Annotated in this window: 107 protein-coding genes and 1 tRNA gene (1 of these 108 only partly in view); 53 read left to right on the top strand and 55 right to left on the bottom strand. The window is 65.9% G+C overall.

The window, feature by feature from the left end; all coding sequences use genetic code 11:
* The first annotated feature begins 150 nt into the window (after nucleotides 1–150).
* Nucleotides 151–516, top strand: a complete 366-nt coding sequence (locus tag EGD98_RS16095; RefSeq protein ID WP_220589376.1) for a winged helix-turn-helix transcriptional regulator — start codon at nucleotides 151–153, stop codon at nucleotides 514–516.
* A 110-nt stretch (nucleotides 517–626) separates the two neighbouring features.
* Here the strand turns inward: EGD98_RS16095 and EGD98_RS16090 are convergent, their stop codons facing one another.
* Nucleotides 627–1460 (bottom strand): DUF7979 domain-containing protein, encoded by an 834-nt coding sequence (locus EGD98_RS16090; RefSeq protein ID WP_220589375.1) that lies wholly within the window; start codon nucleotides 1458–1460, stop codon nucleotides 627–629.
* 96 nt (nucleotides 1461–1556) lie between these two features.
* On the opposite strand from EGD98_RS16090, the gene EGD98_RS16085 reads away from it, so the two are divergent.
* Both EGD98_RS16085 and EGD98_RS16080 read left to right on the top strand, forming a co-directional pair.
* Nucleotides 1557–2327: a creatininase family protein gene (locus EGD98_RS16085; protein ID WP_220589374.1), complete on the top strand. Its 771-nt coding sequence runs from the start codon at nucleotides 1557–1559 to the stop codon at nucleotides 2325–2327.
* 69 nt (nucleotides 2328–2396) lie between these two features.
* Nucleotides 2397–3242 (top strand): class 1 fructose-bisphosphatase, encoded by an 846-nt coding sequence (locus EGD98_RS16080; RefSeq protein WP_220589373.1) that lies wholly within the window; start codon nucleotides 2397–2399, stop codon nucleotides 3240–3242.
* Between the two features lie 30 nt (nucleotides 3243–3272).
* Here the strand turns inward: EGD98_RS16080 and EGD98_RS16075 are convergent, their stop codons facing one another.
* The 4 genes from EGD98_RS16075 to EGD98_RS16060 all read right to left on the bottom strand — a co-directional run bounded on the left by EGD98_RS16075 (nucleotide 3273) and on the right by EGD98_RS16060 (nucleotide 8478).
* Complete coding sequence (locus EGD98_RS16075; protein ID WP_220589372.1) at nucleotides 3273–4022, bottom strand: metallophosphoesterase; 750 nt, start codon at nucleotides 4020–4022, stop codon at nucleotides 3273–3275.
* A 47-nt stretch (nucleotides 4023–4069) separates the two neighbouring features.
* Nucleotides 4070–5728 (bottom strand): hypothetical protein, encoded by a 1659-nt coding sequence (locus tag EGD98_RS16070; RefSeq protein WP_220589371.1) that lies wholly within the window; start codon nucleotides 5726–5728, stop codon nucleotides 4070–4072.
* Nucleotides 5725–7005: a Single-stranded DNA binding protein gene (locus EGD98_RS16065; RefSeq protein ID WP_220589370.1), complete on the bottom strand. Its 1281-nt coding sequence runs from the start codon at nucleotides 7003–7005 to the stop codon at nucleotides 5725–5727. Before EGD98_RS16065 ends, EGD98_RS16070 begins: the two co-directional genes overlap by 4 nt.
* Before the next feature lie 318 nt (nucleotides 7006–7323).
* On the bottom strand, nucleotides 7324–8478 hold the full coding sequence (locus tag EGD98_RS16060) for a multicopper oxidase domain-containing protein (protein WP_220589369.1): 1155 nt from the start codon (nucleotides 8476–8478) through the stop codon (nucleotides 7324–7326).
* Nucleotides 8479–8679: 201 nt separating this feature from the next.
* Here EGD98_RS16060 and EGD98_RS16055 point away from each other — a divergent pair, with 201 nt between their 5' ends.
* Entirely contained in the window at nucleotides 8680–9171 is a 492-nt protein-coding gene (locus tag EGD98_RS16055) for a halocyanin domain-containing protein (RefSeq protein ID WP_220589368.1), read from the top strand.
* A gap of 9 nt (nucleotides 9172–9180) precedes the next feature.
* Here EGD98_RS16055 and EGD98_RS16050 read toward each other — a convergent pair whose 3' ends face one another.
* Complete coding sequence (locus EGD98_RS16050) at nucleotides 9181–9885, bottom strand: MinD/ParA family ATP-binding protein (protein WP_220589367.1); 705 nt, start codon at nucleotides 9883–9885, stop codon at nucleotides 9181–9183.
* 113 nt (nucleotides 9886–9998) lie between these two features.
* Nucleotides 9999–11066 carry a zinc-dependent alcohol dehydrogenase family protein gene (locus tag EGD98_RS16045; RefSeq protein WP_220589366.1) on the bottom strand — a complete coding sequence of 356 codons (1068 nt, stop codon included), beginning with the start codon at nucleotides 11064–11066 and terminating at the stop codon, nucleotides 9999–10001.
* Nucleotides 11067–11301: 235 nt separating this feature from the next.
* Between EGD98_RS16045 and EGD98_RS16040 the strand changes: the two genes are divergently transcribed.
* The 5 genes from EGD98_RS16040 (at nucleotide 11302) to EGD98_RS16020 (ending at nucleotide 16522) form a co-directional block, all read left to right on the top strand.
* Nucleotides 11302–12828 carry an aldehyde dehydrogenase family protein gene (locus EGD98_RS16040; protein ID WP_220589365.1) on the top strand — a complete coding sequence of 509 codons (1527 nt, stop codon included), beginning with the start codon at nucleotides 11302–11304 and terminating at the stop codon, nucleotides 12826–12828.
* Between the two features lie 4 nt (nucleotides 12829–12832).
* On the top strand, nucleotides 12833–13189 hold the full coding sequence (locus EGD98_RS16035) for a hypothetical protein (RefSeq protein ID WP_220589364.1): 357 nt from the start codon (nucleotides 12833–12835) through the stop codon (nucleotides 13187–13189).
* 57 nt (nucleotides 13190–13246) lie between these two features.
* Nucleotides 13247–13909 carry an HAD family hydrolase gene (locus tag EGD98_RS16030; protein WP_220589440.1) on the top strand — a complete coding sequence of 221 codons (663 nt, stop codon included), beginning with the start codon at nucleotides 13247–13249 and terminating at the stop codon, nucleotides 13907–13909.
* 9 nt (nucleotides 13910–13918) lie between these two features.
* Nucleotides 13919–14860 (top strand): phosphotransferase family protein, encoded by a 942-nt coding sequence (locus EGD98_RS16025; protein WP_220589363.1) that lies wholly within the window; start codon nucleotides 13919–13921, stop codon nucleotides 14858–14860.
* A gap of 357 nt (nucleotides 14861–15217) precedes the next feature.
* Nucleotides 15218–16522, top strand: coding sequence for a carboxylate--amine ligase (locus EGD98_RS16020; RefSeq protein WP_220589362.1), 1305 nt, complete (start codon nucleotides 15218–15220; stop codon nucleotides 16520–16522).
* A gap of 332 nt (nucleotides 16523–16854) precedes the next feature.
* Here EGD98_RS16020 and EGD98_RS16015 read toward each other — a convergent pair.
* The 5 genes from EGD98_RS16015 to EGD98_RS15995 form a co-directional block, all read right to left on the bottom strand.
* Nucleotides 16855–16925 (bottom strand) — tRNA-Pro (locus tag EGD98_RS16015).
* Nucleotides 16926–16980: 55 nt separating this feature from the next.
* Nucleotides 16981–17871, bottom strand: coding sequence for an RNA-guided pseudouridylation complex pseudouridine synthase subunit Cbf5 (locus EGD98_RS16010; protein ID WP_220589439.1), 891 nt, complete (start codon nucleotides 17869–17871; stop codon nucleotides 16981–16983).
* On the bottom strand, nucleotides 17868–18446 hold the full coding sequence (gene cmk / locus EGD98_RS16005; protein ID WP_220589361.1) for a (d)CMP kinase: 579 nt from the start codon (nucleotides 18444–18446) through the stop codon (nucleotides 17868–17870). Before cmk ends, EGD98_RS16010 begins: the two co-directional genes overlap by 4 nt.
* 466 nt (nucleotides 18447–18912) lie before the next feature.
* Complete coding sequence (locus EGD98_RS16000; protein ID WP_220589360.1) at nucleotides 18913–19803, bottom strand: DUF106 domain-containing protein; 891 nt, start codon at nucleotides 19801–19803, stop codon at nucleotides 18913–18915.
* A 34-nt stretch (nucleotides 19804–19837) separates the two neighbouring features.
* On the bottom strand, nucleotides 19838–20488 hold the full coding sequence (locus tag EGD98_RS15995) for an adenylate kinase (protein ID WP_220589359.1): 651 nt from the start codon (nucleotides 20486–20488) through the stop codon (nucleotides 19838–19840).
* Nucleotides 20489–20602: 114 nt separating this feature from the next.
* On the opposite strand from EGD98_RS15995, the gene EGD98_RS15990 reads away from it, so the two are divergent.
* The gene (locus tag EGD98_RS15990; protein WP_220589358.1) at nucleotides 20603–21055 is read left to right on the top strand and encodes a peroxiredoxin; all 453 of its coding nucleotides are present in this window, start codon (nucleotides 20603–20605) and stop codon (nucleotides 21053–21055) included.
* Between the two features lie 84 nt (nucleotides 21056–21139).
* Nucleotides 21140–21829 carry an MBL fold metallo-hydrolase gene (locus EGD98_RS15985; RefSeq protein ID WP_220589357.1) on the top strand — a complete coding sequence of 230 codons (690 nt, stop codon included), beginning with the start codon at nucleotides 21140–21142 and terminating at the stop codon, nucleotides 21827–21829.
* 5 nt (nucleotides 21830–21834) lie between these two features.
* Here EGD98_RS15985 and EGD98_RS15980 read toward each other — a convergent pair whose 3' ends face one another.
* Nucleotides 21835–22710: a homoserine kinase gene (locus tag EGD98_RS15980; RefSeq protein WP_220589356.1), complete on the bottom strand. Its 876-nt coding sequence runs from the start codon at nucleotides 22708–22710 to the stop codon at nucleotides 21835–21837.
* A 115-nt stretch (nucleotides 22711–22825) separates the two neighbouring features.
* Between EGD98_RS15980 and EGD98_RS15975 the strand changes: the two genes are divergently transcribed.
* Nucleotides 22826–25018 carry a sensor histidine kinase gene (locus EGD98_RS15975; RefSeq protein ID WP_236039493.1) on the top strand — a complete coding sequence of 731 codons (2193 nt, stop codon included), beginning with the start codon at nucleotides 22826–22828 and terminating at the stop codon, nucleotides 25016–25018.
* 27 nt (nucleotides 25019–25045) lie between these two features.
* Nucleotides 25046–26374: an NAD(P)/FAD-dependent oxidoreductase gene (locus EGD98_RS15970; protein ID WP_220589355.1), complete on the top strand. Its 1329-nt coding sequence runs from the start codon at nucleotides 25046–25048 to the stop codon at nucleotides 26372–26374.
* A gap of 3 nt (nucleotides 26375–26377) precedes the next feature.
* Here EGD98_RS15970 and EGD98_RS15965 read toward each other — a convergent pair whose 3' ends face one another.
* Nucleotides 26378–27538, bottom strand: coding sequence for a DUF5305 domain-containing protein (locus tag EGD98_RS15965; RefSeq protein WP_220589354.1), 1161 nt, complete (start codon nucleotides 27536–27538; stop codon nucleotides 26378–26380).
* Between the two features lie 81 nt (nucleotides 27539–27619).
* Entirely contained in the window at nucleotides 27620–28198 is a 579-nt protein-coding gene (locus EGD98_RS15960; protein WP_220589353.1) for a DUF6149 family protein, read from the bottom strand.
* A 339-nt stretch (nucleotides 28199–28537) separates the two neighbouring features.
* Between EGD98_RS15960 and EGD98_RS15955 the strand changes: the two genes are divergently transcribed.
* Together EGD98_RS15955 and EGD98_RS15950 are read left to right on the top strand one after the other, a co-directional pair.
* Nucleotides 28538–29788, top strand: a complete 1251-nt coding sequence (locus EGD98_RS15955) for an NAD(P)/FAD-dependent oxidoreductase (RefSeq protein ID WP_220589352.1) — start codon at nucleotides 28538–28540, stop codon at nucleotides 29786–29788.
* A 76-nt stretch (nucleotides 29789–29864) separates the two neighbouring features.
* On the top strand, nucleotides 29865–30083 hold the full coding sequence (locus EGD98_RS15950) for a hypothetical protein (protein WP_220589351.1): 219 nt from the start codon (nucleotides 29865–29867) through the stop codon (nucleotides 30081–30083).
* 36 nt (nucleotides 30084–30119) lie between these two features.
* Here the strand turns inward: EGD98_RS15950 and EGD98_RS15945 are convergent, their stop codons facing one another.
* Entirely contained in the window at nucleotides 30120–30491 is a 372-nt protein-coding gene (locus EGD98_RS15945; RefSeq protein WP_220589350.1) for a hypothetical protein, read from the bottom strand.
* Nucleotides 30492–30544: 53 nt separating this feature from the next.
* Between EGD98_RS15945 and EGD98_RS15940 the strand changes: the two genes are divergently transcribed.
* From EGD98_RS15940 to carB, 8 genes are all read left to right on the top strand, one after another.
* Nucleotides 30545–31165 (top strand): histidine phosphatase family protein, encoded by a 621-nt coding sequence (locus EGD98_RS15940; RefSeq protein ID WP_220589349.1) that lies wholly within the window; start codon nucleotides 30545–30547, stop codon nucleotides 31163–31165.
* 66 nt (nucleotides 31166–31231) lie between these two features.
* Nucleotides 31232–31651: a DUF7124 domain-containing protein gene (locus EGD98_RS15935; protein WP_220589348.1), complete on the top strand. Its 420-nt coding sequence runs from the start codon at nucleotides 31232–31234 to the stop codon at nucleotides 31649–31651.
* A gap of 53 nt (nucleotides 31652–31704) precedes the next feature.
* On the top strand, nucleotides 31705–32523 hold the full coding sequence (locus EGD98_RS15930) for a hypothetical protein (protein WP_220589347.1): 819 nt from the start codon (nucleotides 31705–31707) through the stop codon (nucleotides 32521–32523).
* A 71-nt stretch (nucleotides 32524–32594) separates the two neighbouring features.
* Complete coding sequence (locus EGD98_RS15925; protein WP_220589346.1) at nucleotides 32595–33404, top strand: hypothetical protein; 810 nt, start codon at nucleotides 32595–32597, stop codon at nucleotides 33402–33404.
* Between the two features lie 101 nt (nucleotides 33405–33505).
* Nucleotides 33506–34315: a hypothetical protein gene (locus EGD98_RS15920; protein WP_220589345.1), complete on the top strand. Its 810-nt coding sequence runs from the start codon at nucleotides 33506–33508 to the stop codon at nucleotides 34313–34315.
* A 57-nt stretch (nucleotides 34316–34372) separates the two neighbouring features.
* Nucleotides 34373–34909, top strand: coding sequence for a DUF5815 family protein (locus EGD98_RS15915; protein WP_220589344.1), 537 nt, complete (start codon nucleotides 34373–34375; stop codon nucleotides 34907–34909).
* Nucleotides 34910–35156: 247 nt separating this feature from the next.
* Nucleotides 35157–35387, top strand: coding sequence for a hypothetical protein (locus EGD98_RS15910; protein ID WP_220589343.1), 231 nt, complete (start codon nucleotides 35157–35159; stop codon nucleotides 35385–35387).
* A gap of 110 nt (nucleotides 35388–35497) precedes the next feature.
* Complete coding sequence (carB, locus tag EGD98_RS15905) at nucleotides 35498–38749, top strand: carbamoyl-phosphate synthase large subunit (protein ID WP_220589342.1); 3252 nt, start codon at nucleotides 35498–35500, stop codon at nucleotides 38747–38749.
* A gap of 434 nt (nucleotides 38750–39183) precedes the next feature.
* Here the strand turns inward: carB and EGD98_RS15900 are convergent, their stop codons facing one another.
* From EGD98_RS15900 to carA, 4 genes are all read right to left on the bottom strand, one after another.
* Complete coding sequence (locus tag EGD98_RS15900; protein WP_220589341.1) at nucleotides 39184–39453, bottom strand: HalOD1 output domain-containing protein; 270 nt, start codon at nucleotides 39451–39453, stop codon at nucleotides 39184–39186.
* 5 nt (nucleotides 39454–39458) lie between these two features.
* On the bottom strand, nucleotides 39459–39809 hold the full coding sequence (locus EGD98_RS15895; RefSeq protein ID WP_220589340.1) for a DUF7344 domain-containing protein: 351 nt from the start codon (nucleotides 39807–39809) through the stop codon (nucleotides 39459–39461).
* Between the two features lie 68 nt (nucleotides 39810–39877).
* Entirely contained in the window at nucleotides 39878–40534 is a 657-nt protein-coding gene (locus tag EGD98_RS15890) for a helix-turn-helix domain-containing protein (protein WP_220589339.1), read from the bottom strand.
* A 188-nt stretch (nucleotides 40535–40722) separates the two neighbouring features.
* Nucleotides 40723–41769: a glutamine-hydrolyzing carbamoyl-phosphate synthase small subunit gene (carA, locus tag EGD98_RS15885; RefSeq protein WP_220589338.1), complete on the bottom strand. Its 1047-nt coding sequence runs from the start codon at nucleotides 41767–41769 to the stop codon at nucleotides 40723–40725.
* A 102-nt stretch (nucleotides 41770–41871) separates the two neighbouring features.
* Between carA and EGD98_RS15880 the strand changes: the two genes are divergently transcribed.
* Entirely contained in the window at nucleotides 41872–42285 is a 414-nt protein-coding gene (locus EGD98_RS15880; protein ID WP_220589337.1) for an Lrp/AsnC family transcriptional regulator, read from the top strand.
* Between the two features lie 11 nt (nucleotides 42286–42296).
* Here EGD98_RS15880 and EGD98_RS15875 read toward each other — a convergent pair whose 3' ends face one another.
* Complete coding sequence (locus EGD98_RS15875) at nucleotides 42297–43889, bottom strand: GMC family oxidoreductase (RefSeq protein ID WP_220589336.1); 1593 nt, start codon at nucleotides 43887–43889, stop codon at nucleotides 42297–42299.
* Nucleotides 43890–44039: 150 nt separating this feature from the next.
* On the opposite strand from EGD98_RS15875, the gene EGD98_RS15870 reads away from it, so the two are divergent.
* The 7 genes from EGD98_RS15870 to EGD98_RS15840 all read left to right on the top strand — a co-directional run bounded on the left by EGD98_RS15870 (nucleotide 44040) and on the right by EGD98_RS15840 (nucleotide 53372).
* A complete protein-coding gene (locus EGD98_RS15870) occupies nucleotides 44040–44888 on the top strand; it encodes a helix-turn-helix transcriptional regulator (RefSeq protein WP_220589335.1) in 849 nt (282 codons plus the stop codon).
* 107 nt (nucleotides 44889–44995) lie between these two features.
* The gene (locus EGD98_RS15865) at nucleotides 44996–46030 is read left to right on the top strand and encodes a thiamine ABC transporter substrate-binding protein (protein WP_220589334.1); all 1035 of its coding nucleotides are present in this window, start codon (nucleotides 44996–44998) and stop codon (nucleotides 46028–46030) included.
* Nucleotides 46031–47725 (top strand): ABC transporter permease, encoded by a 1695-nt coding sequence (locus tag EGD98_RS15860; protein WP_220589333.1) that lies wholly within the window; start codon nucleotides 46031–46033, stop codon nucleotides 47723–47725.
* Nucleotides 47722–48774 (top strand): ABC transporter ATP-binding protein, encoded by a 1053-nt coding sequence (locus EGD98_RS15855; protein WP_220589332.1) that lies wholly within the window; start codon nucleotides 47722–47724, stop codon nucleotides 48772–48774. The genes EGD98_RS15860 and EGD98_RS15855 overlap by 4 nt, the downstream gene beginning before the upstream one ends.
* 201 nt (nucleotides 48775–48975) lie before the next feature.
* Nucleotides 48976–51336, top strand: a complete 2361-nt coding sequence (locus tag EGD98_RS15850) for a HEAT repeat domain-containing protein (protein ID WP_220589331.1) — start codon at nucleotides 48976–48978, stop codon at nucleotides 51334–51336.
* 102 nt (nucleotides 51337–51438) lie between these two features.
* Complete coding sequence (locus EGD98_RS15845; protein ID WP_220589330.1) at nucleotides 51439–52446, top strand: AIR synthase family protein; 1008 nt, start codon at nucleotides 51439–51441, stop codon at nucleotides 52444–52446.
* Nucleotides 52447–52508: 62 nt separating this feature from the next.
* Entirely contained in the window at nucleotides 52509–53372 is an 864-nt protein-coding gene (locus EGD98_RS15840) for a mechanosensitive ion channel family protein (RefSeq protein ID WP_220589329.1), read from the top strand.
* 2 nt (nucleotides 53373–53374) lie between these two features.
* On the opposite strand, the gene EGD98_RS15835 is transcribed toward EGD98_RS15840, so the two are convergent.
* Genes EGD98_RS15835 through btuC form a run of 3 tightly spaced genes read right to left on the bottom strand, consistent with a single transcriptional unit; the run spans nucleotide 53375 to nucleotide 58105 of the window.
* A complete protein-coding gene (locus EGD98_RS15835; protein ID WP_220589328.1) occupies nucleotides 53375–55738 on the bottom strand; it encodes a DEAD/DEAH box helicase in 2364 nt (787 codons plus the stop codon).
* A gap of 22 nt (nucleotides 55739–55760) precedes the next feature.
* Complete coding sequence (locus EGD98_RS15830) at nucleotides 55761–56987, bottom strand: heme ABC transporter ATP-binding protein (protein WP_220589438.1); 1227 nt, start codon at nucleotides 56985–56987, stop codon at nucleotides 55761–55763.
* Nucleotides 56988–57034: 47 nt separating this feature from the next.
* Nucleotides 57035–58105, bottom strand: a complete 1071-nt coding sequence (btuC, locus tag EGD98_RS15825; RefSeq protein ID WP_220589327.1) for a vitamin B12 ABC transporter permease BtuC — start codon at nucleotides 58103–58105, stop codon at nucleotides 57035–57037.
* Between the two features lie 59 nt (nucleotides 58106–58164).
* Here btuC and EGD98_RS15820 point away from each other — a divergent pair, with 59 nt between their 5' ends.
* Nucleotides 58165–59214: a PGF-CTERM-anchored ABC transporter substrate-binding protein gene (locus EGD98_RS15820; protein ID WP_220589326.1), complete on the top strand. Its 1050-nt coding sequence runs from the start codon at nucleotides 58165–58167 to the stop codon at nucleotides 59212–59214.
* A 171-nt stretch (nucleotides 59215–59385) separates the two neighbouring features.
* Nucleotides 59386–60477 (top strand): GNAT family N-acetyltransferase, encoded by a 1092-nt coding sequence (locus EGD98_RS15815; RefSeq protein ID WP_220589325.1) that lies wholly within the window; start codon nucleotides 59386–59388, stop codon nucleotides 60475–60477.
* Here EGD98_RS15815 and EGD98_RS15810 read toward each other — a convergent pair whose 3' ends face one another.
* From EGD98_RS15810 to mvaD, 3 genes are all read right to left on the bottom strand, one after another.
* On the bottom strand, nucleotides 60478–61677 hold the full coding sequence (locus EGD98_RS15810) for an NAD(P)/FAD-dependent oxidoreductase (RefSeq protein ID WP_220589324.1): 1200 nt from the start codon (nucleotides 61675–61677) through the stop codon (nucleotides 60478–60480).
* A 158-nt stretch (nucleotides 61678–61835) separates the two neighbouring features.
* A complete protein-coding gene (locus tag EGD98_RS15805) occupies nucleotides 61836–62435 on the bottom strand; it encodes a methyltransferase family protein (RefSeq protein WP_220589323.1) in 600 nt (199 codons plus the stop codon).
* A 267-nt stretch (nucleotides 62436–62702) separates the two neighbouring features.
* A complete protein-coding gene (gene mvaD, locus EGD98_RS15800; protein ID WP_220589322.1) occupies nucleotides 62703–63677 on the bottom strand; it encodes a phosphomevalonate decarboxylase MvaD in 975 nt (324 codons plus the stop codon).
* A 224-nt stretch (nucleotides 63678–63901) separates the two neighbouring features.
* Between mvaD and EGD98_RS15795 the strand changes: the two genes are divergently transcribed.
* Complete coding sequence (locus tag EGD98_RS15795; RefSeq protein ID WP_220589321.1) at nucleotides 63902–64078, top strand: DUF7317 family protein; 177 nt, start codon at nucleotides 63902–63904, stop codon at nucleotides 64076–64078.
* Nucleotides 64079–64162: 84 nt separating this feature from the next.
* Here the strand turns inward: EGD98_RS15795 and EGD98_RS15790 are convergent, their stop codons facing one another.
* Nucleotides 64163–64699, bottom strand: coding sequence for a cob(I)yrinic acid a,c-diamide adenosyltransferase (locus EGD98_RS15790; protein ID WP_220589320.1), 537 nt, complete (start codon nucleotides 64697–64699; stop codon nucleotides 64163–64165).
* A 61-nt stretch (nucleotides 64700–64760) separates the two neighbouring features.
* Complete coding sequence (gene msrA, locus EGD98_RS15785) at nucleotides 64761–65429, bottom strand: peptide-methionine (S)-S-oxide reductase MsrA (RefSeq protein ID WP_220589319.1); 669 nt, start codon at nucleotides 65427–65429, stop codon at nucleotides 64761–64763.
* Nucleotides 65430–66276: 847 nt separating this feature from the next.
* Between msrA and EGD98_RS15780 the strand changes: the two genes are divergently transcribed.
* The 3 genes from EGD98_RS15780 to EGD98_RS15770 all read left to right on the top strand — a co-directional run bounded on the left by EGD98_RS15780 (nucleotide 66277) and on the right by EGD98_RS15770 (nucleotide 67121).
* Nucleotides 66277–66447: a DUF7838 family putative zinc beta-ribbon protein gene (locus tag EGD98_RS15780; protein WP_220589318.1), complete on the top strand. Its 171-nt coding sequence runs from the start codon at nucleotides 66277–66279 to the stop codon at nucleotides 66445–66447.
* Between the two features lie 69 nt (nucleotides 66448–66516).
* On the top strand, nucleotides 66517–66714 hold the full coding sequence (locus EGD98_RS15775; RefSeq protein ID WP_220589317.1) for a DUF7511 domain-containing protein: 198 nt from the start codon (nucleotides 66517–66519) through the stop codon (nucleotides 66712–66714).
* Nucleotides 66715–66752: 38 nt separating this feature from the next.
* Nucleotides 66753–67121: a response regulator gene (locus tag EGD98_RS15770; RefSeq protein ID WP_220589316.1), complete on the top strand. Its 369-nt coding sequence runs from the start codon at nucleotides 66753–66755 to the stop codon at nucleotides 67119–67121.
* On the opposite strand, the gene EGD98_RS15765 is transcribed toward EGD98_RS15770, so the two are convergent.
* Genes EGD98_RS15765 through gcvPA form a run of 3 tightly spaced genes read right to left on the bottom strand, consistent with a single transcriptional unit; the run spans nucleotide 67118 to nucleotide 73030 of the window.
* Nucleotides 67118–70231: a PAS domain S-box protein gene (locus EGD98_RS15765; protein ID WP_220589315.1), complete on the bottom strand. Its 3114-nt coding sequence runs from the start codon at nucleotides 70229–70231 to the stop codon at nucleotides 67118–67120. The genes EGD98_RS15770 and EGD98_RS15765 overlap by 4 nt on opposite strands.
* Nucleotides 70232–70286: 55 nt before the next feature.
* Nucleotides 70287–71714 carry an aminomethyl-transferring glycine dehydrogenase subunit GcvPB gene (gene gcvPB, locus EGD98_RS15760; RefSeq protein ID WP_220589314.1) on the bottom strand — a complete coding sequence of 476 codons (1428 nt, stop codon included), beginning with the start codon at nucleotides 71712–71714 and terminating at the stop codon, nucleotides 70287–70289.
* Entirely contained in the window at nucleotides 71711–73030 is a 1320-nt protein-coding gene (gene gcvPA, locus EGD98_RS15755) for an aminomethyl-transferring glycine dehydrogenase subunit GcvPA (RefSeq protein WP_220589313.1), read from the bottom strand. The genes gcvPB and gcvPA overlap by 4 nt, the downstream gene beginning before the upstream one ends.
* A 551-nt stretch (nucleotides 73031–73581) precedes the next feature.
* Here gcvPA and EGD98_RS15750 point away from each other — a divergent pair.
* Complete coding sequence (locus EGD98_RS15750; protein ID WP_220589312.1) at nucleotides 73582–75135, top strand: RDD family protein; 1554 nt, start codon at nucleotides 73582–73584, stop codon at nucleotides 75133–75135.
* Between the two features lie 11 nt (nucleotides 75136–75146).
* Here the strand turns inward: EGD98_RS15750 and gcvH are convergent, their stop codons facing one another.
* From gcvH to EGD98_RS15695, 11 genes are all read right to left on the bottom strand, one after another.
* Nucleotides 75147–75527 carry a glycine cleavage system protein GcvH gene (gene gcvH, locus EGD98_RS15745; protein ID WP_220589311.1) on the bottom strand — a complete coding sequence of 127 codons (381 nt, stop codon included), beginning with the start codon at nucleotides 75525–75527 and terminating at the stop codon, nucleotides 75147–75149.
* Nucleotides 75524–76609 (bottom strand): glycine cleavage system aminomethyltransferase GcvT, encoded by a 1086-nt coding sequence (gene gcvT / locus EGD98_RS15740; RefSeq protein ID WP_220589310.1) that lies wholly within the window; start codon nucleotides 76607–76609, stop codon nucleotides 75524–75526. The genes gcvH and gcvT overlap by 4 nt, the downstream gene beginning before the upstream one ends.
* A gap of 186 nt (nucleotides 76610–76795) precedes the next feature.
* Nucleotides 76796–77980 carry an ABC transporter substrate-binding protein gene (locus EGD98_RS15735; RefSeq protein WP_220589309.1) on the bottom strand — a complete coding sequence of 395 codons (1185 nt, stop codon included), beginning with the start codon at nucleotides 77978–77980 and terminating at the stop codon, nucleotides 76796–76798.
* Nucleotides 77980–79149: an ABC transporter substrate-binding protein gene (locus EGD98_RS15730; RefSeq protein ID WP_220589308.1), complete on the bottom strand. Its 1170-nt coding sequence runs from the start codon at nucleotides 79147–79149 to the stop codon at nucleotides 77980–77982. Before EGD98_RS15730 ends, EGD98_RS15735 begins: the two co-directional genes overlap by 1 nt.
* Nucleotides 79142–80326 carry an ABC transporter substrate-binding protein gene (locus tag EGD98_RS15725; protein WP_220589307.1) on the bottom strand — a complete coding sequence of 395 codons (1185 nt, stop codon included), beginning with the start codon at nucleotides 80324–80326 and terminating at the stop codon, nucleotides 79142–79144. Before EGD98_RS15725 ends, EGD98_RS15730 begins: the two co-directional genes overlap by 8 nt.
* 51 nt (nucleotides 80327–80377) lie before the next feature.
* Nucleotides 80378–82285, bottom strand: a complete 1908-nt coding sequence (locus EGD98_RS15720) for an ABC transporter ATP-binding protein (RefSeq protein WP_220589437.1) — start codon at nucleotides 82283–82285, stop codon at nucleotides 80378–80380.
* A 39-nt stretch (nucleotides 82286–82324) separates the two neighbouring features.
* Nucleotides 82325–83194: an ABC transporter ATP-binding protein gene (locus tag EGD98_RS15715; protein WP_220589306.1), complete on the bottom strand. Its 870-nt coding sequence runs from the start codon at nucleotides 83192–83194 to the stop codon at nucleotides 82325–82327.
* Nucleotides 83194–84321 carry a FecCD family ABC transporter permease gene (locus tag EGD98_RS15710; RefSeq protein ID WP_220589305.1) on the bottom strand — a complete coding sequence of 376 codons (1128 nt, stop codon included), beginning with the start codon at nucleotides 84319–84321 and terminating at the stop codon, nucleotides 83194–83196. Before EGD98_RS15710 ends, EGD98_RS15715 begins: the two co-directional genes overlap by 1 nt.
* A complete protein-coding gene (locus EGD98_RS15705) occupies nucleotides 84311–85282 on the bottom strand; it encodes an FAD-dependent monooxygenase (RefSeq protein ID WP_220589304.1) in 972 nt (323 codons plus the stop codon). Before EGD98_RS15705 ends, EGD98_RS15710 begins: the two co-directional genes overlap by 11 nt.
* 2 nt (nucleotides 85283–85284) lie before the next feature.
* Entirely contained in the window at nucleotides 85285–86448 is a 1164-nt protein-coding gene (locus EGD98_RS15700) for an ABC transporter substrate-binding protein (protein ID WP_220589303.1), read from the bottom strand.
* A gap of 197 nt (nucleotides 86449–86645) precedes the next feature.
* Nucleotides 86646–87656, bottom strand: coding sequence for a sister chromatid cohesion protein PDS5 (locus EGD98_RS15695; RefSeq protein WP_220589302.1), 1011 nt, complete (start codon nucleotides 87654–87656; stop codon nucleotides 86646–86648).
* A 270-nt stretch (nucleotides 87657–87926) separates the two neighbouring features.
* Between EGD98_RS15695 and EGD98_RS15690 the strand changes: the two genes are divergently transcribed.
* The 3 genes from EGD98_RS15690 (at nucleotide 87927) to EGD98_RS15680 (ending at nucleotide 90246) form a co-directional block, all read left to right on the top strand.
* Nucleotides 87927–88388, top strand: coding sequence for an NYN domain-containing protein (locus tag EGD98_RS15690; RefSeq protein WP_220589301.1), 462 nt, complete (start codon nucleotides 87927–87929; stop codon nucleotides 88386–88388).
* Nucleotides 88389–88640: 252 nt separating this feature from the next.
* Nucleotides 88641–89486, top strand: a complete 846-nt coding sequence (locus EGD98_RS15685; RefSeq protein ID WP_220589300.1) for a TatD family hydrolase — start codon at nucleotides 88641–88643, stop codon at nucleotides 89484–89486.
* Nucleotides 89487–89658: 172 nt separating this feature from the next.
* Nucleotides 89659–90246, top strand: a complete 588-nt coding sequence (locus EGD98_RS15680; RefSeq protein ID WP_220589299.1) for an AsnC family transcriptional regulator — start codon at nucleotides 89659–89661, stop codon at nucleotides 90244–90246.
* Between the two features lies 1 nt (nucleotide 90247).
* On the opposite strand, the gene EGD98_RS15675 is transcribed toward EGD98_RS15680, so the two are convergent.
* From EGD98_RS15675 to EGD98_RS15650, 6 genes are all read right to left on the bottom strand, one after another.
* Nucleotides 90248–91663 carry an MATE family efflux transporter gene (locus EGD98_RS15675; protein WP_220589298.1) on the bottom strand — a complete coding sequence of 472 codons (1416 nt, stop codon included), beginning with the start codon at nucleotides 91661–91663 and terminating at the stop codon, nucleotides 90248–90250.
* A 10-nt stretch (nucleotides 91664–91673) separates the two neighbouring features.
* Nucleotides 91674–92501, bottom strand: a complete 828-nt coding sequence (locus EGD98_RS15670) for an MBL fold metallo-hydrolase (protein WP_220589297.1) — start codon at nucleotides 92499–92501, stop codon at nucleotides 91674–91676.
* A 439-nt stretch (nucleotides 92502–92940) separates the two neighbouring features.
* On the bottom strand, nucleotides 92941–93816 hold the full coding sequence (gene pstB, locus EGD98_RS15665) for a phosphate ABC transporter ATP-binding protein PstB (RefSeq protein ID WP_236039492.1): 876 nt from the start codon (nucleotides 93814–93816) through the stop codon (nucleotides 92941–92943).
* Nucleotides 93816–95453 carry a phosphate ABC transporter permease PstA gene (gene pstA / locus EGD98_RS20840; protein ID WP_236039491.1) on the bottom strand — a complete coding sequence of 546 codons (1638 nt, stop codon included), beginning with the start codon at nucleotides 95451–95453 and terminating at the stop codon, nucleotides 93816–93818. The genes pstB and pstA overlap by 1 nt, the downstream gene beginning before the upstream one ends.
* Nucleotides 95453–96472, bottom strand: a complete 1020-nt coding sequence (gene pstC, locus EGD98_RS15655) for a phosphate ABC transporter permease subunit PstC (RefSeq protein WP_220589296.1) — start codon at nucleotides 96470–96472, stop codon at nucleotides 95453–95455. The genes pstA and pstC overlap by 1 nt, the downstream gene beginning before the upstream one ends.
* 88 nt (nucleotides 96473–96560) lie before the next feature.
* Nucleotides 96561–97541 (bottom strand): phosphate ABC transporter substrate-binding protein PstS family protein, encoded by a 981-nt coding sequence (locus tag EGD98_RS15650; protein ID WP_220589295.1) that lies wholly within the window; start codon nucleotides 97539–97541, stop codon nucleotides 96561–96563.
* Between the two features lie 329 nt (nucleotides 97542–97870).
* On the opposite strand from EGD98_RS15650, the gene EGD98_RS15645 reads away from it, so the two are divergent.
* Nucleotides 97871–98869, top strand: coding sequence for a phosphate uptake regulator PhoU (locus tag EGD98_RS15645; protein WP_220589294.1), 999 nt, complete (start codon nucleotides 97871–97873; stop codon nucleotides 98867–98869).
* A 104-nt stretch (nucleotides 98870–98973) separates the two neighbouring features.
* Here EGD98_RS15645 and EGD98_RS15640 read toward each other — a convergent pair whose 3' ends face one another.
* Entirely contained in the window at nucleotides 98974–99345 is a 372-nt protein-coding gene (locus tag EGD98_RS15640) for a 30S ribosomal protein S8e (RefSeq protein WP_220589293.1), read from the bottom strand.
* A gap of 464 nt (nucleotides 99346–99809) precedes the next feature.
* On the opposite strand from EGD98_RS15640, the gene EGD98_RS15635 reads away from it, so the two are divergent.
* Together EGD98_RS15635 and EGD98_RS15630 are read left to right on the top strand one after the other, a co-directional pair.
* Complete coding sequence (locus EGD98_RS15635; protein WP_220589292.1) at nucleotides 99810–100250, top strand: DUF2240 family protein; 441 nt, start codon at nucleotides 99810–99812, stop codon at nucleotides 100248–100250.
* Nucleotides 100250–100597 (top strand): DUF7993 family protein, encoded by a 348-nt coding sequence (locus EGD98_RS15630; protein WP_220589291.1) that lies wholly within the window; start codon nucleotides 100250–100252, stop codon nucleotides 100595–100597. The genes EGD98_RS15635 and EGD98_RS15630 overlap by 1 nt, the downstream gene beginning before the upstream one ends.
* Here EGD98_RS15630 and EGD98_RS15625 read toward each other — a convergent pair.
* Nucleotides 100594–101070 carry a hypothetical protein gene (locus tag EGD98_RS15625; RefSeq protein WP_220589290.1) on the bottom strand — a complete coding sequence of 159 codons (477 nt, stop codon included), beginning with the start codon at nucleotides 101068–101070 and terminating at the stop codon, nucleotides 100594–100596. The two genes, EGD98_RS15630 and EGD98_RS15625, sit on opposite strands and share 4 nt — an antisense overlap.
* A gap of 108 nt (nucleotides 101071–101178) precedes the next feature.
* Here EGD98_RS15625 and pyrF point away from each other — a divergent pair, with 108 nt between their 5' ends.
* On the top strand, nucleotides 101179–102006 hold the full coding sequence (gene pyrF, locus EGD98_RS15620) for an orotidine-5'-phosphate decarboxylase (RefSeq protein WP_220589289.1): 828 nt from the start codon (nucleotides 101179–101181) through the stop codon (nucleotides 102004–102006).
* Nucleotides 102007–102012: 6 nt separating this feature from the next.
* On the opposite strand, the gene EGD98_RS15615 is transcribed toward pyrF, so the two are convergent.
* Nucleotides 102013–102213, bottom strand: coding sequence for a hypothetical protein (locus EGD98_RS15615; RefSeq protein WP_220589288.1), 201 nt, complete (start codon nucleotides 102211–102213; stop codon nucleotides 102013–102015).
* A gap of 113 nt (nucleotides 102214–102326) precedes the next feature.
* Here EGD98_RS15615 and EGD98_RS15610 point away from each other — a divergent pair, with 113 nt between their 5' ends.
* Nucleotides 102327–103037: a hypothetical protein gene (locus EGD98_RS15610; protein ID WP_220589287.1), complete on the top strand. Its 711-nt coding sequence runs from the start codon at nucleotides 102327–102329 to the stop codon at nucleotides 103035–103037.
* Nucleotides 103038–103077: 40 nt separating this feature from the next.
* Entirely contained in the window at nucleotides 103078–103674 is a 597-nt protein-coding gene (gene trmY, locus EGD98_RS15605; protein WP_220589286.1) for a tRNA (pseudouridine(54)-N(1))-methyltransferase TrmY, read from the top strand.
* Here the strand turns inward: trmY and EGD98_RS15600 are convergent, their stop codons facing one another.
* Nucleotides 103675–103854, bottom strand: coding sequence for a hypothetical protein (locus EGD98_RS15600; protein ID WP_220589285.1), 180 nt, complete (start codon nucleotides 103852–103854; stop codon nucleotides 103675–103677).
* A 179-nt stretch (nucleotides 103855–104033) separates the two neighbouring features.
* Here EGD98_RS15600 and EGD98_RS15595 point away from each other — a divergent pair, with 179 nt between their 5' ends.
* The 5 genes from EGD98_RS15595 to tgtA are packed head-to-tail and all read left to right on the top strand — an operon-like array spanning nucleotide 104034 to nucleotide 108961.
* Nucleotides 104034–106109 carry a hypothetical protein gene (locus EGD98_RS15595; protein WP_220589434.1) on the top strand — a complete coding sequence of 692 codons (2076 nt, stop codon included), beginning with the start codon at nucleotides 104034–104036 and terminating at the stop codon, nucleotides 106107–106109.
* Nucleotides 106110–106154: 45 nt separating this feature from the next.
* Nucleotides 106155–106700 (top strand): NUDIX hydrolase, encoded by a 546-nt coding sequence (locus tag EGD98_RS15590; RefSeq protein WP_220589284.1) that lies wholly within the window; start codon nucleotides 106155–106157, stop codon nucleotides 106698–106700.
* Nucleotides 106701–106741: 41 nt separating this feature from the next.
* Nucleotides 106742–107017 (top strand): hypothetical protein, encoded by a 276-nt coding sequence (locus EGD98_RS15585; RefSeq protein WP_220589283.1) that lies wholly within the window; start codon nucleotides 106742–106744, stop codon nucleotides 107015–107017.
* Complete coding sequence (locus tag EGD98_RS15580) at nucleotides 107014–107463, top strand: type II toxin-antitoxin system VapC family toxin (protein WP_220589282.1); 450 nt, start codon at nucleotides 107014–107016, stop codon at nucleotides 107461–107463. The genes EGD98_RS15585 and EGD98_RS15580 overlap by 4 nt, the downstream gene beginning before the upstream one ends.
* A gap of 25 nt (nucleotides 107464–107488) precedes the next feature.
* The gene (gene tgtA, locus EGD98_RS15575; protein WP_220589281.1) at nucleotides 107489–108961 is read left to right on the top strand and encodes a tRNA guanosine(15) transglycosylase TgtA; all 1473 of its coding nucleotides are present in this window, start codon (nucleotides 107489–107491) and stop codon (nucleotides 108959–108961) included.
* Between the two features lie 148 nt (nucleotides 108962–109109).
* On the opposite strand, the gene EGD98_RS15570 is transcribed toward tgtA, so the two are convergent.
* Together EGD98_RS15570 and EGD98_RS15565 are read right to left on the bottom strand one after the other, a co-directional pair.
* Nucleotides 109110–109775 (bottom strand): NAD-dependent epimerase/dehydratase family protein, encoded by a 666-nt coding sequence (locus EGD98_RS15570; protein ID WP_220589280.1) that lies wholly within the window; start codon nucleotides 109773–109775, stop codon nucleotides 109110–109112.
* Between the two features lie 125 nt (nucleotides 109776–109900).
* Nucleotides 109901–110161: a hypothetical protein gene (locus EGD98_RS15565; RefSeq protein WP_220589279.1), complete on the bottom strand. Its 261-nt coding sequence runs from the start codon at nucleotides 110159–110161 to the stop codon at nucleotides 109901–109903.
* 81 nt (nucleotides 110162–110242) lie between these two features.
* On the opposite strand from EGD98_RS15565, the gene arcS reads away from it, so the two are divergent.
* Nucleotides 110243–110905 carry the 5' portion of an archaeosine synthase subunit alpha gene (arcS, locus tag EGD98_RS15560; protein WP_220589278.1) on the top strand. Its footprint extends 1125 nt past the window's final position, so only the first 663 of its 1788 coding nucleotides appear in the window; it begins with the start codon at nucleotides 110243–110245; the stop codon falls past the right edge of the window.

The raw sequence follows: 110905 nt of genomic DNA, 5'->3' as shown, positions 1-110905 counted from the left end.
CGCCTGTCACCTAACTGTTGAGTTACCCCTGGGTTAGCCCCGCCACCGGAGCGTGACGGACGGCATCCCGCGCCGTGGATGACGAAGATAACGCTAGGTAACCCGCTTACGGGACGTAACTATTAGTGGCTGGCCGGCCAACAGTCGGGTATGAGCGAGGACACGAGCGAACCGCTGGCGGTCTGGTGTGCGGGCGAGGAGTGGTGTCCCATCACGACGACGGCGACACTCATCGGGAAGAAGTGGCACCCCGTCATCGTCCACCGATTGCTGGAGAACGGTCCCTCGGGGTTCAACGAGCTCAAAGAGAACGTCGACGGCATCTCTTCGAAGGTACTCTCGGACAGTCTCGAAGACCTCCAGGACCACGGGCTGGTGAATCGGGACGTCGTCAACGAACAGCCATTTCGGGTCCAGTACTCGCTGACCGAGCGCGGAGCGTCCCTGGAACCGGTCATCACCGAGATGGCGGTCTGGGGGAAAGAACACCTCCGGCCGGCCGACGAGTCGGACTGACCGCGCGGCTCATCAGGTTGGGCCGACCTCTCATACTGGTGGCTGTACGTTCGGACCGATATTCGACACCTCGGGGTGTCGAATTCCGTCAGTTTGTACAGCCACCAGTATCAGGTACGTCCGGAGAAGTGCCGACCCACGAGGCCGATGGCGACGAGGATGAGACCGACGACAGCGACGCCACCCCCCAGCAGGAAGCGCGCGAACCCGCCACCGATGTACGTCCCGTCGTCGCGGTAGACGTTGTACACCGTCCCGTTCTTCTCGACGAGCAGTGGTGCCCGGTCGACGACGGGGCTGTCCGCCCGCGGGTGATACTCCCCGCGGCCGTCGGTCGTGTTCGCGACGATGGCGTCGACGGCCCGCCGGGTCTCCGGGCGGAGCGAGTCGTACGCGACCACCCGACCACCGACGGTGGCGTCGAACACCTGAAACGCGGACGCCTCCGTCAGTGTCACCGTCGACCCGTTGTTCCGCACCGAGAGCGCGTAGCGCTGGGTCCCATCACCGGCGCTCCCCGGCGGCGCCGGGGTACGCGGACGAACGTCGGTCCGCACTGCCGGCGAAGCCGGTGGGCGGTCCCAGCTCACGAACTCGTGTTTCCAGTCGAGGCGGCGGAGGTCCGAACGCACCGTTGGGTCCGCCGTCGTGGCCGTGCCGTTGCGTGCCGCGCGCGTCAGCACCGCCCGGGTCCCGTCCGGGTCATCGTATCCGAACCCGAGCTCCTCGACTCGAAGGAGAACCCGCTGGTCACGGGTCGGGGTCCCGTCGAGCCGGATATCGTTCGAGCTCGGGTCGTCGACGGCCACTTCCGGGCCGTGATAGGGCGCATCTGTCGTCTCCGGGCTGACCATGGCGAGCCCGTAGGGCAGGTACAGCGGGGCCGGCAAGCAGAGCAGTCCGACGGCGAGAATCGCGGTCGCAATCCGGCGTCTGGGGGGCATCTGTCGATTCAGTATCAAGAGAGTCCAACAAATGTTTTGTGTTCGTACCGGTGCTGTGGTATCAACGTTGAAGGGGCTGCTCGACCGAGCAATGCCATGTACCTCGCTGACGAGGCCTGGCCCGACCTCGAGTCGTACTTCGAAGCCGAGTCGCTCGCACTGGTCCCCCTGGGCTCGACAGAACAGCACGGTCCCCACCTGCCCGAGGGCACGGACCACATCATCGCGGAGTCCTTTGCCCGCGCCGCGGCCGCGGAGACTGGCTATCTCTGTACCCCCACTATCAACGTCGGCGTCAGCCCCCACCATCGGCAGTTCCACGGGACGATGTGGGTCGACGGCCCGGCGTTCCGGGACTACGTCGAGAGCCTCACTCGCAACCTCGCGTACCACGGTATCGACCGCGTCATCTTCGTCAACGCCCACGGCGGCAACGTCGAGCACCTCCGTGAGGTGGGCCGGCGCGTCCGTGACGACGGGACGATGTACGCAATCGAGTGGATGTGGGACGAGTCCATCACCGAGCGAATCGAGGACGTCTTCGAGACGCCCGGTCCCCACGGCGGTCCCAAGGAGACCTCGCTCATCCAGCACCTCGCGGGGGACCTGGTCCACGAGGACCGCATCGAAGACGCCCGCGACGGCGGGCTCGTCGAGTTCGACGAAGACACCGGGCGTCAGTACGGCGCCACCACCTTCTACGACGCCATCGACAACACCGACAACGGCGTCCTCGGGGACCAGACAGACGCCTCCGCCGCCGTCGGCGAGGAACTGTTCGAGGCGGCACTTGCCAATCTCTGTAAACTCTGTGAGTGGCTCGCCGACCAGCCCTTCGAGGCCCTCACCCCGAAGCCGCACGTGTAGGCTTAAGGTCTCCCCGACACGATGTAGAACTATCATGTACGACCAACCAGACCGAGTGGAGGGAGACAGATGAATACCCTCGACGAGATCGAACGCGAAGTAAAGGACACGGCACACTACGTCAGCAGCAACCTCGCGAACTACGCCCACCGGGCCGCGGGCGAGAACCCCAGTGGCGAGTCCCAGGTCGGCGGCGACGTCTGGGCCGACGACCTCTTTTTCGACTCACTGTCAGGCATCGAGGGCGTCGGTGGCTACGCGAGCGAGGAGCGAGAGGGAATCGAAGACCTCGGCGACGGGTACACCATCGCTATCGACCCGCTCGATGGCTCCTCGAACCTGGCCTCGAACAACTCCGTGGGGACCATCGTCGGCGTCTACGACAGCGAGTTACCCGCGAGCGGGCGCAACCTCGTCGCCTCGATGATGGTGCTGTATGGCCCCTATACTACGCTGACGGTGGCCCGTGAGGACCGTGATATAGTCCAGGAGTACCTCCTCCGAGACGGCCACAGCGAGCGGTGGGGTACCTTCACCCAGCCCCAGGACCCGACGGTGCTGGGGATGGCCGGGAAGTGGAGCCAGCGCAGCGAGGCGATGAACGAACTCGCTCAGGAGTTCGCCCGCGAACTCAAGCCCCGCTACGGGGGCGCGACGGTCGCCGACCTGGCACAGGTCCTCGAGTACGGCGGCCTCTTTGGCTACCCCGCGACCAACAAGTACCCCGACGGGAAGCTCCGCATTCACTTCGAGGCGGGCCCGCTGGCGTACCTCGTCGAGGCCGCCGGCGGCGCCTCATCGGACGGGAACCAGTCGCTGCTCGACGTCGAGCCCGACGAGGTCCACGGCCGGACCCCGACCTTCCTCGGCAACGAGTCGCTCATCCAGCGCCTCGAAGAGGGGCTGGCCGAGTAACCCGGTCGGCACCACCGAGCGGCCGACTTCTCAGACGTTCCGATAGTCCCCGAGCCGCGTCCCGTCGAGGAGGAACGCCTCCGCGTCGGCCACCCCGGCCGGGAGAAACGGCGCGAGAAAGTCCTGGCCCCGGACGTTGACCCACGTCCCGCCCGACCGGTCGTTGAACGCCGGAAAGACGACCAGGTCCCCGTCCACGTCGAGCGGCTGGTCGTAGTGGTCTTCGAAGGAGCCGGGCACAAGGGGGCCACGAAGCCAGGCTCGCTCCTTTCGGTTGCCGCCGACCTCGTCCTCCAGCTTGACCACCGGGTGCTCGTGGCCTACACAGACGACGGCCGATTCCAGGACCGCCGGAGACGGCCACGTGTGGCCGTGGGCAAAGCCCACGTCGCCGATGGTGGTTCCGTGGCCCGGCGTTATCGTCACGTCCGTGTCGACGTCATCGAGAACCGGCTCTAGCTCACCGTCGTGGTTTCCTTTCACGAGGGTAACTGGGACAGTCAGAGCCGAAAACAGCGCTTCCAGCTCCTCGCGCTCTGTCTCGAACGGCGAGCCGATGGCGTGGCCGAGGTCACCGACGACGACCAGCCGGTCGGCACCGGTGCGGTCGAGGGCTGCCAGCAGCCGCTCTCGACGCTCGCTCGCCGCCGACCGGAGCTCGACCCCCTCGTAGCGCAGCCCGGCCTCGATACCGGCGTGGTAGTCCGCGAGCGCGAGCAGCCGCTGGCCGTCGGTGTCGACGGTGGCCGCGGGGACGCCCGGGACTGGTTCGACACGCATCGCTGGGTCGTTGGCGACCACGCGAGAAAAGGGGCGCGCCTCGACGTTCAGATGGGCGTCAGCTTGTCGTCGTCGGGCTCGTAGCAGCGCCCGCCCATCAGCGCGTCCTGGATGGCGTCTTCGACGGCGTCGCGGTCCGCACTGTAGCCCTCCATCACCTCGGTGATGACTTCCTCGCGGTCCGCGCCGCTGCCCTCGTTCAGGTCGGTCATGACCGCCATCACCGCGTCTTCGAGATCGACGTCCTCGGCCGGTGGCTCGTCAGTCGTCGCCGCTTCAGCGGTCGTCGGTTCCGCTTCGGCGGCCGGCTCGTCAGCGGTCGCCGCCTCGTCTTCTGTCGCCGCTTCGGTGTCGGACGGCCCGTCCGCCTCGGCCGCGGCTTCCGCCTCGGCCAGCTCCTCGGGGTCGGGCGTCTCGATGCCAGCCTCGCCGGCGTCGTCGACCTCCGTGCCGCTCTGGAAGTCAGTGCCGTACTCTTCCTCTATCTCCTCGCGCTCGTCCTCGTCGAGTTCGAACTCGGTGTCGAACTCCCCGACCTCGTCGTCGCTCGCCGCGTCGGCGTCTACTGCAGTCTCGCCCGTCGACTCAGTCGTGCCACCGCCGTCGAAATTACCCAGCGTTCCCGAATTTCCTTCGTCGGCAGCATCGGAAGCCGAAGCAGGCTCCGGTTCCGTCGGTGCAGACTCAGTGTCCGTCGCCGGCTCCGAACTCTCGTCGGTTTCGGGGGTCGAACTGGTCGTTTCGGTCGTTGTTTCCGTCGAAGGTTCTTCACCTGTTTCCGCCGAATCGGTCGTCTCGGCAGGTGAAGTATCGTCGGCCGCAGCTGACGGAGACGGTGCCGTATCGGTCGCCGACTCGGCAGCCTCGGTATCCGCCGTCGACTCGGGAGCCGCTGAGTCCGCAGGCGTCGATTCGTCGGGTTCGTCGCCGACGTCGCTCGGCTCGGCCGAGCGACCGTCGCTGGGCGCTTCGAGCTCCATCGTCGCCAGAGCCGCCAGCGGACCGTCCGTGCCGTCGCCGGGGGCACGTGAGAGGGTTCCGGCCTCGTCGCGCTCGCCCGCGACGACGCGGGCGGCGTTTACCGCCAGGTCCCGGACCGCTTGCAGGTAGTCGCCGGTCGTGTCGTAGTAGTCAAGCGCCAGCGTGGCGCCGGCGGCGTCGCTCTCTTCGACGCCGGCCGCGACCAGCGCCTGTTGCAGGGCGTCACCCGACAGGTCGGACTGTTTGGCGCTTGCCATTCGGCCCACGCGGGCGACGGTCTGCTCGGCCGCCTGGACGACCCAGCGGTCGCGCGTCTCGGCGTCGACCTCGCTTATGGACTCCGGCCGAACGGAGGTGAACACCCGGTCGCCGTCTTCGGGTTCGAAGGTACGGGCCTTGCCCGTCACGGCCACGAACAGCGGCGGGGTGGCGGCTTCCAGAAACGCCAGTGCCTCCGGCTGGTACTGCCCCGCGTAGACGACGAACGGGCCGGTCGGGTCCACGATGCGCGCTCTGAGGACCTCCTCGTTGACCTGCTCTAGCTCGGTGAGGACGCCGACGACGAACAGGCGGTTGACCCGCGCGCCCGTCGGCGTCACCACGTAGTTCGGGGCGCGCTCTTCGTCGGACTCCGAGTAGGAGAACTCGGCGTCGTCGAACTCCGCGGCGAAGAGGCGGTGGGCGACCTCGCGACGGCCCGGGCCGCTGTCCTCGGACTCGCTCATGGTTCGACCTCCGCGAGCAGGGCTTTCGCACGCTCGGCCGGGTCCGCCGTCGACTCGCCGAACTCGCTGGCGTTCAGGTTCGCGCCGTACTCGTCGACCGACAGCGAACCGCGGACGACGTACTCCCGGCCGACCACGCGCTCGGCGATGCGGTCGGCGACGACGGATTTGTCCATCGCGTCGCGAGCGTGTTCGCGAGCGTCGTCGAGGTCACCGCCGTATATCTCCTCGGTCAGTTCGTCGTCGAGGATGACGGTCACGGTCGCCGTGCCGTCGTCGAGGATGGCCTTCGTCCGCAGGTCGTCCTCGCCCTCGACGGCACCGTGGGAGCGACACTGCCCACTCTGGACGACGCGGCCACACTCGGGACAGCGCTCGATGAGCCCGGAGCCGTCGCGTATCTGGATGACGTTGCCCACGAGTTCGACGTCGAACTGCCCGCCGCTCTCGACGGCCTCGCCGACGCCCATCCGCGGGGCGTCCTCGGCGACGGAAACGGACTCACTGAGGGACTCGACCGTCGAGAACTCCGAGACGTTGACCGACGGCGCGCCGCGGAACTCACGGACGAACGTCTCCTCGATGCGGACCGACGCGCCGGCCTCGATTTCGTCGTGGGGCTCCCAGTCGGTGAAGGGGAGCCGGCCGGTGGGGTCGCCCAGGACCCCGGAGAGAATCTCGGTCTCGCCGTCGCGGCCGTCGATGGTCTTGGTCTCACACTCCAGGACCTGCACCTCGACGGTGATGCCGCGGTCGCCGGGTTCGAGGTCACGGAGGTCCGCCTCGCCGCCGACCTCGGCGTCGATATCGAGCCGTTCGTCAAGGACGGTCGCGTCGGTGCTGTCGCCGAGGTTGAGTTCGGGCTTGCCGTCCCATTCTCTCACCCCGGCGTTGCCGAACTGCACGGTCTGGCCGGGTTCGAGCTCCCCCTCGAAGCCGTCCCACGCGGTGTAGGAGATGGTCCCCGACTCGTCTGCGAGTTCGCCCTCACGGATGACGTGTTGTTCGCCGTTGTACTGGATGGAGCGACGCCCGGACGTGAGCACCACTGCGGTGACGGTCACGTTCGAGTCGTCGGTGGTGACCTCGCCGATGGCCTTGCTGGACGGGCCGCTGCTTCCGCCGCCACCGCCGTCGCCGTACTTCCGGCGGAGGCTCTGTTTGGCCTCGTCCATCGGCACCGAGTAGTTCACCAGGTTCTCCAGGTCGCGTTTGACCTCCTCTTTGTCTACGTCGAGGTCGGAGGCGAGTTCCTCGACATGATCTTCGAGAGACATCGGTGAACGCTTCGAGAGGGGTACTGAAAAGGGTTTGTGGGCCTAGGTGAGGTAGCAGCGGTTAGTCAAGAGAACCAGCGTGTGAACAGCCAGAAAGCCCCGGCCATAGCCGGTTGACCAGCCGGCATGGGTGGGAGTGAAAGGGGCCGCGTTCTCGACGAAGCCCGGCGACACAAGCACTGGACTGAGCGAACGTAGTGAGCAAGGGAAGCGCGCAGCGAGCCGCGCGAGTCGAGAACGCGGGGGCTTTCTGGCTCTCGGAACTAGTACTTGCCAACCTCAATCGACCCCGGAAACGCACTCAGGGAACGCTGATTTTCAGCCCTCGTAGCCGGCGTAGTCCATCAGTTCCGCGAACACGTCGCTGTCCATCGCGTCCCGGTAGACGACACCGGTCACCATGCCGCCCGGGTAGCTGTTCCCGTTCATCGCGTGGCTGACTTTGTGACAGTGGGCCAGGTAGATGCCCGGGTCGGCGTCGGCCTCGAACTCGATGGTGCGGCGACCGGCGGGCGGGACACTGACGATGTCCTGGTCGTGTCGAGCCACCTCCGGGACGATGCCGCCGTCCTTGGCGACGACCTGGAACCTGTGGTTGTGGATGTGCATCGGGTGGTCCATGTAGCCGTTGTTACAGAGGTGGACCCTGACGGTGTCGCCCTGGTCCACGATGAGCGGCGAGCCGTCCTCCGGGTGGAGTGTCCGTGGCGCGGACTTCCCGTTGATCGTGAAGGTGTCCGGCCGGCGGTTCCGCACGTCGTAGGTCGCGTCCATCCCGGCCATCTGCCGGTTCAGGCGGGAGTCCCACTCCTTGAGCGTCAGGAAGTACTCCTTGTCGGCCGGTTCGTACCCCTCCGGGTCGACCCGGAAGATGCCGTACATCCCCATATCGATGTGCCGGTGGGTCTGGTAGTGGCAGTGGTACAGATGCGTGCCGGGGACGTTCGCCGGAATCGTGTACGTGTGTGACTCGCCGGGATTGATCTGGATGCCCGTCGTCGTCGGGACCCCGTCGTCTTCCCACTGTTTGCGGACCGCGTGGAAGTGAACCGTGTGCGGGCGGAGGCCGTCGGTGTTGTCGAAGGTCACCTCCATATCCTCGCCTTCGGTGGTCCGGAGAATCGGTCCGGGGACGCTGGGGTCCCCGTCGTCGGCGCTGAAGGCCCAGACCTTCGGTAATTCGACGGGGCCGCCCATCGACTCGCCCGGATGCGCGAGATGCCGAGCGGGCGTCGACGACAGCGTCACGGAGCCGCCCTGCTCGTCGACGTCGACGACTTCGGGTGGCGACGTGGTCGGCAGCTCCGGCTGCTGGCCCGATTGCTGTGTCGCCGTCGGCGTCGCCGTCGATGGCTCGGCCCCCGACGTGCCCTGACAGCCAGTCAGGCCCACGAGCGCCCCGGCGGCGCCGGCCGCTGCCAGAAAGTCCCGTCGCGAGATACCCCGTCCAGGTGCACCGATAGGATTCGCCATTGTACAGGTGGACGTTTCGAATGGACGGATAAATCCGGTCGAGCGCGTTCCCGGTGGCCGAGAATGGGCGAGCGCGCTTTGTGTATCAGCGTCCTCGTCGTGCGCCCGTGACTCATAGAGTCGGTTCGCCAGACACCACGTTCCCAGCCGCCGAGAATCCCGGACAGGGGTTTATACATCAGTATCCAATCTCCGCCCGTAATGAACGCAACTCCCGACCGACGGTCGTTTATCCGAGCAATCGGCGCAGTGACAGTCGCAGGGGCAGTCGCGGGCTGTTCGGGCGGCGGCGATAGCGGTAACGGTGACGGTACGGCCACTGGGAGCGGCAGCGACGTTCCTGAGGCCGTCTCGTCGTATCTCTCCGAGACCACGAACTTCGACGGCTCGCTGACCGACGAGACGGACAGCGATTCGGTGACTATCGACGTGGGTGCGCAGGGCAACAATGGGGCCTTCGGCTTCGGCCCCGCCGCAGTCAAGATATCGACCGGGACGACAGTGACGTGGGAATGGACCGGCGAGGGGAGCAATCACAACGTCATCGCCCAGGAGGGCGCCAGCTTCGAGTCCGAGCAGTCGATGGAAGAGGGCTTTAGCTTCGAGCAGACGTTCGAGGAAACTGGTGTGGTGACCTATTACTGTGGGCCACACGAGACCCTCGGCATGAAGGGCGCCCTCGTCGTCGAATAGCGGCTGTGGTCAGTCCTCGCCGCCGAGGTCGATGCCGTCGGCGAGCGCGTCGGCCACGCGACCGTAGGCGGCGGCGCCGGCCGAATCAGGCGCGTGCCTGACGACGGGTTCGGTCCCGAACACGTCTGGCTCGTCCGGCACCGCGGCGAGCAGCGACGTTTCGAGACGCTCGGCGATCTCTCGCCCGGTCTCGTCGTCGGCGCGGGTGACGACGACACCGGGGATGTGACTGTCGACGTGTTCGGCCATCTCTTTCGTCCGGCTGGTGTCGGCCACGCCGTGTTCCTTGGCCGTGGTCACCAGCACCACGTCGTCGGCCAGCCCGCAGGGGACCATCGTCGCGTGCGTGACGCCCGCACCCGTATCGAGGACGACCACGTCGAAGGCCGTCTTGAGCCGGTTACAGACCGTCTTTAGCTCGGCCGGGTCGGCGTCCGTGTAGCGGTCGAGCGAGGGGTCACCGTACACTGCGGCGACGTCGTCGCTCGTGTCGATAGCGGCCTCGAGCGGTTCGACGTCGGCCAGCACGTCGTGTATGGTCGGTTCGTGACTCGTCCCCAGCACCGTATGCAGGTTCGGCATGGCCAGGTCGGTGTCGACGACGACGACGTCGAAACCGGCGTCGTCGAGCGCGTACGCGGTGTTGACGGCCGTCGTGGTCTTGCCACAGCCGCCCTTGCCACCGGCGATGGTGAGACAGTGGGCCCCTTGCATCTGTCAGTACCGTGGGGCAGCGACCGGAAAAAATGTATCTCTCCTCGATTGTCATCACGCAGCCAGACTGGCGACCTGGCCGACGGAACTGTGGCGACCCGGTCGCAGTCACCTCAATTACTGAACTCGGTACAGACCGGGATGCCGAGCGTGTTGTACTCGCTCATCGCGGCCAGTTCCTCGGGGACCTGGTGGATGTCGACGGTCTTCTCGACCAGCGCCTCCGGGTCGAGCTTGCTCGACTCTATCATATCGAGCATCTCCGAGTACCGCGATGGCTGGAGCCCGAGTGAGCCCTTGAAATCGATCTCCTTGGCCACGAACTCGTCGGTCGGGAGCTCGACGTAGCCGGCTTCCTCGCTCGTCGTCAGGCCGATTTGCACGTGGGTGCCGCCCTTGCACAGCGAGTTCACCGCGTTCTGGCAGGTGGTGGCGATTCCGAGCGCGTCGGCGGAGACGTCCGCGCCGCCGTCCGTAATCGCCCGGACCTCTCCGGCCGGGTCGTCGACCTCGCTGGCGTTGACCGTCTCGACAGCGCCCAGCGCCTCGGCCTTCTCGAGTTTCTCGTCCATCAGGTCGACGCCGATGACGTTACCCCCCAGCGCGTCCGCGATGTGGACCGCCGAGAGGCCGATGCCGCCACAGCCGTGGATGACCACGTCGTCGCCGGCGCTGACCGGCGCGCGGTGGGCCATCGCGTGGAACGAGGTCATGAACCGACAGCCACAGCCCGCCGCCGCCTCGGCGTCGATATCTTCGGGTAGCGGGACCGCGTTCAGGTCGGCGTTGGGGATGTGGACCTCCTCGGCGAAGGCGCCGGGGGCCTCGTTCATGAACCCCAACCCGATATGATTCTCACAGATGTTCTCGCGTCCGTTGCGACACAGGTCACACGACCCACAGGCGAAGTTGAAGGGGATAGCGACCTCCTGACCTTCGTCGAGATGCTCGACGTCGTCGCCCACTTCGACGATGCGACCAGTGGGTTCGTGGCCCAGGATGTGTGGCGGGTCGGGCCGGTAGCCAAACCAGTCCCAGTCCCCCTGCCAGCAGTGCCAGTCCGAGCGACAGATGCCACAGCCGACGACCTCCGCGATGGCGCCGTCGGACTCCACGTCGGGGCGGTCGACCTCCTGTACGCTCAACGGCTCCTGGAACGCCTCCAGTAGTACGGCTTGCATGACAGTGGCTAGTGACGTTTGCCGGTGGTATAATACCTATCGAACAATAATTATATATACTATCCAGTATTAACTGCTGCCTCTCTTTGTCGTTACCTCCTCTACCAGATAACGTCTTTCGAGCATACCTCTGTCCCAAACTCGAATTCCGTCGACGGCGCTATAAACGAACGAGCCCACATAATGTAAGAAATACATAGTTTTAATATATGTTTCGACAATATCATTTACTGTCATGTCAGTCGACGACACATCCCAGAGTCCAGCAGAGCGAAAGTCCGCTATCAACCAACGCCACGAGCAGGCCGCAAACGAGGTCGTTCCCGAGAACCGTCAGCTGTACATCGGCGGCGAGTGGGTCCCGAGCGTCTCGGGTGAGACCTTCGAGACGACCGACCCGACCACCGGCGAGACCCTCGCCGAGGTCGCCGCCGGCCAGGCCGAGGACATCGACAGGGCCGTCGACGCCGCCTGGGACGCCTACGACGAGGTGTTCAGCGGCTACTCGACGGCCCAGCGTCAGGCGATGCTCGAGGGCATCGCAGACGCCGTCGAGGAGAACAAAGAGGAATTCGCCCGGCTGGAGTCACTGGACAACGGCAAGCCCATCACCGAGGCCCGCATCGACATGGACCTCGTCATCGACCACTTCCGCTACTTCGCGGGCATCGCCCGCGCTCACGAGGGGCGTACGGTCGACACCGACGACAGCCGCCACGTCCAGACCCTTCAGGAGCCCTACGGGGTCGTCGGCCAGATTATCCCGTGGAACTTCCCACTGTTGATGGCCGCCTGGAAGCTCGGCCCGGCGCTCTCGGCCGGGAACTGCGTTGTCCTCAAACCCGCCGAGGAGACACCCCTGACCGTTCTGAAGCTGATGGAGGAAGCGAGCGATATCATCCCCGACGGCGTGGTAAACGTCGTCACCGGCTTCGGACCAGACGCCGGCGAGCCCCTCTCGAACCACGGGGACATCCGCAAACTCGCGTTCACCGGGTCGACCGAGGTCGGCAGCGAGGTGATGAAAAGCGCCGCCGACAACATCACCGACATCACGCTGGAGCTGGGCGGGAAGAGCCCGCTCGTCGTGTTCCCCGACGCCGATCTGGAGCAGGCGGTCCAGACGACCATCACGGCCATCTTCTTCAACACCGGCGAGTGCTGCTGTGCCGGCTCGCGGCTGTTCGTCCACGAGGATATCAAAGACGACTTTCTCGACGAACTCGCCGCGGCGGCCGACGACCTCACCGTCGACGACCCGCTGCTCGAGTCGACGGACCTCGGGCCGAAGGTCACCGCCGAGCAGGTCGAGCGGACGATGCAGTACATCGAGAAAGCGGAGGCAGAGGGGGCGGCCTTCGTCACCGGCGGGAGCCAGCCCGACGACGAGGCCCTCTCGGATGGCTGTTTCGTCGCGCCGACGCTCATCGATAACATCGACCACGACAGCAAGGCCGTCCAGGAGGAAATCTTCGGCCCAGTCCAGGAAGTGTTCGAGTGGAGTGACTACGACGAGATGATAGAACTCGCCAACGACGTCGACTACGGCCTGGCCGCCGGCGTCCTCACCGAGGACCTCACGAAAGCCCACCAGTGTGCCAAGGACATCGAGGCCGGCAACATCTGGGTCAACACCTACAACGACTTCCCGGCCGGCCAGCCCTTCGGTGGCTACAAGAAGTCGGGGATGGGTCGCGAGACAGCACAGGAGGCCGTCGACCACTACACCCAGACCAAGACGGTCAACATCAGCCTGGACTGAGTCCGTGATTCCCTTCCCGCCGGTCGAGGGCGAACTCCGTGCCCGGCAGGTCGCCGTCGCCCCCGACGGGACGACCTACGTCGTTCCCTCGGGAATGCACGAGCGGCTCCGCGAGGCCGCCGCGCCCGAGCGGACCGACAGCGACCCGAAGGTCGCCCTCGCACTGGCGGGGTGGCTCTGTCTCCAGACCGACGGGATGACCGACCGCATCAACGTCGACGCGCCCGATGCGTACACCGACGGCGAGCCGATTCGTGCGTTCGCCCGCGCCCACGAGGCCGGCTCTGTGGCGGTAGCGCTCCATCCCAGCGGGGAGGTGCTCAGGTCGACCGAACCCGAGCGCTTCGAGTTCGGGTGGTAGCGAACCAGCGAGCCCGACGGCGCGTCGCTTTTGTCGCTCGAATCCCTGGGGAACGGTATCGTGACGTTCGACGCCGTCATCTTCGACCTCGATGGAACGCTGGTCGAGCGAACCCAGGACACCGCGACGTTGTACGAGCAGACCTTCGAACGGGCCGGCGTCGAGCCCTTCGCCGCTCCGGGGGAGCTGTGGGCGGTCCTTGACGGCCCGCCGGACCCCGCCGACGAGGTGGGGTATCTCGGCGCCGGCTTCGCCCGACTGGCCGCCCAGCACGACCGCCAGGTCGACGCCATCGCACTGGCCGATGCGTTCGTCGAGTGCGTCGACAACACGCAGGTCACCTTCCGGCGGGCGGCCGAAGAGGCACTCGACGCCGCTCGCGAGACCGCGGCGACGGCCGTCCTCACGAACGGGCCCGAGTCCCGGCAGGCCGAGAAGGTCGGTGCGGTCGAGCTGACCGAACGGGTCGAGACGGTCGTCTACGCCGGCGATATGCCCCGCCGGAAGCCCCACGCCGCACCCTTCGAGTCGACGCTTGCCTCGCTGGGGGTTCCCGCCGACCGCGCGCTGTACGTCGGCGACTCGCTTTCCTACGACGTGGCCGGGGCCCACAACGCCGGACTGGCGGCCGCCTACCTCGACGACGGCGACGGCCCCGACCCCTATAGCCCGGAGTACGTGCTCGAATCGCTCGCCGACCTCCCCCCGATACTCCGGTGATATCGGCCGATGAACGAGTCGCTGGCCACCGGTATCGTCGGCCAACACTACTCCCGGCGGACGGTCGTCGGGGTGGAACCTGTGGCGGCCGGACACCGACCGACCGCCGTGGTTCGGTTCGCCGACCGCTCGCCGCTGGTCGTCCAGCTCTCGGCGACCATCGAGGCGGTCCGGACCGAGGCGACCCTCGTGTCGGCAGTCCGTGACCGAACCGACGTGCCAGTGGCGGCGGTGCTTTCGACTGGTAGCCACGACGGGCGGGCCTACGCCATCAGCGAGTTCCGGCCGGGGACGGACCTGCATACGACGTTCGCCGACAGTCCGCCGACCGTACGAGGCGACATCGCGGGGCAGTTCGGCCGGTATCTCGGGGAATTACACACGGCGTTCGCGTTCGAGGGCTGTGGCGAACTGACCCGAGCATCGGGTCCAGCGGGTGCGGAACACCTCGTCGCTACTGGTGATACGTCGGACACGTGGCTCGTCGAGTACGGTCGCCGGGCCGTCGAACGATTGCCCGTAGCGTTCGACCCCCTGCGGGACCGACTGCGGGACTGTCTCGACGCTGCGACCGTCGACCGGGTGACCCCGCGACTCTTCCCGTGGGACCTCCGTCCCGGTAACGCGCTCGTCGCCGACGGAACCGTCTCGGCCGTCCTCGACTGGGAGCGCCCGATGGCCGCACCGCCCGCGCTGGCGCTGGCCAAGGCCGAGTATCTCGTCGCCGACTGGTACGTCGACGACCCGGCGCCGCTGCGGGCGGCGTTCCGGGCGGGCTACGAGCGCGTGCGGTCGCTCCCGACCGTCCGGCCGGTCCATCGCGTCGTCGCCATCGCCGACAGCGCCGTCGACTCACGGGGCGGGGTGACGAACCCCGGCTATCCGGAGCGTGAGCGGGCGGCGTCGGTCGATTTTCATCGGGCTGCGCTCTCGTCGGCACTCTCCGGGTGAGCACGGCGTCGTCGGCCGCACGTCGATACGGTCTACGTGCGACACCCACCGCCGGGAGTTGGCTTCGCCTGTGCCGAGGGAACGCCAGGCTACCGGCCGAGTAGTCCCGGAAAGGGCGGGTTTCGCCAGTCGTGTCACACTGGTAAGCACCGGTCACCGTCGCCGACGTTGCGGCGGAGACCAGCAACAGGCCACACTTACGACTCGGCGGGGGCGATTGCCCACCTGCGGATTGCGGTCACCGTGTCAGTAGAGTAACCGCCCGGCCCGGGACCGCCCTAATCCGCGATCCATCGGCGGCGACCGCCCGGATAGCACAGCGGTAACAATCCGGTGGGCGACCGTGGGGAGAGACCGATGATGCCCGACAGTGACCCGGACGCGTATCGGACACTCGTACTGGACGCGGACAGCCAGGCCGGCCTCTGTGTGGTCCGGTCGCTCGGGAAGCGAGGCGTCCCCGTGACCGCCGCGAGCGACACCGACCGCTCGCTCGGGGCCCTCTCGCGGTACTCCGAGAGCGCAGTCACTCATCACCCGCCCGCCGAGGCGCCGGACGCGTTCGTCGACCAGCTGGTCGATGTCCTCGCGGCGGGCGACTACTTCGCCGTCATCCCCGTGAACGACGCGACGACCAAGGTGGTCGCTCAGCGAAAAGCGCGGCTCGAAGCCACGGGGACGACCGTCGGCGTCCCCGACTGGGACCGGGCGAAGCTGGCCTACGACAAGGCCCAGACTTTCGAGCTCGCCGAATCGCTGTCGGTGCCGACCCCGGCCACCCACGCCCCTGACTCGCTTGCCGACGTGGAACGGCTCGCCGACGACCTCGCCTATCCCGTCGTCGTCAAATCCCGGAGCAAGTACGTCGACGACCCGGCGGGGCGGCTCCACCTCCACCGCGTCGGCGACGACAGTTACGCCGACGGGCCGGGCGAGCTCGTCGCGACCTACCGCGACGTCCTCGCGAGAAACGACCACCTCGACGCCGTCCCGCCGCTCGTCCAGGCGTACGTCCCCGGCGAGACGACCACCACCGTCGGTGTGGCCGAGGACGGCGAGTTCCGGGCCTGGTTCCAGGAGCGCCGACTCAGAACCACCCCACACAGCGGCGGCAACTCGACGGTCATCACCGGGATGCGTGACACGCGGATGCGCGACCACGCCGCCGAGGTCGTCGACGCCCTGGAGTGGACCGGCCCCATCCAGGTCGAGTTCATGCACACCCCCGACGACGAGTACTACCTCATCGAAGTCAACGGCCGCTACTGGGGGTCGGTCCCGCTGGCCGTCGACTCCGGCGTCGACGTCCCGTGGCTCCACCTCTGCCAGCTCGACGGGCACACCCCGACGAATCCGCCGGTGTACCGTGACGACGTGATTCACCAGCGCCTGCTCTACGGCGACATCAAGTGGCTCGCCGAACGGCTTTCGGATGGCCACCCCCTCGCCGCCGCCCGGTTCCTCGCCGCCTTCGGCTACGCCAGACCGGTGTTCCTGCGCAGCGAGGACCCGCTCCCGAGTGCCGTGGCGCCACTGCAGTGGTTCGGACAGCGGGCGCAGAAGGTCTACGAGGAAGTGCGGGAAGCACTGGTGTCGGGGGGAGAGGATGAGTCAGAGGCGCGGGAGGAACCGGAGCGGGTGGCGACTGTCTCGGACGACTGAAAGTGAGTTTTGGGGCCAACTCGTTACGAATGTACGCGGCGCTCGAACGTGAGCGCCGCGAAAATGAAGTGTGACCGCCGAAGACTCGCTAAGTGAGTCTTCGTGCTCCCATTTTCGCGTTGCAAAAAGTGGGATCGCCGAGATTCGAACGGAGGAAGACGTTCCGGGCGTGCGGCCTCACTGCTCACGGCTACGCCGTTCGCTCCCGTGACGCTCGCGCTGCTCGCGTCACGCCCCGTTCGGCCGTTCCGGGGCTGCGACTTCCAGGCTCGAATCTCGCCGCTCGTCACGAATTTACGCGGCGCTCGAAAGTGAGCGCCGCGAAAATGCAGTGGGACCGCCGAGATTCGAACTCAGGTCCGACGGACCCCATCCGCCGAGGATACCGCTACCCCACGGTCCCGCGTTTTGGACGAGGAGGGTTCGTTAATTAAGGGTGTCGTTTCGGGGGCGGCGTGTCACACCAGCACTCGCTCCAGGTCGGCCACAGTCCCTGACTCCGCGTCGGGGGCCCCGACCAGTGTCCCGAGCGCCACCGCAGCGCCGTTGGGCGTGAAGACGCCGACCAGCTCGCCCTCGGTCGGCGTCACTTCACCGACCTCAGACGCCTCCGAATCGATAACGCCGGGCGCGTACACCGGCGCGCCGTCGGCGATGGCCTCGGCCGCGCTCGGCGCGACGACGAGCCGGGGAAGGTGGTCAAGCGCCCGCTCGGCGGGCTGGACGAACTCGCGCAGCTCGCCCTCGTCACCGTCCTCGGCGAAGGCCAGTGCGTCGACGAGGTCGTGCATCGACACCAGTGAGCGGTCGTCGAACTGGCCGGTGGCCGTCCGTCGCAGGTCGCCCATGTGCGCGCCGGTGCCAAGCGCCAGCCCGATGTCGTGACAGAGCTTCCGGATGTAGGTGCCCGAGGCACACCGCACGCGAAGCAGGGCGCGACGGTCGGCCTGTTCGAGCACATCGAGGTCGTGAATCCGGCGGGTCCGGAGCTGGCGCTTGACCGCGCTCTTGCGGGGTGGCTTCTGGTAGATGTCGCCCTCGAACTGGGCGACCACCGACTCGAAGTCCGGCGGGGCGCTCTCGTGCAGTTCCAGCACCGCGACGTACTCCTTGACGGCGTCGTCGAAGATGCGCGCGGCGCGGGCGGCGTCACCGAGCAGAATCGGGAGACAGCCCGTGACCTTGGGGTCTAAGGTCCCGCCGTGGGCGACGCGGTCCTGGCCGGTGGCGTCGCGGACCCACGCCGCGACCTGGTGGGCCGACGGGCCGGGCGGTTTGTCGAGGTTGACGACGCCGAAAGAAAGCAGGTCCGGGACGGGTCGCTCCTCGGGCGGGGCGCGGACCATCAGAACTCGTAGCGGATGCCTTCGACCGGCGTCTTGCCCTCGTCGACGGCCGCGTCGTAGGCGTCGACGGCGTTGAGCGCGATGTTCAGGGTCCCCTCGGGGTCCCAGCGGGCGGTGTTGATAGCGAGGTCGTAGATAGAGAGGTCCGCGAAGTCGATGTCGTAGTACTCGGCGTAGCGCTGGGCCTCGCTCTCGCTTCGCTCCTCGGTCTCGGTGCGGGCCTGCTCGACGGACTTTTCCTCCCGCTCGGCGATACGGCCGGCGCGGGCATCGAGTGGCGCGGTGAGCCAGAGCTTCATGTCGGCGTGCTCGCCGGCCATCCAGCCCGCGAGTCGGGACTCCAGGACGAGGTCCTCGCGCTCGGCGGCGATGTCGCGCAGCCGCCGGTCGAGGTCCCGGTCTATCTGGTCGTCCTCCTCTGCGGCCTTGTTCAGTTCCAGGGGCGTCATCCCGCGGTCCTCGGCCAGGTCACGGAAGATATCACCGCCGGAGACGTGCTCGTAGTCCAGCGCATCCGCCAGGTTCCCGGCGAGTGTGCTCTTCCCGCTGCCCGCGGGGCCGGAGACGGTAATCAACATGGTGGGTCTCCGAGTGTACCGATAAAATGCGTTGTGTCTTGCTGTCGCTGGAGTCCTTGTCGTTGGCAGTTTGCTAGCGACGGTTCAGTACAGCCAGAAAGCCCCCGAGCTATCAGCTTTGGCTCGCGGGCCGCAGGCCCGCTCGCCAAGACGAGGGACCTACGGTCCCTCGCGACCCGCGGCTCGCTGCGCTCCTCGGCCTCCGGCCTTCGGTGCTTACTTCGCCGGGGTTCGCTGATAGCTCGGCCCCTTTCAGTCCCGCCCAGGCGGTTGGTCAACCGGCTACGGGCGGGACTGAAAGGGGCCAGTCGCTCGACGTTCGAGGCGACGTAAGCACTGGACCGAGCGAAGCGAGGGAAGCGCGCAGCGAGCCGCAGCAGTCGAGCGACTGGGGGCTTTCTGGCTGTTCTCGCGTACGGTGAAGCGGTTAGAAAACGCGGCGACGAAGAAACAGGTATCCGCTGTTTTAGCTAGCGGTGGGCGTGGTCTGGACGTCCAGGGCCTTCCGGATGACCTGGGTAAAGGACAGCGAGCACAGGAAGTACCAGACAATCCAGGCCTGCATCGGGCCGACGAGCCCGTCCCGCCAGCTGGACACCTCGCCGAAGATGGGCAGCGTGATGACGGGCGCTTCGACGGCCAGCCCCGGGCCGAAGACCATCCAGTATATCCAGAGGAAGACGGGGATGTTGATGAGCATAATCCAGACCATCGGGCGGAACTGCTGTTTGAACATGCCCAGCTGGTCGGTCATGAGTTCCATCTGCTCCTGTTCGATGCGTTCGAGCGCCTCCTCGTCGTCGCGCTCCTTGGCCTTCTTGCGGCGCTCCTTGATCTCCTCCATCTTCTCCTGGTGGTCGCCCATGCCGGACATGTCCATCATCTGGTCCTGCAGGATAGAGGAAGTCGCCCCCGTGAAGACGGCCAGCACGAGGATGAGGACGTAGAACGGGAGCAACTCGGCCAGCGGGCCGAGCGCGATGTCGATGGTCCCGCCGATGGCGTCCCGGATGGAGTTGATGGAGTAGCCGGCGAACAGCCCCACAGTACCGAGGGCGGCCAGTTTGTCCCACTGGCTCCACCCCTCGTCGTCGTCTGTCTCGGGGTCTGCGTCGGTGTCTTCAAGCGCCTCGCGGACGGCCTCGGGGTCCTCGATGACGAACCCCTCGCCGTCGGCGTCGACCAGCAAGCCGGACTCGATGAGCCGGCCCCACTCGCCGCTAGTGATGTCGTCGCTGACGTCGCTCCAGGTGACGGTCCCTTGCTCCTCGGCGACGGTCAGCACCTCGCCGAGCGCGTCGGTCATCGCTTCACCGTCGTCGGCGAGTCGCTCTACTTTCGGCGCGGTTCGTGCCATTGTGGGACTGAAGGCAGCGACGACTTATGAACGTTTATTCTGCGTGCGCGGCGACTGCCTCGTCGATGTCGGTCCAGACCTCGTCGGGGGTCTGCTCGCCGTCGATGGCGACGAAGCCGTCGTGGTCCTCGTAGTGGTCGATGACGGGCGCAGTGTTCTCGTCGAAGACGTCGAGCCGGTTGCGCACGGACTCCTCGTTGTCGTCGTCGCGCTGGATAAGCTCGCCGCCACACTCGTCACAGACGCCCGCGTCTTCGGGCTGGTTGAACTCGACGTGGTAGTTCGTGCCACAGTCGTCACAGACCCGGCGGCCGGTGAGTCGGTCGACGAGCTCTTCGCGGGAGACGTCCAGTGAGAGGATGACGTCGAGGTCGGTCATCCCCTCCAGTTCCTCTGCCTGCTCCAGGTTCCGGGGGTAGCCGTCGAGCACGAACCCATCGGCGGAGTTGAGCGCCTCGTCGACGATAGCGTTGACGACGGCGTCGGGCACGAGGTCGCCCGCCTCCATGTACTCACGGGGCGTGTCGTACTCCGTGTCCATGTCGGTGATGTCCATATCCTTGTTCGCCCGGAGCGCGTCGCCGGTCGTGATATGCGAAACGTCGTACTCGTCGGCGATGTTCGCGCTCTGTGTCCCTTTGCCTGCTCCCGGCGGACCGAGAATCAGGAGTCGTGGCTGCGACATACTCGCGACTTCCGGCGGCGACGTTAAAGGGTTGTCCAAACGCCGCCGACCGGCGGCTGGGGCAGGGTCCATTCCCACCCAAATTCGTAAATCCGGCCGTGCCGTCCACCCGGTATGCTCGAACCCGGCGACCCGGCCCCGGAGATAAGCGCGCAGAACCAGTACGGCGAGACGGTCACCCCGGATTTCGACGAGCCCACCGTCGTCTACTTCTATCCCGAAGATTTCACCGAGGGCTGTACCATCGAGGCCAGGGACTTCCAGGAGACGATGCCGAAGTTCCGCGAGGGCGGCATCGCCGTCTACGGCGTCTCGATGGACTCCGTCGAGAGCCACGACGAGTTCGCCGAGGAGATGGGCGTCCTCTACGACCTGCTTGCCGACCCCGACGGGACGATTGGCGAGGCCTTCGGCCTGGACACGACCAGTGGGCGCGTCGACCGGTATACGTTCGTGCTGGCCGACGGCGAGGTCAAACGAGTCTACGACCCCGACCGCTACGACCCCGACGGCCACGCGGAGGAAGTGCTGGTCGAGACGCGCAACGAGTTCGTCCAGGGCGGATAGCAATCTCGCGGATAGCCGACCCACTGTGCTAATTTTCTGGACGTATTCGGAGCTATTTTATCACACCAAGTCCGAAATTAATCCATGGCGACACGGCTACGGGATGGGCTCTGGCACATCGACTGCCGGACGCGTGACCGGCCCAACGTCTACCTCGTTGCCCACCAGGGTGAGTGTACACTCGTCGATGCCGGGTGGCCAGGTGACGAGTCGACGGTCCGGGCCGGACTCGCGGACGCCGGCTTCGGCCTCGACGAGGTCGACCGCGTACTGGTCACTCATTACGATGCCGACCACGTCGGCACGCTGGGGCGGCTCACACCGACGCTCGACTGCCCGGTGTTCGTCCACCGTGCCGACCAACCCTACGTCGCCGGCGACGCGCTTCCGCCGTGGACGGCTCGAACTGGCCTGGAGGCCCTCCACCGGCTGTACTACCGGCAGCTCACCCTCCCTGACCTCCCCATCAAACCCATCCAGAACACCGACCACATCGGTGGGTTCAGCGCCCACCATACGCCGGGTCACACCCCGGGACACACCGTCTACGTCCACGAAGACGTCGACGCCGCCTTTCTGGGCGACCTCGTGTACACGGCCGGGGACAGACTTCGTCCCGCAGGCCGGCTGACGAGTTACGACCAGTCCCGGGTCGCCGAGAGTATCGAGCGGGTCCTCGACCGGATCGACGGCTTCGGGTACGCCTGCCCCGGTCACGGACCGCCCCTGCCCAACGGGGACAGTCGGCTCGAAGCGGTCGTCGACAGCGCCTGACGGTCTCAGAAAATCTGCGCACCGCGGCCGATACGGCTCTGGTAGGCACGCGCGTCCACGCCGTGTTCGCCGAAGGTGTCGAGCATGGCACTCGCAATCGCGCGCTGGGAGCCCTCGTAACACGCGGCGATGACTGTGGGCCCGGCCCCCGAAATCGTCACCCCAGTCGCGCCCGCCTCCAGTGCGGCCTCGCGAACCGACTCGTAGCCGTCGATGAGTTTCGCGCGCGCCGGCGTCACCACCGTGTCGTGCATCCCTTCGCCGACGAGTCCGGGGTCGTCGCGGTGCATCCCAGTCGTGAGCGTCGCGGCGTTGCCGACCGTCTCGACGAGCTGGTCGACGCGGGCGTGTTCGGGGACGACGCGGCGGGCGTCCCGCGTCGAGACGACGATGTCGGGGAGACAGGCGACCAGCGGAATCGAGGCGTCGACCTGCCGGACACCCGACTCCGTGGCGATGGTGAACCCACCAAGGATGGAGGGTGCGACGTTGTCGTCGTGGGCGTCGCCGGAGACGACGGCCTCGCCCTTGGCGGCGATGGGGACCAGCTCCTCGCGGGTGTAGCCGCGGTCGTAGAGTTCGTTCAGCCCGACGGCCGCGGCGGCGGCGCTGGCCGCAGACGAGCCCAGTCCCGACGCCGGGCGCACGCCCTTGTCTATCTGGATATGGGCGGGCGCTTCGAGTGCCTCTGCGACGGCCCCGACGGTGTTCTTGTCGGGGTCTTCGGGGATGAACTGGCTGCCCGCGCCGGTCACCTCGATGGTCGTCCGGTCGGCCTTCGAGACGCGGACGACGTCGGCCGGGCGCTCCAGCGCGACGCCGAAGACGTCGAAGCCGCTGCCGAGGTTCGCGCTGGTAGCCGGTGCCCGGACGGTTAGCATGCCTGCGGATTTTCGCAGGGTGGGCAAAAAGGTAGCGGGTCGGCGAGGGCGCTCTCAGGATTGAGAACACGGGCCAAACGCATAAATCCGAGAGACGAATTCTGACAGTAGAAGTATGTACGCCGATGTTACGGGCATACTCGTCGCCGGGAGCGCAGCGGGTGCGCTCGTCAGCGGGGTCCTGGCGGCGGGGGCGTGGCGGGACCGGTCCATGCCGGGGACGGTCCCGTTCGCCTGGCTGATGGTCGCCGCCGTCGGCTGGTGTCTGCTCAACATCGCCTGGCTCACCACAGCGGACCCGGGGGTCGCGACGGTGGTGTTCCTGTTGACGCGACTTATCTCGGGGCTCATCGTCGGTCTGTGGGTCGTGTTCGCGCTCACGTACACAGGCCGGGACGGGTGGCTCACGCCAGCCCGGCTCTCGGGGGTGTTGCTGGCCCCGTCGCTGTATGGCCTGCTGGCGCTTTCGAACCCGCTCCACGGGCTGGTGACAGCCGAGGTGATGCCGGTCACCGAAGCCGGCCTGACCCTGTTCGTCGGCACAGCGGGCCTGGTGTACGTGGCCCAGATAGTCCTCCAGGTCGGCTTTATCGCCGCTGGCTACGCCCTGTTCGGGGAGTTCCTGCTCCGGTCGCGGAACCTCTACCGCAAGCAGACGTTCGTCATCCTCACGGCGGGGCTGTTGACCGCCGGCGTCCACGGCCTGTTCGTCCTCGGGGCGACGCCCCATCCCGGCATCGACGTCACGCCGCTGACGTTCGCGCTCAACGGCGTTCTCGTGAGCGTCGCACTGTTGCGGTACGACTTCGTCTCGGTCACCCCGCTTGCCGGCGACCTGCTCGTCGACGAGCTTCCAGACCCCGTGCTCGCGCTCGACACCGAGGACCGCATCATCGATTACAACGCGGCCGCGGCGTCGCTGCTGGGGACCGACGACCCGGGGAGTCGCCCCGTCGAGTCGGTCCGCGAGGGGCTGCTCGACGACGTCGAGCGCGACGAGGTGTTCGCGGTGGGTGACCCGCTGTCGTACTACGACCCCCAGACCAGCCCCATCACGGACCAGCACGATGGCGTTCGCGGTCGGCTGGTCGTCTTGCGGGAGGTCACCGGTCAGCAGCGACGCCAGGACCGGCTGGAGGCGCTGCAGGCCGCCACCAGGCAGTTCATCGAGGCCGACCAGCCCGAGACGGTCGCCGACTTAACCGTGCGCTTTGCGACGCGGGTGCTAGACCAGAACGCCGCCGCCGTCTTCCTGGCGACCGACGAGGGCACTCTCGAACCAGCGTCCGTCAGCGACGTCGTCCGCGAGTCCATGGCGTCGCTCTCTATCGACTCCGAGACGTCGCCGGACCACGAGCTGTGGCAGACCTACGAGAGCGGAGAGCAACGAATCGCCGAGTGTGACGACTGTGGTGCCCCCATGGAACGGGCGCTGATGTTGCCGATGGGTGACCACGGCGTGCTGGCCATCGCTTCGGCCGACGACAGCTACGCCACCGAGGACCAGCAGTACGCCCGGATACTCGCCCAGACCACACAGGTCGCCCTCGAACAGCTCCAGCGCCAGCGCGAGCTTCGCGGGAGCCGCACGTCGGTCAAGCGGCGCAACGAGCAGATAGCGTTCTTCAACGGCGTTCTCAGACACTCGCTGCGCAACGCCATGCTCGTGGTCCAGGGCCGGGCCGACCACCTGCGCCACAGCGTGAGCGAGGCGGAAACACACCACATCGACAGCATCACCGAGTGGTGTGAGCGCCTCACCGAGATGAGCGACGCCATCAAGGACATCAACGAGACGGTGACCGCAAGCGAGAGCGAACGGCTCGACGCCATCTCGCTGTCGGCCACAGTCCAGGCGGCCGTCGAGAGCGCGGTCGACCGGGAGGGCGACGTCGCGGTCGACGTGGAGATAGACGACGAGCACATCCTCGCGAACCACCTCGCCGAGGCGGTGCTCGAGAGCGTCGTCGAGAACGCTGTCGAACACAACACCAGCGACGAGCCCCGCGTCGAAATCGACACCCAGGGCGCCGGCGACTGGATACAGGTCCGGGTCGCCGACAACGGCCCCGGCATCAGCGACGAACTGAAGACGACGATGTTCGAACGCTCCATCTCCAACGACCAGACCGCCGGCGGCTTCGGCCTGTACTTCGTCTCGGTGATGATGGACCTCTACGGCGGGAAGGTGTGGTACGAGGACAACCATCCGCGTGGCGCTATCGCCATCCTGGAGTTCCAGCGGGCCGACGCGGAGTCCAGCCCGGACACCGCCGTGGCGAGTCCCGGCGACCGAAACGCAAACTAAATCCCACGACAACTAAAACCGGGTTGTATGATCGGTGTCGTCGGTGGCGGTGTCGCAGGCCTTGCAGCGGCGTATCGGCTCCAACAGCGCGGACACGAGGTCCGCGTCTTCGAGGCCAGCGAGGACCTGGGGGGCCTGGCCGCGGTGTACGAGACGGCCGGCGACCCCATCGAGAAGTTCTACCACCACCTCTCGAAATCGGAGGAGACCATCGTCGAACTCGCCGAGGAACTGGGCCTGGGCGATGACGTCGAGTGGCGCATCGGCGAGAACGGCTACTACGTCGACGGCGTCGTCCACCCGATGGACAAGCCCTGGGAGATTCTCGCCTTCCCCCACCTGAGCTTCTACGACAAGTTCCGGCTGGGGATGCTCACGCTCGATATCGACGTTCGGGGCGGCGTTCCGAAGTTCGACACCTACGAGAAACTCGAGGACTTCGAGGACATCCCCGTCGAGGAGTTCGTCCGCGACCACACCACACAGAACGTCTACGAGACCTTCTTCGAGCCGCTGCTGGACGCGAAGTTCGGCTCCCGCAAGGGCGACGTCAGCGCCGCCTGGCTGCTTGGCCGCATCAAGTTCCGCGGCGAGCGGGACATCCTCAACGGCGAGATTCTGGGCTATCTGGACGGCGGCTTCGGGCGTCTGCTGGACGCTCTCGTCGAGGCCGTCGGCCGCGAGAACATCGAGACGGGCACCCGCGTGACCGACGTCCTGACCGACTACGGCGCGGTCAGCGGCCTCACCGCCGACGACGGGGACGGCGAGACCACACACGACGTCGACGACGTCGTCGTCGCGGCGATGCCCAACGTCCTCGAAGACCTCACTGGCTACCCCTGTGAGATAGACTTCCAGGGGACCGTCTGCTCGGTCATCAGCATGGACGAGCCCCTGCTGGATACGTACTGGCTCAACATCGCCGACGAGGCGCCCTTCGGCGCGCTCATCGAGCACACGAACTTCGTCGAGCGCGAGCGCTACGGCGGCGAACACCTCCTCTATGTCGCCCGCTACATCCAGTCCCCAGAGGAGGACCTCTGGCAGCAGGACGACGACGAAGTACGGGAAACGTGGCTCTCGGGCATCGAATCGCTGTTCCCCGAGTTCGACCGCGAGTCGGTCAACTGGGTGCAGACCGCCCGCAACCCCCGCACTGCACCGGTGTACGAGCGCGGCTATCTGGATATGGTCGTCCCGTACGACCTCGCCGACGAGGTCGCCGACGGTGTCTACTACGCCGGGATGGCCTCCGAGGCCCAGTACCCCGAACGGTCCCTCAACGGCGGTATCGTCGCCGGCTACGAAGTGGCCGACCGCATCGACGGGCGCGAGTCGACGAGCGCCGAGTAACGCCTACAACGGGCCCCCGCCAGCGCCGTCGTCCGTCCCGTCCATAGATGGTGGACGCCCGCGCTCGGTGTCTCCCGACTCGCCGTCGTCAACCAGTGAGGCTCCTTTCGGTGGGTAGTAGATGTACCGATAGCCGTCGGCGAGGACGACGTAGACGTCCCGCTCGGTGTCTTCGATGACCCGCCGCTCGGAGTCGATGGCGACGTCGACCAGCCCCGCCAGCGAATCCACCTTGATGCGGCTGTCCTCGAACGTCGATTCTGGGAGCCGGCCGGCCGTTATCCACTCGTCGAACTCCTCGCGTTCGCGCTCGTAGGACGACAGCTCACGCTGGGCGTCTGTGACGGTGAAGTGCTCCGACCGACGGAACAGCCCCAGTCCCCCCATTCCGGCGAGGCCGACGACGAGCAGTGCCGGCCCGGCAGTCGAGCCGAGCGAGTCCGACCCGTCCGGAACCGTTCGACGGACGGTCTGGTGCCCAGACTCTGTCCTCGGCTCGTCGTTTCGCACCTCGTAGGTGCCGTCCGACGGGACGAGTCGGGTCCGGTAGACCCGCGTCGTCCGTACCTGCTGGCCGTTCCGAGTCCCGTCGATGCGTACGCGGGCGAGGACCGTGACTTCTACGTCGCCGGGTGTCCCGCCGAGCTGGGCGTCGATGCGCTCGGCCTCAGCCGCGGCGGCGCTCACGTTCACAGAGAACGGCGTCCGCGTCCGTTCGCCCGGTGAGAGCGTCGCCGTCGAACGGTTCAGCGGCCGCTCCACGCGCCAGTACACCGTCTGGTTGCCCTCGTTGGCCGGCGACACCGACTGATAGCGCAACGCGACCGACGTGTTCACGTCGAGGTCGCCGCTGCCGGTCGCCCCGAAGCCGTAGACGAAGGTACCGTCGAGAATCGGCGTCACACGCAGGAAGTAGACCGAACGGTTCCGCAGGACCGCCCCCCGCTCGAAGGCCGCCGTCCCGTTGACGACCGTCGCCCGGTGCGTGAACTCGCCGCTCGATTGCCAGGAATCCGTCTCCCGGACTGCCGTCTCTGTGGCGCCACTGCCGGCGGCCGTGAACGTCAGATAGCCCCCGAGAGCGCAGACGAGCACCGCGACGACGACGAGCGCGCTGTAGTTATCGGCGATAGCCACCTTAGCGCGCCAGTACCAGTTACCCATCCACTCGTCGGTTGTCTGTTAGACTGTGGTAAATTTCTTTCGACTGTTTCGAAAATAAAGCGGCGCTCAGTCCGCGGTGGACTACTCGTCGACGCCGGGGGCCTCGCTCGGGTCGACGTCCGCCGGTTCCGCCTGGCCACCGACGACGAGTTCGCCGTCCTCGGTCTCGACGTAGGCGTCGTCGGCGAACCCGCCCACTGCGTGGGGGTGTTCCGGGTTCTCCAATTTATCGGGCGTGGAGGGAGCCTCGGCGATGCCACCCGCGGGGCGGAACTCGCCCAGCGGGTCCGAGATGGTGATGCCGTGTTTCCCGAAGAACGTCTCGTAGCGGTCGTAGTGGGCCTGGAGTTCGTCGGCCGGGAACTCCATCATCTCCGTCCAGCCGTGGTTGTAGAAGTCGAAGTTGGCCTGGACGTGGGTTATCTCGCGGGCCTCGGCCTCAGGGAACCCGTCTTCGAGCGCGGCGACGTAGGTGTCCATCGTCGCGTCGAAGAAGTCGTCCAGGTGGTCCCGGCGCTCGTCGGCCCGGTCGGGGTCGGCCTTCCCCGCGAAGATATCCGTGTGCATCCCGACCAGCTTGTCGTTGACCTTCTCGCCGACGACCGGCAGCGTCAGTGCCTGCTTGGCCGCGAAGTGTTTGACGTTCTGACGGAGTTTCATCGCCCGAGCGTTAGGATTCGAGCGTCTTGAAAGGCTCGCTAGCGATAGTGAGAGCGTGCGGAACTGTGGATATAGACAGTCAGAACGACCCGTTAGTAGTGACAGCCAACAGGGGCGTGAACAGCCAGAAAGGGGCGGTGGGCTACGCGAAGGCGGACGACACAAGGACCGCAACGAGCGAAGCGAGTGAGGACCACAGCGAGTCCCCCGAGCGTAGCCCGCCGGGGCTTTCTGGCTCCCAACAGTCCGTAGGCCAGCACCGACAGCCGTTGCTAGCCAATATCGCAAACGATACCCAGATAGCAATCCACATTAGGCGTCGTACCGAAGCCCCCGAACATGAGCACGTCGCACGTGATTATCGGGGACGGTATCGCGGGAGCCTCCGCGGCCGAGACCATCAGGGAAGCCGACCCTGACGCATCAGTGACCGTCATCACCGACGAGGGAGAGGCCCTCTACAACCGGATTCTCATCAAGGAGTTCGCGAAGGGGAAACTGCCCGAGGCCCCCATCTCCATCCACGAGCCCGAGTGGTACGACGAGCGCGACATCGACCTCCAGCTCAACACCCACGTCACGGACATCGAGCCGGTCGCCCACGAGATTCACACGCACAAGGGCGAGACCTACGAGTACGACAAGCTGCTTATCGCGACCGGCGGCACCCCGGCACAGCTCCCCGTCGAGAACAGCGACGCCGACGGCATCCACCACTTCTGGACGTTCGAGGACGCCCGCGGCATCCGCGAGCACGCCGAGGAGTCAGACCAGGGTATCATCGTCGGCGCTGGGCTGCTGGGTATCGACCTCGCGGCCGTCTGTGCGGCCCAGGGCATCGACGCGAAGTATCTGATGCGCGGCGACCGCTGGTGGCGCTACGCGCTCTCGGCCGACGGCGCCGAGATTATCCACGACGCCCTCCGCGAGAACGGCGTCGAGCCCGTCTTCGATTCGGGCGTTGACCGCTTTGAGGTCGACGACGACGGCCACGTCTCCGGGGCCGTCGACCCCAACGGCGAGGCGTTCGACGGCGAGTGGGCCGGCGTCGCCATCGGGCTGAACTTCAACACGGAGTTCCTCGACGGCGCCGGCATCGAGGAGGACGACGGCATCGTCGTCGACGAGTACATGCAGACCAACGTCGAGGACATCTACGCGGCGGGCGACCTCACCCAGTTCTACGACACCATCCTCAACGCCCGCGCCCAGAACGGCGCCTGGGGCTCGGCAAAGGAGCAGGGCTCGGTCGCCGGGAAGAACATGGTCGAAGACGCAGAGGCCAAGGAGTTCCGCTGGGTCTCCTCCTATTCGATTACCCACTTCGACTTCCCGTTCCTCTCCTTTGGCCACCCCGCACGGGGCGACGACGAGGCCGAGGCCAAGTACTCCGACAGCGAGTGGCGCCGCCTCGCCTTCGAGAACGGCCAGCTCATCGGCGGCGTGCTCATCGGCGACCTCTCCCAGCAGTCCAAGTACAAGAAGCTCATCCGCGAGGAACGCCAGGTCGCAGACCAGAAGGAACTGCTTCTGGAGAAAGACGTCGACCTGGAAGAAGTGAAGGCCAACACCGCGCCACCTGCTGAATAGCGCACAATCGCTTCCGTTTGCGGATTATTTCAAATTTCCCGTTGTCTTTTTGTACGTTCGCTTCGAACGTTCGCTCATGACCAGGCTACTGCTCCGGCGGCTCCTGGCGGCACTGTCCGGTGAGGACGACGGCACCGAGGGCGGCGATGAGAGCCAGTTCACCGGCTCGCTGCTGGACTGGTCGGTCAACTACGGCCACGGGCCGGACGGCGGCCGCGGGGAGGCCGCCCGCGAGATGGCCCAGATACAGGAGAAAGCCGAGATGCTGGACGAACAAGAGCAGTACCGGCGATAAGACAGGACGCGCGTGTACAGCTATCGCTCAGCTTGTTTACGGCGCGTCAGTTTGCTCGGCAATGTTACGTCCAATCGAGTAATACACATAAAATCCGATAGGGCCGGTAAATAACGTTACAAACGCCCAATCGAACTGCGTTGCTGGATTGTGTTTTTCGGCATCCCGATACACCCAGAGCGTGAGGGATATCTGAAGTACAGTAGAAAATAAGAGGGCCAGTAATCCAGCAAAATTGCCAAGCATATCTACGTCTTTTGTACATATCTTAAGCGCTTTTCGTTCTGTCAATCCATCTACTAGCGTCAGGCCGTCTGAGTGATTCACAACGGGACCGATTCCCCAGATATCTGTGGCATCTGGCTCAGCAAATCCAGTCCCTCTCGGGACTTCACGTGAAACCGACATCGTTCAGGGATTCACCAGAGCCATGTTGCTGACTATCGTAGACCCTGACACACATGGCAGACACCGTCTGGGTCGTCAGACACGGCCAGCGACAGGACAGCGTCGACCCCTCGTGGCAGGACCACGCCGACCGCGTCCACGACCCGCCGCTGACAGACCTCGGCCGATGGGCGGCCTGGCGGACCGGGCGTCGGTTCGTCGAGGCGGGCATCCACCTCGACGCGGTGTACGCCTCGCCGTTCCTCAGGACGGCCGAGACCGCAGAGGAGATATGCCGCGAGACGGGCAACGACGCCCTGCTGGAGCCGGGGCTGGGCGAACACCGCAACGCCGAGTGGTTCGACGCCGACCCCGAGACCGTCCCCCAGGAACACCTCGCGGAGTGGTTCGACCCAATAACCCTCGACCACGACTCCTATCTCGTCCCCGAGTTCCCCGAGAGCCACGAGGCGGCGATGACCCGGGCCGGGAACGTCGCCCGGCAGATCGCGGCGGACACCGACGGCTCGCTGCTGCTCGTCGGGCACGGGCTCACCGTGGGCGGCGTGGTCGACGGACTCGTCGGGTCGGCCGACGGTGTCGACGCGCCGCTGTGTGGGGTGACCCGCCTCGATCGGAACCGAGGCAACTGGGAACTGGCGTTCTCCGGCGACACGACGCATCTCGACGTGTAACGTCGACTGCCGGCGAACCCGAACGGGAACGACGCCCTTTTTTCGACACGGGGCGGAGCTACCTCTATGGACGGCGGCAGCGGCGATATGACACTCGCGTTCGACCTCGACGCCCTCAAAGAGCTTGCCTACCCGGACAGCGTGTTCACCGACGCGCGCCAATGGTCCGAGTACGTCGGCGTCATCTCCGAACAGCCCACCTACGTCGTGACGAACTTCACGCGGAAACACCGCATCAGACAGGACTTCTTCTCGGGGCCCCGCGGCCGCGAAGAGAGTCTCGTGAACGTCAAAGAGCAGTTCGACACGGACCGGTACGTCTTCGTCGGGAGCGGCGAGGCCGACGCCGACCTGGCCGAGGCGACCGACTGGGAGTTCCTCCCCGTCGAGAACGCTGCCGAAGCGGCCGACTGGGAACTGGGCGAACCACAGGCACCCGAGGCGACGGCCAACGAGGCGGACGAGGAACGCGACGACTGGCCGTAGCGCTATCGGTGGCGAGTTGATGTTTTATTAGGTATAGCCGGGGATAATTCCATATGTCCCTGGATATCGGTGACGCCCTCCGTAGTGGTATCGACGCCGTCACGAGTGAGGACGGCCTCCTCGTCGGGGCAGTGTTCCTCCTGTACAGCCTCGGCTCGCTCGTAGTCAACGAGAGTCTGGCAGCGGAGCTACTGACGCTCGTGTTCGAGAGCGGTGTCTACACCGCCGAGCAGCGAGCGGCCATCGAGTCGTTCGGTGGCACCTCGCCGTTCGCGCTGGGCGTCGGGCTCCCGGTGACCGCCGTGCTGGTCGTCGTGGTCGCCCTCGCCGGGGAACTGGTCCGATACTGGGCGATTCGGACCTTCGCCGGCCCCGCAGAGACCGCGACGGGCGGGCTGGGCGACCGGGCCGTCATGGCGGTCGTCCTCGGTGGGACGATTGCCCTGACGACGCTGCTGTTCCAGTCGGTCCTGCCGGTCGTCGGCCAGCTCGGCGGCCTGGCGACCACGCTCGTCGGGTCGATAGCCGGGCCGCTGGGCGGGCTCGTTCTGGTGACGGTCTTCGTCTATCTCCGTCAGGAGATAGCGCTCAACGACGACGGCTACGGCGCGACAGTACGAAACAGCGTCGCGCGGTTCCTCGACGACCCCGTCTCCATCATCGTCCTGCTGGTGATACTGGGGCTGTTCGGCCTGCTCGGGAGCCTCCCCGGGCTGCTCGTTGGGTTTCTCGGCGCTACTGATACCGTCCTCACTATCGTCTCGCGGCTCCTGGCGACGCTCCTGGGGACTGTCTTCCAGGTGCTCGGTGTCGCTGTGGTCACGGACGCGTACCTGCAGGTCCGGGCGAGTGCCCGCGAGTCCGCGGCCTGAACGGTCGGGACACCAGTCCGCCCGGCCACTGAACCAGCAGTTATTAATTCCCCCTCTTCCGACGGCGGAATATGGCCCTCGACATCCGTCGAGCCCTCCAGGCCGGCTACGACGGCCTCACGAGTACGGCCGGCCTGAACGTCTTCTCGGTCCTACTGGTGTCCAACGTCGCCTACGGCGCCGTGAGTCAGTCGTTTCGGCAGCGGCTGCTGACCCAGATTGTGAGCGGTCGGCCAGCCATCCAGTCCGGGGTCTATTTCCAGGCGCCGTTCGACGTCGAGTGGCTTGCCCTCGAGTTCCCGCTGGCAGTGCTCGTCGCGCTGACTGTCGCCGCCGTCGTCGCTCACGAGGGGGTTCGGTTCTGGGCCATCCAGCAGTTCGCCGATATCCCGGCCCCGACACTGCGCGAGCGGGGCCGTGTCCTCGTCGCAGTCGCTGGCGGGGTCGCGCTGTTCGTATACGCCGTTAGACAGGTCCTCCCGCTCGTCCTGGTCAGCCAGGGCTTCCAGATGGGAGTACAGCTCTCGATGGTCGTTTCAGTCGCAGTCGCTCCGGTCCTCCTCGTTACCGTCTACCTCCGACAGGAGCTCGCACTGACGGCGGCCGGAAGCACCGAGACGGTACGCAACAGCGTGGCCCGATTCCGTGAGGCTCCGGTCCCCATCTTCGGACTCCTCCTCCTGCTTGCCATGCTGGGACAGCTACTGCTGCTCCCGGGTGCAGTGGTGAGCCGTCTCGTCACAGTGCGGGTCGGCACCACCCCATCGCTGTTCCTCGAGGCGCTCAATCGCGTCCTATTTGGGGCCCTGAGCACGTTCTCCGTTGCGACGATTACCGACGCGTATCTGCAGGTTCGCGACGGAGCGCCGGACGCCGATTGACCGACCTGCACCGCGGCCTCTGCCCACCGGACCGTCCACGGCCACAGTTCGTCCGAACCCAGAAGCAGCAGATATTAATTCCAGCATTTCTACAGCGTAATATGGTCCTGGACGTCCGTCGTGCCCTCCAGACCGGCTACGACGACCTCACGAGCAGGACGGGACGAAAGGTCCTCGCAGTCCTGCTGGTGTTTAATCTCGTCTACAGTGGCGTCGTCACGTCGTTCCGAGAGGATCTGCTCGTGGTACTCCGGGGGAGTGGTTACAGGACCCCCCGGACCATCGGCATCGAGTCACAGGTCGGGTGGGAACTGCTCCAGTTCGAACTACCGCTCTGGATACTCGCTCCGCTTGCGGTTCTCGCCGTTTTCGCGGGCGAGGCGATTCGGTTCTGGGCTATCCAGCAGTTCGCGGACCTCTCTCTCAGGTCGCCCCCCGACCCCGTCAAGCGGCTGCCGGTGTTTCTCGCCGTCGCCGGCGGGTTCACACTCCTGGTGTTTGGCCTCACAGAAGTGGTCCCGCTGTTGTGGGCGCCCAGCGGTGTCGAGGCGATGGCTCGCACCACACAGGCCGTCAGCGTCGTCTCGCTGCTCCTCGTCGGTGTGACGGTCTATCTCCGCCAGGAGCTCGCCCTGACCGAGGCCGGTGCCCGGGAGGCAGTCCGGAAGAGCGTCCGACGGTTTCTCACGGAACCGGTCCCGATTCTCGGACTGCTGGCCCTGCTCGGGCTTGGCGGGGCTCTCGTCGGCCTTGCACCCATGGTGGCGTCGTATCTGGGGCTGGCGGGCAACGCTACCGTCACCCAGGTCGGAGAGCTCGTCCACGTCGCGCTCGGGACCGTCCTGAGCACGTTCAGCATCGCGGCCGTGACCGACGCCTACGTCCAGATACGCGGCGGGAAGTTCCGATGAGAGCCCCGACATGGGCGTATCGCGGGCTTTAACCCCGCCACCGGTTTAGGGAGGGCAATGGCAGAACCGCGCGTGCCCGGCGGGCGCGAGTCCGAGCTCGAACTCCCCTGTGGCAAGGTCGTCTCCACCCACGACGACCTCGACCTGGGGATGCGCGAATACGACTGCGCCTGTGGGGCGAGTCACGCCGTCGTCATGGACATGCATCCGCTGGCCCGCTTCGTCCCGGAGTTCTTAGAGCAGGTGCTCACCGAGACCATCGAGCCGGCCGACGACCACGAAGAGTTCACTATCGCACACCTGATGGGTGTGGTCATCGAGGAGTTCCCTGACAAGGTAGCCGTGGCAGACGCGACGGAGGACGGCGCCGTCGGCTTCTCGATGGCCTGGGTCACCGACTTCGACGCCCGACGGCTCCACGAAATCGTCGTCGAACTTATCGTCGAGTTGATGGACCACGCCGTCTCCCACGCCGAGGACGACGAGATGGCCGCCGAGTTCGAGGAACAGATGCTTGAGTTCGACATCGGTGCCTTCGTCGACCAGTACCGGGCAGAGCGTGATTTCGAGGACGAGCACGACTCGGCGGTCTGAATCGTCGAGGGCGAACGCGACTCACCTGTGTGAGTGGGCTGTCTCGCCGCTGGTAGAGCCCAAAGAGCCACCCCGACAGTCGGTGGTATTAGATGGTAATAACCTGATGGTTGTTTGACGTGAGCGCCGACAGCGTATGACAACAATCCGCAGAACGAGTCCGGACGCCGTCCCTCGATTTCGCCGAAAACGGCGTCAGACAGCAGTCTGACGGTGTTATATGGGGTTCGGGCTATTGTACGGAGATATGGCCATCCGTCACGGCGAGTTCGAGCGCATCCAGGCGGTGCTTGACGACGCCGACGCAGACGGCCCCCTGACGGCCCGCGAGATTCTGGAGCTGCTGGACGAGGAGGGCGAGGAGTTCGACAGTGCCCACCGAGTCGCCACGGTCCTGGGCCGGCGGGCCCAGACCGGCGAAGTCGAGGTCATCCGGGACCAGCCCTACCGGTACGACATCACCGGCGAGAGCCAGTAGGGTGTCAGTCTCCCCCGTGTGACCGCCTCGCATTACGATATTCGAAATCGAGCTTCGAGAAGCGTACCGTTTCGCCGGGCTTATTACGATGTGTAGGCTCGAAACGGGTAATGACAGCCGAGGAAGACCGCACAATTCTGCTTATCGGGAGCGGCCCCATCAAGATCGGCCAGGCAGCCGAATTCGACTACTCCGGCGCCCAGGCCTGTCGGGCCCTCCAGGAGGAGGGCGCGCGCGTGGTACTGGTCAACTCCAATCCGGCGACCATCATGACCGACCCGGACATGGCCGACAAGGTGTACCTCGAACCCATCAACACCGAGGCCATCACCGAGATCATCCGGAAGGAGAACCCGGACGGCGTCATCGCCGGTCTGGGCGGCCAGACCGGCCTCAACGTCACCGCAGAACTCGCCGAGGAGGGCGTCTTAGAGGAGTACGACGTCGACGTGATGGGGACGCCGCTGGACACCATCTACGCCACCGAGGACCGCGAGCTGTTCCGCCAGCGCATGGAGAAAATCGGTGAGCCGGTCCCCCGCTCGACCACCATCTCACTCGACGAGGACGAGTCGGTCACGGACTTCGACGAGGCAAACTTCCGCGAGCGCATCCAGGACGCAGTCGACGAGGTCGGCGGCCTCCCGGTCATCGCCCGCACAACCTACACGCTGGGTGGCTCCGGCTCCGGCGTCGTCGACGACTTCGAAGAGCTCGTCGAGCGTGTGCGCAAAGGACTTCGCCTCTCACGGAACTCGGAAGTGCTCATCACCGAGTCCATCTCCGGCTGGGTCGAACTGGAGTACGAGGTCATGCGCGACGCCGACGACTCCTGTATCATCATCTGCAACATGGAGAACATCGACCCGATGGGCATCCACACCGGGGAGTCTACCGTCGTCACGCCCTCGCAGGTCATCCCCGACGAGGGCCACCAGCAGATGCGTGACTCCGCGCTGAAGGTCATCCGCGAACTCGGCATCCAGGGCGGCTGTAACATCCAGCACGCCTGGCGCGACGACGGCACCCCCGGCGGCGAGTACCGCGTCGTCGAGGTGAACCCCCGAGTTTCGCGCTCCTCCGCGCTCGCGTCGAAGGCGACGGGCTACCCCATCGCCCGCGTCACCGCGAAGGTCGCGCTGGGCAAACGCCTCCACGAGATAGAAAACGAGATTACCGGCGAGACCACGGCCGCCTTCGAGCCGGCCATCGACTACATCGTCACCAAAGTGCCGCGCTGGCCCATCGACAAGTTCACCGACACCGACTTCGAGCTGTCGACGGCGATGAAGTCGACGGGCGAGGCGATGTCCATCGGCCGAACCTTCCCCGAATCGCTGCTGAAGGCACTGCGCTCCTCGGAGTACAACCCCGCCGTTGACTTCGAAACGGTCGGCGACGACGAGCTCGAAGAAGAGTATCTGGTGCGTCCCTCGCCCGACCGCCCGTACGCCATCTTCGAGGCGTTCCTCCGTGGCTACACCGTCGAGGAGGTTGTCGAACTGACCGACATCCACGAGTGGTACGTCGAGCGCTTCGAGGAGGTCGCCGACGCGGCGGAGGCCGCCATCGCGGGCGACTACGAGACCGCCGCGGCGGCCGGCTTCACCGACCAGGAAATCACAGCCCTCGCGGGCGGTGAGTTCAACGACACCCACGTCTCGTGGCTGCCCGCCGGGCTGGACAGCGACGACGACGGCGAGGCGGAAATCGAGGCAGCCACGGACGGGAGCGGCGTCCAGATAGAGGACGTCGAGAGCGAGACAGTCCACCGGGACTACAAGCTCGTCGACACCTGCGCCGGCGAGTTCGAGGCGACGACGCCGTACTACTACTCGACGCGTGACCCAATCTCGGGCATCGACCGCAACGAACTGCTGGTCGACCCAGAGGTCGAGAGCGTCGTCGTGGTCGGCGGCGGCCCCATCCGCATCGGCCAGGGCGTGGAGTTCGACTACTGCTCGGTCCACGCTGTCCAGGCCCTGGAGGCGATGGGCATCGACGCCCACGTCGTCAACAACAACCCCGAAACGGTGTCGACGGACTACGACACCTCCGACGGACTCTTCTTCGAGCCCGTCACAGCCGAGGAGGTCGCCGACGTGGCCGAGTCGACGGGTGCCGACGGCGTGATGGTCCAGTTCGGTGGCCAGACCTCCGTCGACATCGGCGAACCCCTGGAGGACGAACTGGCCCGGCGCGACCTCGACTGCGAGATTCTCGGAACGAGCGTCGAGGCGATGGACTTAGCCGAGGACCGCGACCGCTTCAACAAGCTGATGGACGAACTCGGCATCGCACAGGCCGAGGGTGGCACGGCGACGAGCAAGGAGGAAGCACTGGAGTTGGCCCACGACATCGGCTACCCGGTGCTGGTGCGCCCGTCCTACGTCCTCGGTGGGCGTGCGATGGACGTCGTCTACAACGACGACGACCTGGAGACGTACATCGAGGAGGCAGTGCGTGTCTCCCCGGACAAGCCCATCCTGGTCGACGAGTTCCTCGCCGACGCCGTCGAGCTCGACGTCGACGCCGTCGCCGACGAGGACGACGTGCTCATCGGCGGCGTGATGGAACACGTCGAGACCGCCGGGGTCCATTCGGGCGACTCGGCGTGTATGATTCCGCCTCGCTCCCAGGAGATCAAGGACGTGATGCCCCGCATCCGCGAGGTCACCGAGGACATCGCCGACGCGCTCGACACCGTCGGCCTGCTGAACGTCCAGCTCGCCGTGCGTGACGGCGAGGTCTACGTCCTGGAGGCGAACCCGCGCTCGTCCCGTACCGTGCCGTTCATCTCGAAGACGACGGGCGTCCCGATTGCGAAAATCGCCGCCCGCGTCATGGCCGGCGAGAGCCTGGCCGAGCTGGACATCGAGGAGCAGATCCCCGAACAGGTCTCGGTCAAGGAGGTCGTCCTGCCCTTCGACCGCCTGCCGGGCTCGGACCCGCGTCTCGGCCCCGAGATGAAGTCGACCGGCGAGGTCATGGGCACCGCCGGCTCCTTCGGCAAGGCCTACCAGAAGGCCCAGATGTGCGTCGGGAAGGATATCCCGCTCGAAGGCACTGCGCTGGTCGACTTCGGGGTGCGTGGCTACGAAGACCACTTCGACGTGGTGAGCCTCGACGACTTCGAGGACACCGAGGCCGTCGTCGAGGCCATCCAGGCGGGCGACATCGACCTGGTCGCTTCCCGGGACCGCGACGTGCTCGAAGCCTGCGTCGAGGAGACCGTGACGTACTTCTCGACCCGCGAGAGCACCGAAGCGGCCCTGGAGGCCATCAACTCCGCCGACCAGCCACTCGCGGTGCAGGCCATCAGCGAGCGGCCGAAGACGGCCCGTCAGTGGGGTAGTGAGTAGGAGAGCCCGAACGGAGTGAGCGACCTCGAAGCGGAACGGCGAGTGAAACGAGCCGTGGAGCAGTAGCGAGGTCGGCGCGCAGCGCCGACCTCGAAAGCGAACCGGCGACCAAGCGGGAGCCGGAGAGCAGTAGCGAGGAACCGACCGAAGCGAGATTCCTCGGAAAACGCGAGCGGGGAGAGCGAGGCCCTTTGCGCCTCGATAGTGAGCGGCGGAGCCGCGAGCGCGCAGCGACCCGCGAGGCGTAGCGAGAGCGCCGACTACAGGCACACGATTTTGTCGCAGTACGCAACGGGACAGTCATCCCACCGTCCAGCTTTCGTCAGTCGAGGAGACCGGTCTGCGTGTAAACGTAGCCAAAGAACAGAGTCCGTTGAAATCCTATTTTTCAGATAAACTCTCGTATGAAACAGACGGTCAGTAGCTCTGCTTATCTACCGATGTGACTCTATTTCGATATCGAATTGCCCTTGATCATCCACGTCTACAGTGACTGTAGAGGCGTCCGCTTCGAACGTGAGGCGCATATTTGGCTTCCCGTCGAAAAATAGGGCGTCAAGTGCGTCGGGATTGATGTCGTTGGCTAAAATCCATTTTTGATCAAGTACGTTCTCGTTATGAGCTATTGCAACTGCACTGACAATCGCCGTGCTTAATGGTTCAGCGTCACCTGGCTCATAGTGGAATCGCGTTTGGTCAGTCATACGTATCAATGAGTAATTGGGAGGTCAGAATCCTCAGCGAGGATGGCCGACAGGTGGGAGTCTTCCCGTCCGGCTTGGGTTGTTAATTCTGCCACTTTCCGCTCAGGATCGTATTCGATAAACCCAGAATCGGTCAATTTCGGAAGATGGACTTGGTATAGGCCGATGTGAATCTGTTTGACTGTCTCGTCATCAATCTCTGTCCACGACAGGTGATGATTATGTTTGATGATTGCGTTTGTCAGGTCATCTATCGACAATGACTGTCGCTGATTTGCGAGTGTCGCAAGGACGATACGGCGATGCTTATGTCCACAGACATCAAGCACCGTGTCGAGAGTAGGTGCGCTACTCATACATACATATAAAATGTCTAAGGTCATCACCCCTCCTTTGGACTATACAATCTATTTTTAAGCTCTTCTCACTCTGGTGGGTCGGAGTCGGCCAGTGTACTGCCGAGAATCGCACTAATTCCACGTCGGAGCCGTGAAGCGACTGCCTGCTGTGAAATGCCGAGTTCGTCGCCAATATCTACCATTTTCACGTCACGAGGCGTGTTGAAGTACCCCCGCTCGTAGGCGAGCACCAGTGCTTCCTGCTGAGTGTCGGTGAGTGCCGCTTGAGTCTCCGAGTCAATTGGGGTAAGTGCGTGCAGTTTAGTGAGCATAATCGAGATGTCTTTCTCCCGACAGCGTTCTTGGAACGCCGCGATGTCACGTCGGTCATCACCCCGAATATCGAACGTCCACCCCTCGTTCGTGCCAACCGCTTTAATCAGGGGAACCCCCGTTTCCATCAGTGTGCTGATGACGCCATCGTACTCCAGCGTCCACTCGACGCGCAACAGATACTCGTCTTCGACGGAATCAACCAGCTGGATCTTCTTCACGCCCGGATGGTCGTGAAACGCTTCTTCGATGTCCTCAACGGCAGTCCCACGAACCCAGAAATAGGGAACCACGACGTCTTGGGCCGGAATGATTCGCTCCAGTTCGACTGTCACACCCGGTAATTGTTTGAACAAGGTTCCCAAGGGAAACTGGTCGGCCGGAATGGTAAATGTCGCTTCGGTAGCCATTATCAAGTATATGTCATGATTCCAATATAGCGCTGGTGCCCATACTGACGAGCGCAGAGCGCAGTCCCAGACATAGGTTCGGGCCGATCATCTGAAACGGTTGCTATACGCTCTGTATTGACCGCAAAGAGCGGAATTTGTCAGCTTCTGAGTGGTTCAACAAAGCCGAAGAAAACGAAACCGCGAGCCTACTCCTCGGCCATCGCCAGCACGTCGTCGAAGAAGCCAAGCGAGTCGTGTGGCCCCGGATTCGCTTCGGGGTGGTACTGGCGCGTGATGATCCCCAGCTCGTCGTTCTCCAGACCCTCGGGCGTGTCGTCGTTGACGTTGACCTGCGTCACGTCGAGTTTGTCACCGGGGTCCGCAACCGTATACCCGTGGTTCTGGGTCGTCATCACGACCTGGTTGGTACGCAGGTCACGGACTGGCTGGTTGACGCCGCGGTGGCCGAACTCCATCTTCTCGGTCTCGCCGCCCAGCGCGTTGGCGACGACCTGCTGGCCGAGACAGATGCCCGCCAGGGGCACCTCACCGACGTAAGTCTCGACGAGTTCGCCGGCCTGTCCGAAGTTCTGGGGGTCGCCGGGCCCGTTCGAAATAAAGAGGAGGTCGGGGTCGACCTCGGCGATGTCGTCCTCGCTGGCGTCGTACGGGAAGACGTGGACGACGGCGTCGCGTTCGACCAGCGAGCTCATGATAGAGCCCTTCGCGCCGCAGTCGACCAGGGCGACGGTGGCCCCGTCGCCGTCCTCGTTGTAGGTCTCGACCGCCTCGACGGAGACCTGCGCGCCGATGTCGACGTGGTCGGACATGTGCTTGCACTGGTGGAGCTCGTCCAGTGCGTCCTGCTCGGTCACGTCGGGACCGGCGGCGATACCGCATTTCATCGCCCCTTCGTCGCGAATCTCGGTGACGATGTCCCGGGTGTCGAGGTGGTCGACGGCGGGCACACCTTCGCTTTCGAGCCACTCGGCCACGTCGTCGGTGAGTTCGCGGGCGACGACGCCACGCGGGTGGACGCGGTCGTCTTCGAAGCGCTCCTCCCGGACACCGTAGTTCCCGATGAGCGGGTAGGAGAACGTGAGAATCTGCTCCTCGTAGGACGGGTCGGTCAGGCTCTCCTCGTACCCGGTGTAGGCGGTTGTGAACACGACCTCACCGCGTGTCGTCCCCGGAGCGCGGGCACGCGCCTCGATGACACGGTCCCCCTCCAGCGCTACGTATGCATCAGCCATTACGAGATGCGTACAGGACTGGCCGGCATAAGGATTGCTTTCGAAGCCGAGTTACGATTTTCGTAATCCTCAAGTCGGGTGGAGCGGAAGCTTCGTATCTCCATGGACGAACTGGACAGAGAGATACTGTCGATACTCCGGCGGGACGCCCGCACGCCCTACACGGAGATCGCGGACCAGGTTGGGACCTCCGAGGGGACGGTGCGCAACCGCGTCGACCGCCTCGTCGACGACGGCATCATCGAGCGCTTCACCGTCGCGACCCGCACCGGCAACGTCAAGTCCATGATAGAGGTCGGCGTGGACGTCAACGTCGACACCGAGGCCGTCACCGACCACATCGCGGAGTGGCCCGCCGTCGACTTCGTCTGGCAGGTCTCGGGCGAGGAGGACATCGTCGTCGTCGTCGACGCGGCCGACACCGGCGCGGTCAACGAGCTCATCACCAGAGCGCGGGAGCTCGAGGAAGTGGTGAGTACGAAGACCCGGTTGATTCTGGACGAGCGGGTCGGGTAAGCGAAGTACGGCTACCGACGGCTTAGAATGTGGTCGGCCGCCTTCTCAGCTAGCATGGTCGTCGGGGCGTCCGTGTTCCCGCTGGTAATCGTCGGCATGACCGAGGCGTCGACGACGCGCAGTCCATCGACCCCGTGGACGGCGAGACGGTCGTCGACCACCGCCATATCGTCCTCACCCATCTTGCAGGTGCCGACAGGGTGGTAGAGCGTCTCCGCTGCCTCTCGGATGTGTTCGATTAGCTGTTCGTCCGACTGGACATCGGGTCCCGGAGACACCTCCCTGCCGCGGTACTCGTCGAAGGGCTCGGACTGCAGAATCTCGCGGACCAGTTTGACCCCTTCGAGCAGTATCTCCAGGTCTTTTCCCTCGGTGAGATACTGCGGGTCGATGCACGGCTCGTCGAGCGGGTCCGCCGAGCGCAGCGTTATCCGACCGCGGCTCTCCGGGCGAAGCCGAAGCGCACTCAGCCAGAAGCCGTGGCCGTCGGGATTGTCGAACCCGTGGTTGACGGAGTACGAGGGCCCGAAGTGGAGCTGGATGTCGGGTCGGTCATCCTCATCAGTTACCGAGACGAAGCCGCCACCCTCCGCGACGTTCGAGGTAAGCGGCCCTCGTTTCAGCACCAGATACTTCAGCAGGTTCCACAGCGATTCCGCCCCCTCGAGGGAGACCGGCTTCTCGCAGGCGTAGTTGACCTTGACGTTGAGATGGTCCTGGAGGTTCCGGCCGACACCGGAGAGCTCGTTGACGACCGAAATGTCGTGGTCCGTGAGGTGGTCCGCTGGCCCGATACCCGACAGCATGAGCAGTTGCGGAGAGTTGATAGCGCCCGCCGAGAGAATCACTTCCTCGCTGGCGTCGACCGTCTTCGGTTCGTCGCTCCCGTCACGAACGTACTCGACACCGACCGCCGCCCGCCCGTCGAACCGAACACGCGTCACCTGCGCACCGGTCACAGCGGTCAGGTTCGACCGGTCCAGAACCGGCTTCAGGTAGGCATCGGCGGCGCTGTGGCGCTCGCCGTCCTTCTGGGTCACCTGATAGAGGCCGACACCGGACTGGTCGCCGGCGTTGAAATCCTCGTTGTGTCGGAGTCCGACCGCCTGTCCCGCCTCGACGAAGGCCTCGCTGAGAACGTTTGGCGACTGGTGGTCGGCCACGTTCCGCGGCCCGCCGGTCCCGTGGTACTCTGAGCTGCCGCGTTCGTTGTGTTCGGCCCGCTTGAAGTAGTCCAGGACGTCCTCGTACGCCCAGCCGTCGTTTCCGAGTTCGGCCCAGTGGTCGTAGTCTTCGGGCTGGCCGCGAGCGTAGATCATCGCGTTGATCGAACTCGACCCCCCGAGGGTCTTCCCGCGGGGCCAGTAGAGTTCCCGGTCGTTCAGTTCCGTCTGGGGCTCGGTGTCGTACGCCCAGTCGACATCGGAGTTGAACAACTCCACGAACGCCGCCGGGATGCCGATCTCTCGCTTCTCGTCCGGTTTGCCCGCCTCCAGTAGCAGCACCCGGTCCCCGTCGGCCGAGAGCCGATTCGCGAGCACACAGCCCGCCGGCCCAGCACCGACTATCACGTAGTCGTAGGTTCCGCCGCCCACATTTGCCATGTTATTTCATGCACGTCACTACGGACTTAAACCCCGCAGTATCTCCTGGAAGAGCGGTGAACTGGTTGGTGAGCGCTCACCCGATAGGCGTCTGGTCCGTTGGGTGTGTAATCTGATAATTTAAGTGCGACGGCTACGGGAATAGAGACAATGCCGTCCCAGTCGCCAAACGAGTTCGTCCTCACGTCGTCGGTACGGACGGAAATTGTGCTTCGAGTGTCCGAGCGCCCGACACCGACCGATACGCTTCTGTCCGGAGTCGATGCGAGCGACTCCGCAGTCTACGACGCGCTCTCCACGCTCAGAGGCCGCGGTCTGCTCACCGAGGGCGACGAGGGCTGGGAACCCACCGCGCACGGACACCTCGTCGCCGACAGCGTCTCGGAGTGGCTGTCCGCGGAGGAATTTCGTGCGACGGACCCGGCGTTCTGGAAGAACCATCGAATCGACGTCATCCCGTCGGCGTTCCGTCGGCGACTGCCGGAGATTGGTGAGTACGAAATCGTCCGCGACGTCCCCCAGGAGCCCAACAGATGCGAGGACGTCGCCATCAGTATGCTCGAATCGGCCGACTACTGTGAACTCACGACGCCGTACTACTCGCGGCGCCACCAGGAGGCCATCCCCACACATCCGGAGACGCGCTTGCTGGTCACCCGGGAAGCAATCGACGTCAGCTTCCAGCGGTACAGGGACGGTCACCGCGAGGAGCTAAACAACATGGACCCGGCGACGCTCCGACTGACAGACTCCCAGTTCGCGTCGGTCGTCACCGACGAGAAACTGAAGTTCGAGCTGCCCGCGGTGAGCGAGGGCGCGACGGAGCGACAGGCCGGGAGTGGGGCGGCCGACCGCTCGGTCGCTGGCACCACCGCCCTGTTCGTCTCGGAGACTGAATCGGCGGTCCAGTGGGGACGTGACCTCTTCGAGGCGCTCTGGGCGGAGTCGGACCCGCTCGGCCCATACGTCGAACGCCAGTTCCCCGACCTGTGGGAGTAAGAGGAACCGGGAGACATCCCGCGAAGTTTTTACCGTCGAGAGCGCCGTGAAACTGACCTGAGTGGGAAAGCGAGGGTTCAAGTATTACTTGGTGTAACCACCGAGGTATGAAACGACGGACGTTCCTCTCCGGAGTCGGCGCTGGGAGTGCCATCGCAGTAGCTGGCTGCAGCGGCGGCCAATCGGAAACCACACTCACGGTCGCGACGTACTCTTCCTTTACCGGCGAGGACTCGGCGGGCAACTGGCTCAAATCGGCGTTCGAGGACGAGCACGACGCGACGGTGGAGTTCAAGACGCCCGAGAACGGCGTCAACCAGTTCATCCAGCGCAAGTCCGAGGGCGCGCCGGTCGGTGCCGACCTCTACGTCGGCCTGAACACCGTCGAGCTCGTCCGTGCGGACGAGCAACTGGACGAACAGCTGTTCGCGACGGCGGACGTCGAGGGCGCCGACTCGGTGAAGTCCAGGCTGAACTTCGACCCCGAGGACCGCGCCGTCCCCTACGACACGGGCTACATCAGTCTCGTCTATGACGAGGGCGAAGTAGAGAATCCCGGGACCTTCGACGCCCTGCTGGAGCCGGCCTACGAGGACGGACTCATCGCTCAGAACGCCCAGCAGTCCGACCCCGGTCGGGCCTTCCTGCTGTGGACCATCCACGAGAAGGGCGCCGACAACTATCTCGATTACTGGCGGGACCTCTCGGACAACGGCGTGCAGATTCTCTCGGACTGGGAGCCGGCGTATAACGCCTACACGAACGAGGAGGCGCCGATGGTCGTCTCCTACTCCACGGACCAGGTGTACTACCACGGCGAAGGCGTCGATATGTCGCGACACCAGGTCGGCTTCCTCAACGACCAGGGGTACGCGAACCCCGAGGGGATGGCGCAGTTCGCAGACGCCGACAACCCCGAGCTTGCGCGTGAGTTCATGTCGTTCATGCTCACCGAGGCGGCCCAGAAGCAAATCGCCGTGAACAACGTCCAGTTCCCCGCCGTCGAGGGCGTCGAACCGGGCGGCGACTTCGGCAAGTACGCCCTGGAACCGCCCGAACCCGTAACGTTCAGCTACGACGAACTCGCCGGCAACGTCGACGGCTGGATAGAGGACTGGGCCCGCGAGATAGTGAGCAACTGAATGGTCCTGCGGGACGGCCGGGCGCTCCCGGTCGGCGTCGCCGCCACGCTGGCGACGCTCGTCGTGGTGTTCTACTACCCCGTCGGGAGCGTGCTCGCCAGCGCCGTCTCCGACGCCGGCCGGCCCACGCTCGCGCCCCTCGTCTCGGTACTCGGTGACCCCTTCTACCACGACCTGTTTGCGTTTACCGCCTACCAGGCGCTGCTGTCGACTGTCGCCAGCGTCGTCGTCGGGCTCCCCGGGGCCTATCTCCTCGCACGCTTCGAGTTCCCCGGCCGGCGGTTCCTCCGCTCGGTAACCATCCTCCCCTTCGTCCTTCCCTCTATCATGGTCGCTGTCGGCTTTCTGGCGATGTTCGGCCGGACGGGACTGGTAAACGACGTGCTCGCCGTGGTCGGGCTGGGGCCCGTCGAACTAACCTTTACGCTCGAAATCATCGTGCTGGCGCATGCCTTCTACAACGCGCCGCTGGTCACGCGGCTGGTGACGGCCGCCTGGGAGTCGGTCGACCCGGCCCGCGTCGAGACCGCGCGAACCCTCGGGGCGACCCCCCTGCGGGCGTTCCGTGACGTGACGCTGCCACAGCTCCTGCCGGCCCTGCTGACCGCGTCGGTGCTCACCTTCATCTTCACGTTCATGTCCTTCCCCATCGTGCTGGCACTGGGCGGGCTCCAGCTCTCGACCGTCGAGGTGTGGCTGTTCGCCCGCGTCCAGAGTCTCGACCTGGCCGAGGCGGCCACGCTGGGGGCCATCGAGACCGCGCTCTCGCTGGGGCTGATATACGTCTACCTGCGCTTCGAGGCCACGCAGCTGAATGCGCGCGGCGAATCGCGTGGCCGGGCCCGGACCCCACTGTTCGCCGGCTGGCGGTCGCTGGTCGACCCGAAGCGGCTGGCGCTCTTTGCCTACGTCGGCGCGGCGCTGGTGCTGTTTGTCGGACCACTGGTGAGCCTGGTCGTCGAAAGTGTCACCACCCCCGACGGGGCCCTCACGCTCCGGTACTACGAGTTCCTGCTCGCCCAGCAGGCCTCGACTGCGGCGGGAACGACTCGCCCGCTGCCCGCGATAACGAACTCGCTGCTCTTTGGCGCTGGCGCACTCTTGCTCGCCCTGCCGATGGGCGTCGTCGTCTCCGTCGTCGCGACCCGAGAGCGTCGCGGCTCCCGACTCTGGGAGGCCCTGCTGACGGCGCCTCTGGCCGTCAGCGGCATCGTCCTCGGGCTCGGAATGCTCCGCACCCTCGTCTTCGGGACGACGCTATTTGGCTACCGTATCACCGTCACCGGTCCTGTCGCCATCGTCGCCGCCCACGCCGTCGCGGCCTACCCCTTCGTCTCGCGCAACGTCACGCCGGCGCTGGGGAGCATCGACGACCGGCTCGTCGACGCCGCCCGAGCCCTGGGTGCGGACCGAACCACGGCGCTGGTCGATATCGAACTGCCGCTGGTCGTCCCAGCGCTCATCGCCGGCGCGGCCTTCGCCTTCGCCATCAGCGTCGGCGAGTTCGACTCGACGGTGCTGCTGGCCGAGGGCGTCGACAGCGCGACGATGCCGGTCGCGCTCGAACGCTACACCGGCAACCGCTCGCTCGGCCCGAACCTCGGCCCGGCGACGGCCATGGGCACCGTCTTGCTCGCGGTGACGACCGTCAGCTTCGTACTCATCGACCGCGTCGGGACCGGGTGGAACCAATGAACGAGCCCGGCGTCGAGGTCGAGGGGATGCGGGTCGTCTTCGACGGCGTGACCGCACTGGGAGACGTCTCGCTGTCCATCGAGGCCGGGGAGTTCTTCACCCTCGTCGGGCCGTCGGGGTGTGGGAAGACGACGATGCTTCGCTCCATCGCCGGCCTGACCGAGGGGGCCGACGGCAGCGTCGCCATCGACGGCCGGGACGTGACATCGGCCCCGCCAGAAGCGCGCAACGTCGGGATGGTGTTCCAGAACTACGCCCTGTTCCCGCACATGAGCGTCCACGAGAACGTCGCCTACGGCCTGCGCTTTCACGATATCGAGGGCCGCAGCGAGGACGAGCGCGTGGCCGAGCTACTGGACCTCGTCGACCTTTCCGGTGTCGCCGACCGCTCGCCCGAGCAGCTCTCGGGCGGCCAACAGCAGCGCATCGCGCTGGCCCGCGCGCTCGCGCCCGAACCCGACGTGCTCTTGCTCGACGAGCCGCTGTCGGCCCTGGACGCGAAACTGCGCAAACAGCTCCGGGTCCAGATAAAGACCATCCAGCAGGAACTGTCGATTACGACCATCTACGTCACCCACGACCAGGCCGAGGCGCTGGCGCTGTCCGACCGCGTCGCGGTGATGCACGGCGGCAACGTCGAGCAGGTCGCGGCACCCGAAACCGTCTATCGGGACCCCGCCTCCCGCTTCGTGGCCGAGTTCGTCGGCGACAACAACCTCTTCGACGGCACCGTAACGGACGATGGGATGGGCGTCGCTGTCGATGGGGCGACGCTCCCCCTAGCGGCGGACGCTGGCGTATCGGCGGGCGAGTCGGTGACCGTGGCGGTGCGGCCCGAAGCTATCACCGTTGTCGGCGGAGCGAACGGCGCGGGGTCGCCGGATTCCACGCTCGAAGCGACAGTGGAAACCGTCGAGTTCCTCGGGGACGCCTACCGGGCCCACTGCCGGTGGCAGGACCGGCGGGTCGAGGTCAAGACGGCGGCGGCAGAGCAACCCGCAGGTGACGTCACGCTTCGGTTCGACGCGGCCGACACGCAGGTGCTGTGAGCGTATCGAGTCCGCCACTCGTCGCTGACCTCCCAGGAGTTCACCCGCTAACAGCGAAGTCGACTACCAGCCGTTGACCGCGGGAATCGCCGTCCGCAGCAGGAAGCGGGCCTAATGACTGCCCCGAGCTTCGTTCCTCGCCAGTGGGAGCGATTACCAGACCGTCAGAATCTTTTTTGTACCGGTTCGGTTCTGTGGAATATGGGGCTCGACCAGATCCTCGAGATTCACCGCGACGAGCCGATAGATGCCGGCTTCGTGCGCACGCTGCTGGATACGGTCAGAGACCTCCCCGCCCTCTCCGTCACAAATAGAGCGGACGTCATCGAGACGATTACGGCAAACGACCGCTGGCAAGTCTCGGTCGATATTCAACCACGGAACAGCCAGGAAATCCTCGACTCACTCGGAACGACGCTGGCAAACGTAATACATCATGAATACCGGCCAGAGGTCGAGAAGCATACCTTCGGTTTCTGGCTCGGCCGGTCTTCGAAACCGCGACTAATTCTGGACCGACTGGCCCACGTCGCCCCGCTCTTCGACGCACTCGGCTGTGAGTACGGCCATGCCACACCGAACCACGCCCGTCCGCCGCTCTGGGTCGGGCCGGAGACCTGGCGACGGTCGAGTATCGCCTCCCTGTTCGGACCGTCACTGGTCGACCGTATCGGCCGCGACCGGCTCTTCGAGCTCCCGGCGCTCGCGGTCAGGGAGTACGAGAACGGCTCGGTCGTGGTCGTCGCGCCCGCCAGCTATCGGGACGCCACCATGACACTCTCCGAGAGAGACCATTCGGGACCGTACGCGACCGGCCGCCTCCCCGACCCGCCGCTGTCGTTCGACGGGACCGCACCGAACGAATGGTTCGAGGCGCTGAGCGGGCTGGACGGGTGGACGCCGAGACAGGACAGCGGTCGGCGCTTGCTGCGTCGGTCAGCAACCCACTACGAGGAGAAACGAGCGTACATCGTCACGCGACTGGCCGACGACGTTCCCCGGGTGCGTGCCAGCGCGATTCGAACGCTCGACCGGGAGGACGTTCTCTCGATGGACCACCTCGACCGGCTCCCAGTCAGGGGCGACCCGTTTCGTCACGAAGAGCCAGCCGCTCGGGCCGAACTGCTCCGGAGTTCACTCTCGGTCCCCGACGAGGGTGACGACTTCGCTGCGGTCCGTACGGCCCTGACGGCCGACGACCACAGGGTCCGCTACGCAGCCACGTCCCGACTGGACGACGCCAGTAGCCGGGCAGTCGCCCGCGACCTCACAGTGCGGGTCCGGGACGACCCGCGGCCACGGGTGCGGGCCAGAGCTCTCGACTCGCTTGCACCGACTAACGGCGACTACGAATTCCGAACGGAGGTTTCGACAGTTCTGGGGCGGTGCTTCGGCCGCGAGGAGTCGGAGCGAGTCCTCGTTGCAGTGATGGATGCCGCCGGGCGGGTCGGTGCAGTCGACCTCTTCGCGGATGGGCTGACCCACGACGGTGCCGACGTTCGGGCAGCCGCTGCGCAGGCGCTGCGAGAGACTCCATACCCATGCAGTTCGCAGTTCGAGGCGCTCTACCCACTGCTCGGGCATCGAGACACGAGTGTCGCGCTCGCCGTGGCAAAAGCGCTCTCTGCTGCAATCTGGCCAGAGCCCGAAGAGGCTGTCCCGGTTCTGGTCGATGCGCTGGCCACTGGCTCGACGCCGGCCGTCCGTGCCGGAGCAGCCTGGGCCCTGGAACGAGGGGGCGCGTTCTCCCGTGAGCGAGTTCGGATGGGTTTGACTGACCCGAGCGAGCGGGTCCGTGTTGCAGCCATCGAGGCGCTACAGGATAACCCGGAGATGGCGGCCCAGTACGCCGGCTATCTCCTCGACAGACTCATGGCTGCGACAGCCAAGCGCGAGCTCGACGCTGTCGGCGAGGCCCTCCGGGTCGCGTGGGCTGACTGCGGGGACTCGTTCCCGGCCGAAGCGACACGGCTCCACAGCCTGTTTGGCGCGCCCTCTCCCGCCCGTCGCCGTGCCGCAGCGACGGCCGTGAGCGGCGGTCCCGCTGGCCCCGAACTACTCCGTGACGTCGTGGATAAGTGGGAATCGCCCCAGACGGTTGGTGCCGCCCTCGCCGGACTGGGTGCCTCTGTCGCTGTTGCCGACCGAAGGTATTTCGAGGCACACCTCTCCAACCGGAATCCGTACGTCCGCAGTAGTGCACTCACTGGCGTCGCGTCCGTCATAGCGACACACCCGGACCAGGAGCTGACCGATACTGTCAAGACGAGTCTCCGGGAGGCGCTCCGTGAGCAGGACCCGCGACTCGCTCGGGCTGGCCTGAGAGCGGCCGATTTGCTCGGTGAGCCCCGCGAAGTCTGGGACGCACTCCTCTGTGACAGCCTGTCGAAAGGCGCGAAACTCCGGCTCGTCGACGGGATAACGACCGACACCCTGGCCGGTGTCTTCGACCGGGCACACCGCGGTCTCTACCACATCACAGACCGGGAGGTCTTCGATGCGTTCGCCGAGAAATACCACCGACATCAGGAGGACCGACCGCTGGCCGGTCCACCGTGGTAGTGACACCGTGGGAGCTGGGACGCTGTCGCGGGTCGGTTCCGTAGCGTCTCGTGAGCGTCCGACAACGAGGGGCTTTAGAGTCACAGAGTCGACTGTCGGACAATGAGCGACCTCGGAAAGATAGATGCGGAGACCTTCCGGGACGTCATCTACCCCAATCTGGGGGCCAACCGGGAGGACGTGGCGGTCGGCCCGCGCCACGGCGTCGACTTCGGCGTCCTCGATATCGGCGAGCGGGCGGTCGTCGTCGCGACCGACCCCATCTCTATCCTGCCGGAACTGGGCTGGCGGCGGGCCGGCCGGCTGGCGCTGGAAATCGTGCTGACCGACGTCGCGGTCTCCGGCATTGCACCCACGCACCTCGCCGTCAACCTGACGCTGCCGCCGTCGTGGAGCGACGACAACCTCGAAGCACTCTGGACTGGTCTCGCGGACCACGCCGACCGCCTCGGCGTGAGCATCGTCTCGGGCCACACCGCCCGCTATCCCGGCATCGACAGCTCCTGGGTCGGCGGCGCGACGGTACTGGGGGTCGGGGACCACGACGATATCGTCCGGCCGGACGGCGCCGCGCCCGGCGACGACATCGTCGTGACGACCGGTCCGGCCGCGGAGGTCACCGGCCTGCTGGCGACGCTGTATCCCGAACAGCTCGGTCTCCCACCGGAGACTGTCGCGACCGCACAGGAGCGCGTCGCAGATATCGCGGCCGTCGCAGACGCCCGCACAGCGTTCGAGACGGACGGGGTCACCGCGATGCACGACGCGACGGAGGGCGGTATCGCGGGTGGCCTCGTCGAGATGGCCAGCGGCGCGGGCGTCCGGTTCGATATCGAGGCCGACGCGATGCCCCTCGCACCGGGCGTCGCGACGGTGTGTGAGGCCATCGAGGTGGACCCGTGGACGGTCACGAGCGCCGGAACGTTGCTGTGTACGGTCGAATCCAGCCATGGCGAGGCGGTCGTCGATGCGCTCGATGACCGCGGGACGCCGGCCGCGGTGGTGGGGACGGTGACCGACGGCGAGGGCGTCTTCGTCGACGGTGAGCGCCGCTCGGCCCCGGAGAGCGACCCCTCCTGGTCCGTCTTCGAGCGGTTCTCAGGGGCGTAGCGTCCCGGTTGGAGCGGAGTCCGGCAACCGGGATTCATGATGTGGGCCCCGGAAAGGCCCCTATGCAGTTGCCCGTCCCGAGTGTCGATCTCGCCTCCGTGTACGCACAGCTCGCCCAAGACGGCGCGACCTTCCTCGTCGTCGCCGCGACGGTGTATCTCGTCGGTCGGTTGCTCGTCGTCCCGGCGGTTCGCTGGGGGCTCTCCCGGTCGGGTATCGACCGGACCGTACAGAGCGCGCTCGGGAGTGCGACCCACCTCCTCGTCATCGGCGTGACCCTCGTCGCCGCCGCGCAGGCCGCGGGCTTTCGCGGCGCGCTCGCGGGGTCTACCCTCGTCGCTGCCGGGCTCACCGTCGCCGTCGGCCTGGCCGCACAGGACGTCCTCGGGAACTTCGTCTCGGGCGCGTTCATCGTCACCGACCCGGACCTGAACGTCGGCGACACCATCGAGTGGGACGGCAAGCGCGGCGTCATCGTCGACATCGACCTGCGGGTGACGCGGGTTCGGACGCCGAACAACGAACGCATCGTCGTCCCGAACACCGAACTGGCGACCGGGACGGTGACCAACCGGACCTCGACGGGCCCTATCGGCATCTCCTACGAGTTCGGCATCCCCTACGACACCGACGTTTCGGCGCTCGAGACCATCGTCAGGGACGTCGCACGCGAACTGGACCACGTCCTCGAGAAACCAGAACCCATCGTCGGTGTCAGCGAACTCGGTTCGACCGCGGTCCTCGTCGTCGGTCGGGTCTGGATTCCCAACGAGCGCCGGAACCGACTCCCGGCCGTGCGATCGACGTTCGTCCGCCGGGTCAACGAGGAGTGTCGCACGGCGGGAATCGACCTGAGTGAGACGACCCAGCACGACGTGACTGGCGACCTGGCCGTCCACGATCCCGCGCCCGAGGTCTCGGACTGAGTTCAGTTGCCCGTCAATCCGTCCAGCAGGTGGACGGCGCCGTGTTTGTCCAGCGGGTCGTTGGCGTTGCCACAGTGGGGCGACTGCACGCAGGCCGGACAGCCCGACGCACAGTCACAGGACCGGAGCATCGACAGCGTGGTCTCCATCAGCGGCGTCACGTCGTGATAGGCCGCTCTGTTCAGGCCGATACCACCGGGGTAGCCGTCGTAGATGAAGATGGTCGGCTCGCCGGTATGAGGATGCAGCGGCGTCGACAGGCCTCCGATGTCGCCCCGGTCACAGAGATACTCGAAGGGGAACATCGATATCATGGCGTGTTCGGCGGCGTGAATCGAGCCGGGGAAATCACCGCTCCCGCCGTCGGTGGCGGCCTCGCCCGTCGCTCCGTCGGTCGGCGCCCCGTACTCCCCGGCGAGAATCTCGGCGTGGAGGTCCTCGGGCACCGTGTAGTACATCGCTTTGGTCTCCAGGCTGGTCTCGGGGAGGTCGAGCGGGCGCTGGCCCAGTACCTCCCCCGAGGAGCCGTCGCGGCGCTCGTAGCCCGTAATCTGCTTGCGCATCGTCACCGAGGCAAAGCGGACGGGCACGTCTTCCCGCGTGGGGAGGGGGCGCTCCTGCAGGTCGGCCTCGACGGTGATGGTCTTGTCGTGAAGGACGCGGGTGTAGAAGTCGGCCCACGTCCGGTCGAGCTGTGCGACGCCGGCCGAGAGGTCAAGGTCGGTCACCTCGTAGCGGCGCCCCTGGTGGTGGTAGACGGCGCCGGGATGGGCGTCCCTGAGGGCGTCCTCGAAGGGCAGGCGGGCGATGACGTCGCCCTTCGCGACCAGTTTCACCTCGCGGTCGTCAACCGTCCGGAGGCTCATGTCGTGGTGGGGCCGGCCGTTCGACGTCCACCGAATCCCCTGGTCCGTGCTCCGGCGCTCGAGCTTGTCCGCCGATTCGAGGTCCGCCACGATATCGGGAAACGTCGGGCCGAAGTGGCGGTCGTCGTCGGCCGAGAGCCAGTTCTCGCCCGCCGCCGCGAGCACGTGGTCTGGCAGCAGCTGGTCGTTTTCCGGGTTCGTGACCGCCTGCTCGGCCGGTTTCTCGAACAGCGTTTCGGGGTTTCGCAGGACGTACTGGTCGAGCTGGTCCTCGCCGCCGACCAGCGCGACCAGCGCGGGGTCGGTCCCCCGACCGGCGCGACCGGCCTGCTGGAAGGCCCGCATCCGCGTGCCGGGGTAGCCGTCGATGAGCACGGCGTCGAGCCCGCCCACGTCGACGCCCAGTTCCAGCGCACTGGTCGACCAGACGCCACGGAGGTCGCCCGACTGCAGGCGCGACTCCAGCTCGCGGCGTTTCTCGTTGGTGAGTGCTGCCTGATACGCGCCCACGCCGTCGGCGAGGTCGTGGTGGCCCCGCGAGCGGAGTTCGTCGGCGCTGTCGCCCGCGTAGCGCTCGGCGGTCTGGCGCGAGCCGGCAAAGACCACCGTCTGGAGCCCGCGCTCGACGAGGTCGACGAACAGCCGCTTGGTCTCGACGTGGCTGGATTTGCGGCGGCCGCTGCCCCACCCGTCCCCGGCCTCGTATTCGGGCGGGTTCCACAGCAGCCAGTGGCGCGGCCCGCTGGCGGAGGTGTCCTCGTCGACCAGCACGAAGGAGTCGTCGGGCTGTCCGGTGACGGTGGCGGCGTGTTCGACCGGGTTCCCGATGGTCGCCGAACAGCAGACCCACTCGGGGTCGCTGTCGAAACGCTCGGCGATGCGGGCGAGTCGCCGCATCACCAGCGAGACGTGACTCCCGAAGATGCCCCGATAGCCGTGGACCTCGTCTATGACGACGGTCTCCAGCCGCGAGAAGAACCAGTCCCACAGCCGGTGGGCGTGGGGCAGGATACCGTAGTGGAGCATATCCGGCGTCGTCAGCAGGACGGTGGGCTGGCGCTCACGGATGGCCTCTTTCTCGCTTTTCGACTGGCGGCCGGTGTACTGGGCGACAGAGACCCCCGAGGCAAAGCCCAGCCCCTGTGCCAGTTCCGAGAGCGTCTCCGTCTGGTCGTTGATGAGCGCGACCTGCGGGGCGACGTAGAGCGTCGTCGCCCGTCGGTCCAGCGCCCGCTCGAAGGCGGGCACCGTGTAGGCGAGGCTCTTGCCGCTCGCGGTCTCGGTCGCGAGGACGACGTTGTCGCCGTCCCGGACGCCATCGATAGCGGCGGTCTGGTGGGTGTAAAGGTCGGTGATGCCCTCGTCGGCGAGGACACCGGCCAGACGCGAGTCGAGGTCGCAGTCGGCGGTCGTCGCCGCCCGGCCGGGGACCGTCCGCTCGTCGACTATCTGGCCCTCGTAGTAGGGCCGGCCCCGCAGCCACGCGATAGTGTCGTCCACGGGCGGGGTAGGACCCAGACCGCTATCGGTCTTGCTGTTTGCTCGACTCGACGCGGCGCTCCGCGTCCGGCCCGCCGTTGCGAGTGGCGACCCCCGCGACGGCCGCCGGGAGTTCGTCGACGGTCGCCACTATCGTCCGCGGGGAGTCGATGGCGGGTACGCCTTCGCCGTCGACAGCGACCAGCCGCCGCGCCGCCGCGACGACGGACTCGTTGGCGTCACCCACGTCCCCGGCGACCACGACGGCGTCGGCCGCCCGGGCCAGCTCGGTCGCCCGCGAGACGGAGTTGCCATCGACGCCGGCAAACGGCGGCACCGTGACGGCCTCGCAGTCCAGGTCGCGGGCCCGCTCGGCGGCCGCGTCGCCCGTTGGCACGACGCCGACGGAGACGGTCGCACCGACGGCGACCAGTCGGGTCAGGGCGCCGGCGGCCTGCCCGCCGGTGCCGACGACGTGGACGGTCCGGTCGAGCGGGTCGCGGTCGGCGAGGGCGGTCACCAGCGGCGCGTCGGTGGCGGGCTGGCCGGTGACGAGCGTCTCGGCGTCGAACGCGTCCCGGAGCGTCGGCGTGGTCAGTACCTCGCGTGGCGGGCCCGCCGCGCGGACCTCGCCGCCGGCCAGCAAGACGAGTTCGTCGCAGTACCGCGCGGCGAGGTTCAGGTCGTGGATGGCCGCGACGGCGGTCTTGCCCTCACGAGCGAGGTCGGCGACCAGCTCCAGCGTGTTGACGGCGTGGTTGATGTCGAGGTTCGAGGTGGGCTCGTCGAGCAACAGGACGGGCGTCTCCTGGGCGAGGGCGCGGGCCAGCAGCACCCGCTGGCGCTCACCGCCGGACAGCGAGGTGACGGGGCGGTCGGCAAAGCGGGCCACGTCCACCCGTTCCATCGCCGCCGCGACGACCTCGCGGTCGCCGCTGTCGGCCCGCTCGAACCGGCCGAGATGGGGGGTCCGACCCATCTCGACCGCCTGCCGGACGGTGAACTCGAAGGACAGCTCCGTCGCCTGTGGCGTGCTGGCGACCCGCTGGCTCACCTGCTTCGAGGAGAGCCCGTCGATTGGGTCGCCGGCGACGCGAACGGTGCCGCTGTCGGGCGAGAGCGTCGCCCGGAGCAACCGGAGCGTCGTCGTCTTGCCGGCGCCGTTCGGGCCGACGAGGCCGACGACGTCGCCACACTCCGCCGTCAGCGACACGTCAGAGAGTATCTGCGTCCCGCCCAGCGACACCGAGATGTCCTCGGCGCTGAGCATCGGAATCGGCTCGCCGTCGTGGCCGTCCGGTCTCGGGGCAGGGTCGCTCACAGCTCGTGGACCTCCCGCTTTCGTAGCAGGTAGAGGAAGAAGGGCGCGCCGAGCGCAGCTGTGACGATGCCCACCGGCAGTTCCGTGCTGCCCGAGCGGGCCAGCGTATCCGTCGCCACGAGGAAGGAGGCCCCGGCCAGTGCCGACGTGGGCAGCAAGATGCGGTGGTCCGGCCCCACGAGCAGTCGCATCACGTGGGGGACGATGAGCCCGACGAAGCCGATGATACCGGCGACGGCGACGCCCGCGGCGGTGGCCAGGGAGGCCAGCGCGAGCAGTATCCGTTTCGTGCGCTCGACCTCGATACCCAGGCTCTGGGCGTCCTCCTCGCCCAGCAGCATGACGTTCAGGTCACGGGCGTAGACGAGCAAGAGTGCGAAGGGGACAGCGACCAGCGCGAGGCTGGACCAGACCTCCGGCCACGCGGCCCCCTTGAGGTGGCCCATCAGCCAGAACAGCGCCCGGCGGATGCTCTCGCCGGCGTTGAGCAGGAGAAAGGAGACGGCCGCACCCAGGAACGTCTGGACGGCGACGCCCGCGAGCAGCAGGGTCGCCACGGGCGTCCGGCCGCCCTCGGTCGCGATGAGGTAGACGCCGAAGGCCGAGACCAGCGCCCCGGCGAAGGCGGCCGCCCGAAGCCCCAGTCCGAAGGGGAGCGTTCCGCCGACGACGATGAAGCCGACGGCACCGACCGCCGCGCCCGAGGAGACGCCGATGATGGAGGGGTCGGCCATCGGATTGCGGAAGATGCCCTGCATGATAGTGCCGGCCGCGGCGAGCGCGAAGCCGACCACGGCGGCGAGCAGGATGCGCGGGAGCCGAACGTTCATGACGATGAGTCGCTGGAGCCGCGAGACGCGGAACCGAAAGACCGGCTGGGTCGTCACGTCGATGGCCGTCCCGGAGACGTCGAAGGCCGTCGGCACCACGATAGCGTTGAGGAGGACCTGGGCCACGACGTCGGGCGGAATCCACACCGGGCCCACCGCGGCGCTCGCCGTGACGACGAGGGCGAGCAGTGCCGTGAGCGCGACCGACCAGACGGCCGTCTTTCGGTGGGTTCGCACGTCTGAAAACCCACTTGCAGTAGGTAAATATTTATTGTTCGCCGTCAGCGGTAGGGACGATGCGACGACTCGTGATACTCGTTGCCGGCCTGCTCGTGTTCGCGTCGCTGGCGGCCACGCCGGCGGCCGCGAGCGCGGGCCAGTCCGGCCAGAACTGTTCGTTCCCGGTGACGCTGACCGACGCGACCGGGACCGAAGTGACAATCGAGGAGCGACCCGACCGGGTGGTGACGACGAACCCCTCGGCCGCCCAGACGATGTGGGAGATAGGCGGCCGCGACCAGGTGGTCGGTCTCACCCAGTACGCCTCGTATCTGGAGGGCTCTGCAAGCCGGACGAACGTCTCGGCCGGCTTCGGCGTGAGCCGCGAGAAGGTCGCCGGGACGAACCCGGACCTCGTCATCGCGCCCAACTCCAGTGCCGGTGACGTCCAGGGACTCCGCGACGCCGGGTTGACGGTGTACCACCTCCCATCGCCCACCGACATCGAGGACATCCGCGAGGCGACCACGCGTATCGGGCGCCTGACCGGTAACTGCCAGGGTGCCGCCGATACCAACGCGTGGATGACCGCCAACGTCGACGCCGTCGGGAACCTGACCGAAGACGTGGAGGACCGTCCCGACGTGCTCTACCCACTGGGTAGCGGCTACGTCGCTGCCTCCGACACCTTCATCGACGCGGTGCTTTCCACCGCCGGCGCCGACAACGCCGCCAGCGAGTACACCCAGTACCCGCAGTTGAACGACGAGGTGCTACTCCAGCTGGACCCCGACAATCTCGTGCTCCACGAGCAAACTGGCTACCTCGTCGACGAGGAACCATACGCCAGCACGACGGCCGGCCAGGAGAACGCGGTCGTCACCGTGCGGGAACGTGACATGAGCCAGCCGGCGCCCCGGAGCGTGGTCAACGGTGTCCACAACGTGACCCGGCAGCTCTACCCAGACAGGTACGACGAGAGTGTCTACGTCCAGCGTTCGGCCGTCGAGGGCGCAACCCCTGCGACGGTCGACGGTGACACCTCTGGCGGGAGCGGTCCCGGCTTCACCGCCGTCGGTGGAGTCGTCGCCGTCCTCGCGACGGCCCTCCTCGCCCGTCGCCGCTGACCCGTCACGGCCACGTGATACCACGATTACTCGCCGGCCACGTCCCTACTACGACCCGTAAGGTCGCCGTAGGGAGCGATGGCCCGGATTATGTTCGCGGTCAGGCCAGACCCCTGCTGCAAGTATGTTATAACAAGCATCGTGCCCGTCGAACTGCGCGCGCTGTTTCCTATGTCAACCTACAATATCCGCTGGTACCGACCAGTCGACAGAGCGCAGTTCATCGACCTCTACGCCGACGTGCTGGACTCCTGGCAGCACAGCCCGGAGTGGTTCGACTGGAAGTACGTCTCGAACCCCTACGTCGACCACGTCCCCATAGTCGTCGCCACGGCGGACGGCGACCTGGTCGGCGCGCGCGCTTTCTTCGCGCTCCCGATGGTTGTCGCTGGGGAGCAGTACCCCGCCCTCCAGCCCTGTGACACCATGGTCCACCCGGACCACCGACGGCAGGGGCTGTTCACGCGGATGACCGAGCGGGCCATCGATCGCTACGAGAACCGAGAGCACGCATTCTTCTTCAACTTCCCGAACGAGGTGACCCTGCGGGGCAACCGGAAGCTGGGCTGGCGACGGGTCGGGACCGTCCCGGTCGCCTACCGCGTCGAGCACGTCAGGCCGCTGCTTTCCGCCCAAACCACGGCACCGGGCCGCCGGCTCGCCGGCACCGTCGCCACGGGGCTGGTCTCGGCACACAACCGCCTCCGCGACCGGCAGGCAACCACGTCCGCAGCGGTGTCCGTCCACTACGAGGAGTCGGTCCCGGTCGAGACGCTGGCATCCATTTACGCCGACACCGCGCCGGCGACGATTCACGCTCGTCGGGACCCGGCCTTCTACCGGTGGCGGCTCTCGAATCCGAACTGGAACTATTCGGCTTTCGTGGGCGAGTCCGGTAACGAGCGCGCGGCCATCGTCGTCGCGCGGACACCGCCGGGAAAGCTGTACGGGCCGGAGACGACCAGAGTGGCCGACGTGGTGCCACTGACCGACCACGAGGACCGCGAGCAGTTGCTCGGGGCGTTGCTGGCCGAGGTACGGGAGAGCTATCCGAGTTCCGACCTCTTCGTCGCACCATCGACGATTCCCGGCCCCGTCCTCCGGGCCCAGGGGTTCTACCGCGAGGGAGAGCCGCCGCTGTCGTATCTCCGCGACGGCCGCGCACATCTCGTCCGGGCACTGGACTCCTGGGCGCCCCAGGAGGTCCGACTCACCGACGACGATAACTGGTCGACGACGTTCCTCGAACTCGACACCGGGTAGCTACTCCGCCTGCGAAACGTCGACGATGTCCTCCGGCTCCGGGTCGGCGGCCGCCTCCTCGCCGATGCCCAGTTCCGCACGGACGAGGTCCGTCGCCTCCTGTATCGCGCCGACGCTGCCCAGATAGCCCGCGCCGACGGTCGTCTTGAGCGCCAGTGCCGGTCGCCCCGTCAGGACTGTCGGCCCCACCTTCGCCACGGCGTCGTCGCCGACAGAGACCAGCCAGCCGGGCACGTCGAACCGGTAGCGAGCGAGCCGCGGCTCGAACCCGCCCGCGTCCTCGCGGCGGTGGTCGACCAGTCGCTCGATGTTCTCGGCGGCCACGCTGGCCTCCCGGATGGCCGCCGACGCGCTGGCCGGAACGGCTTCCCCGTCGCTATCGACGACGCGGGCCGTGTCACCAACGGCGAACGTCGATGTGCCAAGCCGGAGGTCCGCGCGCACGACCGGGCGGTCGTCGTCCAGTGCCGGCGACCCCTGGATGCCGCCGGTCCAGACGAACTGGTCGTAGTCGAGGTCGCTCCCGGTCGTGAGCGTGATGGTCTCCGCGTCGGCGCGCTCGACGGCCGTACCGGTCCGCACCGACACCCCAGCGTCGAGCAGGGCGTCGTGGACCGCACGCTGGAACGCGGCCGGGAAGGCGGGGGCGACCTCGGGCTCCTGTTCGAGCAGGCAGACCTCGACGTCCAGCCCTTTCTCACCAGCCAGCGCGGCGAGTTCGCCGGCGACCTGCACGCCCGACAGACCCGCGCCGCCGACGACGACGCGGTCGCCGTCGGCCAGGTCGAGGAATGTACGGCGTATCTCGCGGGCGTCGGCGAGCCGTTTCAGCGGCGTCGCGTGCTCGCGGACCCCATCCAGCCCGTAGAAGGCGGTCCGTGCGCCCAGACACACCGCGCCCACGTCGTAGTCGAGGGTCTCCTCGGCTCCGCCGGGGGTTTCGAGGGTGGCCACCCCCGCGTCGGCGTCGAGGTCGGTGACGGTCGCCTGCCGAACCGCACAGTCGAGCGCGTCCGTGAGGGAGACAGTTATCTCGTCGGCCAGCGACGGCCGGCGAACGACGCGGTGGAGTTCGTGCTGGACCAGGTGGTCCTGTGACTCGTCGACGACGACCAGGTCGACGTCGCTTGGGAGGGTCCGTTCGAGCGTTCGCGCGAGCGTCAGACCGGCGTAGCCGGCACCGAAAACGGCGACTTGCATTGCCCGGGATTAGGACTGAACGGGGATAATGTTGTTTCCGAACGGACGGTGGACCTGAAGCGACTCCACCACTCGGAGGGCGGGCTTGCTGGCGCTCGCCGAAAACGCGAGCGAGACGCAATCGTTTCGGCGGCGTGGCCAGTAGCGGTGAACCAGATTCACCACAGATAGGGGACCAGTCGATAGGGTGTGCGTTCCAAATACTCCCGGTATGGCTCGCCGAGTTCTTCGGAGAGGGCGCGCTCCTCGATGCGAATGCGATAGAGATACGCTATCAAGAGCAAGCCGACAATCGTGGTGAGGCTGACCCAGTTGTTGAAAATGAGACCTATCCCGGTGTACATCACGATCCCTCCAGTGTAAGACGGGTGTCGAACCCATCGATACGGACCTGTATCGACGACCTGCTGGCCCTGGTGTATCTGGACGGCGCTCGTAAAGTAGTCGTCCAATGTTCGCACCGCGTACTGTCGAACTCCAGCACCGACGAACAGAACGACGATCCCGGCCACGACAGCGATGCGAACGTCTCCAAGAACGGTCAGTGAAGGGACCAGATCAACGGCGACAGCACCTGTGAGGACACCGCTACCACCGGCAACACCGATGACCTGTTTCGACCTCCCGTCCCGTACTGTGGCAGTTCCAGCACCGGAACGCCGATGACGTATCTCTCGGAGAATATCTGGCCCGAACGCTACAGCGACCGCAGTATAGACAACAAAAATAGCCACTGGGTAGTCAGCTGAAACACCCATGTGCTACTAACTTAGCCGAACTGTATTTTAAATTATTCGTCTGCACTGACCGTTCGCTACCGTCGATAACCGAGTGGAACCCCTGCGGCAACCGCACCTCATATCTTGCACGCGACTCGTGGAACTAGCGACCTCTGAGACGCCCGCCAGTGGTCGGTTCGCGCCACTAGCGGACGGTATTGCAGGTCGACTCGTTCGGAAGAGAGGCACGAGTTTATTTCGGCGTATCTCACAGATTAAAGCTGTTGCAGAACAGGGGACTCGGTTTCAGAACAGCGCGTCGGATTCGTCCAGCACTTTCGCGGGTCCGCCGACCTCCCAGATACGGGTGTCGACGCCACAGTCCGCGACCGCTTCCTCGACGCGGTCGACGTACTCGGCGGTCGTATTCACATAGGTGCTCGCGCCGGTGTCGACCGAGAAGTACACCGGGATGTCCTCCTCGTCGCGGAGCGCTCGGACGGTGTTGAAAATCTCGATGGTCCGGGGCTGCCAGTACACCCAGCCGGCGGGGCCGGTCATCGTCGTCGCGGCCAGCGACAGCGAGTCGTGTTCGGCCAGCTCGAACGCCCGAGCGAAGTCGGCGTCGTACAGGGCGTCCCGCATATCCGAAATCTGGTACTGGATGTGGGCCATCCGGGCCTGGAACATGTGGCTGTCGGCGGCCTCCTTGTGGGCGGCTTCGGTCTCCTTGTAGGAGGGGACCATCCCGGCGACGATGCGCAGGTCGTCTTCGAGGTCGGTCTCGATGCGCTCGCTGCGACAGTCCTGGTCGTTGACGCCGGTCTTGAGGTGGGAGAACGCACCCGTGACGGCGCGAGCGGCCGAAGCGGAGCCCCGGCGCGCGACCGTGGATATCTCGGGGTGAGTCATGTCGAGGCCGGCGGCCTCGACCAGTGCCGTCGCCGCCGCGGCAAAGCCCGACGAGGAGGAGCCAAAACCGATGTTCGTCGGGAAGTCGTTGGTCGACTCGAAGCGAACCGGGTCGTCGATACCGGCCAGCTCGCGGACGTGGTCGACGACCGAGTCGATTCGCTCGGCACCCCGGCCCTCGACCGTCTCGCCGTCGATGACGTACTCGTCGCCGTCGAGGGAGGCGTCGAACTCGACGGTGGTCTTCGTCCGGCTCGGCGCCGTGCTGACCGAGATGCTGTCGTGGTACGGCATCCGCCGCTGTTCGTCGCGCATCCCGTGGTACTTCACCAGCCCCTGAATGGGGTGAGCCTTCGCGGTCGCTTTCATAGTTCACCGTTCCGGGCCGGTCACTTTGCTATTGCGAACCCGGCCGGCGCAGGACGAACACGGAGCCGGGCGACTGTGCCGACCGCCTACCAAGACGTACGTCCAGATATTTTGGTTTCTCTTGTCTAGAGTTGCTATTATACAACCACTAACAGCAAAGCTGTGCTACTTATTGTCTGAGAAACTTTAATACCTAGTCGCGTTACGTACCAGACGAAGAAACGATGTCATACACCTCCCTCACGACGGCGCTGACGCTGTACTACGGCGGAACTCTCGGTCTGGAACAGGCCGCGGCCTACGGCGGCGTAGGCACCGGGAAGCTGGCCTCGGAGCTCCGCTCGCGGGGCTTCGAGGTCCGCGAAGAGGACGGGGACGTGCTTGTCGAAGCCGCTAACTGAACACTACAGAGTGTGGCGCTCGGTCCGCGCTGACTCGCAGGCCCCCAGCGTCTCCCCGCGGTTCGACCACAATACTCCGCGCTGTCAGTACTCCGGGCTCTCCTCCCGGACCCCTTCGCGCTTGTTGACCAGCCGCGCGAGGGTAAACAGCGTATCAGAGAGCCGGTTGAGATAGATGATGGCCGTCCCGTTGACGCCGGCCTCCTCGGCGGCCAGCGAGACACAGCGCCGCTCGGCGCGGCGACAGACGGCGCGGGCGTGGTGGAGCTTCGCGCCCGGTTCCGAACCCGAGGGCAGGATGAACGACTCCAGCGCGTCCAGTTCCTCGTCGGCCTCGTCTATCATGTCCTCGATGGAATCGACGTGTTCCTCGGTTATCTGTGGGTCGTCCTCACCGGGACTGGGGTTCGCGAAATCCGCCTGGACGATGTGGAGGTGGTTCTGGATGGTCCGCAGGTCGTCGTCGATATCGTCGTACCCCGTCGGACGAACGACGCCGACCAGCGCGTTGACCTCGTCGACGGTGCCATATGCCTCGATGCGTCGGGAGTCTTTCGAGACGCGGTCCATCGTCCGCAGGTCGGTCTGGCCCTGGTCGCCGCGGCCGGTGTAGATGGTCATGTTCGTGGCTGGGGACGCCACGGATTTATACTCTCGTCCAGCGGTCGACGATGGCACTCGGTTAGAGCCGTCGTTCGAGTTCGGACAGCGCCGCCGGCGAGAGCGCGATATCGGAGAGCAGGGCCTCGCGCTGGTCGGCGTCGCCGTGACCCGCGACGAAGCCGTTCAGCCGCGCCGCGACGGTCGAATCGACCAGCGCCGGCCCGTAGAGATCTTCCAGCTCGTCGCCCAGCACCGGCGTCGACCGGAGCTCGTACTTCTGGTGGTAGTCCTCCGCCGGGGTGAACGAGTCGAGCGACTCGATGGCCGTCTCGACGGACTGGCCCGTCCGGTCTTCGAGGGCCGCTTTCGTGTCCTCGGCCGTCTCGCGCTGGCCGTCGTCGTGGACCAGCACGACGCCCCGATACTGGCGCTTGTGAGCGCCACCGAAGGGGTTGTGGTTCGCCCAGAACACGTCCAGCAGGTCCGAATAGTCGAGTGTTTCGGGGTCGTACTCGACCTGCACGACCTCGGTGTGGTCGCCCAGCGAGTAGTAGCTCGGGTTCGGCTCCGTCCCCCCAGCGTAGCCGACGCGTGTGCGAACGACGCCCACCGTCGCTCCGAAGCGGGCGTCCGGCCCCCAGAAACAGCCCATCCCGAACGTCGCCGTCTCGGTGTCAGCGGGCGGCAGGGCCTCGGCGTCGACGTCGAGTGCCGTGAGTGTCGGCTGGTCGTCCTCGACTGTGGTCATGGCGTGTGATACGTGGGCTGACGGTTTGCCTGTTCGGGTCTAGCAGCTGAGGTTGACAGGGTGGCCTCTGGTCGGCGCTTCGCGCCGACTGCTTGAGGGACCTCCGGTCCCTCTCTGGCTGCAACTCGCTGCGCGCGCTCGCTTCGCTCGCGTGCTTACATCGTCTCGCTCCCTGAGCGCGAGGTCGGCTGTGCCCACCTCGTCTAACGTGGCGGCGATAGCGAGGGAGCGAAGTCGTCCGAGAGAGCGGAGCTCTCTCGTGATGCTGCAAGACCGAAGGTCTTGCACAGATCGCGAATCTCCGATTCGCTCACTCCCGAAAATCGGAGATTTTCGGACGACTCCCGCGGACCATTCACGCGGCGGTGCCGCGCGAAGAAGCCGCCACGCGTCCGGCCCCTTTCAGTCCCGCCCGGTCGGCTGGTCCACGGGGTGGGACTGAAAGGGGCGGCGAGCTACACGACGGCAGGCGACGTCCTCGCAAGAGCGGAGCTCTTGCGGGAGTGAGCGAATCGAAGATTCGCGATCTCCGAGGGAACTTCGTTCCCTCGCGATGATGAAAATCGCCGGTGGCGATTTTCAGATCATAAGGACCACAGCGAACGTAGTGAGCGAGGCCCGTCGTTCGAAAATCGAAGATTTTCGTGATCACGAAAGGCGCTGCGCGCCTTTCGGACGACAGCGAGCCTCCCGAGTGTAGCTCGCCGGGGCTTTCTGGGTGTATGAAGAAACGGTCGCGTCGCTGTTACCGAGTGTAGTTTGGCATACGGTGGGAGCAGCGATTCCAGAACCTGATTCAGTTTCTAGAACCGGGAGCTTCAATGGCACCCACACACAAGACGGTGGCATGAGTCTCGAACTGGAGCACTACTGCCCGAAGTGCGAGGAGTACAGCGAGTTCTGGAAGGTCGCCAGCACGAGGATGCATCTCGGGCAGAAGGTCAAGTGGCACTGCGGCGAATGCGATTACGGCTTCGTCCGCATCGACGGCGAGGTCGACACGGCCCAGAGCGCATAACCCTATATAGCCGTACTGAGAGGTCTTAGAAGCGGTTTTATCCGTCCCCTCGGTCGGCCTACATACAGGATGAGCCTGGACCCCGAGGGGATGGCCACGGCCGCCACCGACCGACCGGCCGTGGACCTGTCACTGACCGTCGTTCGCTACGCGGACGGACCGGACCGCTGTACCATCTATCCGCCAGACGCGACTGGTGACGTGCGGATGTCGACGTGGCTGAGTGTGGATTACGGAGCGGTCGTCGATCTGACGTCGATGCAGTGACCGTAGATTTTTATTTCAGAAGGGAGAAAGAGGCGTAGATGAGTATCGACGTTCTCCTGGTCGACGAGGACAGTGACGTGCTCGAAATCGTCCAGACCTTTCTGGAACAGGAGGACGACCTCGACGTGACCAGCGAAGCCGACCCGGAGACGGGACTGGAGATGGCGCTTTCGGGGGAGTACGACGTGGTCGTCAGCGACTACAAGATGCCGCGTCTCGACGGGCTGGAACTGTGTGGGGAACTGCGGGACCGGGACCGGTCGCTCCCCTTTCTCCTCTTTAGCGCCCGCGAGCCCGACGACGTCCGGCCGGCGGCCGACGAGGCCGGCGTGACCGGATTCGTCCAGAAAGGGACTGGGACCGAACAGTACAGCGAACTGGCCGAGAAGATACGCGCGGCAACCTAGCTGTCGGTCCGGGGGAGCGTCAGCGTGACCGACGCGCCGTCGGCCGTGTTCTCGAATCGCACGGTCCCGCCGTAGGATTCGGTCACCCAGATGACGAGCCACAGGCCCAGCCCGCTCCCGTGGCTCAGCTGGGTGATTGGTTCGCTCCCGGTCAACACGTCGAGTTCGTGGTCCGGGATTCCCGGGCCGTCGTCGGTGACGGTGACCGACACCGTCTCCGGGGACGGGTCGACGTCGACGGACACCGCGGGGGCCTCGCCGGCGTGTTCGACGCTGTTTTCGAGCAGCTCGCCCACGACCTGCTCCAGGCGGCCATCGCCCGCCATCACGGCCATCTCCGGCACCGAAATGTCCACGGACGCGTCGTACTGCTGGGCGTACCGCGTGGCGACGCCGTCGACGAGTTCGGTGACATCAAGCGGCGCCGTGTCGGCGTCGTCACGGCGGACCGAGCGCTCTATCTCGCGGGCGCGGTCGCTGAGCGAGGCTATCTGTTCGGCCTTCCCGAGGAGCCGTTCGAGCAGCGAGCGGAACGTCTCGTCGTCGGTCCGCTCGTAGAGTTCGTCGGCGAGCCCGAGCACGACCGTCAGGTCGTTCCGAAGGTTGTGTCGCAACACGCGGTTGAGCACCTCGAGGCGTCGTTCGCGTTCTTTCTGGTCGGTGATGTCGGTGTAGATGCCGAAGCTCCAGACGCGGCCGTCGTCCCGGCGGTAGGGGACGCCTCGGAAGAGGAAATCACGGAACCCGTCGGCGGTGCGACGGCGGATTTCGGCCTGGACGGTCTCCCCGTCGGCACCTCGTTCGTCGAGTCGGTCGGCTTCCCGGTGTGCGTCGTCGCTCGGCGGAAGGATGTATTCGTTGAGATCGCCGTCGAGGACGGTCCGCCGGTCGAGTCCGAACACCTCTGTGAAGGCGGGATTCACCGAGCGGACGAGCGGCGTGTCCTCGGTGAACTCCGTCTCGACGACGGCGTCCGGGAGGTTGTTGAACAGGTACGAGAAGCGGTCCCGCTCGTCGCGCAGTTCCTCGCGGGTCTGTTCCAGCTCCGTCCGGTCGCGGACGACGCCGGCGGTGCCGCGGAACCCGGCCTCGTCGATGAGCGAGACCTCTATCTCGACCGGGCGACCCTCGCCGTCGGCAGTGTACAGGGTCGTCTCCATCCGTACCGTCCCGCCCCCGTCGGTCTCGCGGAGCTCCCGAATCTGTCTCGCGAAGGCGGCGACGGACTCGTCGTCGAGAACGGCCCGCGGGTGGCGGCCGTACAGGTCCGTACGCTCGTAGCCCAGCCAGTCGGCCAGCGGCTCGGTGACGAGCTGGAACTGGCCGTCGTCGTCGAGGACGTACACCATGTCACGGACGTTCTCCATGACAGTCTCGTAGCGCAAGAGGTCCTGCTCGCGTTCGACACGGTCCAGAGCGGCCGCCGCGTTCGAGGCGAGGATTTCGGCGACCGAGACGTCCGCGTCGGAGAACTGCTCCTGGTCGTAGGTGGCGACGCTCAAAACGCCGTGGTCGTCGAGCGGGACGTACATCGCCGCGTTCGCGTCCCGGTCGTCGTAGTTCTCTACGTCGGCGAAATCCTCGACACGGACGGTCTCACCGCGCTGGTAGGCCTCGCCCGGGTACGCCTCGTCGGCGTCGTACACCGGCCGGTCGGGCATCCTGTTGGTCCCGGCGACCGGGTCGAGCGTGTCGGTCTCCTCGTCGTACAGCCGGACGAGGTTCAGGTCAAAGCCCAGCTCGGATTCGGCGGCCGCGACGACCGTCTCGGCGACGGCCTCGGCAGTGTGGGCCTGCATCAGCGACCGTGTCGTATCCAGTAGCCCCGAGAGCCGCTGGTCACGTTCCTTCTGGGCGGTGATGTCGCGAATGATACCGGCGGTCCCCTCGAACCACTCGCCGTCGTCGTCCCACAGCAGCGTCATATGGTCCTCGGCGGGGAACGCTGAGCCGTCGGCCCGCTGTATCGCCAGGTCGAACGTCTCCTCGTCGCCCTCGCGCTCGTCGAATATCATCTCCCGGACGATAGATTCGGCCCGCTGGACGACCTCGTCGGACTTGATGTGGCTGGTGTGCGCGCCCAGCAGCGCCGACTCGCTGTAGCCGGTCAGCTCCGTCATCGCGTCGTTGACCAGCTCGAAGTGGCCCGTCTCGTCGAGGGCGTAGATGCCGTCGTCGACGGCCTCGATGACGTTCTCGTACTGTTCGAGGGTGGCGCTTCGCTGGCGGCGTTCGAGTTCCCGGCTCGTCCACTCGGCCAGCAGCTTCGTGAACGTCTGCTCGCTCTCGGAGAACGGTTCGGAGCGGGGCTCCTCGTCGGCGAAACAGAGCGTGCCGTACAGTTCACCGTTGACCACGACCTTCCCGCCGAGATAGCAGGCCAGCCCCGACATCTGGTAGGCGGCATCGTCCTCCAACCCCTCCGCGACCGCGTCGGTGACGCCGAAGCTGTCCGGCCCGTCGGCGATGCGCCGGCAGTAGGTGTTTGCCAGTTCGGTCGTGGTGCCCGCCTCTATGACGTCGTGGTCGCCGACGACCGAGACGACCTCGTAGTTGCTCCCCTCGATGCGGCTCAGGTAGCCAAGCGAGAGGTCGAGCCTGTCGGCACCGAGTTCGAGCACGCGCTCGATTATCTCGTCATCGGTGTGTGGTTCTACAGATGCCAGCGTAGTAAGCCGTTGCAAGTACTCGTTGTTTCGTTCCAGCTCCCGCTCGCGGGTCCCCGCAAGCGCGCGGCCCGAGTCCTCGCGAACCAGTTCCCGAACCCGGTCCGCGGGCTCGACCTCGCTCCGGGGGACGTATTCGGTCACGTCGAGCCGCGTCGCCTCGGCGGCCACGCGGCCGTCGGGTTCGTGGGTACACAGCAGTACCGGCAGCTCCGGGTAGTCCCCACGAATCGCGTCGAGGACCGCGAGTCCGTCGAGCCCGTCCTCCGGGGCGTGGTCACAGACAGCGGCGGCGACGCCGGTCGCCGCGAGGACCTCGAGCGCCTCCGCTGGCGAACTCGCCGTCCGAACTGGCCGATTCGTCCGGTCGGACAGTGGCTGTGAGACACCGCCGTCAGCGGCGGAGTCGGGGCGGACGTGGAGGATGACTGCCTGCTCGGACATACGCGTCAGTACCTGTACTGCCCGCTACACTCACATAAATGGGCGGTCGGCATTATCAGTCGTCGGAACCGAGCGCCTGCCAGGAGAGTCGTGGATTTCTGGCCGCCGAGACCTGGTCGATGCGCCCGGCCGCGGTCCGCGTCGGGGACGCTGCCAGGGTGCCGTCGGACTCGCCGTGGACGGCCTCGAAGGCAGCGGCCAGCTGGTCGAGCGACCGCTGGCTCTCGCCCTCGGTCGGCTCGGTCATCAGCGCCTCGTCGACGATTTCGGGCCACTTCGTCGTCGGCGGGTGGACGCCGTGGTCGAGCATTCCCTTGGCCACGTCGGCGGCGTCCTGGGGCGCCGCGCTGGCGACGAACTCATGGTGGAAGGGGCCGAAGGGCACCTCGTAGGGAATTTGCTGGGCGAGGTAGTTCGCGTTCAGCACGGCCTTCGCGCTGGCGTCCGCGAGCCCGGAATCACCCAGCCTGGTGATGTAGGCGAAGGCCTTCACGAGCACCGGCCAGTTGCCGTAGTAGCCGTGGACCTTCCCGATGGAGTGGTCGGGGCTGTAGTACTCGTAGCCGCCGTCGCTCTGTCTGACGTGAGGGTCCGGCAGGAACGGCGCCAGTTCCTCGGTGACGCCGACCGGGCCGGCGCCCGGGCCACCGCCGCCGTGGGGCGTCGCGAACGTCTTGTGGACGTTGTAGTGCATCACGTCGAAGCCCATGTCGCCGGGCCGGGCTCGCCCCAGGAGGGCGTTGAGGTTCGCCCCGTCGTAGTACAGCAGCCCGCCCGCGTCGTGGACGATGTCGGCGACGTGCTCGATGTCGCGCTCGAAGAGTCCGAGCGTGTTGGGGTTCGTCAGCATGAGCGCCGCCGTCTCATCGCTGACGGCCGCTTCGAGGGCCTCGATGTCGACGCGGCCGTCCTCGCCACTTGGCAGTTCGACGACGTCGTAGCCCGCCATCGCCGCCGTGGCGAAGTTGGTCCCGTGGGCCGAGTCCGGGATGACGACCTCCGAGCGGTCGTCGTCGTTGTGCTGGTGGTAGGCCTTCGCGATCTGGATACCGGTAAACTCCCCGGCAGCGCCGGCCGGGGGCTGCAGTGTCACCGCGTCCATCCCGCCGATACGACCCAGGTAGTCCTGCAGCCGGTGAGAGAGGCCGAGCGTCCCCTGGACCGTGCGGTCGGGCCGGTCCGGGTGGACGGCGGCCGCCGGGAGGGCCGCGATATCCTCGGTGAAGGAGGGGTTGTACTTCATCGTACAGGAGCCAAGCGGGAACGGCCCGCTCTCGACGCCGTAGTTCATCTGGGAGAGGCGGGTGTAGTGGCGGGCCAGCTCCGGCTCCGCTGGGGCGGGCAGTTCGAGCGAGTCCCGCGTCAGGTCGTCGGGCAGCGGCGAGTCCTCGATATCGACCGTCTTCGACGCCTTCTCCGAGAGCAGGGGCTCGTAGCGGTCGCCGTCCTCGTCGGTCCAGCTCGCTTGCGTGTATTCGGTCATTTCGCCACCTCCGCGATAGCCCCGACGAGCCCGTCTTCGGCCTCGGCGGTCACCTCCGTGGCAGCGACCTGAATCAGGTGTTCGCCGATTTCGTGGACGGCGTATCCTTCCGCCGCGAGGTCCTCGACCACGGCGTGGGCGGGCTGGTCGGTGTGGGCGACGACCTCCCGGAAGTTGTGGCCGTCGTGGACCGGCGCCTGGACCCCGACAACCTCGTCGAGCCGCTCGGCGAGGTCACGTGGCCGGGTGACACAGTCCTCGGCCAGCTCGACGAGTCCGTCGGGACCGAGCCAGGCGGCGTGCATCGCGGCCCGCAGCGCCACCCAGGCCTGGTTCGTACAGATATTCGAGGTCGCTCGCTCCTTGCGGATGTGCTGTTCGCGGGTCTGCAGCGTCAGCGTGTAGGCCCGGCGCCCGTCGCTGTCCTCGCTCGCACCGACGAGCCGGCCGGGAACCTGCCGGAGGTACTCCTCACGTGTGACGAACATCCCCAGTCCGAAGCCGTAGGCGGTGCCGGTGCCCAGCGACGCGGCGTCGCCGACGACCACGTCGGCGCCGACGTCGGCGGGACGTTCCAGCAGCGCCAGCGCGACCGGGTCCGAGCCGAGACAGAACAGCGCGTCGTGGTCGTCGGTGAGCTCGCCGATATCGGTGAGACGTTCCTCGATTACACCCCGGACCGTCGGCGTCTCGGCGTACACCAGCGCCACGTCGCTGTCCATCCGCTCGGCCAGCGCCGCGACGTCGGCCTGCCCGTCGGCCATCGGATACGACTCCACCGTGAGGCCGGGGCCGTCGGCGTAGTTTGCCAGCACTGCGCGTTTGCCCGAACGGAGGTGGTCGGGCACCAGAATCGTCTCGCCCGAGACCGACCGAACTCGCTGGGAGAGTGTGGCCGCCTCGCCCAGCGCCGTCGCCTCGTCGTACATCGAGCAGTTGGCGACGTCCAGCCCCGTCAGCTCGACCAGCATCGACTGGTACTCGAACAGGGCCTGCAGGAACCCCTGGGCGACCTCTGGCTGGTACTGCGTGTACGAGGTCAGGAACTCGGAGCGACTCGCCAGGTCGTCGACCACGCTGGGGACGTAGTGGGTGTAGTGACCCCGACCGAGGAACTCCGTCAGGTCGTCGTTCCGGCCGAGGAGTCTGGCCGCCTCCCGACGGACCTCCCGCTCGCCGTGAGCGGGAATCCCGAACTCCCCGTCGAAGGCAACGGAGTCGGGGACGTCGAACAGTGATTCGATATCGTCGACACCGACGGCCTCGAGCATCGCGTCTGTCTCGGCCTCGGTGTGTGGGGCGTAGGGGCTGGTCATGGGTGCTGTGAAGAACAGGATGGGGCGCTACTGCGAGCGGGCATTGATATTGCATAGTTGCGGCCGGCCGCATATGATTATCTCGATTCACCACCCCCGCCGCCGAGGAGTTTGATATATCGATATCAGGTTTATGACCTCGTAGAAGTCGACACAGCTGTCTGACGACTGCCAGCGGGAGATACGCCCGAAAACGGCGATATACGGCAGAGACGGTCGTGCCACGACGGAACGAGCGGGTTCAGACGGGGACCGGCCCCGAGTCGTAGACAGAGAGCGGCAGGGTACTCGATATAGTCCTGTACGCGTCGGCGTCGAGCAGCGATTCGATGCGTCTACGGTGTCGAATATGTCGTCGGTCTCCGCCGCCGTGTGTGGCGCGTACGGGCTTGTCATAGTTGCTGTCCCGAATATCGGTGTAAGGCCCCGTTGACGGACATTGGTGAGTCACTAGCACGACCGCTTGCGTAGGATTACTCCCGATTCGGGTTCACTGCTTCGAAACACCCATATTCCGACGTTCTGGATGTTCAAATAAGACTCGGACACATATGTCGAAGCTCACCTTGTTCGGGATGTTCACGTTTAGCCGCGCCCAGTCACTGCAGACGGAACTGGATGGGTTTCTGTCAGGTGAAGACGCACTGGTAGTCCAGTACGGCGAAACAGTCGGGTTACGGGACCAGTTCAGAGCGATGCTGAAATTCCCGGTCCTGATGATCGGTACCTGGCTCACGTTTCTCTTCCTGTGGGCGCCCCTCGAGCTACTGTTGACTCGCAGTGTCGAGCGGTTCGATAGGGAGACTTTCCGGACGATAGCCGGAGACAGACCGGTCCAATTCGTCGACGAACATTCGCTGACCGGCATCGGCGAGCGCGAGTGGGCGTGGCTACTCTGTAACTGGGCCGTCCTGCTCCTTGTGGCAGTCTGGGACTGGCACACCGTGCTCCTGCTGGCCGGCCTCAGTCTCACCACGACGATACACGACCAGCTCCGCAACCGACTGGACTATCCTCGTCTCGGCCTACTGGCCCTCGGTGTCGGCTTCGCGACGGCGCTCTGGCTCCTCGTCGCCGGCTACCTGAACGGCCTCTCCGTCGGGGCCCTCGTGGTCAGTTCATTAGTAATGTTCGGGCTGGCTGGCCGGGGTGAAGCGGACCGACTACTCGACGACGTAGCGGCCCTCGTCGCTGACGAGGAGTACGACGAGGTCTGTCTGGTGACCGAGAAATCGACCGTTACGGACCTACTCGATATCGTCGACGGTTCAGACCTGACGGTGGCCGACGCCTTCCACCAGCGCTGGCGACGCCAGGGGCACCACGTCGACGCGACGGGGGAGCCGGTCGACACGTCCCCCCACGAAGCGAACGACGAGGACGAGCCACTGCTACGACACGTCGGCGATACGGCCGAGGACCGAGTCGAGGCACGGCTCCTGGACTGGTGTCTCCTCGTTGGGTTACTTACGTTGGTAGGGATGGCCGAGCTTGCTGTCGTACTGTTTCTCAAGCTCCCGCTGGGTTTCGACATCGATTTCGGAGCCCCGGTTATCGCCGGTTCGGGCGTCGATCTCGGTCACCTCTGGCTCGCTTCACTGCTCGTCCCACTGATGGCTTACTATACGGTCTCAGAGGGACTATGGGGGCGGACCTTCGGCAAGCACCGCATGGGCCTCCGGGTACGACACACCGACGGCTCCGCCGTGGGCCTCCGCTCGGCCGCTGTCCGGACGCTCGCCGGCTGGATCGACGTCCTGCCGGTGGCGTTCATCATCGGTGGTCTGCTGGCGGAAGGCCACCGGCACGGTCGCCGTATCGGCGATCTGGCTGCCGGGACCGTCGTCGTCGAGGAGTCCCTGGCCCGAGAATACGCGGCAGAGACAGTGGACACTCGGCCGGACCAGCCATCTGCGGTCGACACAGACGGTGAGTCCAGTCCCGACGACCACATATCATCGAGCGGTGACTCGTCGCCGAGGCCAGCAGGAGATGGCACGGAGACAGCCGAAGACACAGCTCCGGACGAGCCGAGCGTCTCCGACGGCTCGTCCGTTACGGAACCCGAATCGACCTGGCCGGAACCGGAAAACGACCGGGAGTAGACGCCGACCAGTTACTCGATCTGGTCGCGGTACTCCGCAGCGTCTAGCAGTTCATCCAGTTCGCTCTCGTCGGCCAGTTCGACCTCGAGCATCCATCCGTCGCCGAAGGGGTCCTCGTTGACCAGTTCCGGCTGGTCGAACAGGGCCTCGTTGACCGCGGTGACGGTCCCTGAGACGGGCGCGTAGACATCCGAGACGGCTTTGATGGACTCCACGACGCCGAAATCCTCGCCAGCCGTCAGTTCGTCGCCCTCTGCAGGGAGTTCCACGAACACCACGTCGCCAAGTTCGTCCTGTGCGAAGTCGGTGATACCGACCCGCGCGGTGTCGTCGGTGGTGACCCACTCGTGCGATTCCAGATATCGAAGGTCCTCGGGTACGTCGAAACTCATCTGTCGATAAATGGCGTCGCCCGGGTACGTGCTTCCTTCGGTTCGCCGCGGATGACCACCTCGACCGAACGCTCGGGCTCGGCGTACTCCGTCGGCAGGTAGGCCAGCGCGATGGGTACACCAAGCGTCGGACTCATCGTCCCGCTGGTGATGTGCCCCAGCGTCGCACCGTCCAGGTCGGTGACCTCGTAGCCGTGACGCGGGACCCCGCGGTCCAGCAGTTCCACCCCGACCAGTGTCTCGCCGACACCATCCCGTTCCTGGGCGGCCAGTGAGTCCCGGCCCACGAAATCGGTATCGAGAGCGACCGTCCACCCGATGTCGGCCTCGTAGGGGGTCCGAGGTTCGTCCCGCGGGTGGAACTCCTCGCCCGAGAGCAGATAGCCCATCTCGAGACGGAGCGTATCCCGCGCGCCGAGTCCGCAGGGCTGGCAGTCGGCGGCGTTCCATACGGTCTCCGCATCCCCCGCAGGGCAGAGTATCTCGAAGCCGTCCTCGCCGGTGTAGCCGGTGCGAGCGACGAGGCACTCGACGCCTGCGACCACCCCGTTCGCCACCTCGAACCGACCCAGCGAGTCAAGCTCCAGTACAGTCTCCGCCGCCAGCAGCGCCTGGGCGTGTGGTCCCTGCAACGCGACCATCGCGTACTCTTCTGTCCGGTTGGTCACCGTCGCCGTCAGCCCCCACTCCTCGCGGTGGCTGACCCACCGCTCGGCCATCTCCCCGTCGTGGCCCGCGTTCGGGATGAATAGGTAGTCGTCGTCCGATTCGGCCGGTAGCCGATAGACGACGGTGTCGTCTAGCAGGATACCGTCCTCGTCAGTGATGCCAGCGTACTGGGCGTCGCCGGGGCCGAGTGCCGCGACGTCGTTTGTCGTCAATCGCTGGGTGAGTTCCAGTGCGTCCGGCCCGGAGACGGTCACCTGGCCCATGTGCGAGACGTCGAACTTCCCGGCCGTCTCGCGGACGGCGGTGTGTTCGGCGCGAATCGACTCGAACTCGACAGGCATCTCCCAGCCACCGAAGTCGGTGAGCGTGGCATCCGTGTACACCCCCGCGAGTGGGGGTTGTCGGAGTGTCATGGGTGGTGAATCTCTCCCTGCGACCTTACGAGTTGGCCTTCGGGGTGATTTTGGCCGAGCGCGTAAACCGTATAGCGCGATAGGAAATCGGACCCTGGCCGCCAGCGTGGTGGCTTCGGCAGGACGGACAACTCGGCGCGGTCGGTACGTAGCGAAAAAACGGTTCCTCGTCGGTATCGCGCAGGGTCAACTGTCGCCGTTGATGATATCTGCGACACGCTGGCGGTCGAACAGCATGTTCTCCTCGGGCATCTCGCCCACGCCCTGGAACGCCCCGAACTCGCCGGGATATATCTGCTGGGCGGCCGTCTCCAGCTGGAACAGGTTGAAAATCGGCCCCTGCATCGGCGTCCCGCCGACGTAGACGCGGTCGTTCTGAATCGCGGTGAGCTTCTTCCCGACGGGGTCGTCTTCCAGCGCCAGCAGCGCCTCGAACCGGTCGGAGGGTTCGATGTCCCAGTGGTGGATGATGACGTCGGGGTCGACCTCCAGCATCTGCTCCAGGTCGATGGCGCTGTAGTTGTTTGCGTAAGTCTCGTCTGACCCGGCAAACGCGCCAACGGGTTCGAGCGGCCGATAGTGCGCTTTGGCGAACCCGGGCCCGTTGATCTCGTAGGTCCCGAACGTCTCGTCGTCGGCGTTGTAGATTACGAGGGCGACGGTCGGGCGCTCGGACGCAGGGGGCAGTCGGTCCTGTATCTTCGAGACCATCTCCTCGCGGACACTCCGGAGCTGTTCGCCGCGGTTCTGGACCTGATACACCTGACTGATCTTCTCGGCCAGCTCCCAGACACTGTAGAACTGGTAGGCGTCACGACACTCCCCTTCCGGCGGGTCCGCGTGGGCCCGGCTGAACCGGTTCGCGAAGAACGGGCCGACCTGCTCCTCGATGTCGTCGAATTCCCCGCGGCTCCAGCCCGAGTCGAAAGAGAGCCACCGACAGGGGTCGATGTGGTGGACGTCGGCGTCCAGCTCGTAGAACAGCTCCTTTGGGAGCCCCTCGTTGAACATCGACGTGAGGTCGCTGGTGTCGAAGGCCACGCCCGGGAGCTGTTCGTAGTAGCCGGTGAAGTAGCGGTCCGGGAAGCCAAGCGAGACGATTCGGTCCTGCTGGCCCAGCGCGACGAGGTGGTCGGCCCAGACGGAGTCGTAGATGGCCGCCGTTTCGGGGACGCCGTCGAACCCGACGTCGCCCATCGGGGCCATGTTCACCGTGTAGCTCCCCGTGCCGGTCCCAGTCGGCGTGCCGCCACCGGCCTGCTCGGCGACCTCCGAACAGCCGGCCAGTCCGATACTGGCAGCGGCTGCAGCGCCGTACTTCAGGGTGTCTCGGCGCGTCGGTGCGTCGTGTCGAACGTCGTCGTCGTTCATCAGATGTCTCCGTTGATGATGTCCGCAACTCGCTGGTGGTCGAACAGCTGTGCGTCCGCGTCTTCGAGCGTCTCCAGCCCGTTCCACGCGCCGAACTGGTCGGGGTAGAACTGCTTTGCGGCGGCCTCAGTCTGCAAGAGGTTCAGCACGGGGCCCTGATAGGCCGTCCCGCCGCGGTAGAGACGGTCGTTCTGAACCGCCGAGAGTCGCGAGCCCACGTCGTCCGCTCGCATCTGTTCCATTCGGTCCTCGAACTCGGCTCGCGAGACGTGTGAGAACCCGTAGGAAAACACCAGCGCGTCCGGGTCGACCTCCAGGAGTTGCTCGTAGTCCCACTGGGCGTAACCGCCGTCGATTTCCTCGGCGAAGGCGTCGTTGATGCCCAGGTCACGGTACTGCTTTTTTCCGTTGCCTTCGCTGCCGATAGGGTAGGTGTAGAACGACCCGTCCTCGAAGTTCGAGTTGACCGAAACGAGGCCGATATCCGGTCGCTCGTCCTCGGGCGGCAGGTCCGCCTGCAACGACGAAATGAACTCGTCGTGGACGGTCTTTATCGCCTCGTAGCGCTCCCGTTCCTGGAACACCCGAGCGATTATCTCGAAGGCCTCGTACAGCGAGTAGTACCGGTAGTCGTGCCAATCGTCCCCCCGGCGGCGTATCTGGTTGCCGACGATGGGGCCGACGTTGGTCGCGATATCGTCGAGGTCCTCGTCGGTCCAGCTATCGTCTAGCACCTGAATGAAGTTCGGGTCGAACAGGTGGACGTCACACTCCAGCTCGTAGAACACTTCCTTGTCGATGCCACTCTCACCCATCAGCTGGCGCGTTCCTGGGATGTCGACGTCGACGCCCGGCAGGGAGTCGTACAGCTGGTCCGGCCAGTTCTCCGAGAAGATGAGCGCCTCGAGTCCGTCGGCCTGCCCGAGTGCGATACCCATGTCGCCGTACGTGCTGAAGTAGGCCATCCAGGTCTCGGGGACCGAATCGAACGCGACGGTGCCCATCGGTTCCATCGTCACCGTGGAAGAACCGGTACCGGTCGGCGTCCCATTGCTGCCGGCCTGTTCGGCGAACTCCGAACAGCCGGCGAGTCCCAGGCCAGCGGCGGCCGTGGCGCCGTACTTCAACGTCGCTCTGCGTGTGGTCCGTGTCGTATCGTTGTCACTCATCGTCGAACTCTCCGGTTACGATATCCGCGACGACCTGTCGGTCGAACAGCTGCTCGTCTTCGGGAATCTCGCCCAGCCCTCGCCACTCACCGAACGTCTCGGGGTAAATCTGTTTGGCTGCGATTTCGGTCTGGAAGAGGTTGATGAGCGGTCCCTGCACGTTCTTCCCGCCGCGATAGACGCGGTCGTTCTGTACGGCCGTGAGTTGACTGCCGAGGGTATCCTCGCGCATGACGTCGACGACACTCGTCTGGAAGTCCGCTATCGAGTCGGTGAAGCCAAACGCGTTGTGCGATATCAGCACGTCCGGGTCCGCTTCCAGAAGTGACTCGTAGTTGGCCTCGCCGTCCGTACTCAGGTCCGCTTGCGCCCAGACGTTTTCCACGCCGAGGTCCCGGTACTGTTTTTTCGCCATGCCCGGCTGGGTCGGGTCGGCGAGATAGAACACGCCGGAGCCGACGAGATCCTCGCCGGGAACGAGGAAGGCGAGGCCAACCGACGGGCGTTCATTGGGCGGGGGAATCTCCGCTTCGATGGTCGACAACATCTCGTCGTGTATCGACGTGAGCGCCTCGTACCGTGCCTCCTCCCGGAAGGCGGCTGCGACCTTCTCGAAGGCCTCGTACAGCGTGTAGTGCGGGTAGTTCGGGCCGATGGATGCCTGTGGTCTGCGGATGAAGCTGCCGAGCCACGGCGCGACGTTGTTGGACAGGTCGGTGATGTCGGCCTCGTCGAAGTCGAAGTAGTTTTTCGCGTTGTTCGGGTCGATGAGGTGCAGGTCGGCGTCTATCTCGTAGAACACCTCTTTGTCGTACTCACCGTCCTGCCGAAGCGGTGTGATATCGCCGGTGGCTACCGAGACACCCGGCAGTTCGGCGAGCATTTCCATCGGCAAACTCTGGGTGTCTTGCATCCCGACGAGGGCGTCCCCGTGTCCGAGTGCCATGAGCATGTCCGCGTAGTCGGCCCGATACACCACGGCCGAGTCGGGGACCGACTCGAAGGTGACCTTCGTCCGTGGCTGCATCTCGACGGTCCACGGCTCCCGGGGCGTACCAGTGGCGCCCTCCGAGCCGGATTGGCCCGCGAGGTCCGAACAGCCGGCGAGCCCGAGTCCCGCCGCGACAGCGCTCCCGTATTTTATCGTCTCTCTGCGTGTCGGTTTGTTACCACTCACGATTTTAGGCTAGCCTAAAATATATATAAATACGTCGGTTTTTAGGCCGCCCTAAATATTGGCGTGCTCGACGGCTATCGAGTCGGGCAGTTCGTCGATATCGCCGGCCTGGGCGCGCCACAGGGTCGCGTAGAAGCCGTCGGCCGCCAGCAGTTCCTCGTGGTCGCCGCGTTCGACGATGTGGCCGTCTTCGAGGACGAGGATAGTGTCGGCGTCGCGGATGGTCGACAGTCGGTGGGCGATGGCGACGGTCGTTCGGTCGGCGGTCAGCCGGTCCAGTGACTGCTGGATGCGGTACTCCGTGGCCGTGTCGACGCTGGCGGTCGCCTCGTCCAGCAGGACGATTTCCGGGTCTTGCAGTAACACCCGCGCGAGGGCGATACGCTGTCGTTGGCCACCGGAGAGCTTGACGCCGCGCTCGCCGACACGACTTTCGTAGCCGTCGGCGAGGTCCTCGATGAACTCGTGAGCGCTGGCGGCGCGGGCGGCCTCCCGAACCGCCTCGTCGCTGGCATCGAAGCGACCGTAGCGGATGTTCTCCGCGACGGTGCCGTCGAACAGGAAGGTGTCCTGGCTGACGTAGCCGATAGCCCCCCGCAGGTCGCTCAGCCGGAGGTCTCTGACATCGTGACCGTCGAGAGAAATCGTGCCGGAGTCCACGTCGTACAGCCGCAGGAGGAGCTTCGCGACCGTCGATTTCCCCGCGCCCGTCGCACCGACGAGCGCGACGGTGTCGCCCGGTTCGGCCGTGAAGTCGACGCCGTCGAGGACCGTCTGGGCGTCTCCCGGGTCGCGGCGCTCCCCGGTCGACTCTTCCGGGGTGGCTCCCACCCCGCTGTCGTCGTATCCGAAGGATACGTCGTCGAAAGCTACGCGGCCGTCGACATCGCCCAGCGCCGCCGGCTCTGCGGGTTCGGTGATATCGACGGGGACGTCCATGAGCCCACAGATGCGGTTGCCCGACGCCTTGGCGTTCTCGTACCAGTCAACGATGTTCGAGAGCTGTGCCATCGGACCCGTGAGGCGCTGGGTCAGCAGCATGAACACGACGAAATCGCCGGTCGTCAGCTCCCCCGAGAAGAACAGCGGCGGGCCGGAGAACACCCACAGCCCGCCGATGACGAACGTCGCGAGCAGCGCCGCGCCGGTCAGCAGTTCCATCCCCGGCCGGTAGAAGTAGCTCAGCCGAAGCACGTCCATCTGCGTGTCGAACACCTCGCGGGAGACCCCGCGGACCCGCTCGTTCTCGTAGGACTCCGTGCCGGCGGTCTTGACGAGTTCGACGCCGCTCAGTCCGTTCTCGATACGGGTGTTGAGGTCGCCGATTATCTCGCGGTGGGCGGCGTAGCGGGGTTCGATGACCCGCATGAACCACCACGTGAAGCCGACGAGGAGCGGGACGGCCCCCAGCGTCACCAGCGCGAGCTGCCAGTTCGTGTACGCCAGCGCGCCGGTGACGCCGACGACGACGACGCCGATACGGACGCAGTCACCCAGCGCGTTGTCGAAGAACACCTCCAGATTCGACGTGTCGTTGTTGAGGATGGAGAGTATCTCGCCGGTCTCCTTCTCGTCGAAAAAGGCCATGTCGAGGCGTTGCATTCGCTCGTAGGCGTCGGTGCGGATAGCGTACATCACGCCGTGGGCGAAGTAGTTCATCGCCACGCCGCGGACCCACTGGAGGACGGCCCCGCCGCCCAGGGCGACCCCGACGATGGCGACCGACAGCCAGAACTGGCCGGCGGGGTCGGTCGGGAGCCACGCCGCCGGGACCAGCGGGAGCGCGTATGCCGACTCATCGGTGAAGACGGCGTCGATGGTCGTCCCCAGTACGATGGGCGTCACCAGCACGGTGCCGTAGGCGAGCGCGCTCGTGACCAGCCCCAGCGCGAGCCAGCGCCACTCGGGGCGCCCGTAGCTGCGGAACAGTCGGATGAGCGGGCGGGAGACGTCTGCCATCGCCGCGTCGAGTTCGGTCTCGTTCTCGGTCGACACGCGTCACTCCTCTATCGCGCTGTGGGGCGCGATGTGTAGCCCGGTCGAACTCTCGCTGTCGACGGCGGCGTCGACGCGGAACACGTCGGCCAGCAGCTGCTCGGTTACGACTTCGTTGGGCGGCCCCCAGTCGTACAGCGAGCCGTCCTGCATCGCGACGAGATTGTCCGCGAAACGGGCCGCCTGGCCGATGTCGTGGAGCACGATGCCGACCGTCACGCCCGCCTCCCGGTTCAGCGTCCGGACGACCGACAGCACCCGGAGTTGATGATGGAGGTCGAGGAACGTCGTCGGTTCGTCGAGCAACAGGACGTCGGTCTCCTGGGCCAGCACCATCGCAATCCAGGCCAGCTGTTTCTGGCCGCCGCTGAGGTTGCTCATCTCGCTGTCGCGGAGGTGGGCGACGCCGGCCAGATCGATGGCGCGCTCGACCGCGTCACGGTCCTCGTCGGTGACTGACTCGAAGAAGGCCCGATGGGGGTAGCGACCGTGATAGACGAGGTCCTCGACGGTGATGGAGCCCGGCGACTCGTTTTCCTGTGAGAGCAAGCCGAGTTCGCGGGCCAGCGCCTTCGAGCCGAACGACTGAATCCGCTCGCCGTCGAGCAGAATTCGGCCGTCGTCGGGCTGGTGCTGGTCGGCCATCGTCTTCAGGAGCGTGCTCTTGCCGCTGCCGTTCGGACCGACCAGCGCGGTCACCTCGCCCGCCGGCAGCAGGACGCGCTCGCACTCGACCACCGGTTCGTCGGTCGCGGGATAGCCGATGGCGAGGTTCTCGCCGACCAGTTCGCTCGGCTCGGTATCGTCTGCAGTCGTCGCCGCTCCCGACGAGCCCTCGTCCGTGGTCTCGGATGCCTGCTGTCTCCCAGCCATCAAATCTCCCCCATCTCGTCCTGCCGGCGCATCAGGTAGAGGAAGTATGGCCCGCCGACCAGCCCGGTGACGATACCGACCGGAATCTGGGTGTCCGACCCGGCGAGCACGCTCATCCCGAGGCGGGCACCGACGTCGGCCCCCACCATCAGCGCCGGGCCGGCGAACATACAGCCGACGATGAGCTTCTTGTAGTCGCTCCCGACGATGTTGCGGACCATATGCGGAACGATGAGACCGACGAAGCCGACGATACCGGCGACAGCGATACTCGCAGCGGCGGCCAGCACGGCGACCCCGGAGAGGGCGAATCGGACCTTCTCGACGGACATCCCGAGCGCGTTCGCGGTCCGCTCGCCCAGCAGCAACACGTTCAGCTGTCGGGAGCCGACCAGGGCCAGCCCCATCGCGATGACCGTCCAGGGCAGCGCCATCCGGACCTGCTCCCAGTCAGTGCCGGTCAAGGAGCCGGTCGTCCACGCGATGGCGCTCTGGACGACGCCGAGGTCGTCGGCGAAGAAGAACAGCGCCGTCTGGAAGGAGTTGAATATCGTCCCGACGATGACGCCGGCGAGTACGAGCCGCACCGGCGACGTGCCGTTCTTCCAGGCGATGGCGTAGACGATGAGGAAGGCAACAGCGCCGCCCAGGGCGGCCGCCAGCGGCAGGAACGCGGCCATCCCGGTGAACACGACTAGCGTGAGCAGAATCATCAGCCCCGCCCCGGAGGAGACGCCCAGAATAAAGGGGCTGGCGAGTTCGTTGCGCGTGACCGCCTGGAAGATGGCCCCCGAGACGGCGAGGTTCATCCCCACCAGCATGGCGACGAACACACGCGGCAGTCGGATATTCCAGACGATGAGACTCGCCGTGCTCATGTCGGGCATCTCCATCCCCCAGAGGAACGCGTCCCACGCCCGGAGACTGAAGATAACGTTCGGATTGAACACCGCTCGCCAGGCCTCCGCGATGGTCATCGAGTAGGCGCCGTGGCTCACCTGGACGAGCCCGCCGCCGACGATGACGGCCAGGCTCCCCAGACAGAGCGTGGCCAGCGAGCCGTCGAACCAGCCCAGCCAGCGCTCCCGACGGGTCGACGGCCGCGCACTCGGCGTTTCACTCGCCATCGACGCTCACCTCCGCACTGCGCCCGTGGAGATACGCCGCGATGCGGTCGTCCGCTATCGCGTCGAGGAGTTCGCCATCGTCACAGCCGGCGACGACCGCCTCGGGGTCGAGATGGTCGGCCAGGTGCTCGTGGGCGGTCTCGGCCCGCGAAGCCCGCTCGTCCGGCTCGATGTACGACGAGAGCCTGTCCTCGATAGCTGCCTCCCGGACACGCTCATAGCGGTCGGTGCCGACGTCGACGGGGGCATCTTCACCGAAGTACTCGTCGAACCAGTCGACCCACGCCTCGCGGTCGGCCCACTCCTCGTCGAGTTCGGCCTCGCGTCGGACCCAGTCGACGCCCTCGGCGACGGCCTCCCACCAGCCGTCGTCGACCCGAGCGTCCGTGATGACCTCCCCGGCCACCCGCGCACCGCGGCCGGCGGCGGTGATGGCTTGCTGGGACTCCTCGGAGGGCGACGCCACGTAGAGGTCCGGAACCGGCGTCGTCCCGTCGTGGTTCGGATACCCCCGGTCGAAGGACTCGGTGGTCTCGCCGTCGTACTCGGTCGTCTCGAACATTTCGTCGTCGTCGCCCAGCCCGCGCATGTACGACCCGTCGTAGCGCGTCGCGGCGACGACGCGACGGGCGGTGGTTGGCTCCCCGTCTTGGAGTGCCACGACGAACCCGTCGCCAGTGTCCGACCGGCGCAGGGACTCGACCATATCCGGGACGATAGTACAGCCTGCCGTCTCGGCCTGGTCGTGAAACAGCCCGTACAGCGTCTCGATATCGATGCCCTCGGGGAAGCCGAGGTAGTTCTCAAGGTGGGCACAGCGCTTGAGCGAGGAGCGACCACGGTCGAAGATAACCGTCGACAGCCCCTCGCGAGCGCAGAAGACGCCGGCTGAAGCGCCCGCCGGGCCGCCCCCGACGACGGCGACTTCGTAGTCGTACTCGGCGGTAGTCGTGTGACGCATACTCAGATAGCCCCGTTTATGACGTCGGCCACCCGCTGGCGGTCGAACAGCTGTTCGTCCCGGGGAATCTCCGGGTACGGGCCGGACTCGTAGCGGGGCCACTCGCCGAACACGTCAGGGTAGAGCTGTTTGGCGGTCATCTCTAGCTGGAAGAGGTTGAGTATCGGCCCCTGGTAGCGCGCGCCCTGCGGGAAGACGCGTTCCTCTTGCACGGCGGTCATCTCCGAGGCGACCGGGTCCTCCCGAAACAGTTCGCGCCGCTCGGCGAGGCTTGTCCCCGGTTCGAAGCCCCCGAGGAACAGTATCACGTCGGGGTCCGCGTCGACCAGCGTCTCGTAGTCGACGGTGCTCCCGGATTCGACCGACCCCTCGAAGGCGTCACGAGCCCCGAGTGGCCGCGTGTGCGAGGTCAGGAACCCCGGGTTCGACAGCGTGTAAGTGTATATCTCTTCCATCTGGTGGGAGGCTATCATCACCGCCGAGGGGCGGTTGGATTCGTCAGGCAACTCCGCCTCGATATGCGATAGCAGGTCGTCGTGGACCGCAGCCAGCGCCTCGTAGCGCTCCCGCTCCCGGAAGGCCTCCGCGACGAGTTCGAACTGTTCCCAGAGGGTGTAGTACTCGTAGCCGTCGGCGTAGGCCGGGGCGGGCTCCTGATGGGTGTCACTGAGCGAGTTACCGAACCACGGCGAGACTTTCGACGCTATCTCGTCGATGTCGGATTCGCTCCAGGCGTCCTGTTTGGTTATCCACGCCGGGTCGGCGAGGTGGACGTCGCTCTCGAGCGCGTACAGTTTCTCCTTGTTGGGCTGCCAGGAGGAGTACAGGCCCGTCCAGTCGAGCGAGACCCCCGGGAGCCGTTCGACGAACTGGGTCCAGAGCCCGTCGTAGTAGTCGGGCGCGTGCATCGCGGTGAGACTGTCGCCCCGCCCCAGCGCGAACGCCATGTCCGCGTGATGGGTGAGCCGCGTGAACACCGTCTCGGGTGGTTCGTCGAACGACACCTCCCCCATCGGGGAAATCGATGCCGTGTACGCCCCACCTCCCGCCGGCGTCCCACCGGTGTCGGCGACCTCCGAACAACCGGCCATAGCTAGCCCGGCGGCCACCGCCCCGCCGTATTTGAGCGTCGCTCTCCGGGTCAGTTTGGCGTCTCGTCGAGTCATCGGTCGCCCTCCGGTCGTGTCGATACCCGCATGCCAGCAGCTGGGCTCTTCATATCCTTTAGGCCAGCCTAAACCGTTAAATCGATTTCGAATTTTAGGCAAGCCTAAGATTGACAGCTAGATACGGAGTACTGTAATCCGCTCCCGGTCTCTCGGGTCCTGGCGTCGAGTACCGGTACACACCACAACCGTCCGACTCAACGGGGTGCACCGCACCGAGGGCACACTGGCGGGCTGTCCACGGGAAGTCCGACGCCGCAGTGGGGACATTCTTCACCCGCTGGTGTGCGTATCGCTTCTACGGCCTCGGCCGTGGACTCGCGTATCCCCTCGACGGAGCCAACATCATCAGCCACCCCCGACGCGACTCCCTCGTCCCACCCATCGAGTGCGAACCGGGCACGGTCGGCGAGAAACTGTGTCTCCGTGTCCGTTTCCGACCGTAGCGTATCGACGGCCGCTGACGGGACCGTCACCACCTCGTCGGCGTCGCGGCCGAAGACGCCGAGCGCTTCGGCCGCCCGCCCCCTGACCTGCGGGGTCCCGTCCGCCAGTCGTTCACAGAGCGGGTCGACCGCTGGCCCCAGCGACGACGGGGATGCACAGCCAACCGCCGCGAGCGCGCTACAGAGGTGATAGCGGACGAGTTCGTCCTCGTCGGCGAGATGGTCGGCGAGCTTCGCCACCTGGTGAGTGAGTCGCCCCGGGTCACCGATGGCGACGTGTTCGAGCGCCTTCGCCAGTTTCTGTTTCACCTCCGGCTCGTCGAAGTCGAGCCCGAGACGCAGCTCCGCGACGACTTCGGGAGTGGCCACTGCTTCGGTGTGTTCGAGCGCGACGTATCCCAGCGCCTCGGCCGACCGGGCACGGACGAAATAGAACTCCTCGTCGTCTGCGAGTCGGTCCCGGAGCGGCGGTACCACCGACTCGGCAGCGTCGGGGTCACACCGGGCGATAGCCACGAACAGTTTCGCAGCCGTCAGGCGGACCGACCGTTCCTCGTCTCCCAGAAAGGCCGCGAGTGCCTGGACGGCCGGCCCGACTGTCACCCCCTCGTCCACGATAGCGTTCCGCAGACGCTGTAACGCTGCCTTCCGGTCGTCGGTGGGGGCGGCCCTCAGCTGTTCGAGAGGGGCGCGCGCCGAATCCCGGTCGTGCTGTACGAGTTCGACGAGACGGTCCGGCGGTATCTGTGACGAGTCGTCCATGGGGTGGCTTCTTGATGCGTGTTCGACTACCGAGGGCAAAAACGTCCCGTGAGCGGAACCGTCGCTATCAGGCGCCCCACATATGGAGCCCGCCTCGGTAGTCGAGCGGCCGAATGATGACGCGTACCGAGTGGATTCGAGGCGAAGGGGTTCCCCGACAACAGCCGGACTCGGTAGTGTTCTATATAGCGATAACTGATTTATTCGCGGGAGAAGTGTGCCACGCACGGAAACACCAGAGCTAAATTCAATCGTCGGTGAGGTGGCGGTATGAGCCTCCTCAGTCGGTTTCGCGACGACAGGGACGACACAGATCGCGTCGGTCTCTACGTCGACGGGCCGAACGTGTTACGCAGCGAGTTCGACGTCGACCTCGACGAGGTCAGAAAGATAGGCGAGTCCTACGGCCCCCTGGCCGTGACGCGACTCTACCTCGACGAGAACGCCTCGCCGGGCCTCATCCAGGCCGGCGAAGCGCGTGGTTTCGAAGTGATAACTACCAGTGGTGACGTGGACGTGCGCCTGGCCGTCGACGCCACCGAGGCCGTCGCCAGTGACCGCATCGACGTGCTGGTCGTCGCCTCACGTGACACCGATTTCAAGCCCGCACTGGAGGTCGCCGCCCGCAACGGCGTCCGCACCGTGGCGCTCGCGCCGGGCGAACACGGGAAATCGGACGCCCTCCAGAACGCGGCCCAGGACGGGCTTTCGCTGTCGGCAGATGTGGAATAGGCGAACCCGAGCGAAGCGAGGGTTCGCCGAACAGCCGAGCGGGGAACGAAGTGACCCGCGAGGCATAGCGATGAACTGAGCGTAGCGAAGTTCATCGGCAGCGAACCGGCGACCAACGGGAGCCGGAGAGCAGTAGCGAGGCCGACCGTAGGGAGGCCTCGAAGCCGAGCCGCGAGCAATAGCGAGGAACCGAGCCGGGAGCAGCGACACGGAGAGCAATGGCGTTTTTGCCTCGGGAATCCGATTCCGGGTATGGACATAGAGGAGACGCCGGTGCTGGACAACCACCTCCATCTCGACCCGGTCCAGGGCCGAAACACCGAAGCTGTGGAGGACTTTGCCGACCACGGCGGGACGCATTTACTCGTGCTCAACAAGCCCTCGTGGCATCTCGTCGAAGCGGCCACCGACGAGGACACCTTCCGTGAGGCGTTCGACCTGACGGTCGGAGCCGTCGAGGACGCGACCGACGCGCTACCGGGCCGGGCCTGGCCCGTTCTCGGGGTGCATCCGGCCCTGATTTCGAAGTTGGTCGAGGAGGGCTACACCCCGGATGAAGCACGGGACATCATGCAGGCAGGGCTGGATGTAGCGGCCGAGTACGTCACCGACGGCCCGGCACTGGCTATCAAGTCCGGCCGACCGCACTACGAGGTCGACGAGGCCGTCTGGGACGTATCGAACGACGTGATGTGTCACGCGTTCGAGCTGGCCGCGGCCGGCGACTTCGCCGTCCAGTTGCACACCGAGGGTGGCGAGGAGTTCGAACAGGTGGCCCAGTGGGCCGAACAGCGGGGGCTGGACCGCCGGCAGGTCGTCAAACACTACTCGGGTGGCCGGTTACAGGGGCCGACGAAGTCCGTTCTCGCCGACAAAGACGAGCTGGAGCTCGCTATCGAGGAGGACGAACCGTTCCTGATGGAGACCGACTACATCGACGACCCGGAGCGGCCGGGCGCGGTGCTCGGGCCGAAGACGGTCCCCCGTCGGGTGCGATGGCTCCTGGAGAACGGCGAGGACGAGGCCGTGCGGACGGCACACGTCGAAACGCCAGAAGCGGTGTACGGTATCGACACCGAAGCGACGCTGTCGCGGTAATCGGCGGTTTCTGGCGCCATTGCGCCGCTCTATCGAGCCGAACACGCACGGGTGAATCAGGCGGAGTAAATCAATATATGCTATATGAAATCGGGTACAGGACGTGGTGCCAGCCAACGTGTGAGACAGCCTCGAGCAGGAGATTCTTTTCGCGCCGCGCTGTAACGCCGGTATGCCCTCGCTCGACGAGACGGACATCGAGATTCTGCGACTCCTCAGTCAGGACGCGCGTCGGACGTTCACCGACATCGCCGCGGAAGTCGATATGTCGGGCCCCGCCGTCGCCGACCGCGTCGAGCGACTGCAGGCCGCAGGTGTAATCGAACGCTTCACCGTCGATATCGACCGGACACAGCTGGGTGCCGGTGCCCAGCTGTTCGTCCAGGTCGACCCGAAAGGGTCGTTCGACCTGCTCCGCTCGCGGCTCGACGGAGCCGACGCTGTAGAACACGTCATGGTCACTGCCGATGGGGAGCTCTGGTTCAACGCCAGAGCCGAGGTCCACAACGTGCATCCCTGGCTCCGCGAGCTCCTGAAACCGGCCGAGGACGCCGAGTACACCGTGACGCTGCTGGACGAAATCGAGTGGCAACCGTCCCTCGACGGGACGGAGTTCGCGTTGACCTGTGCGGAGTGTGGGAACACGGTCGACAGCGAGGGCGAGTCCGAGTGGCTCGACGAGGAGATGCGTCACTTCTGTTGTTCGACCTGCCAGCGTCAGTTCGAAGAGCGGCTGACGCAGCTCAGGGAGGGGGCCTGAGTCAGTCCGCAGTGGGGTGGGGCTGACTCGTGACCGTCCACTTTCCGGAGCGGACCCGATAGCCGGTCACGAGTGCTGCACCCCACGTTTCCGCGACCAGCGCTGCGAAGACAGCGCGGAGTCCCAGCGACGTCGTTGCGCCCAGATACGTCACCGGGAGGAGGAGGACGTACAGCCCGAACAGCCGTCCGTACAGCGTCCACCGGTTCTCGCCCGACCCCTTCAGAACCCCCTCGTAGGTCCTGAACAGTCCGAGACCGACAGAACTGACGCTGGCGACCCGAACGAACGGAGTCATGCGAGCTATCGTCTCCGGGTCCCTGCTGAACAGCCCAGCGACGACCGGGGCGAGTGCGAAGACGAGCGCACCCGAAAGGACGTACACGATAGCCGAGAAGACGACGGTGTCGCGTCCGAACGCGACAGCCAACCGTTCGTCCGACTGGCCAAGCGCCTGCCCGACCAGGCTACTCACGGACGTCGAAAACCCTGCTCCGGAGGCGTTCAACAGATTCCGAACCCGGCGGGCGACCTCCCACGAAGCCACGACAGTCGGCCCGACCATCGCCAGCAGGACGAGCAACGGGAACCGAACGACGACGTTCCCGAGACGTTGCCCTATCAGCGGCAGCGACGTCCGTAGCAACTGCCGGACAAGCCCGACGTGCAGACGGGGCTCGCTGACCGAAACAGCGAGCGGAAACGGCCCAATGACCGGCAGCCCACCACGAACGAACCCGTACGCGAAACTCACCGACACGAGCCCCTCGGCGATGACCGAAGCGACCGCTGCGCCGAAAACCCCCAGCTGGAGACCGAATATCAACAGCGCGTTCAGGGCGATGTTCACGACTGCACCTGTCGCTCGAATCGACATCGGAATCCGCGTGTTGTCGGCCCCTGCGAGGGCGCGGCTCGCGACGACGTTGCACGTGAGAAACAGCAGCGCAAATGCACCCACTCGGAGATACGTCGAACCGTATCTGACGATTGCAGCGTCCTCGCTGAAGACGCGAATCAGCGCCCCGGAACCAGCCCAGTATGTGACGACGAACGGGAGGGTAACGGCGAGACCGAGGAGGAGGCTGTGTGCGATGACAGGGGCCGCTGCGTTCGGTCGGTCTGTCCCGTAGCGCTGTGCGACCAACCCGATGGTGCCGCCGGCGATACCGAGTCCGAACGCGAACGCGAACTGCCAGTAGACGACCGCAAAGGAGATACCAACGAGCCCTGCAGAACCGACAGCGACGCCGACCATCGCGATGTCGGTGACGCGGAGTGACAGCCTGGCGACCATCGTCAGGACACGTGGCCAGGCCAGGTCTGCGATTCGCTGTCCACGGTGGTCGTCGATTACACCCACCCCTGCCAACTGGCTGGCAAGCGACCGGAACGCCCACACAATCGGGTTGAACATCGCGGTCGATTCACGCGGTCGCCGGGAGCTCGAGGGTGCTCCCGACGCCGACGGACCGAAACGCCCCAGGAAGGCGCTCCGAGAGTATCTTCTCCGCCTCGAACCCGGTACAGTGTGTGCCGGCAAACAGTTCGAGTCTGCCGTCCAGCCAGTCCGCCAGCTCGTGGATGTCGTCTGCATCTCGGGCGACGAGATGGGTCCCGCCGATGACGTAACGGACCGGCTGGCCGGTGACCGACTCGGCGTGGTCGATGGTGTTTCGAAGGCCCGCGTGACAGCAGCCCAGGACGAGGGCCGTGCCGTCGCTGGTCGCGACGGCGACCGACTGGTCGTCCGGCACCAAATCGTCGACCAGTTCACCGTCCGTCTCGCGCAGATGTACCGGGTTGTCGTCGTGGGGCCGGGGAATCTCACCGAGCGCGAACACGCCGTCGGTCACCTCGACCGGGTCCCGGTGTTCGACGATGTCGGCCCCCGTTTGGACTTCAGCCCGGGTGTACGGGATGCCGATGTGTATCGGCTCATCGAGTGTCCGGCCGTCAGCCGGTTCCGTAATGAACCGCCCCTGCCAGACGTCGGGGTGGCAGTAGATGGTCGGTCTATCCGACGGGTCGAGAAACGCGTCGAGCCCCATCGTGTGGTCATAGTGGGCGTGGCTCAGGACGATGGTCTCGAACTCGGTGGGACAGTCCAGGAGGCGGGCGTTGTCGAGGGCGGCCGTGGACTGGCCTGTATCGAACAGCACGTCGCCGACTGCTGCCGCGAACCCCCACTCGCCGCGGAGCCCTTTCGGGATACCAGTCGCGACCGTGTTGTCGGCGAGGATTGTGACGTTCATCGCTGCTGGTCCCCCTGGGCAACAGTGTCTGGGGTGATAGCTTGCGTGTGGTTCCACTGGTCGACGAAACGGGCGCTCGACGTCGGAGTCGCGTGATAGCTCACGCAACGTACTACGACCGGGGTTCTGATTGCGGTTTTCGCTCGAAAAACAATCCGCTGACCGGCGATACTTGGAATATCTAACCGGATTCGGCGGTGCCGGTTCGGTTTGCCAACTCGAATCAGTGGTCACTCGGAGCCAACGTCGGCCTCTGCACTATCGTCACCCCCCGACGGCAGTGGTCTCGCCGCACACAGCGACCTCCTGGACGATGGCGACGGCCTCGAAAAGCAAACATAGCCCACCCGCTGGCTGTAGTTTTCAAACCGAAACCCGGGGACAGGTGTCGACGAACGGGTCTCAGGCGACTAAACCGAGGCGACCCGAGAATCAGGCGTTATCCGAACTTGCCGGTGATGTAGTCCTCGACGCGGTCGCTCTCGGGGTTCTCGAAGATTTTATCGGTGTCGTCGAACTCGACGAGTTCCCCGCCCGTGAGGAAGACCGCCGTCTTATCGGAGATGCGGGCGGCCTGTTGCATATTGTGGGTGACGATGACGACCGTGTACTCCTCGGCCAGCTCCTCGATGAGGTCCTCGATCTGGGAGGTGGCGATGGGGTCCAGCGCGGAGGCGGGCTCGTCCATCAGGACGACTTCGGGGTCGACGGCGATGGCGCGGGCGATACAGAGGCGCTGTTGCTGGCCACCGGAGAGGTCGAGGGCGGACTCGTCGAGGCGGTCCTTGACCTCGTCCCACAGCGCGGCCTTCTTCAGGGACTCCTCGATGACCTCGTCCATGTTCTCGGTCTTGTCCTGGGTGCGCAGCCCGTAGGCAACGTTGTCGTAGATGCTCTTGGGGAAGGGGTTCGGGTGCTGGAACACCATCCCGATTCGGCGACGGAGTGCGACAGGGTCGACGTCCTCGTCGTAGACGTTCTTGCCGTTGAACGTGAGCTCGCCGTCGACGCGACAGATGTCGATGAGGTCGTTCATGCGGTTGATACACCGCAGGAACGTCGATTTCCCACAGCCCGACGGACCGATCATCGCGGTGACCTGGTTCTCCGGAATCTGGAGGTCGATGTCCTGCAGGGCCTGGGTCTCGCCGTAGAAGACGTCGAGGTCGCGGGATTCGATGATGGTGCCGGTCGTCGTGACCGCACCGCGCTCGTCGTTCTCGCTGAGACCGCCCTTCCCCGGGTCGGTCGTGACTAGCGAGTCTGTCTCGTCGTCTTCGGCCTCGGTCTCTGTCGCCATGTTCTCTGTTGTCATTAGTATGCCTCCTGTTGGTATTTGTTCCGAACGAGTATCGCGACGCTGTTCATCGACAGCAGGACGATGAGCAACGTCACCACGCCGGCCGCCACGACGCCGTAGCGGAACTCCGCAGACGGGAGGAAGGCCCACGTGTATATCTGTAGCGGCATCGCAGTGAGCGTGTCGAAGAGCCCGGACGGGGGAGTGTACTTCGTCGCCACGGCTCCGATCATGATGAGCGGTGCCGTCTCGCCGATGGCCCGACCCAGTGCCAGGATGGTCCCCGTCAGGATACCCGGCAGCGACCGCGGGAGGACGACGTTCCGGATAGTCTGCCACCGGGTCGCGCCCATCCCGTAGGACGCCTGACGAAGCGAGTCCGGCACCGAGCGGACCGCCTCCTGGGCGGAGATGACGACGATAGGCAAGATGAGCAGGGAGAGTGTCAGCGCCGCCGTCAGCACCGTCCCGGCCCCGATGCCGGCGTAGACGACCGGCCCCAGGCTGAGCTCGATGTTGACGAAGATACCCAGTCCGAGCAGGCCGTAGACGACCGACGGGACGCCGGCGAGGTTCGAGATGTTGACGTTGATGAGCCGGGTGACGGTCCCGAGGAGGCCACTCGACGGCGCGTACTCCTCTAAGTATATCGCCGTGCCCACACCGAAGATGAAGGTGAAGATGCTGACGAGGATGATGAGGAAGACGGAACCGATGACGGCCGGGTAGAGCCCGGCGTTTGCGGCCAGCGACGAGGTCGGACTCGTCAGGAACTGCCAGTCGAGCCACGGTGACGGCTGGGTCGCACCGAGTGTACCCACGAGGAACTCGCCGAGGAGGAAGCCACCGATTGCGATGGCCGGGAGCGCGAAGGCGGCCCGCCGGGCCGGCTGTCTCGCGGTGTTCACGGCCGCGAAGCCGGCCGGGAGGCCGAGCATCACGAGCACGGCGAACCAGACCGAGCGGGCGACCAGTGGCACCGTATCGACGAGCGGGACGCCGACGATAGCGAGCACCGGGAGCCCGATGCCGACCCCGAGTGCCACCCGGCGGGAGGCGTCGAACCGGTCGGCCGCCAGGAACGCCGCCAGTCCCGCACCGGGCACCACAAGCGAGAGGAAGTAGACGCCGGGGGCACCCAGCAGGCCCGCAGCCATGCCGAGCGTTCCGATCAGGAACGTGCCGACAATCGGTCCGGCGATGAGTACCCCGAGCATACCCAGCCCGACCCAGGTCGCCTCCCGGTCGTACTGCCCGTAGAGGAACAGTCCGACGACCGGGGCGACCACCGTGAGGAAGTAGGTGAACCACACCTGTGGGCCGGCGATGACGATGAGGACGATTATCGCCGCGAAGGAGAGCATTCCGCCGGCGAGGGTGAACCCGACCAGTTCTATCGCCCCGGCGGTTACGGCCGGCTTGTCGCGTGCGTACGCGAGAAAGCCAAGCAGGGGGGCAAGGAGCGTCGCGGTGTAGGTGAGATACCACGCCGTCCCCGCCGAGTCGAGTCCCAGGGCGTCCCAGAAGACGTAGGCGAGCAACACGCCGAGTGCGAGGATGCCCACGAGTGACGCACCGAAGGTGAGGTATCTGAAGACGGTGCCTTTCAGTCGACTGACCTGGCCGAAGCCGGTCTCTGTCTGTGTTGCCATTATTCGTACTCCTCCCGGTAGCGGCTCGCTATTGCATCGCTTACGACGTTCATCGCCAGTGTGATGACAAAGAGCGTGAGCCCGATAGCAAAGAGCGACTGATACGCAATCGACCCACCGGAGAGGTCGCTCACGGCGATGTTTATCATCGCGACGGTCATCGTCGCCGCGCTCTCACTGTAGAGAGCGAGCAGGTCGCCGGGGGCGACGTAGGGTAGGACGCCGAAGGCGGTCTGTGTCGGCGGGATATCCGGCGGCCGCGAGCCCGCGGCGAGCACGACGGCCATCGTCTCGCCGATGGCCCGCGAGACGGCGAGAATAAAGGACGAGGCGATACCGGAGACGGCGGCGGGGACGACGATACGCAGCGAGACGTTGAACTTCGTGGCCCCGAGCCCGTAGCCGGCCTGCCGCAGCGAGTCGGGCACGGAGCTCATCGCGTCCTCGCTGATAGAGGAGACCATCGGGATAATCATGATACCGACGACGATAGAGGCCGAGAGCCCGTTGAACAGTCCGAGCGTCGGGAACTGTGTGCCGAGCGTTCCGTTGACCGCCCCGATGGCGGCGTTGAGCGCAGGTGTGATGTAGACGAGCGCGAAGTAGCCGTAGACGACCGTCGGCACGCCGGCGAGTACTTCGAGCATCGGTTTCAGTATCGACCGCGTGCGGGCGGAAGCGTACTCGCTCAGGTAGATGGCGGTCAACAGCCCGATGGGGAGCGCGACGAGCGCGGCCCCGAAGGTGACGAGCAGGGTCCCGAGTACCAGCGGTAAGATACCGAAGGAGACGGGTTCGAGATTCGGACTGAAACGCAAGCTGGTGAAGAACTCACCGAATGTCACCGCTGGCGACGAGAAGAAGGCCGCGGCGTCGACGACAAGCACGCCGATGATACCAACGGTGGTCAGGACTGAGAGAGCAGCACACCCGGCCAGGGCGTATTTGTACGTCGACTCCCGCACCGTCTGTAGTCCCCGATCCCCCGTGAGGTCGGGAGTCTGTCCCTCGTTGCTCATCGTGATTGTGAGTCCATTTGCTGTATCTCGGGAAAAAGTACCCGGAATGTCTCTGTATCGCTATTGCGTCTCACCATCCACCTATATATTAGGCGTTCGAGATGACCTCGTTCAGCGCGTCGAGCTCGCTCTGTTTCGCCTCTTCGGTGTTGGGGACGTAGCCAATCTGGTCGGCGATGAGTTCCGTGTTGGCGCTCTGGCGGACCATGAAGCGTGCGAACTCGGCGATGTGGTCCTCCTTGAGAGAGCTGACCTTCGGGTAGGTAAACAGCGGGCGTGCGAGAGGGTAGTCGCCGCTCTTGGCGTTGTCCAGCGTCGGCTCGACGTAGCTGTCACTGTCGTCGGCCTGGATGTTGACGGCGGTCACCGCGTCCCGGTTGCTCTGGTAGTACGAGAAGCCGAAGTAACCGATGGCGTACTGGTCCTGCTGGACGCCCTGCAGGATGGTGTTGTCCTGCTCGGTCGGCTCGTAGTTGCTCGTGTGGTTAGCGTCCTCGCCGATGATAGTCTCGCGGAAGTAGTCGAAGGTCCCGGAGGTGTCGGCCGCGCCGAAGCGGTTGATCTCCTGGTCGGGCCAGTCGCCGTTGACGTCCTGCCACGTCGTAGCCCCGTCTGCCTGCCAGATATCCTTGAGCTGGTCGGTCGTCAGGTCGGTGGCGAAGTCGTTGTCGTTGTTGACGATGACCGTGAGCGCGTCCGTAGCGACGGTGATCTGGTGGTACTCGACACCGTTACTGGAACACTGGTCCTCTTCGTCGCTGGAGATCTCCCGGGAGGCGTTGTTGAAATCCGAGTTGCCCTCACAGAACAGATTGCTGAACCCACCACCGGAGCCGTCCCGGCTCAGGTTGAATTCGACGTTCGGGTTCTGCGAGCGGAACTGCTCGGTGACCGCCTGTGCGACCGGGTACACCGTGCTGGACCCACTGATTCGGATACTACCGGAGAGCCCGGTCTCCGTGCCCGAGCCGGGGCCCTCGGTACAACCCGCGAGAGCGAGTGCACCCGCGGCACCAGCGCTTGTCAGGAAGCTACGGCGCGAGACGGAACGGTTCGGTGAGTCTGACATCATCGGAAGGGAGACGAGAAATAAATAAATACTCTACTATGTCGTAGCTATATATCTATGTTGTCTATATAGATAATCCATGTGAACTGCACACATGGACATAACTATGAATCATGTATGATTCCACATCCTCCGCTTATCGGGACTCTCTACCCGTTCTCGGCCATTTCTTTCGAGTCGTACTTTCGAGTGTTGTCGGTGGGCAAGTATTGCATACTCGACGGCAACACAACGGCCAGAGGCCCATGATTCGGCCGTCCCAGCCCAAGGAGCTGTAAAATATATAGATAGGGGTGGATTTATACGGGGAGGGGAGTATACGAACGTACATGGAGACTCGCAAGGTGCAGGTGACAGGCGGCTCGACGTACACCGTGTCGCTACCGAAAGACTGGGCAACAGAGAACGGCGTGAGCGCGGGGAGCGTCGTCGAGTTCCACGCGGAGCAGGACCTGCTGTTGCTCGCACCCAAGCACGACGAGGACCGCGTCGAGGGGACCCTGGACATCGACGGGCTGGACGACCCCCACGAGCTCACGCGCGCGGTGATGACGATGTACGTCAGCGGCTTCGACGTCATCCAGCTCGAGGCCACCCGTATCACGGCCGAACAGCGCCGTATCATCCGGGACGCGACCCAGGGTCTGGTCGGGCTCGAAGTCATCGAGGAGACCTCCGACCGCATCGTCCTGCAGGACCTGCTCGACTCCTCGGAGCTGTCCATTCACAACGCCATCACGCGTATGCGACTTGTCTCGCTGACGATGCTGTCCGACGCCGTCGAGGCGCTCATCGAGGACGACGACGACCTCGCGGCCAACGTGATGCAACGCGACGACGACGTCGACCGCCTCTGGTATATGGTCTCGCGGGTGTTCCGCACCGTCCTCCGGAACCCCACCGCCGCGAACGAGATCGGCTTCCCACGGGAGACCGTCTTCGACTACCAGTCCAGCGCCCGCCAGCTCGAACGCATCGCCGACCACGCCACCAAAATCGCGAGTCTCTCACTGGAAATCGGCGAGATAAGCGGCGACACCGCCGACCTGCTGCGTGAGCTGGAGTCCGAAGCCACGGTCGTCCCCGAGATGGCGATGGACGCGCTGCTGACCGACGACAACGAGGCGGCCGTCGAGCAGGCCAACGACGCCCAGAGCCGCATCCCGGCCGTCGACGAGACCGCACGCGACATCGACAGCAAGGTCCGCAAGGCCGACCCCGAGAGCGCCCAGATTCTGGGCCGCATCGTCGACTCGCTCTCCCGGACCGCCGACTACGGCGGCAACATCGCCGAGAGCGCCCTCCAGAAAGCCGCGCCGCGTCCCTGACCCGCGCCGTCACCGCACCGCCGCGAGTCTATCCGTCTGCGCCCGACACTCCACCGAGCAGTGCCGTCGCTAACGGGTCCCAGAACCGCGAAAAGACCGCTCCGTTACTCGACGAGAACCGCGTTGACCTGTCCGTCCTGGCCGGGCCGGGACGTGACCCGTGCCTTGCCTTCGGAGGTCTCGACGATGGCGCCCTTGGTGATGATGTTACGACGGGCGTAGTTCGGGTTCGAGGGGTTCTCGGTGACCTGCTCGATGGTCGCCTCGACGGTCTCGGCGCCGTCGGCGACGCTTGCGACGTTCGTGGTCACGGCGCGGACCTTGCTGGTGTTCCCGCGGGCGGCCAGCACCTTCAGTTTCTGCTCGCCGACCTGGGTCTCGGTGGGCTGGCGACCCAGCTCGTGTTTCTTCTTCTTGTGGTTCGGGCGTCGTCGACCGCCTGTCCGCTTGCGTGGGGAGCGTCCCTGGTCTTTCATATCGGGTACGTGGCCGAGCGGCTACTTGAAGCGTTCGATGCTAGTTACGGGGGCTGGGTACTGGGTGGTGGTCGTTTGTGGCGACGGACCAACCAACCCAGGAACCGACGGGAACAGCCAGAAAGCCCCGGCCAGCTACACTCCCGCGACTCGCTGCGCTCCTCACTCCGTTGCGGTGCTTGCTTCGTCGAGGTTCGTGTAGCTGGCCGCCCCTTTCAGTCCCACCCGCGACGGTTGACCAACCGGCTACGGGCGGGACTGAAAGGGGCGAGCCGTTCGACGAAGGCCGGCGAAGTAAGCACCGCAACGAGCGGAGCGAGTGAGGAGCACAGCGAGTCGCCCGAGTCGAACGGCTCGGGGCTTTCTGGCTGTTTAGAACTAGTACCCCGGTGGGAGTGTCAATGTCAAATATGGTTGCTAGCAATCGCAACCGTTACACCCGGACCGACCGGCCCATACACTAGATGAGTCTGAAGACGGCCGTGGCCGCGCCGTTTCGCCAGCGTGGAACCGACCGGATGGCCGAGAGCGAGTTCGTCGTGGCCCTCTCCCTTGACCGCAACTGGTTCTCGCCGGACCAGGCCAAGACGCTGGTCGACGTGGCCACCAGCGAGGGGCTCCTCGAACGAGACGAGGACGCGCTGGTCGTCGGGTTCGACGCGGCGTCGACGACGATCCCCGACGGCTTCCAGCCGGGCGAGGAGATACTCCAGTCCCGGTCGGCCTTCGAGCAGGTGCTGGACACGGTCATCGAGCACGGGGTCGAGAAGCAGACCGCGGTCGCGGGCATCAACCGATTGCAATCGGAGCTGGGCGTGACCCTGGACGCCGCGGCGGTCGTCTACGCCCGCAGCGAAGGGGTCGACGTGGGTGGAATAGGCACCGAGGTCCGGGAGGGAATCTGATGGTCGAAGACCGCATCACCGACGGGAAGCGCATCGGACAGCTGTTCGCGTCTGAACTGACGGGACTGGAGCGGGGACCGCTGGGCGCGGTGTCGGTCGACGACGCCGAGCCGGACGTCGAGCCGACGGCCGAGGGCGCCTACGCCTTCCGCGTCGCGGCCGACGACGAGGTGGTCGGAACCGTCAGCGTGACCGAGCGGACGGCACAGCTGGCCCTGGAAGCGCCGACGAGTTTCGAGAGCGAGCGCGAAGACGTGACTGTCGAGGAGAGCGGACGGGTGGTCGTGGCCCACAGCGGGGCCGCGGTCAAGACACTCGTCGACGTGGTCGCGGCGACGGTCGATTAGGCGGGGCCAGTTAGCTCCTCGCTCGTCCAGGCGACGAAGCCGGTCAGCACGAGCGACGCGCCGACGAAGGCGAGCGTCGCAGCCGTCGCCAGTACCACGGTCGAGAGCCCGAGCGGCGAGCCAAGCGCCATGACCACGGGCGAGAGCGTGATACACAGCGAGCCGGTGGCGACCGCCTGGCGCTGCTTGCGCGAGAGGTTCACACCGATGTGGAAGCGCGACCCCTTCGGCGGGTCCGGGGCCGCGAGCCCGACACAGAACAGCGGCACGCTCACGAACACCAGCGTGGCCGCGACTGCGTTCGACCAGAACGCCCACTGTCCGGTCGTCGGGGCGATCGACAGCAGTGCACCGACGGTGAGAATGGCGAAGCCGACGACGACTCCGAGGGGCCTGAGCCGCGAGTCCTCCAGCACCGCACCCAGGTCTGGGAGTGTCTCCGCGACGTGTGCTACGTCGAGGGAACGGTCCATGGTACGAGGTTTCGCACCCAGTATAAAATACCACGCCCCTAAATTATCATCGGCGATACTCGGCGGCAGAAGGAAACGCTTGTATCCGTCCCCATCGCCGCGGTAGGTATGCACTTTTTCGACCGGTTGGCCGACCGCATCGCGGTCGCCGACAGCGTGGTCTCGGTGGGGCTGGACCCCGACCCCGCGCGGCTCCCCGAAGCGGTGGCCGACGCCGACCTGCCCCGTTGGCAGTTCAATCGCCGTATCATCGACGCGACCCACGAACACGCCGCCTGCTACAAGCCAAACGCCGCGTTCTACGAGGACGCCGACGGCTGGCGGGCGCTTCGTGAGACCATCGCGTACGCACACGGGAAGGACGTCCCCGTACTGCTCGACGCCAAACGGGGCGACATCGGCAACACCGCCCGCCAGTACGCGAGCGTTCTCGACGACGAGGACGGGCCGGCGGCCGACGCTATCACCGTCAACCCCTTCCTCGGTCGGGACTCACTGGAACCGTTCCTCCAGCGCGCGGAGAAGGGCGTCTTCGTCCTCGGGCGGACCTCCAACCCCGGCGGCGCGGACCTCCAGAACCTCGAACTGGCCTCGGGGGAGAAACTGTACGAGCGAGTGGTCCACCTGGCCGACCTCTGGAACGACAACGGGAACGTCGGGCTCGTCGTCGGCGCGACCAATCCCGACGAACTCGAGGAGATTCGCGAACTCGTCCCCGACATCCCCTTCCTCGTCCCCGGCGTCGGTGCCCAGGGCGGGGATAGCGAGGCCGCCGTCGAACACGGCCTGGCCGACGGCGTCGGGCTCGTCAACTCCTCGCGGGGGATTATCTTCGCTGGAGAGGAAGCCGCCGACCGCGGCGCGCCCGAGAAGTTCTTCGAGGCCGCCGGCAAGTCCGCGAAGCAACTCAAAGAGCAACTCAACCAGTATCGGTAGCGCTCTCTAGAACCGGAACGTATCGACGCCGTCCGGGAGGTTCTCCGTCGAGTCCTGGCCGCCGCGACCGCCGACCTGGCTACTACACTCGATGCAGACCCCGAGCTGGCGGTCCCAGTGGCGCTCACAGACCAGTTGACCACAGCGGTCACAGCCGTGCTCGACGTCGGGCTGCTGGCAGATTTCACAGAGGCCCGAGACACTCATGCTAGTCTGTAGCGTGCTCGGACGTTTCAACGCTTCGGGCGGGAAGCGATTCCGCGTTCGGCGGCCGGGACTGGCCCGACAGGGTTTATATCGGGAGAGCGACACACGCAGGTATGGACCGATTCGCCTCGTGTTACTTCTGTGGAGAATCCTTCGACGCCTCGCTCTCCGAGTACCCCGTCGTTCCGACGGCGCTCCAGCCGGCCGAAGACGGCCCGACGGTCGTCCTCTGTGGGACCTGCCGGCGGAAACTCGGGGCGGTCGTCGAGGAGGTTGTGGACGCGGCCGAAGGGGAGACAGTCATCGACGGGACGACGACCGACCGGGGAGCGGAGCCCGAACCAGCCGATATCGGAGCGGGAAGCGGTGTCGAGTCGGGCGACGCTGGCGGTGGCTCGCTGTTCGAAGCGGGCGCGGACGACGGTGGGGACCCCAAATCCCAGGCACCGACGACCACGGCCGAGGAGTGGGAGTCCCCCGCGGAAAGCGACGGTGAACCGGATACTGAGACCGACAGCGGGCAGACAGGCGTCGGAGAGACAGATTCGGAGCCCACCCCTACAGAGAGCGACGAGACAGGCGACGACCCTGCGACCCCCGACAACGACACGAGCGGGGCGGAGCCGCGGCTGACGAAACTGGAGTACAACAAGGTGATGCGACTCCTCCAGAACCGACCGTTCCCGGTGGATAAGGCCGAGATACGCGAGGTCGCCACGAGCGCGTACGATATCGACCCCGAGGAGTTCGACGCCGTCATCGAAGCTGCCGTTTCCCGGGACCTCATCGCCGTCGAGAACGGCCAGTTCGTCGACCCGGAGTAAGCTTCGACAGGGCTAACCCGGACCGGCGACAGGAGAGCGTATGCGCCAGTTCGTCGTCATCGGCCACGACGCGCCCACCACACCGGAGTTCTCGCTCGACGACCTCGCCGGTGCCGCCGGCCGGCTGGACGTGCTGTGTCGATGTGTCACCAGCGCCTTCTTCCTCTCTCATGCCATCCGCGAGGCCGTCCGGGTCCACCTCGTACTGGCCGACGAGTACACCGTCACCTTCGACGGGAGCGACCTCCGGCGACTCAACCCCGACGAGCGGTCGACGGCCGCGCTGGTCAGGAACGCACTCGAAGAGCGCGAGGAGGCTATCGGTCACATCCCGGTCGAGACCTCGCCCGGCGTCTCGCTGACCAGGCGGGGCTTCGCCGCGACGCTCGAGGACGTGGCCCGCGAGGGTACCGTCGTCCAGCTCCACGAGGACGGCGACCCCGTCGTCGACGTCGACCCGCCGGCCGACCCCGTGTTCGTGCTCTCGGACCACCACGATTTCAGCGAGGCCGAGACGGCCGCCATCGAGAGCCACGCCGAGCAGCGCCTCTCGCTGGGGCCGGAACCGCTCCACGCCGACCACGCCATCACCGTCGCGCACAACTACCTCGACACCGACGGGTTCGAGCGGTACTGATTAGATTGGACTCATATTCTGGCTCCGCGCGACGTACAGCCCCACGCCGGCGACGACCAGCGCGACGCCGAGCCACGGGTTACTGACCATGCTCTCTTCGGCGCCGAATATCCCGCCGACACCGAACAGAACGAGGAAGGTCGGGAGTCGGGGCCGAATCGCCGCGAGCGGATTCTTCATGCCACGCCGTATACCGACTCAGACCTTAATTCCTCTTCCTCGTCGCTGCAACGACTGTGCCGGCAACTGCCAGAAAATCTTTGGGTCGTGACGGCATGATTCGACTGGAATGCAGTCACAGCTACGTCCCGGTGGCCGAGACACCCCCAGTGAGCGACGCGTCCAGGGGTGTCGGTGAGGTGACCGACCAGCGGCTGAGTCGTCGGCGGATACTCGGAACGGTCGCCGGCGCCGGCACGGCCTCTCTCGCCGGCTGTCCGCTGTTCTCGCCGGGTGCGGACAGCGAGACGACAGCGGTAGACCCCGAAGCCGCCAGCGAGCTGGCGACCCGGTTCGCTCCGACGCTGTACTTCGACGAGAACGAGCCGTGGTTCCCGACCGACCCGCGCCAGTACACCAGCGAACAGGACGGCGAGACCGTCGTCACGGGGTTCGATGCCCTCGACGGGTACCACGCGGACTTTACTGGTTCGGAGCCGCCCGCGCCGATGCTGTTCTACAACGCCGTCGGCTACGAGGACTCCCCGCTGGTCGCCGTCCAGTTCTGGGCGTACTCGGTGTTCGACCAGTTCACGACCAACTTCCACTGGCACGACTGGGAGGTGTTGCACGTCTTCGTCGACACGGAGACGGACGAGCCACAGCTCTACGTCGCCAGTTCACACTCGCGGAAGGTTCCGAACAACGAGTTTCTGGATCCCGACCCGGAGACCGTCCCGCGAATCCTCACGGAGCTTGGCTCACACTCCAGTGCGCTGTCGCTCAACGACCTTGCGGACCGTTTCCAGCGCATCTCAGAGGGCGGTGGGCTGGCCGACATCACCAACAGCGCCATCGAGACTGTCGAAGACATCGCCGCGATACCCTTCGCCTACGGGCTCCCCCGCGACGAGGGCTCCAGGCTCCCCTATCTCGTTCCGGAGTACGAGGGCGCGCCGCTGTACGAACACGACGACCTCCCGTCGGTCGAGCGGTCGGACCTGATTCCGGCGTCGCTGACGGTTCGCTCGCTCGACACCCTCACCAGCTCGTTGCCGGGGCTCCCGAACCGGGAGACTGGGCTGGTGTTCGCCCACAGCGAGCGGTCGGGAACCGACGCGGACATCGAGTACGAACTGGCACCGACGAGCGAAATCGAGGATATCACCGATTTCACCGGTCCGCAGCTGAGCTTCGAGTTCGACGTGCCGGAGTTCGGCGAGGACGCCGTCTCGGGACACATCTCGACGACGGGCGCGCCGTGGGGACAGTCCCGCTACGAGAATCCCGCAGCGGACATCTCGGAGCCGAACCACCGGGCCGCCCTCGCCGACCGCTACGACGCCATCGGCGATGCGGCAGTTATCAACACCGTCGTCGCAAGCGTCTCCGAAGCGGTCTCAAATCCCGATGCGCCCGAAGACGAGGGTCTCACCACGCAGGACTCGGAGTTCGAGGGGGTCGCACTGCTGGAGAGTGACCCCGAGGCCGTCCCGACCTTCGATGGGGTCGCCGCCGTCACGGACGTCCCTGCGGGTGACCACCGGCTGACGATAAACCGGGCCGGCGCAGCTCCGCACAGCGAATCGGTGTCGGTCGCCGACGACGGCGTGCAGGCGCCGGCCGGCGTCGACGGGGAGATACCCATGGTCGCACGCGAGAACGCACGGAAGATCGAGATAGACCCCGCCGAGGCTGACAGTGAGCTCAACCGGCTTGCGGTCGAGGACGATTTCGCCGGGCGACTCTACGACGCGCCGCTCGACGGACCCGACGCGGCCTACGTCCACGACGGCGGGGCCTACACCGCAGAGGTCAGAGACACCGACGACGCGGTCGGTGCTTTCCGCGTCAACCCCGACCCCGACGCCGACGACGCGGTCGGACTCGGAGTGGCAAACACTGGCAAGGCCTCGCTCGCGACGTTCGTCGCGGATATCGCCGCGGAGACGCAGGCACAGGTAGCCGACCTCGAGGACGGCGATACCGACGATGGCGACGACAGCGGCGGCCAGCAAAACGCCATCACCGGGCTCGCCCAGGCGCTGAGGGCCGTCGTCGACGCGGCCGAGAAGGCAGCCCAGCGGGCCGAGGAGGGCGACCGCGGCAACACGGACCGGCAGCTGGAGACAGTCGCCGCCCGTCTCGAACGGGTCAGCACGAAGATCAGCGAGGCCAGCGGCGCGATGCCCGACCCGCTGACGGCGGCCGCCCGGAAGCGTCTCGACCAGGCGACGCGGCGGAACCAGCAGGCCCGCGAACAGGAGAAGCTCTGAGCCGGAGACGGTAATCAGTTTACTACTGGGAGCACAGGAACCGGTATGCCCGACGAGCTCGCCTGGGAGACACTCGCCACCGACATCGCCTACAGCTGTCCGGGGTTCGACATCGTCCACGAGGACGTCACACTGCCCGACGGGACCGAGACCGACTTCGACTTCCTGCGGGAGGGCGACAGCGTCGTCGTCCTGCCACTGACCCCCGAGAGCGAAGTGGTCGTCATCGAGGAGTGGCGCCAGGCGGTCAAGCGAGTCAACCGCGCCCTGCCCGCGGGGAGCGTGGAATCGGACGACGACGAGCCCCGCGACGCCGTTTCCCGCGAACTCCGCGAGGAGACCGGCTACGAGGCCGAGACTGTCGAACACCTCTACACCGCCGAGCCGGCCAACGGCTACGCCGACTCCGTCTTCCACTACTTCCTCGCCGAGGGGTGTGAACCGACCGCCGAGCAGGACCTCGATTTCAACGAATCCATCCGCGTGGAGACGACGGCATTCGAGGACCTGCTGGCGTCGGTTCGGGAGGGAGACCTGCGAGACGGCCGCTCGGCCGTCGGTATCATGTACTACGCGCTGTTCGAGCGGTGACCTCCAAACGTTTATTGAGTAACGAAAGTAACTGAGTTACTATGACGACCGCAGTCAAGGTCGATGACGAGGCCAAGGCCCGCCTCGAAGAGTTACAGGCCGAGATACGGCTGGAGGCCGGCAAGAACGTGACCCAGCAGGAACTGCTCTCCCGGCTCATCGACGATGCCTACGAATCGCGTGCGGAAGTCGTCGACTCCTTCAGAGAGTCGACCGTGCCCGCGTCCGATGAAGAGATCGACGCGTTTCTCGACGGTACCTTCGACTCGGGTGTCGAGACCGACGAAGAAGATATCGACGACATCCTCTACGGATGACGGTCGTCGTCGACTCCGGGGTTTTTTACGCGCACGCAGACCGAGGTGCAAGCCGACACGGAACGGCGGTGGCGGCGTTATCGGCCATACTCGAGGGCGGATATGGACAGCCGTACATCACGGACTACATTTACGACGAAACGGTGACGCTGACGCTCACGCGGACCGACAGCCACGCCGAAGCGATGCGAGTCGGCCGCCGTCTCCGTGGTGCCGGTGACTTTCCCGAGCTGTTCCACCTTCGGAACCTCTCGAAAGCAGTGTTCGAGACTGCCGTCGACATCTTCGAACGATACGACGACCAGCAGCTGAGCTTCACCGACGCGACCACGGTCGCGTTTACCGAAACACACGACATCGACACCGTCCTCAGCTTCGACGACGACTTCGACGGCATCGTCGACCGGACCGACCCGGCCGAGGTCGCCCGGGAACACAACCCTTAGGCGCAGGCCCCACCCACGACGGACAATGACGAACTTCGAGGTCCGCCAGTACGACGCTGCGGGCCGCCTGGGCGAACTCGAGGTGCCACGTGCCGGCGTCACCGTCCAGACGCCGACCATCCTCCCCGTGGTGAACCCCCACGTCCAGACGGTCGACCCGTCGGCGCTCGAATCAGATTTTGGCGCCGAGATACTCATCACGAACAGCTACATCCTGCATGGCTCGGATGAACTGCGCGAGCCGGCGCTGGACCAGGGACTGCACGACCTGCTGGATTTCTCGGGGGCCATCATGACCGACTCGGGCTCGTTCCAGCTGGCCGAGTACGGCGACATCGACGTGACGACCGAGGAGATACTCCAGTTCCAGTCCGACATCGGGAGCGACATCGGAACGCCGGTGGACATCCCGACCCCGCCCGACGTCGACCGCGAGCGCGCCGAGTCCGAACTCGAAACGACACAGGACCGACTGGAGCGGGCCGCGGCGGCCGACACCGGCGAGATGCTCGTCTCCGCGCCGGTTCAGGGGTCGACGTACCCCGACCTGCGCGAGCGGGCCGCCGAACACGCCACGACGACCGGGCTCGACGTGTTCCCGCTGGGCGCCGTCGTCCCGCTCATGAACGAGTACCGATACGCAGACCTCGCCGACGTCGTCGCGGCCTGCAAGCGCGGGCTGGGCGAGGTCGGCCCGGTCCACCTCTTCGGCGCCGGCCACCCGATGATGTTCGCGATGGCCGCCGCGCTTGGCTGTGATCTGTTCGACTCTGCCGCCTACGCGCTGTACGCCCGCGACGACCGCTATCTCACGGTCCGGGGCACCGAACTGCTCGACGAGCTCGAACAGTTCCCCTGTACCTGTCCAATCTGCACTGACCACACGCCCGCCGAGCTTCGCGACATGGACGACGAGACTCGTCAGGACCTGCTGGCCCGCCACAACCTCCACGTCACCTACGGCGAGATACGGACCGTCCGCCAGGCTATTCGCTCGGGGAACCTGCTCGAACTCGTAGACTCGCGGGCCCGTGGCCACCCGGCGATGCTCGACGGCTACCGCACACTGCTGGACCACGCCGAGCAACTGGAACGGACCGACCCCGTCTCGAAGGACGCCTTCTTCTACACGTCGGCCGAGAGCGCCCGCCGACCCGAGGTCCTGCGCCATCAGGAGCGCCTGGACCGCTTCGAGCTCGACGCCGACGAGGTGTTGCTGACCGAGGGCGGGTCGAACGACCGCTACGACGAGACCTGGGGCGTGCGCCCGCCCTTTGGTCCCTATCCGCGGGAACTCGGCGACACCTACCCGCTGACCGCCGAAGTGCCCGACCGGACCGACCGGGCGGCCTGTGAGGCCGCCGCCGACGGCGTCGCCCGACTGGTCGAGTTACACCCCGACGTCTCGTTTACGCTCGTCCACGACGACTGGCCCGAGACGGCGCTCGACCGGGTGCCCGACTCAGTTCGGGTTCGGGACCTCCACGCGAGGGAGTGAGCAAACCTCCCGGGTTTGCGACAGTCGAGAGACGCCATCGGTGCCTCTCGGAAGTGAACGAAACCGTCGGTTTCGCGAACGCCGATGAACGCCGTTCATCGGAAGTGAGTAAATCCGCAGGATTTGGGAACGTCGAGCGACAGCTGTCTCAACTGGCCCGTGCCGCGATGCGCTGTGCGTCGAGCGGTGGCTCCCCGCTGTCGACACCGACCGCCGCTTCGTAGACGGCCTCCCCCACAGTTTCGACGTCGAGCGGGCGGCCCTCACCGAGGCGTTCGGCGACCGGGTCGAACTCGCCCACCAGCGTCAGCAGCCGATTCAGCACCGACGGGAAATGTGGCTGGTCTGGACCGTACACCGCGCCGGGACGGAGCACTGTGGTCGCCATGCCCAGGTCCGCGATAGCCCGCTCGGCCCGCCGCCTGGCAGTGATGTACGCCTCCCGGACCCACGGGGGGCGCTCCACGGAGGAGATGTAGACGAACCGCTCGACGCCGGCACGCTCGCTCTCCAGCGCCGTGATGATAGCCGAGTCGCCGTTGACCCGCTCGAAGGTGACGCCCTCGTTCGGGGACTCCTCGATGATACCGATGCTGTGGACCACGGCATCGGCGCCGTCGAGGGCCTCCCGGTACTCGTTGGGCGCGAACACGTTAGCGGCGTGCCAGGTCACCGCGTCGGCCCACGGACCCCGCTGGTCCGGCGCCGGTGGCCCGCTGCGTGCGATGCTCCGGACCTCGTGGCCGTCTTCGACCGCCCGCCGGCAGACGCGCCGGCCGATGAAGCCGTTGCCACCGAACACTACCAGTTCCATAGTCACCGTTGGGGCGAGCACGGAAACGTTCTGTGCTGATAACAAATACGGGTTGGTGTACGCTCTCACCGGGCTGCTCTGACCCCGGGCCGGAACTCGTGGGTAAACAGCGACAACAATCCGTCTCACTCCCGCTCTGGTTCTTCCAGCCGGCTCCCGTCTCGGGGACAGTAGTCGTAGGCCTCGGAGGTCGCCTGGAATCCACAGTGGGGACACTCCTGGACGATGGTCGGCCCGCTATCCCCGCCGAAGCCGCGAAAGAGGACCGGGATAAACGGCAGAAACAGGAAGACCAACAGCGTCTCGAAGTACCACCAGAGGGCCACCGTGACGAGCACGCTCACGAGGAGGCCGACGACCGCCGTCAGGGTTCGTGACCCGACCATACTGCTCCTCCCGGCTGGAGCGCGAAAAACACCGCGCTTCCAAAGGCAAGATAGTTGGTGGGCCACGGCCGACTGGAACGCATGACCGACTACTTCGAGGTCCACGAGCGCGACGGGGCCGCGCGACTGGGCGAGTTGCGCCTCGCCGAGTCCGTGCCGACGCCGGCGCTGGTCGACGACGTGGACGCCGACACACCGGGGCGGGTCCACACCGTCCTCGCCGACGCCGGGGGCCGCTGGCCGAGCGAGCCCGAGCCACCATCGGGCGACGATTCAGCGGTGACGATACTGCCCCATCGCGGGCTCCCCGCCGGGACGCCCGAGGAGGTCGCCGAGGCCTTCGCCGACGACTACCCCGACGTCGAGTTCCCGAGTGGGGCCGTCGTCTCGCCGAGGAGTGCTGGCGACCACGCCGCCGACCTCACCGTCCTCTCGGGTGCGACCGGCTACGTCGGCCACGGGTCGGCCTTTGTCGACGCCCTGACGACGGTGAAAGACGCCGTCCCGGCCGACACCGCGCTCTATCTGCCCGGTGTCGCCACGCCCCGGAACGTCGCCACGCTGGTCTACGCCGGCGTGGACCTCGTGGACCCGCACCGGGCCGTGATTCGGGGCACCGAGGGCCGCTATCTCACCACGGACGAAGCGTACTTCCTCGAAGACCTCGAGGAGTTGCCCTGTGCGTGTCCGGCCTGCCAGCAGCCCCGCGATACCTTCGACCGCAGCGACTGCGCCGAACACAAC

Source organism: Haloarcula salinisoli, from assembly GCF_019599405.1.
Classification (GTDB): domain Archaea; phylum Halobacteriota; class Halobacteria; order Halobacteriales; family Haloarculaceae; genus Haloarcula; species Haloarcula salinisoli.
The sequence above is the reverse complement of the archived record's forward strand: the minus strand, read 5'-3'. Positions and strand labels throughout refer to the sequence as shown.

What these genes read in the sequence shown, in the direction of transcription:
- EGD98_RS16060 (WP_220589369.1), bottom strand. Translation starts at nt 8,478, where the DNA reads ATGGCGAATCCTATCGGTGCACCTGGACGGGGTATCTCGCGACGGGAC.
- EGD98_RS15700 (WP_220589303.1), bottom strand. Translation starts at nt 86,448, where the DNA reads ATGACTCGACGAGACGCCAAACTGACCCGGAGAGCGACGCTCAAATAC.
- EGD98_RS16090 (WP_220589375.1), bottom strand. Translation starts at nt 1,460, where the DNA reads ATGCCCCCCAGACGCCGGATTGCGACCGCGATTCTCGCCGTCGGACTG.
- EGD98_RS15765 (WP_220589315.1), bottom strand. Translation starts at nt 70,231, where the DNA reads ATGTCCGAGCAGGCAGTCATCCTCCACGTCCGCCCCGACTCCGCCGCT.
- EGD98_RS15965 (WP_220589354.1), bottom strand. Translation starts at nt 27,538, where the DNA reads ATGGGTAACTGGTACTGGCGCGCTAAGGTGGCTATCGCCGATAACTAC.
- EGD98_RS15935 (WP_220589348.1), top strand. Translation starts at nt 31,232, where the DNA reads ATGGACGGCGGCAGCGGCGATATGACACTCGCGTTCGACCTCGACGCC.
- EGD98_RS15735 (WP_220589309.1), bottom strand. Translation starts at nt 77,980, where the DNA reads ATGAACGACGACGACGTTCGACACGACGCACCGACGCGCCGAGACACC.
- tgtA (WP_220589281.1), top strand. Translation starts at nt 107,489, where the DNA reads ATGACGAACTTCGAGGTCCGCCAGTACGACGCTGCGGGCCGCCTGGGC.
- EGD98_RS15870 (WP_220589335.1), top strand. Translation starts at nt 44,040, where the DNA reads ATGCCGTCCCAGTCGCCAAACGAGTTCGTCCTCACGTCGTCGGTACGG.
- EGD98_RS15625 (WP_220589290.1), bottom strand. Translation starts at nt 101,070, where the DNA reads ATGGACCGTTCCCTCGACGTAGCACACGTCGCGGAGACACTCCCAGAC.
- EGD98_RS15630 (WP_220589291.1), top strand. Translation starts at nt 100,250, where the DNA reads ATGGTCGAAGACCGCATCACCGACGGGAAGCGCATCGGACAGCTGTTC.
- EGD98_RS15865 (WP_220589334.1), top strand. Translation starts at nt 44,996, where the DNA reads ATGAAACGACGGACGTTCCTCTCCGGAGTCGGCGCTGGGAGTGCCATC.
- EGD98_RS15830 (WP_220589438.1), bottom strand. Translation starts at nt 56,987, where the DNA reads ATGCTCAGCGCCGAGGACATCTCGGTGTCGCTGGGCGGGACGCAGATA.
- gcvH (WP_220589311.1), bottom strand. Translation starts at nt 75,527, where the DNA reads ATGAGTTTCGACGTACCCGAGGACCTTCGATATCTGGAATCGCACGAG.
- EGD98_RS15855 (WP_220589332.1), top strand. Translation starts at nt 47,722, where the DNA reads ATGAACGAGCCCGGCGTCGAGGTCGAGGGGATGCGGGTCGTCTTCGAC.
- EGD98_RS15640 (WP_220589293.1), bottom strand. Translation starts at nt 99,345, where the DNA reads ATGAAAGACCAGGGACGCTCCCCACGCAAGCGGACAGGCGGTCGACGA.
- EGD98_RS15695 (WP_220589302.1), bottom strand. Translation starts at nt 87,656, where the DNA reads ATGGACGACTCGTCACAGATACCGCCGGACCGTCTCGTCGAACTCGTA.
- EGD98_RS16055 (WP_220589368.1), top strand. Translation starts at nt 8,680, where the DNA reads ATGAACGCAACTCCCGACCGACGGTCGTTTATCCGAGCAATCGGCGCA.
- carA (WP_220589338.1), bottom strand. Translation starts at nt 41,769, where the DNA reads ATGGCTGATGCATACGTAGCGCTGGAGGGGGACCGTGTCATCGAGGCG.
- EGD98_RS15610 (WP_220589287.1), top strand. Translation starts at nt 102,327, where the DNA reads ATGGACCGATTCGCCTCGTGTTACTTCTGTGGAGAATCCTTCGACGCC.
- carB (WP_220589342.1), top strand. Translation starts at nt 35,498, where the DNA reads ATGACAGCCGAGGAAGACCGCACAATTCTGCTTATCGGGAGCGGCCCC.
- EGD98_RS15780 (WP_220589318.1), top strand. Translation starts at nt 66,277, where the DNA reads ATGAGTCTCGAACTGGAGCACTACTGCCCGAAGTGCGAGGAGTACAGC.
- EGD98_RS16045 (WP_220589366.1), bottom strand. Translation starts at nt 11,066, where the DNA reads ATGCAAGCCGTACTACTGGAGGCGTTCCAGGAGCCGTTGAGCGTACAG.
- trmY (WP_220589286.1), top strand. Translation starts at nt 103,078, where the DNA reads ATGCGCCAGTTCGTCGTCATCGGCCACGACGCGCCCACCACACCGGAG.
- EGD98_RS15915 (WP_220589344.1), top strand. Translation starts at nt 34,373, where the DNA reads ATGGCAGAACCGCGCGTGCCCGGCGGGCGCGAGTCCGAGCTCGAACTC.
- msrA (WP_220589319.1), bottom strand. Translation starts at nt 65,429, where the DNA reads ATGACCACAGTCGAGGACGACCAGCCGACACTCACGGCACTCGACGTC.
- EGD98_RS16080 (WP_220589373.1), top strand. Translation starts at nt 2,397, where the DNA reads ATGAATACCCTCGACGAGATCGAACGCGAAGTAAAGGACACGGCACAC.
- EGD98_RS15860 (WP_220589333.1), top strand. Translation starts at nt 46,031, where the DNA reads ATGGTCCTGCGGGACGGCCGGGCGCTCCCGGTCGGCGTCGCCGCCACG.
- EGD98_RS15600 (WP_220589285.1), bottom strand. Translation starts at nt 103,854, where the DNA reads ATGAAGAATCCGCTCGCGGCGATTCGGCCCCGACTCCCGACCTTCCTC.
- mvaD (WP_220589322.1), bottom strand. Translation starts at nt 63,677, where the DNA reads ATGAAAGCGACCGCGAAGGCTCACCCCATTCAGGGGCTGGTGAAGTAC.
- EGD98_RS15715 (WP_220589306.1), bottom strand. Translation starts at nt 83,194, where the DNA reads ATGGCTGGGAGACAGCAGGCATCCGAGACCACGGACGAGGGCTCGTCG.
- pyrF (WP_220589289.1), top strand. Translation starts at nt 101,179, where the DNA reads ATGCACTTTTTCGACCGGTTGGCCGACCGCATCGCGGTCGCCGACAGC.
- EGD98_RS16085 (WP_220589374.1), top strand. Translation starts at nt 1,557, where the DNA reads ATGTACCTCGCTGACGAGGCCTGGCCCGACCTCGAGTCGTACTTCGAA.
- EGD98_RS16020 (WP_220589362.1), top strand. Translation starts at nt 15,218, where the DNA reads ATGATGCCCGACAGTGACCCGGACGCGTATCGGACACTCGTACTGGAC.
- EGD98_RS16040 (WP_220589365.1), top strand. Translation starts at nt 11,302, where the DNA reads ATGTCAGTCGACGACACATCCCAGAGTCCAGCAGAGCGAAAGTCCGCT.
- EGD98_RS16000 (WP_220589360.1), bottom strand. Translation starts at nt 19,803, where the DNA reads ATGGCACGAACCGCGCCGAAAGTAGAGCGACTCGCCGACGACGGTGAA.
- pstA (WP_236039491.1), bottom strand. Translation starts at nt 95,453, where the DNA reads ATGGCAACACAGACAGAGACCGGCTTCGGCCAGGTCAGTCGACTGAAA.
- EGD98_RS15890 (WP_220589339.1), bottom strand. Translation starts at nt 40,534, where the DNA reads ATGGCTACCGAAGCGACATTTACCATTCCGGCCGACCAGTTTCCCTTG.
- EGD98_RS15920 (WP_220589345.1), top strand. Translation starts at nt 33,506, where the DNA reads ATGGTCCTGGACGTCCGTCGTGCCCTCCAGACCGGCTACGACGACCTC.
- EGD98_RS15690 (WP_220589301.1), top strand. Translation starts at nt 87,927, where the DNA reads ATGAGCCTCCTCAGTCGGTTTCGCGACGACAGGGACGACACAGATCGC.
- EGD98_RS15565 (WP_220589279.1), bottom strand. Translation starts at nt 110,161, where the DNA reads ATGGTCGGGTCACGAACCCTGACGGCGGTCGTCGGCCTCCTCGTGAGC.
- EGD98_RS15795 (WP_220589321.1), top strand. Translation starts at nt 63,902, where the DNA reads ATGTCATACACCTCCCTCACGACGGCGCTGACGCTGTACTACGGCGGA.
- EGD98_RS15895 (WP_220589340.1), bottom strand. Translation starts at nt 39,809, where the DNA reads ATGAGTAGCGCACCTACTCTCGACACGGTGCTTGATGTCTGTGGACAT.
- EGD98_RS15940 (WP_220589349.1), top strand. Translation starts at nt 30,545, where the DNA reads ATGGCAGACACCGTCTGGGTCGTCAGACACGGCCAGCGACAGGACAGC.
- pstC (WP_220589296.1), bottom strand. Translation starts at nt 96,472, where the DNA reads ATGAGCAACGAGGGACAGACTCCCGACCTCACGGGGGATCGGGGACTA.
- EGD98_RS15775 (WP_220589317.1), top strand. Translation starts at nt 66,517, where the DNA reads ATGAGCCTGGACCCCGAGGGGATGGCCACGGCCGCCACCGACCGACCG.
- EGD98_RS15615 (WP_220589288.1), bottom strand. Translation starts at nt 102,213, where the DNA reads ATGAGTGTCTCGGGCCTCTGTGAAATCTGCCAGCAGCCCGACGTCGAG.
- EGD98_RS15820 (WP_220589326.1), top strand. Translation starts at nt 58,165, where the DNA reads ATGCGACGACTCGTGATACTCGTTGCCGGCCTGCTCGTGTTCGCGTCG.
- EGD98_RS15710 (WP_220589305.1), bottom strand. Translation starts at nt 84,321, where the DNA reads ATGGCGAGTGAAACGCCGAGTGCGCGGCCGTCGACCCGTCGGGAGCGC.
- EGD98_RS16075 (WP_220589372.1), bottom strand. Translation starts at nt 4,022, where the DNA reads ATGCGTGTCGAACCAGTCCCGGGCGTCCCCGCGGCCACCGTCGACACC.
- EGD98_RS15960 (WP_220589353.1), bottom strand. Translation starts at nt 28,198, where the DNA reads ATGAAACTCCGTCAGAACGTCAAACACTTCGCGGCCAAGCAGGCACTG.
- EGD98_RS15955 (WP_220589352.1), top strand. Translation starts at nt 28,538, where the DNA reads ATGAGCACGTCGCACGTGATTATCGGGGACGGTATCGCGGGAGCCTCC.
- EGD98_RS15980 (WP_220589356.1), bottom strand. Translation starts at nt 22,710, where the DNA reads ATGCTAACCGTCCGGGCACCGGCTACCAGCGCGAACCTCGGCAGCGGC.
- EGD98_RS15945 (WP_220589350.1), bottom strand. Translation starts at nt 30,491, where the DNA reads ATGTCGGTTTCACGTGAAGTCCCGAGAGGGACTGGATTTGCTGAGCCA.
- EGD98_RS15670 (WP_220589297.1), bottom strand. Translation starts at nt 92,501, where the DNA reads ATGAACGTCACAATCCTCGCCGACAACACGGTCGCGACTGGTATCCCG.
- EGD98_RS15675 (WP_220589298.1), bottom strand. Translation starts at nt 91,663, where the DNA reads ATGTTCAACCCGATTGTGTGGGCGTTCCGGTCGCTTGCCAGCCAGTTG.
- EGD98_RS16065 (WP_220589370.1), bottom strand. Translation starts at nt 7,005, where the DNA reads ATGTCTCTCGAAGATCATGTCGAGGAACTCGCCTCCGACCTCGACGTA.
- EGD98_RS15590 (WP_220589284.1), top strand. Translation starts at nt 106,155, where the DNA reads ATGCCCGACGAGCTCGCCTGGGAGACACTCGCCACCGACATCGCCTAC.
- EGD98_RS15875 (WP_220589336.1), bottom strand. Translation starts at nt 43,889, where the DNA reads ATGGCAAATGTGGGCGGCGGAACCTACGACTACGTGATAGTCGGTGCT.
- gcvT (WP_220589310.1), bottom strand. Translation starts at nt 76,609, where the DNA reads ATGACACTCCGACAACCCCCACTCGCGGGGGTGTACACGGATGCCACG.
- EGD98_RS15770 (WP_220589316.1), top strand. Translation starts at nt 66,753, where the DNA reads ATGAGTATCGACGTTCTCCTGGTCGACGAGGACAGTGACGTGCTCGAA.
- EGD98_RS15645 (WP_220589294.1), top strand. Translation starts at nt 97,871, where the DNA reads ATGGAGACTCGCAAGGTGCAGGTGACAGGCGGCTCGACGTACACCGTG.
- cmk (WP_220589361.1), bottom strand. Translation starts at nt 18,446, where the DNA reads ATGTTGATTACCGTCTCCGGCCCCGCGGGCAGCGGGAAGAGCACACTC.
- EGD98_RS16070 (WP_220589371.1), bottom strand. Translation starts at nt 5,728, where the DNA reads ATGAGCGAGTCCGAGGACAGCGGCCCGGGCCGTCGCGAGGTCGCCCAC.
- EGD98_RS15750 (WP_220589312.1), top strand. Translation starts at nt 73,582, where the DNA reads ATGTCGAAGCTCACCTTGTTCGGGATGTTCACGTTTAGCCGCGCCCAG.
- pstB (WP_236039492.1), bottom strand. Translation starts at nt 93,816, where the DNA reads ATGACAACAGAGAACATGGCGACAGAGACCGAGGCCGAAGACGACGAG.
- EGD98_RS15995 (WP_220589359.1), bottom strand. Translation starts at nt 20,488, where the DNA reads ATGTCGCAGCCACGACTCCTGATTCTCGGTCCGCCGGGAGCAGGCAAA.
- EGD98_RS15925 (WP_220589346.1), top strand. Translation starts at nt 32,595, where the DNA reads ATGGCCCTCGACATCCGTCGAGCCCTCCAGGCCGGCTACGACGGCCTC.
- EGD98_RS15900 (WP_220589341.1), bottom strand. Translation starts at nt 39,453, where the DNA reads ATGACTGACCAAACGCGATTCCACTATGAGCCAGGTGACGCTGAACCA.
- EGD98_RS15650 (WP_220589295.1), bottom strand. Translation starts at nt 97,541, where the DNA reads ATGTCAGACTCACCGAACCGTTCCGTCTCGCGCCGTAGCTTCCTGACA.
- EGD98_RS15635 (WP_220589292.1), top strand. Translation starts at nt 99,810, where the DNA reads ATGAGTCTGAAGACGGCCGTGGCCGCGCCGTTTCGCCAGCGTGGAACC.
- EGD98_RS16095 (WP_220589376.1), top strand. Translation starts at nt 151, where the DNA reads ATGAGCGAGGACACGAGCGAACCGCTGGCGGTCTGGTGTGCGGGCGAG.
- EGD98_RS15950 (WP_220589351.1), top strand. Translation starts at nt 29,865, where the DNA reads ATGACCAGGCTACTGCTCCGGCGGCTCCTGGCGGCACTGTCCGGTGAG.
- EGD98_RS15705 (WP_220589304.1), bottom strand. Translation starts at nt 85,282, where the DNA reads ATGCGTCACACGACTACCGCCGAGTACGACTACGAAGTCGCCGTCGTC.
- EGD98_RS15880 (WP_220589337.1), top strand. Translation starts at nt 41,872, where the DNA reads ATGGACGAACTGGACAGAGAGATACTGTCGATACTCCGGCGGGACGCC.
- EGD98_RS15845 (WP_220589330.1), top strand. Translation starts at nt 51,439, where the DNA reads ATGAGCGACCTCGGAAAGATAGATGCGGAGACCTTCCGGGACGTCATC.
- EGD98_RS15685 (WP_220589300.1), top strand. Translation starts at nt 88,641, where the DNA reads ATGGACATAGAGGAGACGCCGGTGCTGGACAACCACCTCCATCTCGAC.
- EGD98_RS15585 (WP_220589283.1), top strand. Translation starts at nt 106,742, where the DNA reads ATGACGACCGCAGTCAAGGTCGATGACGAGGCCAAGGCCCGCCTCGAA.
- EGD98_RS15810 (WP_220589324.1), bottom strand. Translation starts at nt 61,677, where the DNA reads ATGCAAGTCGCCGTTTTCGGTGCCGGCTACGCCGGTCTGACGCTCGCG.
- gcvPB (WP_220589314.1), bottom strand. Translation starts at nt 71,714, where the DNA reads ATGACCGAATACACGCAAGCGAGCTGGACCGACGAGGACGGCGACCGC.
- EGD98_RS15840 (WP_220589329.1), top strand. Translation starts at nt 52,509, where the DNA reads ATGCAGTTGCCCGTCCCGAGTGTCGATCTCGCCTCCGTGTACGCACAG.
- EGD98_RS15720 (WP_220589437.1), bottom strand. Translation starts at nt 82,285, where the DNA reads ATGGCAGACGTCTCCCGCCCGCTCATCCGACTGTTCCGCAGCTACGGG.
- gcvPA (WP_220589313.1), bottom strand. Translation starts at nt 73,030, where the DNA reads ATGACCAGCCCCTACGCCCCACACACCGAGGCCGAGACAGACGCGATG.
- EGD98_RS15580 (WP_220589282.1), top strand. Translation starts at nt 107,014, where the DNA reads ATGACGGTCGTCGTCGACTCCGGGGTTTTTTACGCGCACGCAGACCGA.
- EGD98_RS15975 (WP_236039493.1), top strand. Translation starts at nt 22,826, where the DNA reads ATGTACGCCGATGTTACGGGCATACTCGTCGCCGGGAGCGCAGCGGGT.
- EGD98_RS15970 (WP_220589355.1), top strand. Translation starts at nt 25,046, where the DNA reads ATGATCGGTGTCGTCGGTGGCGGTGTCGCAGGCCTTGCAGCGGCGTAT.
- EGD98_RS15680 (WP_220589299.1), top strand. Translation starts at nt 89,659, where the DNA reads ATGCCCTCGCTCGACGAGACGGACATCGAGATTCTGCGACTCCTCAGT.
- EGD98_RS15850 (WP_220589331.1), top strand. Translation starts at nt 48,976, where the DNA reads ATGGGGCTCGACCAGATCCTCGAGATTCACCGCGACGAGCCGATAGAT.
- EGD98_RS15990 (WP_220589358.1), top strand. Translation starts at nt 20,603, where the DNA reads ATGCTCGAACCCGGCGACCCGGCCCCGGAGATAAGCGCGCAGAACCAG.
- EGD98_RS15805 (WP_220589323.1), bottom strand. Translation starts at nt 62,435, where the DNA reads ATGGGTGTTTCAGCTGACTACCCAGTGGCTATTTTTGTTGTCTATACT.
- EGD98_RS16050 (WP_220589367.1), bottom strand. Translation starts at nt 9,885, where the DNA reads ATGCAAGGGGCCCACTGTCTCACCATCGCCGGTGGCAAGGGCGGCTGT.
- EGD98_RS16025 (WP_220589363.1), top strand. Translation starts at nt 13,919, where the DNA reads ATGAACGAGTCGCTGGCCACCGGTATCGTCGGCCAACACTACTCCCGG.
- EGD98_RS15570 (WP_220589280.1), bottom strand. Translation starts at nt 109,775, where the DNA reads ATGGAACTGGTAGTGTTCGGTGGCAACGGCTTCATCGGCCGGCGCGTC.
- EGD98_RS15815 (WP_220589325.1), top strand. Translation starts at nt 59,386, where the DNA reads ATGTCAACCTACAATATCCGCTGGTACCGACCAGTCGACAGAGCGCAG.
- EGD98_RS15910 (WP_220589343.1), top strand. Translation starts at nt 35,157, where the DNA reads ATGGCCATCCGTCACGGCGAGTTCGAGCGCATCCAGGCGGTGCTTGAC.
- EGD98_RS15930 (WP_220589347.1), top strand. Translation starts at nt 31,705, where the DNA reads ATGTCCCTGGATATCGGTGACGCCCTCCGTAGTGGTATCGACGCCGTC.
- EGD98_RS15985 (WP_220589357.1), top strand. Translation starts at nt 21,140, where the DNA reads ATGGCGACACGGCTACGGGATGGGCTCTGGCACATCGACTGCCGGACG.
- EGD98_RS15790 (WP_220589320.1), bottom strand. Translation starts at nt 64,699, where the DNA reads ATGACCATCTACACCGGCCGCGGCGACCAGGGCCAGACCGACCTGCGG.
- EGD98_RS15730 (WP_220589308.1), bottom strand. Translation starts at nt 79,149, where the DNA reads ATGAGTGACAACGATACGACACGGACCACACGCAGAGCGACGTTGAAG.